Below are 91,107 nucleotides of genomic sequence, written 5' to 3' on the forward strand. Positions count from 1 at the left end.
GCCCTCTTTCTCGCCTCCCCAGCAGCGAGTTTCATGACTGGCGCCGCCGTTCTTGCCGATGGTGGCGTGTCCATCAACCGAACGTGAATCCAAACGATAGAGTAAGGCCGCACCGAGGCGGCCTTACTTACCGCAGCCACCTTTTGAATGGCAACAATGCGCCCCAATGCCAGCCATTTCGGTGGTCTCGATCGTCTACCAAAAGCAGTCGTTGCTAGCGCCCGGTCGTCGGGAGGTTGAGGGCGACATCCGCGTTCGGGTGCTTGGCGCAGACCTGTGCCATGCTTCGCGGCCGGACCTTTTGCACTGGAGACACCGCGTAGTAATCGAGAACGATCGGAATAACCAAGGAAGCGAACGCGGGCACATGCTGACACTGCGCCAGATCGAGGTCATTCGGGCCATCATGGTGACCGGCAGCATCGCAGGGGCTGCCCGGTTGCTCAATGTCGCGGCGCCGGGAATCAGCCGCTTGATGAAGTACTCGGAAGACTCCCCCGGAGTCCGGCTCTGCGACCGCCGTTCAGGGCGCTACGTACCGACACCATAGGCTCGCAACATCTTCGACCTGCTCGACACGGTGCACCGCAAGATCGATGATCTGCATTCGGCCGTTGCCGATCTGGGGCGGGGCAAGAGCCAGGAGCTCTGCATCGCTTCGGTGCCCAGCATCGCCAATGTCATGGTTCCCCGCGCAATTGCCGGATTGCGCCGCCGCTATCCGGACCTTGCTCTCGACATCAACATCCTCAAAATCGAGGAGGCGATAGACTACCTCCTGCTCGGGCGCGGCGAGATGGTGGCGATCTCTTCGCGCTTTGAACATCCTCTGATCGAGTTCGAGTTGCTGGCGAGCGGCAGGTTGCTTTGCATCGTTCCTGAGGCGAGCCCCCTGGCTTCGCGCAAGAAGATCACGCCGCAGGAGATGTCGGAGCATCCCTTGATCGGCATCAATCCGAAGGACCCGTATGGCGCCATCATGGCGGCCATGTTCACCAATGCCGATATCGAATACCGGATGAACATCAAGGCGCGCTTCGGCACCACGGTTTGTAGCTTGGTGGCTGCCGACCTTGGCATCGCCATCATCGATGAGTTCACGGTGCCGCACGCGGCCGTGCCCGGCCTGAAAAGCATCGAGATCGATGCTGAGAGCATCTTTCACACCTACGCCGCCTATCGCAATGATCTGCCTCTATCGGTCTACGCCGAGCAATTTCTGGCGACCCTCAGAATGGAGATGATGAGTGTGAGTTCTATCGGAGGTCACACCAAACCGATCCATCGACGATCCCGACGCCCGTAACATCATGTTATGCATGTCACAGATATTGGTAGGAGATATTTGGTTGGAGCTTTGCTATCGTTCAACCAGGTGAAACGTTGAAACCTGACTGGGGGAACATGCGCGCACAGCCACGCAATAGCGGCATCGGACGGGCCCGATTTCGGGGCTGGATGGTCGCCCGGATGCCAGCCGCGCGCAAGGCAGCCGCCGTCGGAACATCCGGCACATGACTGGCTTCATTCCGTCTGGCGGTACCCGAGTGTTTCCGGTGGTCGGAGACCCCGTCGCCCAGGTCCGGTCGCCCGAAGTCATCACGCCTATCCTGGCAGATCGAGGCCAAAATGCCCTGGTCGTGCCGATGCACATCGCTCCCATGGACCTTGCGCAAATCCTGGCGGCCTTGCACCGGGTGCATAATGTGGAAGGCGCACTGATAACCATACCCCACAAACGTGCCGCGCTTTCGCTTTGCATGTCCGTGGCCGACCGCGCCCGTTTCGTGCAGTCCGTAAATGTCGTGCGCCGGACCGATGACGGTTGGCACGGCGATAATACCGACGGCCAGGGCTACCTGAATGGCATCGAGCGGAGGGCTTTATTGTCAGGGGCAAGCGGGCGTTGCTCGTTGGCTGCGGCGGTGCAGGCGCGGCGGAGGTCGACGGGCGCTGGCTGCGCCGCAAGTTCAGGTTCGCCGATTTTCGGGAATCGCAGGGCTTCATCGACAAGGTCGGCCGACTGGCTGAGGAACAAGGCCACCATCCCGACATCTGTTTCGGCTGGGGTTACGCCGCCGTCTCGCTGCAGACCCACAAGATCAAGGGGCTGCACGAGAACGATTTCATCATGGCAGGCAAGATCAGCGAGCTGGCTGGCCTGTGACCAGCCGTAGCGGTCCTGGATCTGGGCATGGCCGACCTCATTCAGCCGAAACTCGTAAACGAGCCGTTCTCCGATCCTGTCCTGTTTCTCGATTTCCGCTTCCGGCGCCGCGCGCTTTTGTTCGACCTGGGATATCTGACGCCGCTTTCCGGCCGCGAGACCGTGCGCGTGAGCCATGTTTTCGTCTCCCACATGCACATGGACCATTTCGTGGGCTTCGATCGATTGCTTCGGTCGCAGCTTTACCAGCCGACAAGTCTCTCCTTGATCGGCCCGCCGGGGCTCGGAGATGCGGTCGAAGCCAAGCTCAAGGCCTATACCTGGAACCTGCTCGGCCCGCATTCGGCCGACCTAGTGATCTCCGTCGCCGACTGGGCGCCGACCGGGTTCGCGCGATGCAGTCTTTTCAGGGCTCGAGCGGGCTTTGCGCGCGAGGAGGGCGAGCCGCCGCGGGTGCCATCTGGCGTGCTTCTCGAGGATGACGAGTTTCGTGTCGAAGGGGCGATGTTGGATCACGGAATTCCCAGCCTTGCCTTTGCATTGCAGGAGAAAGTCAGGGTCGATGCGCGCAAATCGCGGCTGGACCAGCTCGGCCTGCCCATCGGGGCCTGGCTGACGGAGGCCAAGCGGTCAGTGCGGCGCGGCGATGCACCGGACACCAAAATTGCGGCCGGCCGTCGAGACATATCGTTGGCCGAGCTGTTGGCCACCCAAGCACTAACGATCGGTCCCGGACAGCGGGTCGCCTATGCGACCGACCTGCTTTACAGCCCGGAGAATGTGGCGCGCGTCGTCGCGCTGGCACAGGGTGCCAGGCTGTTGTTCATCGAGGCTGGCTACCTCGACGAGGATCGGGCGCTGGCCGCCTCAAAATGCCATTTGACCGCCGCGCAAGCGGGACGTATCGCCCGCGCGGCAGGCGTGGCCCGTGCCTTGCCGATGCATTTTTCCTCGCGTTACCTGAAGCGCGAGGGTGAGCTCAGGCGCGAATTCGAAACAAACTTCGATGGCGGCCGGAAGGTCGGGCGTCCAAAAATGACGCGCACCGGCTCCAACGCTTGAGTTCGCGCATCCTGCGTTCCGAAAGTCGTTTGCGATCTCGGGCCAACCGCCCGCGCCACCGCGCGAGTTGCCGAAGCGCCGCCGAGATCCTGCGGTCTTCCGGGAGAGGAGGCCCGCCGGATCGCTGGGGCATCAGTTATCTGCGTCGGCGCGGGCGTGCCGAATGGGCTGACGATCCGAGGTCGATCGCCACACCTCCGCCAAAAGACGCGGCGCTCCCGGCGGTTAATCGAGACGGCCATAAGGCGATACAAGGCGTTGATCGGCGCCGACATTGCGCGGTCATCAGGCGGGGCACGCAGCCTTTCGGACGCATTCCGGCTCTGGCGCGGCCGGCCGGACCGGTCAGTAGCCCATCGCGGCGCCCGCTACCGCACGGCTGTCGATGGCGCCGTAGTAATGCGCGCCAGTGCCGGATTCGATCTCCTTCAGGTCCCTGCCGCCGACGAGGATGCCGGCGGCTTCGCCCCAGATCGTCCAGTCTGGATCGATGCCGACATTGTAGCCCATGCGGGCAAGCAGGCGCAGCGTGTCGGGCGAAAGCGCATGGGGTTCCATATAGACCCTGTCCGGCAGCCACTGATGATGGATGCGCGGCGCGTCGATCGCCTCCTGCAGGTCCATGCCATGGTCGATCACGTTCATTATGGCTTGCAGCGTGATGGTGATGATGCGCGAGCCACCAGGGCTGCCGATCACCATAAACGGCTTGCCGTCCTTGGACACGATGGTCGGACTCATCGACGACAGCGGCGACTTGCGGGGCGCAATCGCGTTGGCCTCGCCCTGCACCAGGCCGTAGAGATTCGGCACGCCAGGCTTGACGGTGAAGTCGTCCATCTCGTTGTTGAGCAGGATGCCGGTGCCCTCGGCCACCTTGCCCGTGCCGAATGAGCCGTTCAGTGTGTAGGTGACGGCGACGGCATTGCCGTCCTTGTCGATGATCGAATAGTGCGTCGTCTCCGTGGACTCAGGCCCGCCATCGATCTTCAGGGCCGCGCTGACGCCGGCCCGGTACGGGTCGATGCGGGAGCGGATTTCCTCGGCATAGGCCTTGCTGGTCAGCTTGGTGACCGGATTGTCGACAAAATCGGGATCGCCGAGGGCGGTGTTGCGATCGACATAGGCTTGGCGCATGGCCTCGACCATCAGCCGCGTGGTCTCGGCCGAACCGTAGCCGAGATAGGCGATCGGATAGCCCTCGAGCACATTGAGGATCTCGCAGATGATCAGCCCACCGGAGGACGGCGGCGGCGAGGATACGATGTCGTAGCCCCGATAGGTGCATTCGACCGGCTTCAACTCGCGCACCTTGTATTGCTCGAAATCCTCCTTCGCCAGGATGCCGCCATTGGTCATGCTGGCCTTGACGATCAGGTCGGCGATCTCACCCTTGTAGAAGGCGTCCGTGCCCTTGTCGGAAATCTCCGTCAGCGATTTCGCCAGATCGGTCTGCACCAGCGTGGCGCCCATCTCGAGAGGCTTGCCGTCCTTCAGGAAAATCTTTGATGCCGCCGGGTCCTTCGCCAGCATGTCGTTGCCTTCGGCAAAGGAGGCGATGTCGCCCTGTTCCAGCACAAAGCCGTCCTTGGCCAGTCTGATCGCGGGCGCCAGCAATTCCTCGCGCTTCTTCGAGCCGTATTTCTCGCGAGCGGTCTCGAAACCGGCGACGGAGCCCGGAACGCCGACGGCCAGATAACCGTCCGTGCTGGCACCGGGGATCGGATTGCCGGCCTTGTCGAGATACATGGTCTTGGTGGCGGCGAGCGGCGCGCGCTCCCGGAAATCCAGGAAGGTGGTCGTTCCGTCTTTGAGGCGGATGGTCATGAAGCCGCCGCCGCCGAGATTGCCGGCGGTCGGATAGACGACAGCCAGCGCGAAGCCCACCGCAACGGCGGCATCGACGGCGTTGCCACCGCTCTTTAGCACGTCGACGCCGACCTGCGACGCCAGACGCTGGGCTGTCACCACCATGCCGTTTTGGCCCTCCACCGGCGCGGGCGATGCCCCGAATGCCGGCGCAAGTTGCGCTGCGCCGAGCCAGAACGCGACGGCGAAGGAAAGCTGCTTCAGTCTGAATTTCTGCATGACGACCCCCGGTGTTTCGTTCGATACCACGCTGGAAAGACAGGAATCTGTCCAGCCCAGTGTGGGAACCACGGAGCCGAGATCTGCAACTGCTCCGCACCTACCCACTTGCGCTGGATCCCTCGAAACGAGACCAGTATCAAATGTCGTTTGCTCGACCTCAACTGGATGGAATTCGCGAAATACTTGAAGCATGCTAGTCGTTCGATCGACAAATTGTAAGGGGTATCTTGGAGGTGCCGGCGAGATAGCGGCCGGATACGTGTCCGGTCAACCTTTCCAGCCAGCCTTGCATTGGGCGATCTGGCTTGAAACCGCTGTGCGTATGCGCCTGCGCCCTGTGAGCGGTCCGCTCCCGGTATCTTTGAAGCACTATCAACCCGAACGCCGCGTGAGCCCCCGCAATGGCTCTTCGTGCGAAGTGTGTCTATCCCAGAGGGGGCCTCAAGCTGCGGGGCGGCAACGCGCCCGAAGTCAGCCATAGAGACCGTTCAGTGTCATCTCCCGTGACGTGATGCGCTGAGGCTCATGGCGGTATCTTTATCCGCCGCAAAAGTCGACGGTGAAGGCGGCGCCGCTGTCGTGCCCGGTTCCACCCCGAGGAAGAAGCTGGAGTGAAATTACGCCAGTCAACCGAGCCCAATAGCTCCACATGCAGCCGGTGAACGAAAGCACTTACTAACAGTCAGACGTAAGATGATATTTTTTCGGACACCACCATTGTCGCAGGTATTGCTGCGCTGACTTCATCTGGAATGATGTCGTCGCCAAAGCGGCGGCGCATATGGCGGGCCAAGCCTACAATAACGTTTTCCTTCGCCTCGCGGGTACGATAAAGGCGTGCGCATATATAGTAGCTCCAGAGCACCGCTGCGCGGGCATATTTTCGCGGGATAAGTGCAAGGTGAATGCGAACAGGCAAGGACGGCACAGTCTCGTTTGGACTAGCATATAGAAGCCTGTACGGACCTTTGCTTATCGGGCTTTTGGTCAGCGATTCAAGTTCGCGGTCCTTCGCCTCGAAATTGCCCGAAGCCAACAGAACCTGGCAAATGCATGAAGTAATGTAGCGCTCGAATATAGACCCGGGCTTGCACAAGGGCCGCGCGCGGTGAAGCAATTCAAGCGCGCCATCGAAATCTCCCGCGAAGCCGCGCAAACGCCCAAGTATTGAGAGAGCGTCGGCCAGCGCCGTCGATCTGGCAAACGCCTCCTCCGCGATTTCCAAGGCCAGCACTTGGTGGGCCGGCCCCATGAAACTGAGAACATGTGCCGCAGAAAGCGCATTCTGGGGATCATCCAGCAGGTCGGGCAGAACCTCAAGGATGAGGCCCTCCATATCAGCTTGATCGCGTTCGCGGGGATCCTCGTTGGCCAGAAAGCGCCAACCATCGATGATGTAACCAGTATAGATGTTGACCGCCAGCATCAGTCGCGTGGCGGGGGTTGCATTCCCATTACGAATTAACTGGCGCAACCGCACATCATTCTTGCGCCAGATAGAAGAAGACGGGAACGCTTCTCCCTTCAGTTTGGCTATTTCGCTGGGCAATCCGGCTGGGCTGTCGTCGGCAAACAACTCGCCAGCCTCGACCATTCTAACGGCCAAGGGTGCCGCATCGGGGGCGTCTGGGCCCGGTCGGTCGATCTGGAATTGCCAAAGTGCAGAAAGGTGACTTTCGGCCAAGGAGTTGACGTCGATGTCGTGGCAGCTATCGCGCCGCACATGGATGACCTTTGTGTTCTCCCTGCTTTGGAGAGAAGAAACACAATCCCTCCTGCCGCCAGATACGATGAAAGTCAGATTTAACCGAAAAGTGAAACCAGCTTCGGTTTCATCGGGTCTGACGGACACGATGCGCCCGATGGGCAGTTGCTCCCTGAGGGCCTTCGCTACCTCTTCGGCAAAGTCGATGGCATGGCTGTCAGCGCTCTCCTGCCCGATTGTGACAATGGGGCCCACAACGACGAAGCATTCCGCCAGCGGACCTGTCTGCACGGAATGGGGGCCAACCCAAACGTATCCTTCGCCATACCGAGTGCCGATGAATTTCGGGTTCTTGGCCGAGTCCCGAATCTTGCTTCTAAGTCGATTTATGAAGAAATCGACGTTGCGGTCTGAAGAGTCGGATCCGACCTGTGAAACAGCGTCTAGCAGTTGTTCACGACTTCGCAGCATTCCGGCATGGGCAATCAGATCCGCGAGCAACAGTCGTTCTGCTCGCGTGAACTTAATCATTTTGCCGTCGTCGCCATGAGCATATGAATAGTCTGGCGCGAACGTCAAGTTTTGGTGATTAACACCCACAATTTGCTGACACCGAGCCGGATTTGCCTAGTATATGTATACAGCAAATAAAATGTGGAATCGAGAAAAAATCAATTACATCTCAAACGTCACAATCATCGATCTTGATAGAATTTTGCGACGGAACCCGACCGGCTGCGTCGTCCACAATGACATGATAGGCGAAATCGTCGAGCGGAGGTGCCTCGCCATGGTCCAGCCATCGCACTCTGCGCCCGACACGCCTGATACCGAGTTCACCGAGTGCTGCTTCCGTCATGGAGTTTAGAAGTGCGCGGCTCGCGCGCCTGTCGCGCCATTTCGTCCACCAGCAGATCAGCGTGGACGCCCATGCCGTCAGCCGACCGGATGGAACGCGCACATTGCTTGCAACGTCTGCTTTTTGATCCAATCCACTCGAGAACTTCGTCATCGAACCTGCTCCCGCTTTGCTTGAGCGTGAAGAGTTTCGTACGCCTGTCGGTGCCCGAAACTCTTACGAAAGCTGCCGGTCGCCCTTCGGAACATATTTGCTCAAGCGGACATGCCGCAGACGACCCTTTGCAGTCATGGGCACTAGGCGCCGTAAGTGAGCCCTTTACGAACATTCCCAACGCCAAGCTCGTTGTCGTCCTTCAGCCCTTCGCGATCAGGTTACCGGTTACTTTCCGGCAAGGCGCGCCGCCACCGGCCTGACCCAACCATCTGGCGACAGCAGCATCCAGTCGGCCGCAGCCCATAACAGGCAACAGGTCATGAAACTCAGTGACAACAGCAGTTCCTGCATGTTTTCCAGCAGCACAAGCTCCCGCCAGAGCGCAGCCGCACCCACAAGGACCGCCGGCACTCGGCTTACCAGGACCAGATCCTTGCAGATACCGGCAACGCGCAATTGGACAAAGGAACCTTGCCTCGTTGCTGTGCCACCCAAGGCACTGCCGAATTTCCCCGTTGCGTGCAGTAAACCGGCCGAAGCGGCAAGCCACGGATTGCCCATGATGACCAATCCGATCCCGAGAAGGATTGCGCCGATGCCAGAAAGCACATCGCCCTGTTGATTGAGCCTGGGATCGGGTGGTGCACCGTTTGACCAGGCCCTGGTGTAGGCGAGGCCGCCCCAGAAAAACACGAACGTGGCGCCGGTTAGCGCAGCAGCCGCCGGACTGCCTACAACATGGGCAATGCCGCGGCCCCACATAGTGGCCCCGTCATCGCGGGAAACATCCGCCGCGAGTGCGACGCCAAGCCCGACGATGAAGCCCAGTGAATTACCCAAATTGTAGAGCATGCCGGGATCCCGCATGCGGCTCTCGATCCGCTGACGAGCGCTACTATGAGTCACTGGAGCACCGCATGGTCTCATGCAGTAAAATGGCGAAATATAGCAACTACTCCTCCCCATATTTGATTATAAAAGCATCACACAATGGTCCGCTTCTCGAAGATTGCATTCGCTATACATCGGGTCCTGGTGATTTATTGCTGCTCTGATTTCCGATAAATCCGAAGAATACCTGGTCTTTGTTGCACTCAGGACGAGGGTAGGGATTTGCACGCGACGCACTTTCCCGAACTGAGGCGATGGCCGAGCAGGGCACCTCATCGAGCCGTTTGTTGCGTGACGTTGCTGGCATATTGCGCGCCTGTGGCGCCGCCGATCTGCCTGCCGCTGATCTCCAGAACAAGCTTGCGCCGAAGCGCCATTGCAAATTCTTCCGGCTTGCTCGGCGCGATCACAAAGGCTCCCACCCCCGTGATGACGTTGTTTTCCAGATATCCCGGCAGGTCATCGGTTATTCCGGGTTCGTCTCGCGAAACCGCAATGCCGTTGACGATGTAGCCGGCCTCGAATGCTCGCGCCCGGCTGTCGATGATCGGTAGCCCGTCATTGTTGGTGCCATTCGTGGAAACGTCGATGACCTTGCGCCCCGCGTGGCCGGGGTATCTGCCGAGCAGCAGTCTGCCGGCGTCGATGGCGAATGAAAGCGAGGTTCTGCCGCCCCCCCTTCGCTCGATGCCGTCGCTTCCACGTTGAAGGATGAGGCCCGCCGCATCGCTGGCATCTTCGGCGCCGCATAGTCTCGTCCAGGGAAGGATGACGGCCAGCTTCCCAACGCTCGACCATTCGACATAGGAGATCGCGACGCATCCGATCGGACCGCTTGCAATGGCTTTGGCGACCTCGGCGGATCGTAGCGCCTCGGCATGACCGTTGAGCTGCAGCTGAGCCGTACCGGGGCCGATAGAGGAGGACTTGTCGACGGCGAAGACAACCGCCGTGTCCACCGCGTCGCCCTCGATGGCAAATGCCGCGTCGGGCGAGAACGCTACCGAGTGCAAGGCCACGATTGCGACAGCAAGTGAGCCGCAGAAGGCGCCCCTTTTTCGAGCCGAAAATTTCCGCCCGGCTAAAAATATGCTCAGGGCGGCCGAGCGTGAGCGTACTCCGATGGCGAGGGCCGAGCTTGCCATATGCATGCGAGTGTCTCCGGTTCGGGAAATTGGCTTTGGCTTCAGGGATGGATCGCGTCCGGTCATCGCTCGTCGAAATCGAGCGGTGGCCGGCCCTTTTGACGCTGGTCGCAGCTGAAAGGCGCCCGCATCAGCATCAACAGCCTGATGGCATCGTGAAGCACTTCGGAGATCTCTCTCAGCCAAAAGCGTATCATTTGCGTTCCCTCGTACATGCTGTCTTGCCAATGTTGACATGACTGTACCTTCCGGCAGGAGACTTAAGCCTCGCTCCGCCGAACGCGCGTTGGATATGCTCTTCCAGCGTCTGTGATGGTTATCGGGAGATTGTTGTGAAAATATTTGATCTTGATAAAATCCAGCCCTGCCAGGGAGGAATGAGCCAATTGAGACAGAAGTTGTTCGGCGCGATACGAGCACCGTGATCCGCGCCATCACGGTGATTGGCTTGTCAATGAGCAAGTTTTTCGCTCCACTTTCAGATCACTCAGGCGGAGTGTAAGCTGTACTGTATCAAAACCGATATGTTATGGTTCAAAGCTGGGGTCGGGGCGATCCGCCTTCTTCAACGGGCTGAGCACCCGTTTCCATCCCATCCGCAGCGATGCGCAGTGGCCAGAGACCGATCCCACCGCTCGCCTTCTTCCAAGGCCGCGGCCGCCTCCTCGATCCGCGTGATTGTCCCAGTTCAGCGCTTGCAGCCGAGCAATGGCTATAAGGATGTTGTCGCATCTCGGGGAGGGCTTTCGCTTGAATCGGACACGGCGTTGCCGCTCGCGCGGCCGTCATCGCCCTCTCGCCTTCAGGTGGGCGCCCCCGGCGCTTATTTGAAGGCTCGTCGCTCATTCCTCCGGCCCTTCTGCGCAGTCGATCCCGCCTCTGATTTCGGCCTCGGCGCGCACTCACGCAATCTCAGGTCGTGTCTTTAGCGGCGGATCAAAGGGAACGAGGCAAAGGCGATCTGCCCGGCAAGGCCGAGAAGGTGCGCAGGCTCCGAATAGAGCGCCAGATGTTGAGTGACGCTACGCCCCGAGAGCACCACCGACAGCGCCGCTTCAGCCAGCATCAGCATCAGGAAGGCTACCGCAGCCATGCCCGCGGCCTCAGACAGCGACGCATTGCGATCGCGAAGCAGCCAGCCGCAAATGATCCATGCGGCGGTCAGAATCATCGGCGACTCGGTCACCACCGCGGCAAACTCTCCCAGCCAGGGAGCACGGCCAGCACCCGTTTGACGATGGTTGGAACCAAACGGTTGGATTAAGATCAGGTGGGCTGAGAGATGGCAATCCACCGACAGCAACATGGGAGAGCTGGCATGTATCCGCATATTCTAATAGCGACGGACGGATCGGAGCTTGCATACAAGGGCCTCGAGCAGGGCCTGGCACTTGCCAGTGCGCTGGGCAGCAGGGTCACGATCATACACGTGACGGAGCCATATCCCGCCATGGCGCTGCCGGGTTTCGGCTGGCCGAGCACGCCTGACGAAATCGAATCCTACATGCAGCGCAGTGAGAAGTATGGGGCTTACATTCTCTCCTCTGCCAAGGCCAAGGCAGAGCAGATGGGCGTGGTCGCGGAAACCGTTTACGTCGATCAGGCGAGACCGGCCGAAGCCATCATCGAGACAGCAGAAGACTTGCTTTGTGATGCCATAGTCATGGCGTCGAACGGCCGCCGCGGCCTTAGCAAGCTGCTGCTCGGGAGCCAGACTCTTGAGGTGCTGACGAAGACCAAGATTCCCGTCCTGGTGGTGAGGTGACAAACTCATTTCACACCACCGACGATTGTCGCCGCGGGGGAGGGGCCTGCGTCTGCGCTGGCGCAACATTCGATGCCGACCGGCTAACGGTCCACTGACCCGATCAGGCGGCGACGGTGCCGAACAGCCAGCCGATGCCGGCAGTCGCTGCCATGGCCGCTGCTCCCCAGAACAGCACACGTCCAGCGCCCACCACGGGGCTCGCACCTCCGGTCTTCGCGCCAACCGCACCAAGTGCGGCGAGGAACACCAGGGATGCGGCAGCGACCGCCGGGATCAGCACGCCGAAAGGAACGGCCAGGGCAACGATCATCGGCAGCGCTGCGCCTGCGGCAAAGGTCAGGGCGGAGGTAACTGCTGCCTGAACCGGCTTGGCGGCAACGACTTCTGAAATGCCCAATTCGTCCCGTGAATGTGCGCCCAGCGCGTCTTTCGCCATCAGCTGCTTGGCGACCTGGCGGGCGAGATCCTGATCGAGACCGCGAGCGACATAGATTTGCGTCAGCTCCTGGAGCTCGCTTTCGGGATCCTCTCGCAACTCCCGCCGCTCCCGCGCAAGGTCGGCCTGTTCGGTGTCCGCTTGGGAGCTGACCGAGACAAACTCGCCTGCCGCCATCGACATCGCACCGGCAACAAGGCTGGCAAGTCCAGCAACCAGAACCTCCGGTTTGCCGGTCGAAGCGGCCGCGACGCCGACGATCAGGCTTGCCGTCGAACGATCCCATCGTTCGCGCCGAGAACCGCCGCCCGCAGCCACCCGATCCGCTCGACGAGATGCCGTTCCGGATGCGACAAAGATCTTATCAACTGACCCTCCACAAAGCACGACGTTCGACCATTCGAAACCTCGGTGCGAGACACCGTATCTGCTATTTACCAGTATTTGGAAACGTCCCACATGCGAGTGCATCCAGAAGGTGCCTGAACGCGCGACCGGCCTGTCGCTCGGCGGTAGCAACAGAGCCGTTCATTGTCATGCCGGATGATAGATCGGCGCTTGTGCTTTGCTGCGCAATGCAACCACGGCCTCGTACTGGCTGAGGTACACGCTTCCCGTCAGCTGCTGCATGAAGTCTGATCTCTTCAAGCGATCCATGACCGGACCTTTGATCTCGGAAAGATGGAAGGTTATGCCTGCATCATCGAGGCGATGATTGATTTCCTCGAGGCTTTCCAGCGCGCTGGCGTCAATGGCGTTTACGGCCGGACACATCAGGATGACGTGCCGTACTTTCGGATGGTCGGCGACGAGCGCGGCGATGCGATCTTCGAGATAGCGGCTGTTGGCGAAATAGAGGCTCTCGTCGACGCGGATCGAAAGGATCGAGGGGTCGGTGATGACCTTGTGCCGTTCGATGTTGCGGAAATGCTCCGTCCCGGGCACCAGGCCGACGACAGCCATGTGGGGTCTGCTGGTGCGGTAAAGATGCAGCCCCAGCGAGAGCAGGACGCCTGAGAGGACGCCGGGCTCCACCCCCAGGAGCAGGGTAACCAGGATCGTTGCCGCCATCGCCGCGAAATCTGCCTTCGAATAGCCGAAGACGTTGCGGATTGCCTTGAAATCCACCAGCGACAGCACGGCGACAATGATCGTTGCCGCCAGCGTGGCCTGCGGGAGGCTGGCAAGCAGCGGCGTCAGGTACAAGGTGGCGAGCGCGATGCCGACAGCGGTAAAAATGCCGGCAGCGGGCGTCTCGGCCCCGGCGTCGAAATTGACGACCGACCGGGCAAAGCCCCCGGTAACCGGAAAGCCGGAGGAGATTCCTGATGCGATGTTGGCGGCCCCAAGCCCGATCAGCTCCTGGTCAGGCACGATGCGCTGACGCCGTTTGGAGGCAAGCGTCTGGGCCACCGAGACGGACTCGACAAAACCGATTGCGCTGATGAGGAGGGCCGGTCCGGCAAGGGCTGCGACAAGATCCAGCGAAAACGTCGGAACGGCTGGAACAGGAAGGCCCTGCGGGATGGTGCCGACCAGCATGACGCCACGACTTCCAAGATCGAAGGCGCCGGCAATCAGGATCGTGATTGCAACCGTCAGTATCGGAGCGGCTTTGGTGAGAATGTCCGATAACCGGCTGTTGAGGCCGGAGCCGGTCAGAAGCCCCTTCAGTCGAGAGCGCGCAAAATAGAGAAAGGCGATGGCGCCCATGCCGATAGCGAGCGTGATCGGATTGGCATTGCCAGCGTTGGACAGGAGTCCCCCCAGGATATCCGGCAGCGTGTCTCCTTTGACCGGAACGCCCAGGATATGCTTGAGCTGGCTTGCGGCGATCAACAGCCCCGAAGCGGTGATGAAACCCGAAATTACGGGATGGCTGAGGAAGTTGGCCAGAAATCCCAGTCGGAATATGCCCATAAGCACAAGCATGGCGCCCGACAGCAGGGCGAGCACGATTGCCGCCGTCAGATAGTCGGCGGTGCCTTGCGCTGCGATCTGCCCGATCGCGGAAGCCGTCATCAGGGAGACCACCGCGACCGGACCAACCGCGAGTGCGCGGCTGGTGCCGAAGATCGCATAGGCCACCAGAGGAAGGATCGAGGCATACAGCCCAACCTCCGGGGGCAGGTCCGCGAGCATCGCATAGGCCAATGACTGGGGGATCAGCATGATGGTGACGATCATTGCCGCCACAAGGTCGCTGGTCAGGACCGAGCGATCATAGGCTTTGCCCCAAGCCAGGATGGGGAGGATTTTCTCGATTCTGACCATGACAATGCTGTCCCCCGACCGGGCCAGCCCCTCAGAGGATGTTGACGGGAACCTTCAGGTAGGTCTTGCCGCTCTCGTCGGCAGGCGGGAGCCGGCCGGCGCGCATGTTGACCTGGAGCGAGGGGATGATGAGCTTGGGCATGGCGAGGGTCGCGTCACGCGCTTCGCGCATCTTCACGAACTCGTCCTCGCTGATGCCTTTGCCGACATGAATGTTGTGGTCGCGCTCTTCGGCGACCGTGGTTTCCCACTGGATGTCGCGCCCGTTCGGCCCGTAGTCGTGGCACATGAAGAGGCGCGTCTGGCCAGGCAATGACAGGACACGCTGGATCGAGCGATAGAGGGTGCGGGCATCCCCACCCGGGAAATCGGCGCGGGCCGAGCCGCCGTCGGGCATGAAAAGCGTGTCGCCGACAAAGGCCGCATCACCGACAATGTGGGTCATGCAGGCCGGGGTGTGGCCCGGCGTGTGCAGCACATGGGCGGTCATCGTGCCGATCTGGTAGCTGTCGCCATCCTTGAAGAGCCGGTCGAACTGCGACCCGTCGCGCTGGAACTCGGTGCCTTCGTTGAAGATCTTGCCGAAGGTATTCTGGACGACCGTGATATTCTCGCCGATGCCGAGTTTGCCGCCGAGCTTTCCCTGGATGTAGGGCGCTGCGGACAGATGATCCGCATGGACATGGGTTTCAATCAGCCATTCGAGCTTCCAGCCCCTCTCCTGGATATAGGCGATGATCTTGTCGGCGCCGTCATAGGTGATGCGGCCGGCTGCGTAGTCTATGTCCATCACGGAATCGATCACAGCGCATGCGTTCGATGGGTCCTTGACGATGTAGCTGATCGTGTTGGTCGGTTCGTCGAAGAAAGGAACGACTTCGGGCTTGACGGTGAGGTCGGGCGTGAAGGGAAGCGGTTCGTGCATTGGAGATGCTCCTGTTCAGGCGTGTTTCGATGCGGTTCTGGCGCTTGTCGCCCGGCGAATGAGACGTGCGAGCGCAATGCCGCCAACCATCGCGGCAACGAAGATGAAGGCCTCGGTCTTCATGAGACCGATTGCGGGGACGGCGCCGCCGGGGCAGAAGCCGGCAATGCCCCAGCCGATGCCGAAGGTTGCCGAGCCGGCCAGCAGCGGCAGGTCGAGATCCTTCCTTGTGGGCAGATGGAACTTCGGCTCGAAAACCGGCGCCGCGCGTTTGAGGACCAGGAGATAACCAATGGCCGTGACCGCCAGCGCGCCCCCCATGACGAAGGCGAGCGAAGGGTCCCAGGTTCCGGCGATATCGAAGAAGTTCAAGACCTTGGCGGGATTGATCATGCCCGAGATGGCGATGCCGGCGCCAAAAATCAGGCCTGCGATGAGGGCGGACAGAATTCGCGGCATCAGAAGCCTCCCAGAACGTGGCGGACAATGAAGACGGTGACGGCCGTGGTCACCATGAAGGTCAGTGTGGCGGTGATCGAGCGTACCGACAGCCGGGCCATCCCGCAGACTCCATGTCCGGAGGTGCAGCCGGAGCCATAGGTGATGCCGACACCGACGATCAGGCCGCTAATGACAATCCAGGGCGTCGGAACGGTGGTCTGGAAGGGAATGTCGTAGCCGCCGACGGTCAGGATCAGGGCTGGCGCTGCAACCGCGCCAGCCAGGAAAGCCGCCCGCCAGGCCCAGTCGGGCGAGACTGGAGGCAGGATGCCGCCGAGTATGCCGGACATGCCGGCGATACGGCCGTTGAAGGCCATCAGCAAAACGGCGGCAAGGCCGATCATCGTTCCGCCGAACAACGAGGCGAAAGGGGTAAATTCGGTCATGATGTCAGCTCTTTGTTGGTTGAGATCTGGTTATCCGGCCTGCAGAAGAGCCGGTGCATGGTGTCGATGAAGATTTCGACACGGGGATCGGCCAGCCGATAGAAGACCTGCTTGCCCTCCTTCCGGCCGACGATCAGACCCGCCTCCCTGAGTTCGGCGAGCTGTTGCGACAGCCCCGGCTGGCGGATGCCGAGAAGGTCCTCCAACTCGCGCACCGAGCGCTCTCCATCTGTGAGCGCGCAGGCGACCAGAAGGCGATCCGGGTTCGAAAGCTTCTTCAGAAAGCTCGATGCCTCATCGACATTCGCCTTCATGTTCGCCGCTTGCCGCGAAAGGGTCTCCGTTGATGTCAATCCAGTGATCTCCGGCTGCTTTGTAGGTATCGTGAGGTCCCCTCCAGGACACTCGTTTAGTATGGCTAGGGCTGCTGCGGGACTGTAGGGGCCCCGCACAGGAATGAGCGTAGTCCGCCGCGCTGCAGCAGCCATTCATGAGCTCCGAGGCTTCCTCGCCCCGGCATCGGCCGGGGCGATTTACACCAGGCCTAGGGCCGGCGGTCTCACTTTCGGGCCTCCATCGCCGAACAGGTGCTCACGCCCAAAACCGCGTATAACGGGCAACTGGAAATGAGGCCGGTCACAAGCGGCACGATTCCGACCAGACCCCACCAGCGCATGTTGCCCTCGAGGAAGTAGACGAGAGACAGCAGGGCAAGCCCGACGACGATCCTGACGATGCGGTCAATGCTTCCGACATTCCTTGTCATGAGGACAGCTCCCTTGAAAAGCTACACTTAACATATAACGCTTTCGAAAAAATGCAATCATAAATTTCTTGCCATTTGCAAACGCCTGAAATTGAGGGGGCGCAAGACAGCTCAGTCAGTGTGATCCATCTGCCATCCGACACTTGAGACATCAGCCATGCCGGAAAGCGAGCCGTGATGTTGGCGGTCGAAGCCGGCCAGGGCGTTCTGCGAGCATCGCTTGCACTGTGCGCCGATGCGGTCAAAACCGGCGGGGTCAAACGATTGACGGGCTCGACGCTACGGGTGGCTGAAGGTTACTGGATCACTTGGCTGCGCGACCGACCAGCTTTTGCCGACAGAGCCCCGAACGGCGGCTTACCGCCATCGTGAATCGAAAGCCGACAGTCCGTTGTCGGCCCCGAACCTGCCCCGGCGGCTACGCGACAACCAGATGTTTGACCCCGGGTGTTGATGAAGCATCCTTGTCCTACGGCACTAAGGATGCGCCACTAAAGCCAGAGACTACACATCTAGAGGCTGACTTCGCGCAGTAGCGCAGTTGTCCGCGCAAGCCTGCGAGCAAGTAGCGTTGCCGCCTCGCGAAAAATGTCACGCGCAAGTTGGGGGTCGAGGTCGGCAAGGTGGTCCATACCCGAGCGCCCAACCGACCGGATAGAACTTTCTTCGTCGGCCACGATGGTCGCGGTGCGCGGCGTGTCGGTCAGAAAGCCGATCTCGCCCACCAATGCGCCCGCAAGAAAGCTGGCAACCGTGATCTCATCGCCGGACGGGCCTTTGACGTGGGCCGAAAGCCTACCGGCTTCCAGCAATATCAGCCGGTCGGACGGCGCACCCTGGTGAACGACCACTGCGCCGGCAGGCACGTCCTCGCGGGCAAACAGATCGTCACCCAGCAATGCCGTCGCGCGCTCGATCAGATTGGCGAAGGCGCTTTTGGGCTGCGACCCCGCCAGCTCGGCGCGGTGCAGCCGGGCCTCCTCGACAATGCTCAGCGCATCGTCCAGTGTCGGATGCCGTTCCACGCGATCGACCAGCCCCGAAGGGCCGAGCGTCCGCATCAACGCGGGCGCAACATTTGTCAGGATCAGTCGAACACCCGTGGCCCGACAGAATTGTTCCAGTTTTCCGAAGTTGTAGATCGCCGAGACGTCAAGACCCTGCACCCGGCGGAAGTCGACGATCAGCGCGCGGTGGTCGCCCGGCATGCCTGCGATCTGCCCGGCGATCTGGTCGAAAAGTGTGTGTGCTGTGCCGAAGAAAAGATAGCCTTGAAGCTCGTAGACCAGGGTCGCCCCACCCTGTTCGGTGAGCAGGCGTGATGCCGCGTCGGATCGCTCCGTCGTAGACAGACGCAGCGTCCCGTTCACGCGCGAGCGGACCACGTCCAGTCGCGCGTAGTTGACCAAAAACAGCACCGAAGATGCAAGTATGCCTGTCCCGACGGCCTCGAGAAAGCCAAAGCTCGCGGCGACGCCGACGATTCCCAGCAGCACCGCGAAATCCTGAGCCGGCATACGGCGGCGTTCCACCCAAAGCCATTCATACAGGAAGTCCAGTCCCAGATAGACCACAACCGCCGCGAAAACACCCAGCGGCAACGCCGCCAGGACATCCGCGCCAGCGATCAGCGCAATGCCGCAGGCCAGCGCAGCGCTGCCGCCGATCCAGCGCGATCCGCGGCCGACAAGCCGCCGCCCCAAAAGGGTGTCCGAGAGGACATGATAGCCGACCAGCCCGCCGCCGCCGGCGACCAGCAGGTTGGCGGCGCCCGTTACGCGCAGTTCGCGGTCCAGATCGACCGGCGCGCCGGACGCGACTTCGATGCCGGATGCGTTCAGGATTACGCCCACCAGCGCAAGTCCGACCAGTGTCAGAAGGGCTGGCGTTTCGGCCAGTATCGCGCTGTAGTCGGCCCGGATGACCATATCGGCGCTGATCATCTGCCATTCGCCCGCACCCGAGCCAAACGGTCCCAGCAACAGCCCCATCTGTCCGGCGCTAGCCAGATCAATGCCGGCGAGCGCCAGGCCTGCGTAGAACACCGCAAAGCTGACCGCCAGGACAGCCGGCAGGCCGAAGTCGCTCGCCTTGCTTCGCGTGACCCACAACAGGATCAACGCCAGAACCAGCACCGGCCCCCATCGCCAAAGGGCTGGCAGTGACAACAGGCTGCCGGCCGAAGGTGGAACGGCCATCTCCAGTCCGACGCGCAAAAGGAGATAGCCGCTGGCGGCCAGAAAGCCGCCCAGCACCGGATACGGGATGAACCGGCCTAGAGACCCAAGCCGCAATGCGCCCAGCACCAGAAAGGCCACCCCGACCAGGGCCGCTGCAATTGCCGCCAGCATGGTGATCGTGGCCAGCAACGTCTCGGAGTTGCTGGTTCCAAGTCGGACCGCGATCGTGCCGGCGCTGATCGACAAGATGACCGCAGTGACGTCCTGAGGTTGACTAATCGTGCCGCGAAACGTCGATCCGAGCGCGCCTGCAAGCCCAAGGACCAGACCGCCGAACAGCCCCATTCCGACACCATGGCTGAGGTATGGGGCGAGGGGACCGGAAAATACGATGACGGAAAACGAGACCGTGTTGACGACGGCCAGCGGCGCTATGATCAAGGCGGCCATTGCCAGGCGCAAGGAACCAATGCGTTCGGCCTCTGCTATCGTCTGCGATGTCATTGCCGCCCTTGCGCCTCACATTTGCGCGACAGTGGTGCCCCTATGCCCGCCGGCATCGGAGCGGATTGCGTGGTGAAAGGGTGCGTGTGCACCTAAAGCGTGCAAATATCGAATAGACGCGCGATGCGCCGATATCCGATCTGGCTTGCACGCCTGCCTGTCAGGATGACGCGGCTCGTGACAGTCGGCTCCGCACGAGATCGCCCCAGTGCGGGCGGGCCTGTACGGCAGGCTGCCCGGTCTGTATGTGCTCAAGGATCAGGGATGCGATATCCATGCCTTGTGTCCAGCACTCTTCGTGCAGGCCGGACCCGTGCGTCCAGCCGCCTGCAAAATAGAGGTTGTCCCGCCCCTGCAATGGCACAATGGCGGCCTGTGCCTGCATGCAGGCAAAATCGAAGACATTGTGGTGCAGATAGGCCATCGCCGGGTTTCCGGCGTCGTCTTTGAGCACCATGTCCTCGCGGATCGGCAAGTGCGGGTTCACCGACACGAAAAACTGCGGCAGGCCGAACTTGTCGTATTCGGGATTGGCGGCGTCATTCTGGTGTCGGTTGGCGACGTAGTTGATGACATAGGGGTGCATCGCTACGGAGCCGGGTTCGTGAATGACTATGTTGTACGTGCACCAGGCGTTCTGGTCGACGGGCAGCAGGCGATTGTCGACATGGGCAACGCTGACGGCGGTTTCATAGCTGATCTGAGCCAGGATGTTGGCAACCTGCGGCGGCAAATCGCGCATCAACCGAAGCGCGTCATTGGCGTGAGTGGCGAGGACCACGATGTCGACATCGGCCGTTTCGGCACCGTTGGCGTCCTTGACGGTCCAGCCCGGCCCGTTGCGCGAAACGCTCGCCTGAAAATCTGCGACCATGCGCACGTCCAACTGGCTTTCCATGAAGGCAGTCAAAGCCGTGATCCAATGGCTTGAACCATTGACGAAATAGTTCCGTTGGGCTGATGCGCCGCCTGCACCTTCCTGAATTTGATAGTAATGCATCACCGCATAAAATGGCATCTTGCGCGGGCCTAGTTCAGACGATGTGAAGTACATGCCGTTGACCCGCGGGTAGATAACCCACGGGCCAAGCCGGGGATCCCAGTCGAGTACACTGGTCTTTTCATCGATGTAATTCTCGAGTGTGTAATCGTGGTACTTGGAGTCATTCACATCCTTGGCGGCCGTCTTCATGAAGCTGTCCACGGTCTTTTTCAGCGCCGTGTCAATGCTGGTTCCCCACCAAGGAGTGGCATTGTCGGTAAAATACAGCGACCCATCGCCGTTGTAGTAGCTTGTCGTGTCCTCCAGCGGTTTGTAGTCGACGCCGAACTTGAAGTTGATGGCGTTCATCACCCTGACGATCTGGGTATAGGTGGTCGCATTGAAATCGTTGACGCCCAGATCGGCCCATCGGTTGACCGGCCCGTTCGGGCCAATGCCAAAGCTGAAATTCAACGTGTCGGCATTGCCGCCAAACCGGGGCTTGGACTCGAAAACGGCCAATTTGGGAGAAGGCAGGCCCTTTGCCTTGGCCTGGGCCTTCAACTCGTACGCAACGGCAAGGCCGCCGATTCCACCTCCAATAATCGCGATTTTCATGCGCTTCCCCTTCTTTTGCCTGTTCAGGCTGTGGCTTTGTTCACTCCTGCAGATATCGTTGCGAGCGCGCGGTCTATCGCCGGCACGGCGGTGTGCAATTGCGCGGCCAGTGCCTGCTCTCTCAAGGCGCGCAACCGCTCGCCAGCGTCGCGCCCTGCGGCGGCATCAGTGATCGCATGGGCGCGGGCAATGAAGAATTCTGACCACGGAGTGGGTTCTTCGGCGGTATATTCCGCCAGCAGGTCCGCATGGCGGCGCATCTCGGCCCAATCGCCGACATTGGCATTGGCCTCCATGGCATTTGCGTAAAACTGGAAATAGTTGTGCCCCACCGCGCCAGCGCGCAGTCGTGCCTCGCCTTCGGCCAGGGCTTCGGCACGGCGCCCGGCGTCGGGCGTGGTCAGCGCAACGGTTGACAGCAGCCAGGGTCCTATGAACGCCATGGCATCGAGGTCGCGCAGCTGTGCCAGCGCTTCTTCGGCGACAGCCGCAGCCTCGTCCCGGCGTCCCTCGACAAGTCGGACCCGCGCAACGGTTTCCTTCAGGAATGGCTCGAAGCGCCGCGCGCCGAGCTGCGCGGCCAGCCCCAGGCCGAGGTCCATCTGCGACTGAGCGGCCGTGGCGTCGCCCATCGAAACCAGAACCCAGCCTGCCGTCAGCCGCGAAACGATTTCGGCTCGCGCGAGTCCCACCCGCTGCGCCAGCCTTGCCGAAGCCAGCGCTTCGGCAAGCGCGCTTTCGGTATCGTTCATGTAGATTTTCACCGTCGCCAGCATGAAACGATTGGCGGCTTCGACGGCGCCGAGATGGTGTTCCTCGCACAGCGCAAGGCATTGCTGGATCACGCTGTGGGCGGTGAACAGACGGCCGCGGGCATAGTGTGCGTCGCCCAGCCCACTCAGGGCAAGCGCCCGGCGTTCGGCGTTGCCCGCGCGTTCAGCATAATTCAGCGACAGTGCATGTTCGCGCAGGCACCCGTCGAGCTGTCCGCGCGGGAAATGCAGGCTGCCCCGGAAATAGTGGATCTCGCTCAGTTCGGGCGCCAGGTCGGCGGCTGCGGCAATGGCCTCGGCTTCGTCCAGCAAGGCAAAGGCGTCATCGATCCGATCCAGGATCCGCATTGCGGAAATAATCCCGATGAGCGAGCGGCATTGATCCGCGGGAGTGAGCGCGATTGCGCTGGCCGCTTCGAAGGCGGCGATAGCTTCCGTGGCGCGACCCAGATCCCGCAGCATGTCGCCCTTCAATCGCAAGAGGTCGCCATGCACGGCGTCTTGGGCGGCCAGCGCCACGCCGCGCTCGGCAAGCGCCAGCGCAGAATCCTTTCGATGGGCAGCCAGCGCGTCCCGAGCAGCGGCAAGAAAGGCGGCGGCCGCACCTTCGTCACTTGCAGCTGCGAGATGCTCGGCGTGGCGCAGCGCGTCCACGGGGCGAAACCACTCTGCCGCCCGCCGGTGTTGCGTACGCAGGTCATCTCGCAGCATGGTGCGCAAAACCGCGTCGCGGATCAGCGCATGGTCGAACAGATAAATGTGATTGTGCGCGCGGATCAGCGATGCCTCGATCAGCGGACGTTCGTCGTATACTTCGATCCGCGCAACCGCCATCACCTCCGCCATGGAAAAGCGCTGGCCCAGAATGGCGGCGGCTTCCAGCACCTTGCGATCCATCGGCGACAGCCGGTCAAGCCGCGACTGGATGATGCTCTGGATCGAACCGGGCAGCGTATCGCCGCCCTGTTCGTGGGCGTGGCGCAAGAGTTGGTCCAGATACAAGGGATTGCCTTCGGCACGGGCAACGCATTCGCGCATTACCGCCTCTGATGGGCGGTGCGTTGCGTGAGCCAGGCGGTACGCGTCTTCAGCGCTTAGCGGAGCAAGGTCGATACGGCTCAGCGTTGCCTCGCGTGCTTCAGCGCACCAGCCTTCATTCAGGGGATAACCTTCCGGCCGAGCGCTCATCAACAGAAGTATGGGCGCATCGGCAGTCACTGCGGCGACCTCTGCAAGCTCCCTCAGCGTCGTGCGGTCGGCCCAATGAATATCCTCGACGATCAGCAGCAACTGCCCGGTAGCCGCCACTGCGCGCAGCACCTGTCCCAGCATTGCGCGCAAGCCTTCCTTTCGCGCCGCATCGCTCATGGCGTCGTGGATCTGCCGCGCCTCTTGATCCAGCGGGGCGCCAAGCACGATGGTCAGGAACATCGCCGCCGTCTCGTCGATCGTTCCGCAGGATTTTTGCTGGAGAACGACAGACCGCACCGCCGATGCCTCGGCCCGTTCGCTGAGACCAAAGAGGCTGCCCAGCAAAAGCCGCACCGGGCTCTGCGCATCGCTCAGGCCAAAATCAAGAACCAGTGCCTTGTGCACCTGGAACTGCTGATCTGCGGCGATCCGGGCAAACTCTTCGATCAGGCGCGACTTGCCCAACCCTGCCTCGGCGACCAGGGCGATCGCGCCACCCCTTGCCGATGCCTGGCAGTCGCTCAGGGCTTGGGTGAACTGTGCGACCTCGTCGGCGCGGCCGATCAGCGGATGATCGGCCGCGCTGTCACGAAAGCCAACCAGCCGATAGACTTCGATCGGCTGGTCAAAGCCTTTGACGGTGAGACTGTCGCGTGCCTCGCATTCGATCCGGTCACTGAGGGCCTGGTGGATCAGCCGGGTGATCAGCGTCTCCGTGCCCTTTGCCTGATTGGCCAGCCGGGAGGCCAGGTTGACCGAGTCGCCTGTCAGGGTGAATTCTCGGTCTTTTAGGGCGCCCATTCCCTGGGACGAAAAAATCACATTTCCGGCCGCGACACCGATGTGAACACTTAGCTGGCGCCCGAAGCGGGACGAAATCTCCGTCATGGCGCGATGCATTTCCACCGCGGTGCGCAGCGCGCGTTCGGCATCGTTGCCATAGGAGATCGGTGCGCCGAAAACTGCCATGACGCAGTCGCCGATATGACGGTCCACCGTGCCACCCAGGCGCCGGATGATGGCATCGAACCGGTCGTAGAATTCGCTCAGCAAGGAGTGCATATCCTCGGTGCCCAACTCCTGCGAGAGCTTGGTATAATCAGTCAGATCGGCAAAAACCGTGGTGACCTCGCGTCTTTTCGCACTTGTGGGCGACGTTCCGTCCGGCCGAAGCGGGGCAGGGTGCAGCGCTGCTGGCCGTTCTGCGATAGCTGCCAGTATTTTCTTGCGATGGCCAAGCGACGTGACGCCAATTTCGCGCAGGTCGTCGGCGGTCAGGTCCGCCAACATTGAATCGTCGATATGGTTGCTTTCAAACAGCGCGCCATAATGCGTGAAACCCAAGTCGGCGAGAATCTCGGACAGGGCCGACATTTGAGTATTCCGCTCCTCTCCAGCGCCACGTGGTCATCGCAACGGCCGCGGCAAGATGTGCCTCAATTTTCACTCAGCCAATGAACTGCCAAACCTGCTGATGCATCGATCCGAAGACAAGAGTCGAAACTCGACAAGCACGATGCGTAGAAACAAGATGTGTGGGCTCAAGGTGCCTGCACGTCTTTGCGCGTCCAGATGGATACCACGCCGATCAATCACCTCATGATTGTCAAATGCGGGTCAAGCGTCAAGGAGTTGTATTCAGGGTCATGGTCCGATGACTGGCTGGGCATTCGGCAATGGCGACCGCACTATTTGTCCGCCCCGCAATAACACTCAGTTGCATGTTGGTACGCAGCAGCTTGTCACACAGGGCGACGAAAAAGCTCGCTTTGAGCGCGTTGGCGATCTGGGGGCGGTGTTCCATCAGCGAACGCAGCCGCGCGGTCTCTATTTGCCACAAAAGACCAGGTTCGGTCAGCGTCACGGTGGCGCTGGCGGGAGCGGATGTCGAGACGGAGATCTCACCCACGAAGGTGCCGCTGGCGCAAACGCCGACCAGCTTTCCATGAGCGACCACGGCGGCTTGTCCGCTGCTGAGGTAGTAGAGCGCCGGCACTGCCGCGCCCTCCGTGCACAGAATCGTGCCCGCCGCAAGGTTCGACCACTGCCCGAGATCCAGGAGGATGCGCTGCTGCCCGGTTGGCAGGCCAGCAAAATGCTCATCCATGAACCTGCGTTCGTCTGGACTGAAACGGGCGCGGCTGTTCTGCCAGGCGCTGATGCCGAGCTGCAGCATGTTCACCGTGATCAAAGTGGTTTCCCAGAACACGCTGACCGGGTCGGTCAGGATAAAGATCGCGTAGCAAATGCCGGCGACGGCCGACAGGACAACGAAGATGCGAAGCCACAGCAACCGGCGCATGACCATCGAAATGACCAGTAGCAGATATGCGAGATGTCCCAAAAATCCGCTTGGAGACATGGCTGATTCTAGACTCAGTTCTATAGCAATTACCCCGCATTGTCAGAAGGTAGAGCCATCATGCATGGCTGTTAGCAGATCAATGCTGATAAACTGTCGGATGTTCGGCCGCGTCAAGGTAAGATATATTGTGTGAGATACCACATCAATCCAAGAGGTGGTCGTTATCGTGATAGAGCCGGCGGAAAGTCTGTTTATTCTTTTGGTCATGTTACAGGTAAAGCACCTGTTTGCTGACTACGGTCTGCAATTTGGCTTCATGTTGCGTGGGCGCGATGACTTCTTCCATGCCGGTCGGCTGGCGCATGTCGCCATACACGCGGCAGGCTCTGGACTTGCATTGTTTGTCCTGGGCACACAGGCGGGCCTGTTGCAGGTTCTCGTGGTTGCCGAAGGCGTTGCGCACTACCTGATCGACTGGTCCAAGGCCGCTTGGGTGGCCAAGCGCGCGCTGACGCCACAGGACCGTGGCTTCTGGTGGGCAACAGGCGCCGATCAATGCCTGCACCAGCTTAGCTACCTTGCCCTTTGCTGGGGCTGGTTGACACTGTGAGCTAAACACTTTGCACCTTTCAATCGCACCGGGCGGGACGAATGGAGAAGCCCGGTTTTGTTCGGCTAATCTCCTGCGTGAATGAATCCTTCTCGGGCGGGACGATCGAAGGATACGCGTAGGTCTCGATTGGGTGGGAAAGCGGACAGGCAGGTTTTGGGCAAATGCGCCGGGAAAGCTGCCCTTCTCACAACTCCCAACCTAGTGATCAAAGTCTATTGGTGCCGAGGCGCCCAACGCACTCGTCGCTCGCTGCGCTCGAGCTTAGCAACTCCTCTGAGGAAACCTGCGTCACTCCAGCCGCCACAGTCGGTTCCGCCGTAGGCTGGCGGCTTGCCAGGGCTGCCCGACACCCACCGGACCCGACCGCCATCGCTCATCTCCACAGGCGGAGCGATAGGGAGAAATGCCATGGTTGGGGTCATAGAACACAGCGTCTTCGTGCAAGATCTCAGCGCTTGCTGCGCGTCGACGCACAGGGTCACAAGGCCCTATCCATGCACCGAACATCGAGCGGCCTATTGCACCAATGGCATGTCAGCGGCGTCAATCTCAACTCCCAGCAGTTCTGCTCGCCCCGCCAAGATGGCGATATACTGGCGCAGTGCTCGCTCTTCGACCACCGCGCAAAGTGTTTCGCCGATTTGCTCGCGCACTTCTTCGAAGGGAATATCCACGCCCGGAATGCTTCGGTCCACCGAAACAATGTGGAAGCCGAAACGAGTTTTCACCAGATGCGGTAGGATGCCGAGCGCATCGATACGGAACAGCGCATCCTCGAATTCCGGAACCATGTCGCCGCGGCCGATCTGGCCGAGATTGCCGCCTTGTTCGCCCGACGGGCAATTGGAAAGCTCGCGCGCCATCTCGGCAAAGCGCTCCGGTTCGGCCAGAAGCTCGCTGAGCGCCTGTTCGGCGCGGGCGCGGATGACGGTGATGTTCACCGAAGGCGTGACCTGGAACAGAATGTGGCGCGCGTGAACCAAGTCGCCCGAGCGGAATTCTGCTCGATGTGCCTCATAATAGCGTCGGCATTCTTCATCGCCCGGCGTCGGAACCTGCACCTCATGCGCCAGCAACTTTTCGATTGCCACATCCAAAATCGCATCGTCGATGGCACTTGGGTCCAAGAAGCCAGTTTCGGCTGCCCGTTGACGAAGCAATTCATGTATGGCCGCGAATTTCGCGTCTTCCCCATCATCCGCAATCGGAACGCCATTCACGTAAGCGGTCATGGACGGATCGGCTCCTTGGCACGCGTCTGCGGCGTTCGCACGATCTGATAGGGCCGAAACAGGTAGGCAAGTGCGCCCACGCCGCTCCAGATATGAATCATGCGGGTGAAGGGCGAGATCAAGAACAGGGTGAAGCCAAGCAGGACATGCAGCTTGTAGGTAAGCGGCACGCCGGCCATGTAGGAAGACGCATTCATGTCGAGCGTGACGATGCCCTTCACGTAGCTGGTCAATGTTTCAAACAGCGCGCCGTCCATGTGAAAGGCTGAAAGCGGTACGGTAAGCAGCCCAAGTGCAAGCTGGAGCCAGATCATGACGACCACGGCGATGTCCCATTTGCGGCTATTGAGCCTGATGCGGGGATCCGCCAGGCGGCGATAGATAAGGATCGAGAGGCCTATCGTGGCGATGAGCCCGGCGATGCCGCCTACGATCATGGCAAGCAACTGGTGCATGGTCGGGGAGAGAAAGGGCGAAACCAGCCAGTGCGGCGCGAGAAAGCCGACGAAGTGGCCGAGGATGACGACAATTACGCCGTAATGGAACAAGTTGGAACCCAGGCGCAACTGGCCCGAGCGCAACATCTGCGAAGAATCGCTCTTCCAAGTATAGGGCTCCCGGTCGAAGCGGATCAGGCTGCCGAGCAGCAGCACCATCAGGCACACATAGGGATAGATCCCGAAGAGGAGCGTGTTGAGACTGTTTTCGGACACGGCATTCCTCCCTTTTCTCAGAGCTTGGGGTGGTCGCCAGCCGGCTCCGCGAAGGCCGGCTGTTCGGCCCAGTCGCGATCGAGCGCGGCAGGATGCTCCTTTACCGGCTTGATCTCGGCTGCGTTTACCGGCTTCTCTCCGGCGATTACGAGCAGCGCCTGTAGAACAGCCGCATAGCGGCTTTGTCGAGCAATCAGCGAACGGGTGATGGCGGCCAGTATGTGGGCACAGTCGGCCAGCATGTCGCGCGCCTCCTTCAGGTCGCGGCAGCTCAGATATTCCAACACCACCGGCAGGTAATCCGGAAGTTCATGGCCGATCAGCTCGAAGCCGGCGGCTTCATAGAGATTCTTCAGCTCCACCATGGCCGCGCCGCGATCCCGGCTTTCGCCATGCAGATGTTCGAAAAGATGCAGCGAAAGCGACCGCCCTCTGTCGAACAGATCGACATAGCGGGACTCGACGGTGAGCAGGTCCCCTTCGCCCAACTCGCGCACCAGCGCCCCCAGCTCACGTTTCTCCCCGGCCGAGATCAACGGGGAAGCCTCGACCGCGCCAGCAATCTCACTTAGTGCCGCGCGCATATCCGCGGTGGGGTAGGAAAGCAGCGCGCTGAACGCCTTGAACAGGATCATCGGCATGGGTCAGGTGTCCAGAGGACGAATGGGATTGAGCTTGCGTCGGCCCATTTTGCCGCCGAAGAGCGAGGAGTGCGGCGGGCCGAAATCGCAGCCATTGCCGAAGGTGAAGCCACAGGAGCCTTTGAGGCCGTAGGCATCCTCTGCCAATTCGCGGTGCCCGGTGGGGATGACGAAGCGGTCCTCGTAATTCGCGATGGCGAGATAGCGGTGCATCTCCTCCACTTGCCCAAGCGACAGACCGGCCTGGTCGAGTACTGCCTGTCCGTCGCCCTCGCCGAGCTGGCGCTGGCGGAAATGGATGCGCATGGCGAACAGGCGCTCCAGCGCGCTGACGATGGGCGTTTCGTCGCCCGCCGTCAGCAGGTTGGCGAGGTAACGAACGGGAATGCGCAGCGAACGTACATCCGGCAGTTCGCCCACCGTCTCGATCGCGCCGGAATTGGCGTGCGACTGGATCGGTGAAAGCGGCGGCACGTACCAGACCATCGGCAGGGTGCGATATTCCGGGTGCAGCGGAAACGCGACACGCCAGTCCACGGCCATCTTGTAGGTGGGAGAGCGCTTGGCCGCCTCGATCCAGGCATCCGGCACGCCGTCCGCACGGGCCTGCGCCTCGATCTCAGGATCATTCGGATCGAGGAACAGCTTCAGTTGCTCTTCATAAAGGTCCTGCGTGTTTTCGGTCGAGGCAGCCTTCTCGATGCCATCGGCATCGTAGAGCAGCACGCCCAGATAACGGATGCGCCCGACACAGGTCTCCGAGCAGACGGTCGGCTGGCCGGCCTCGATGCGCGGGTAGCAGAAGATGCATTTCTCGGCCTTTCCGGAGGTCCAGTTGTAGTAGATCTTCTTGTAAGGGCAGCCCGACACGCACATGCGCCAGCCTCGGCACTTGTCCTGGTCAATGAGGACGATGCCGTCCTCTTCGCGCTTGTAGATGGAGCCCGATGGGCAGGAGGCGACGCAGCTTGGATTGAGGCAGTGCTCGCAAATCCTCGGCAGATACATCATGAAGGTGTTTTCGAACTGGCCGTAGATGTCCTTCTGCACGGCCTCGAAATTGTAATCCTGCGAGCGCTTGTCGAACTCGCCGCCGAGGATCTCCTCCCAGTTCGGCCCCCACTCGATCTTTTCCATCGGCCGGCCCGAGATCAGCGAGAGCGGCCGCGCCACCGGCGCGGTCGTCAGTTCGGGCGCGTTTTGCAGGTGTTCGTAGTCGAAGGTGAAGGGCTCGTAATAGTCATCGATCTCGGGCAGGCGCGGATTGGCGAAGATCTTGGCAAGGATGGAAAGCCGGCCGCCTTGCCGGGGCACGATCTTGCCGTTCTTCTTGCGTCGCCAGCCGCCGTGCCAGCGTTCCTGGTTTTCCCAATCCTTCGGATAGCCGATGCCAGGCTTGGTCTCGACATTGTTGTACCATGCGTATTCCATGCCCTGGCGCGAGGTCCACACATTCTTGCAGGTGACGGAACAGGTGTGGCAGCCGATGCACTTGTCGAGGTTCATCACCATCGCGATCTGCGCGCGAATTTTCATGGTGCCGTCTCCTTCTGCGCCGGATCGACTGGATTGGAGTGATCGAGCCAGTCGATGCGGTTGAGCTTGCGCACGATGACGAACTCGTCACGGTTGGAGCCGACCGTGCCGTAGTAATTGAACCCATAGGAAAGCTGGGCATAGCCGCCGACCATATGGGTGGGCTTCAGCACAGCGCGTGTCACCGAATTGTGGATGCCGCCGCGCTGGCCGGTGATCTGCGAGCCCGGCACGTTCACGATCTTCTCCTGCGCATGGTACATCATGCACATGCCCGGCTTGACGCGCTGGCTCACCACCGCGCGCGCGGCGATCGCGCCGTTCACGTTGAACAGCTCGATCCAGTCGTTGTCGACGATGCCGGCGCGCTTCGCGTCCGTTTCCGATATCCAGACGATGGGTCCGCCGCGCGACAGCGTCAGCATCAGCAGATTGTCGGTATAGGTCGAATGGATGCCCCATTTCTGGTGCGGCGTGATGAAATTGAGCACGATCTCGGTTTCACCATTGCCATGTTTGCCCAACATGGCGGCGATGGTGCGCGTATCCACAGGCGGCCGGTAAAGCGCAAAGGCCTCGCCGAAATCGCGCAGCCAGCGGTGATCCTGATAGAACTGCTGGCGGCCCGTAATGGTGCGCCAAGGGATCAGCTCATTCACATTGGTGTAGCCGGCCGTATAGCTGACATGCTCGCTTTCGATCCCCGACCAGGTGGGCGAGGAAATGATCTTGCGCGGTTGAGCCTGCAGATCACGGAAGCGGATTTTCTCGTCCTCGCGCGTTGCGGCGAGGTGGGTGTGGTCGCGGCCGGTAATCTTGCCAAGCGCCGCCCACGCCTTCACCGCCACCTCGCCGTTGGTCTCGGGCGCGAGATAGAGAATGGTTTCGGCTGCATCGATGTCGCTTTCGATGCGTGGGCGCCCCTGCGTCGGCCCGCCATCGTTGACGCGGTAGTTGAGGTCGCCGAGGCCCTTCACCTCGGCCTCGGTATTCCAGCTTATGCCCTTCCCACCATTGCCGAGCTTGTCAGCGAGGGGACCGAGCGAGGTAAAGCGGCGATAGACATTCGGATAATCGCGCTCGATCGTTACTATCTGCGGTGCAGTGACGCCAGGCACCAGGTCGCACTCACCCTTCTTCCAGTCTTTGACGTCGATCGGCTGGGCGAGTTCACCCGGCGTGTCGTGCTGAATCGGTGCCAGCACGACGTCCTGCTCGACGCCGAGATGGCCGACTGCCAATTCCGAAAAGCGCCTGGCGATAGTCTTGTATGTTTCCCAGTCGCTGCGCGCCTCCCACACCGGATCCACCGCTGCCGACAACGGATGGATGAAGGGGTGCATGTCGGAAGTATTTAGGTCGTTCTTCTCGTACCAGGTGGCCGTCGGCAGCACGATGTCGGAGTACAGACAACTCGTGGACATACGAAAGTCGAGGGTGGTGACGAGGTCGAGTTTGCCCTCCGGGGCCGGATCGCGCCAGACGACATCCTTGGGCTTCTCACCATCGGTTTCGCCCAGGTCCTTACCCTGCAGGCCGTGGCGCGTGCCGAGCAGATGACGAAGAAAGTATTCGTGCCCCTTGCCGGATGATCCGAAAAGGTTTGAGCGCCAGATGAACAGGTTGCGCGGGAAATTGACCGGATTATCGGGGTCTTCGCAGGCCAAGCGCATGTCGCCTGATCTCAATGCAGCCACGACGTGGTCCTTGATCGGGATGCCTGCCTTCTCCGCCTGTGCAGCAATCCCCAGCGGGTTGACGTTGAACTGTGGCGCGGAGGGCAGCCACCCCATGCGCTCTGCCTTCACGTTCATGTCGATGAAACTGCCGCGATAGTCGGCAGGGTCCGCGAGCGGCGAGAGAATCTCGGAGACGTTCAGACGCTCGTAGCGCCACTGGTCGGTATGAGCGTAAAAGAAGGAGGTGCCGTTCATCTGCCGCGGCGGACGCGCCCAGTCGAGGCCGAAAGCAAGCATGGTCCAGCCGGTCTGCGGCCGAAGCTTCTCCTGCCCGACATAATGCGCCCAGCCGCCGCCGGAAACGCCGACCGTGCCGCACATCATCAGCATGTTGATGATGCTGCGATAGTTCATGTCCTGGTGATACCAGTGGTTCATACCGGCACCGATTATGACCATGGACCGCCCATTGGTCTTCTCGGCATTTGCGGCGAAGCCGCGCGCGACGGTTATGGCATGCTCCGACGGCACGCCGGTGATCATCTCCTGCCAAGCCGGCGTATAGGGCACGTTGTCGTCGTAGGATTTGGCTGCAGCGCCGCCGAGGCCGCGGTCCAGCCCGTAATGCGCACACATGAGATCGAAGACCGTGGCGACACGCGCCTCGCCCCTCGCTAGCTTGACGCGGCGTACCGGCACGTTACGCGTCAGCGTATCGCCATCCTGCGGATTGTCGGTGAAGTGCTCGTGTGCGCGTCCGCCGAAATAGGGGAAAGTCACCGCAAGCGTTTCCTCATGGCTGCCTAGAAGCGAGAGCGCCAGGCTGACATTCTCGCCCGTCTCGCCGTCCCTCGGCTCTAGATTCCACTTGCCCGCGGGTTCCTTGTCTTTCGGCCAACGGTAGCCGATCGATCCCTGCGGCACGACCAGCTCGCCGCTCTCCTCATTCAGCGCCATGGTCTTCCAGGAGGAGTTTTCGGACTTCGGCGCCCCAGGCAGATCGCTGCGGCGCAGGTAACGATCGGCCACCCAGCGGTCGTCCTGTTGCTTGAGCATGACCAGCATCGGCAAGTCGGTGTAGCGGCGGCAATAGTCTTGAAAGTAAGGAACCTGCCGGTCGAGGAAGAATTCCTTTAGGATCACATGCCCCATCGCCATGGCGAGAGCAGCATCCGTGCCCTGCTTGGGGTGCAGCCACAGATCGGCGAACTTGGCGACCTCGGCGTAGTCCGGCGTCACCGCGATGATGCGCGTGCCATTGTAGCGCGCCTCGACGAAGAAATGCGCATCAGGCGTGCGGGTCTGCGGCACGTTCGAACCCCAGGCGATGATGTAGCCGGAATTGTACCAGTCGGCGGATTCCGGCACGTCGGTCTGCTCACCCCATGTCTGCGGGCTCGACGGCGGCAGATCGCAATACCAGTCGTAGAAGGAAAGTAGGGTGCCGCCGAGCAAACTGATGTAGCGCGAACCTGAGGCATAGGAGACCATTGACATCGCCGGAATGGGCGAGAAGCCTACCACCCGATCCGGACCATAGGTCTTGATGGTGTAGACGTTGGCGGCAGCTATCATCTCGCTCACCTCCTCCCACCCAGAGCGGACGAAACCGCCCCGCCCGCGCATGGACCTGTACGACTTTGCCGTCTCGGGGTTCTCGACGATGGAGGCCCAGGCCTCCACGGGCGCGAGCGTCTTACGCGCCGCGCGCCACGCCTTGACGAGGCGGCCGCGCATCATCGGATATTTGATGCGGCTGGCGCTGTAGAGATACCAGCTATAAGAAGCGCCGCGCGAGCAGCCACGCGGCTCATGGTTAGGCATTCCGGGGCGGGTGCGCGGGTAGTCGGTCTGTTGCGTCTCCCAGGTGACGAGCCCGCTCTTGACGTAGATCTTCCACGAGCAGGAACCGGTACAGTTCACGCCATGGGTGGAGCGCACAATCTTGTCGTGCTGCCAGCGGTCGCGATAGCCTTCTTCCCAGATGCGGTCTTCGTCGCGCAGTTCGCCAAGCCCATCGGCGAAGGTGCCACGGCGACGGGCGAGATAAGTCATCCGGTCGAGAAAATGGCTCATTGCGCGGGCTCCTTTTTCAGGCGCGGCGATACCACCATGTCGCGATCGTCATGGCCCATGACGGGCGCCTGGCGTACCTCGGTCAGGTAGCTGAGCATCAGCGACACCGAGACGACGCCGTAGAGCAGCATGAAGCAACTCGAATTGAAGCCGAGCCAGTCCAGGAGACCGCCGAACATGATCGGTAGCAGGAAGCCGCCGAGTCCCCCCACCATGCCGACGAGGCCACTGACGACGCCCAGGTTCTCCGGAAAGTCGTCGCCGATATATTTGAAGGTAGACGCCATACCGAAGGCAAAGGTGACGCCAACGACGAACAGCAGCGGCGTAAACACCCAAGGCGTCAGTGCGATCGTGAAGTGGCGATAGCCGTCGCCCGTGCGAATGGCGAATTCGGTGTGCGGATAGGACAGAAGGAAGAGGGCAACCCACGCCACCCACAGGACCCACCAGGTGACGTTATGGGCACCGAACCGATCCGCGAGCACGCCACCCACGGCGCGAAGCGCACCACCCGGCAGCGAAAAGCAAGCTGCTAGAAGTGAGGCAACCGCAATCGAGAAGCCATATTCGCGCACATAATATTGCGGCATCCAGATCGACAGCGCGGTAAAGCCGCCGAAGACGATCGAATAATACTGGCAATACTTCCACACACGACGGTCACCCATGACCGCAAGCTGTGATCGAAACGAGGTGGCTTTACGTGCCCCAGGATCGGGCGCCGCGAGAAACCAGAATACGATTGCGATCATGAGGAGCAACACCGCGTAAAAACGCGGAACCGCTTGCCAGCCGAAGTTGTTCATCAACACTGGCGCGATGAACATGTTGAGCGCGGCCCCAACCGTGCCGGCTCCAAAGAAGCCCATGGCGAAGCCGCGGCGTTCCGGAGGGAAGAAGCGGGCGACATAGGGTGTCCCGACTGAGAAGGATGCGCCAACCAAGCCTAGCGCGAGCCCGAGCAGCAGAAACTGCCAAAGTTCACTGGCATAGGAGGCGAGCCACAGCGGAACAGCGCATGTGATCAGCAACAGGAACATGACGATGTGGCCGCCGAAACGATCGGCCCAGATACCGAGTGGCAGACGAAATACCGAGCCGGTCAGAACCGGAGTCGCCGTCAGCAGACCGAACTCCGTCGAGTTGAGTTGCAACTGATCGCGCAGCGGAATGCCGATGACACCGAACATCATCCATGCGGCAAAGCACGCCATGAAGGCGGCCGTGCTTACGACCAAGACCGTCATGCGTTTAGCCTCGGACATGACTGCCCCTCGACAAATTATAGGGTAGAAATAATTGCGTAGCAGCCCGACTTGCAGAATTTTCATTATCGCAAACGGTTGCAGTGCGTCGCCGATTCTCGAAGATGCGGGCGTGGAAATCGTTGACCTCGTCCAAGGTCACCTGTCCGTCACCGTTGGCATCCATGACCGCGAAGAGGATCTTCAAACCCACGCCGCGCATCCACGGCGGGCCGTTACGGTGCTTGCGCCATCCGCCTTCTTCACGCGCCTCGGCTGCCCGCTTGCGCAACCTTTCGCACATCATTCCGCCTCTCTCGGGCCGCCTCGGCCTCTCGGGGCTTCTGGCCCTCCCTGCTCTTCCATGCGCTGCGTCATCATCTCACGGAGGGCCTGCCGGATCATCTGGCGCAACTGGTCAGGGCTGATCTGCACTTGCGGCACGCCTGTTGTTGCCGCTGGGCCGTCTGATAGGAAGTTTGTTCCTGCGCAAAGCTCGGCGACGCCGGTAGCGCCACCATTAGTCCCGCCACTGCAATGCCAGCCAGCATCTTGAGGCGTGTCACGATCTCACTCCTCCGCATTGAAATTTGGACGTTCTGCGGTCGATGGGTCGTGGAGGCGTGCTCATGCTTCAAGACAGCCAGAGTGGGACGGGTTTCCCCAGAAGGCATTGACCCGCATCAATGACAGCAGCCGGTTGTAAGCCACCCCGCCGAATTCCGCCTGGCCTCAGTGGCAACAAGACTACGAGGCAGAAAACCCGTTCCCGCCGCCTGCCGCAGGTTGCCGACGCCGTTGTTGTTTCCGTTGTTCGAACCGGAGTTATGGTTGCCATCGACGTAGACGAAATCGCGGCGCTGCCGGCAAAGTTCGCACTACTCCTCCCGGTCTGGCCAAATCCGATTGCATAAACCGGGTGGGGGGGCCTATTTGTCAGGTATTCCTGACTTGGCTGCGAACTGCGATATGCGAGCATCGATGTGCCGTCCGCCTGGCAGCGTGAGGCACCGGCGCCATCCTATGCGTCGCCGAGCCTCTATGGGCCACAATACGCTTGCGGAGGGGCTCGGAAATGGCTTTCAGATTCCGAAGGAACGTGAAATCGCGCCTGGACTTCGGGTGAACTTCACGCACAGAGGTGTGTCGGCACGGATTGGACCGAGAGGGCTCGGCTACACCGTCAATGCGAGCGGCCGTCAAAACGTCAGCGCTGGCATAGCCGGTTCTGGCATTCATATGAGCAAACAGATCAAGCCCTCGCGACGGCAGAAGCGCCGAGATGGCGAGGCTGTGCAGTCCGCAGGGGAGCTAGCCGGCACGAGCGACGACGATACGTTACCAACGATCGCTAGCCTGGTGGTCTTGTTCATAGTGGTGATCGTCATCGCTGGCGTCATCACCTAACCCCCACAGAGACGATTGACCTCTGCCTATTTTTGCGCACCCCATCGAATGATGGGCGGGAACATTCACAACGCCAGAACGCCCGCTTGGAGGGAGGGCAAGTTTTTATACCCAGTTGATGTACCGAGAGCCGCTGTGGGCGTTCGGTGCTTGTTCACTTTTCAATGGCGGTCGCTTCCCTACGCTCGACAGCAGGGGCTATCGGCGCGATCATCCTGGGGCATTGGTCAGCGTTGGAGAGGGCTTACGAGGAGAAAGCCCATGAGCCTGCACAAAGCTATCATCAGCACCTTGACGGCCTTACTCCTCACTGGAGGCGTCGCGCTCGTGCCAATGACCGCCCTCGCACAGGATGCGAAGGTGACTGCTGCGATGGAGCTCCTGAAGTCGAAGACAACTGAACTGGGGCCACCGAGATCGAGGGAACTGACGCCGTCGCCGGAAAGGAAGTGCCCACAATCTATTTTGGATCCGCAGGTACTCGAACGTCAATGCGGATGACTGCCCCACGCCTCACAAATTGAGCGATGGCGTGGCCGGGACGCCCGGCAGATCGACAGCCGAGACTTTGGGGGCGGAGGTTCGACCAGTTCCGACAAATTGCAAGAATGCCACGCCAGTTGGTCGCGTGACCAGTTTGGACAGGCAAATGGGAGGAAGGCGTGATGTCAATCTACCGATGCGAGCCCGTCCCGATTGGCCGGCGCGACTTCCTGCGCTGTGGTGGCGCTGCCCTGTTTGGCGCTGTGGTTACGGCGTTGATCGGTGGCGCCAAACCTGGAATGGCCGATCCTGTCTCAGGCGCTGTTCCCGAGATCGACCGCCTCACGGTGAGGGTGGTCGTCGACAACTATCAATTCGCGGTCGCGCCCAGCCACAATGCCGCGAATGTCGCCATTCAGCATTTCGGTTGGGGTATCGCTGATGGAAGACCGCCTGGCAAAACGCTGATGAGCGAATTTGGCCTCTCGATGCATGCCATGTCGCAACGCGGTGGCGAGACGCGAAATGTCCTAGTCGATTTTGGCTTCACGCCAGATGCCCTGCTCAACAACTCCGGCCTTGTGGGCATCGTCCCGTCGGAGCTCGATGCGCTGGTGCTGAGCCACGGGCACTACGATCATTTCGGTGGCCTCGCCGGTTTCCTGAAGCAAAACAAGGGCAGGCTGAAGGATGGGCTGCCAATTTACATCGGCGGAGAGGAGGCATTTTGCTCACGCGAATGGATCGCAGCGCCAGCACATGGCGATTTCGGCGTGTTGGACCGCAGTGCGTTGGAAGAGGCCGCCCTCACGGTAAGGTTTGCGGAAGGACCCTCACTTGTTGCCGATCATGCTTTCACGACCGGGCAAATTGGCCAAGCGAGCTTCGAGACGCTGCTGTCCCCACCTCGATGAGGATCGGCACGGAACACGGGATGGGCTGCTATGCTGAAAAGCTCCCCGAGGACGAACGGACGCAATCGGTTGTCCCCGACCAGTTTCGGCACGAGATCGCCACCGCGTTCAATCTGAAGGGGCGCGGCCTGATCATTTTGACCTCTTGCAGTCATCGTGGCGTGATCAACACGATCAAGCAGGCTCAGCTAGCGTCAGGCATCAACAAGGTTCACGCGGTCATCGGCGGGTTCCACCTTGCGCCCTACAAGGAGGACTACATTCGGGAAACGATCGACGCGCTCAAGGAGATCGATGTCGACTATGTCATTCCGCTGCATTGCTCGGGCGAGCCGTTTTACGAGATCGCCAAAGGCGAGATGCTGAACAGGCTGCTGCGCTCCTACACCGGGACACGCTTCGCGTTCGGGTAGGTCGGCTCGGCCATGCTATTTCGGGCATGTAGACTTGAGCGCCCGGCGATCGATGTCCTGCGGTGACCGCAGCTCGTGGGAAATCCAGAGGCTGATGGCCTCCGAAATCCGATCTGCACATCACAAGTAGCGACTTTCTGACGGCCGCTTTCCACTTCGAAGCAGAAATTAGCCGGAGGTCCAGACGAAACCGGTGTCCTTAACCTGTAATGCGGAGAACGTGATGTGCGTCCAGGTTCGGATCGCGGCCAGCGATGACCTAGCGGGAATTGAGGCCCTTCCGAACCGTTCATACCCGGTCCTGATGGCCCAAGCCTACTCACCGCAGGTTCTGGCGCTTGCCCTGACCTTGATTGCGCGGGAAAATCCTGCGCTCATCAGGTCTGGAACTTTCTACGTAGCCGAAGGCGCCGGAATTGTTGTCGGTTGCGGAGGCTGGACTTCGATGCGCCGGGGTCGGGCGCGGTCGTGGACGGGTTAGCCCACGCTCGCCGCTTTGCCGTCGATCCCGAACGAGCGGAGCGAGGCATTGGGCGGGCTATCTTCGAGCGATCCGCACGAGATGCTGTAGAAGCAGGCGCAACCCGAATTCAGGCGCTTTCCAGCCTCAACGCCGAACCATTCTATGAGCGCATGGGTCTGCCTCCGCGCGCGCCCGATAGATGGCCTCCTTCGCGGCCTGCCGATTGAGGACGGTGTCATCGAGACCGACCTGCGCCATGCGGTGGAGGACATCCCTGAGGAACGGGCTTCTCGTGCGGCCTTCGCGATCGGCCAGCGCCTCCCGGCGCTCGGCCTGGTAGGTGGCGGCAATGAAGGGGATCTCGTACGGCTCGGCGCCGGCCTCGATCAGCGCCTCGCGTGCTTCGCTGCCCTCGCCAAAGGAAACCTGCTCCTTCGTGCCGTAGGCGTGCAGCAGGCGGTAGGCCCAGCCCACCTGCCTGTCGGCCTCGCGATGCACGGGGTCGCGCAGGCTGCCCAAGTGCTTGGCGGCGCGGTCGAGTGCCTCGATCTCGTCGCGCATGGCTTCGATCTCGAGGGCGAAGATCCGGTTCAACTGTTCCTTCGTGGCCATTCTCGCGTCCGGCATCATCTCCATCTGGAGGAGCACGGCATTGAGCCGCCGCGCCACCAGCGACGCCTTCTTACGGTCCGAGAGCCTAAGGCTCAGTGAAAGCCGTGCATTCCTGGCGGAGGCCGCGAAGCCCACCGGAATGCGCGCCCGCCAATAGAAGACCGGTCCCCTGAGGACGAGATTCTCGACCTGGTGCCTGCGCAGTCCCATCCGCCCGTGCTCCCTTGGCCCAGGGCGGATGGACACCACCTGTGGGCATCACTGGGGCAAGGCCGATTCGGGATGCAAAGGACGCGTTCCGGGATGGCCGGAGATCCGCGGATTTCAACGATTTCTGGGAGCGAATTGGCTGGGGAACCTGGATACTCAGCCTGTCCCTCGTTAAGCTCCTGTATCCATTGACTTTCAATGGCTTACCAACGATCTAGAGGTACGCAATAGAGGTACGCATTGAGGTACGCATTGAGGTGCGCACGGCATGTCGCGGGCGGACAGACGTTTTCTTGAGAAGATGAATGGTGGCCGTTGGAGGGTGGTGGTGTCGGTACCTCGCGACCTTCAGAAGTTGGTCGGCAAGACCAAGCTGAAAGAGCCGCTAGATACGGACAGCCTCGTCGTAGCTAATCAGCTAAAGTACGCCGTAGTCGCTAGGCTTAAGGCGACCATTGATCGCCATCTGGCGGGAACAGGTTCTGATGATCTTGCCCGCGAGGCACTAGCTCTGCGCGAGGCTTTGGCACGAACGGAGCGCGCATCCGAGCCGAGCGGGTACACCGATTATGATGTCGTAGCAGACACTATCGTCATCCGGGCGGAAGAGATCGCAGGAGCACCGCAGGGGGAGGAAGCCGGTCAACCCGTCTTCGACCCCGACCGCGAGGCACGGGCTATCCAGTTTGCCGACATCGCCTTCGGCCGTGCTACTCCCCTAGACGCACCTATGGACACGTTTCTCGCGGAAACGAAAAGATGGAACGCCCGCACGAGGGCGGACTTCGAGCGTGCGTTCGGCTACCTCAAAACATGGATGCTATCGAAGTCCTATCCATGCACGGCGGAAGCAGTGACCCGGCGGGTCGCGGGCGAATTCGTCAGCAGTCGATTGGTGGAGCACGGCATGGCGGGTGCGACCATCAACAAGTATCTGTCTGGCCTCTCGGGCTATTGGAAGTGGCTCGTCAAAAAAGGGTACGTGTCTAGCAACGTGTGGGAGGGGCAGCGGGCTGAAAAGCGCCGATATGATCATGAAGAACTGGGCATGCGCGAGTTCACCTCTGACGAACTCGACAAGCTCTTCACGGGACAGCCAAGACGGTCCTTCGTCTATGACGCGATGGCGATTGCGGCCCTTACAGGTGCGCGGCTGGGTGTTGTTGTCTCGTTAAAGGTGCGCGACTGCCAGGAAGACAACTTCCACTTTTCGCGAGCCAAGCACGAGAAGCACTCGCGCCTGGTACCAATTCATCCCGATCTGAGAGGCTTGATCGCCGCACGCACGCGGGGGAAGAGGCCTGATGACGACCTATTCCCGGAGCTTCCTCCCCTTGGACCGAATGACGACCCAAGGCGCGAACGTGGCCAGCCTCTCACCAAATCGTTTGGGACCTACCGCCAGTCGCGTGGGGTCGAAGACCTCCGGCCAGACGGGCGGTCGCGGGTGAACTTTCACTCCTTCCGGCGGTGGTTCATATCGAGCGCGAGTAGGGCACTGAATGAGGGAGCCACAGGCTACTCTCCATGGACGATAGCCGAGGTGGTTGCACACTCGAAGGACGACATGCCGCTGGACATGACTATGGCCCACTACAAGGCACCGGACGACATGAAGGCGCGGCGAGCCTGCGTTATGGCGGTTCAACTTCCGCCGCAGGCGAGAAAAGCACTCCTCATGCGCTATCCCGTGGCATTGGAATCGTCGCGCGTGGCAGATGAAGAAATGCTGACGCGAGCTTAACGCAACTCCCCAGTGGGCGCACGGGGCAACCAGCCGGGTTCCGCTCGACAACCCCATGCGTCCGATCTGCTAGCTGCGAGCTAGAGAACGCGCTTGGCCAGTTTCTCGCATTCTGCGGGATGCGCCCGGCGGCAGATGAACACCCGTGACTTGAGGCCAATGCCCTCGCCGTCATCCGGTGGCGGGGGCATTTTTCACGCTGCGGTGGACGCCATAGAGGGGCATTGAGGCGCGCCGCTGTGTTCCACCACTCGGCTACTATGACAAGCGTATGCCCGACCCCGCAGCGCAAAGAAGTACAATTCTCACTGCCTGGCCGCGCGCTCCTGGTTCAACGTGAACAGGCGCGCCAAAATTTCATCATCGGACAGGTCCGCAGGCCACCCATAGGCATCCGCCACGGCCTCGTCCAGCGCCTTGTGGGCGTGCTGCAGCCATGCTGGGCGTTCGTTGTAGAGGTTCGTCAGGGTTCGCTTCTTGAGCTTTTGTGCGGCATCCGCATTGATCGGCAGGATGCGGTCGGGATAACCGGGGACCACTTCCGGTTCCCACTTCACCAGATCGGCGGGATTGAGCCAGCTCTCCCGAAGCTCGTTGAGGCGCTTGGCAGCTTCGGCGATGGCGATGGCACGAGGGTCATCGGCATAATCTTGAGCTCGGGTGTCGGGGGTCAGTCCCTCGGGGAAGGGGAACGTCTCGAAAGTGGTGCTGGGAGTGTAGCGAGGGTCGTTACCCACGCCTAACCAAGTTCCTAAGCGAAGCGACCAAAGCTCGTGGAACCGAGAGTGGAGAACACCAAAGGCCGTGTCATCATCACGCGCTATTCCAACTGTAGCACTATCCGGATTCATGATGGACGGTCGCCAGACAAACAATCGGTACTTGGCTACGCGAGGGGTAACAATGAATCGTTCGAGCTTGTCAATCAAACGGCGGAGCTTCGCTTGTGGTTCCTGATAACGCCACCAGTTTTCCCGGTAAGCCTTCCGACGAAGATTTTCCCGCATTGGCTTCACATGATGCTCGACGTGCTGAAACGGACGTTCAAACAGCGCTGCGTCCGCTAGCGGCGTGTGAGAACCGAAGTCTATGATCCATTGCTTGGATGCCCGCCCGGTAATGTCGCGACCATTTGTCCACGGGCGAAGTACGTCGCTGTTCGGCCTTCCATTTGGGTTGAGCGGAGACTTAAGCCACTCATGAGCGACCTCTTCCGGAATATTAAACAACCCGTTCTTCATCGTGCCTATAAAGGCTGTGTCCCGGTTGGCAACTAACCGCTCGGCCACCGCATAGGTGGTGCCTTCTCGCAGATCGGCTCCAATCGCCTCCACACGTTGGTCGTCAATGAACACCTCTTCGACGGCATCTGCCGAGAAACAGACCAGCGCAACACGAACAGCTGCGCCATCCACCACCCACGGCTCGTCTCGCCACGCTCGAAAGATGTTTGCGCGTTCTCGGACGAACTGCATGGTCGGCAGGTTATTTCCTCCAGAGATCGAGTTGGTTGCGACAAACCCCGTTCTCCGCGTATCTCCCGCTTCAATCGCTTCCGCAGCCTTTACGAACCAATAGCATACGAAGTCTGATCGACCGGGGATGCGTTTGCCGTACAGACTGCGCAGCGCAAAGACGTAACTCTCTCCTAGTTCGCCGATCATGCGTCGATCACCTAGGAACGGCGGGTTGCCAATGATCGCGTGTGCTTTCGGCCATTCGGCTTCGACCCAGTGACCACGTTCCTCATCTTTTCCCGGTACCAACGTCATCAACGCATCACGGCATTCGATGGTCTCCAGCGGTTTCAGGATGGGGTCCGCGCTGGCCGCAAAGCCGTTCTTCAGCATCCACTGGATTTCACCTATCCAGATAGACACGCGGGCAAGTTCGGCGGCATAGGGATTGATCTCGATGCCCTTGACCACTTCCGGGCCAATCCTTGGGAACCCCCTTGGCAGCCCCAAGGCTTCGGCCTCAACCTGCGCCTTGTGCTCCAAGTCCTTCAATGCGCGGAGCGCGAGATAAAGGAAGTTGCCCGAGCCGCAGGCAGGGTCGAGAACGCGGAAGTCGGCGAGGCGCTTCAAATGCGCGTCAAAGATAGCCTGGGCTTGGTTACGGGCTTTGGTTGCGGTGCCTCCCTTCGATGAGGTGGCCTTGTCCATAAGCGCTGCAATCTCAGCCTTGGCCTTCTCCCATTCCGCCGTCAGCGGCTCCACGATGACCGGGTTGATGATCATCATGATCTTGTCCCTGTCGGTGTAGTGCGCGCCAAGCTGGCTGCGTTTGTCGGGGTCGAGACCGCGCTCGAACAGGGTTCCGAGGATGGACGGGTCGATATCACCCCAGTACCGTTTGGCGGCGCTGTGGACGATGCCAATCTCTTCCTTGGTCAAGCCGAAGACGAGTTCGTCATCGAACAAGCCACCGTTGAACCACGCCACCTTTTCGAACCCAACACGGCCACCTGTCTTCATCGCCGCGAAAAGGTCTCGGGCAAAGCTTTCGAACTCCTGGGGGTCTTCCAAGGCGCGTTCCAGCATGCGCGTGAACATCGCATCCGGGAGTAGCTTTACGTCCTCCGCAAACATGCAAAAGACCAGCCGGTTGATGAAATGCGCAACTTGTTCGGGTTGATGACCACGAGCGCGCAGCGAACGGGCAAGCTCGGCAAACTCCCCGGCGACCTCTTCGGTAAGCTCTTGCCGGGTTTTTGTGGGCCGCAGTGCCTCCGGGTCAGACAGCGCCGCCTTGAGCCACCCTCGCTTGTCAGGGTCGGCAAGATCAATGATGGCGATCTCGTAGACCTTGGAAACCGAATTGGTCCAATTTGTATGGATGCGGATGGTCGTGCCAATGTCGGACACGATCAGCAGGGGTGGATTGTCCAGGGCGATGGCGTAGCGTTGAAGCTGCGCGAAGGCCGTATCGAGGTTCGCTTTTGTCTTCTTGTATTCCCAGCCGAAGTGTCCACGTTTGAACACGTCTGCAAAGCCATTGCCCCCCGTGGTCTTCGATGCGCCGACCTCGAAGCCATAGTCTTTGCCGGTCGGGTCAGCTTCCGCTGGGGTGGGCTCTCCCAGCATCCGGCAAAGGTCGAGGAAGTGTTCCTGCGCCGCAGCGCGCTCCTTGAGAGATGAGTTCAGCCATTTGGAAATAAATTGTTGCGGTGTCATGCGATGCGGAGCCCCCCTCAGGCATGGTTAGGGCGCGACCATAGGCAGGCAGTATGCCCGGAAGCAAGCCGCCGATATGCGAAGCGGCTACAGGTGCCGGCCCAACGCTCGCGAGCTGGGGGGTATTTCACGCTGCGGTGGAGACCGTAAAGCGCCGTTTGCTGGGTAGAGGGAGTTCTGTACCCGACTGAGGTCCGCGCGGCGCCATGGTCGCTGCGGGTGCGGCAAGAATGATGGTCAATTACCGCCCACACGAGGGATGGATTACCCCTCACAATAGGAGGGGGCCCAATCCCCGGCCCGGTTAAAGCTATATCTTATGAGGCCGCTTTAGGCTCCCCTATGCGGGCCAAGGACATGTCCTAGGACATACCCTTCTACCATCACCTTTTTTCATCCCCTTCTACATGGCTTGGTCTTCAGCCTTCTACCAAGCCTACTCAGAGGCTGTTCAGGAAGGTGATGACGATGGTCTCCCCATCAGAGATCTCCCCCTTCCTGATCTTCACCATCCATCTCCAGCCGTCTTCACCCCGGTCCATCTGGTCCGAGGCCATCGGCACGCGACAACTGCAAGGAACAATCGCCATGCTGGTCATCACCATCACGTCGAACGACAACGGCCGCAGCTTCACCGCTTGTTGCGAAGGTGTCAGCTACAGCCATTCCCGGAAAGACCCCATCGCTCCGCTCTGCCGCAGACTTATCGACCATGGCCATTCTCCGGACACGATGGTCATGGTTTGTCGGGGAGCTTTCCCGGTCTTCAAACCTCGCCCCCTCGGCGCATGGGCCGAGCATGACATCGTGGAGGATGACAGCCGTGGTCTTCTGCGCAGACGCTACCGGTCGCTCCCTGACTTCCGAGGGGATGCCGCCACGCAGATCAGTTGCGAAAGCGAAGCAGCCTGATTAACATCGGCAAGCTCCCGGCCTAAGCCGGAAGCCCCCTTGCTAGAAGGGTATCCAGAGGGTCACGGTGAGCCGCACCGTGGCCCTGTTTTTTCCCGGAAGCTCGCGAACTCTCTTCGTGGTCGGGCCTGCATTCTTTCCGCTGCCGCAGAGCTCGTGGAGCCGCGCTTGATGCAGGCCGAAGGTTTCGCTTAGGGGCGGGTATGAAACCGCTCAAGTTGCTACGGGTGCGGAAAACGGGCCTACCGGGGGCGGGATGTTTTGCCGCAAAAATTCGAGCCGGTCCCTCTCACAATGGGGCGGCTGGCTTCCCCCCTCCGCCCCCGAATGTTTGGCGTTTCTTTCGCGGCCACGTTGTCGGGAGACATGCCCACCCCTAGTTCAATCGCCCCGGAAAAATCCTGCTGGGGAAATGTCGGGTGGGCGCCTGAGAGACTCGGGGGACGTGCTGACAAGGTTTTGGGTTCGGAAGGCTCCCACGGTGACGCTCATCCCCGGACAGGCACGAAGCCCCTCCACGGCCTTCCCTGAGCCGGCATTAATGGTGTAGAGTTCACTCCTATGGACAGCATCTCCCGCTACCATATTTCCGTCTCTGAAGACGGCTTGTGGAACGTGATCGACACCTCCACTGGTGGGCCTGCCGAGGTCGATCTCAAGGGCTTCATCGTACTGCTTTACCGGCTCCCCGAATGGGAGGCTAAAGCCTTGTCCAGTTGGCTCAATGAGCGCTCGGGCTACAATTGAGCAGGAGGCAGCGCGCGACCCTCCCGCTGGCCTCTCAAAGACCCCTGACAGCTGGCCGCGAGCCGCGCGATGCCGCTGGTCCATGTGCAAGTCTCGGTTCTCCTGACCTGACAATAGAAGGCACCAGACTGCGCTTGTCCTTTCTGCACTTCTCGCCCGCTCTGGCTTGCTGGTGCGGGCCTTTTTTCGCCCCGAGACGCGCCATACCGAAAACCCCTGGCAAAACCGGCTGCCTCGCCCCAGCCCTTTCAAGGGGGTCAGAAGCGGCTTGACCACATACGGGAACCAATTGTATTCGGTATAGGGTCATTTGAACTGAGAGGGCCCCATGAGCAAGCGCGTCGCCATCTATCTCCGCGTCTCCACCACCGAGCAGACCACCGACAACCAGCGCCGAGAACTTGAGGCCGTGGCCCAGCGGGCAGGCTGGGAGGTGGTCCAGGTCTTCGAGGACAAGGGCATCTCGGGAACGAAGGGGCGCGATAAGCGACCGGCCTATGACGCGATGCTCAAGGCCGTGACGCGGCGAGAGGTGGACATGGTGGTGGCGTGGTCGGTGGACCGTCTTGGCCGCTCCATGCAGGAGCTAACCGCGTTCCTAGGCGAACTCCATGGTCGTGGTGCCGACCTCTATCTCCACCAACAAGCCCTCGACACCACCACGCCGAGCGGAAAGGCGATGTTCGGAATGATGGCCGTTTTTGCCGAGTTCGAGCGGGCCATGATCGTGGAGCGCGTCAACGCTGGACTGGCGCGGGCAAAGGCTCAGGGCAAAAAGCTGGGCAGGCCGTCGCATGGCAGCGAAGTGGAGAGCAAGGTCCGTCAGCTTCGCGCCACCGGCATGGGTGTGGTGAAGGTGGCGAAGACGCTGGGCATCGGCGTGTCGGTCGTCCAGCGTATCGAGAAGGCAGCGGCGTGAGTGGCGTGTCCCCGTAAGGCGGGGCGTCTATTGGTTTTCCACAGGCAACGGTGAGGTACGCAGAGAGGTGCGCACAGAGGTACGCAATGTGTGAGCCTGGCTCGTAAGCATTTGAAAAAGCTACGAAAATATCGGCGAAAGAAGGTTGGCTGGGGAACCTGGATTCGAACCAGGACTAACGGAGTCAGAGTCCGCTGGTCTACCGTTAACCTATTCCCCAGCATTGCGGCAAAGAACCGACCGCCGCGGCTGTGTCGAAGCAGTTGTTGCTGCCTGATGCGGGGTGGGTTTTAGCCATGGCGGGAAAATAGTCAAGTGCGCAAAGCACTTCAATTCACGTTTCATCACGCCCAAAAACCGCGATGGGCGCCGGCGCTGCGAATTTTTCGCCATGCGGCGCTCAGGTGCGGCGGGAGAATTGCGTCTTCTCGAACACCAGGACCATCACCAGCGCCAGAATCAGCGGAATGATGAGATAGAGCAGGCGAAACACCAGCAGCGCGGCAAGGACCGCCACCGGGTCCATGTCGGACAGCCCGGCCAGGAACACGACCTCCAGCACGCCAAGCCCGCCCGGAGCGTGAGACAGCAGGGCTACCGAGAACGAAATCACGAAAACGCCCAGCACGACGAAGTAGCCGGGATTCCCGGCCGCGGGCAGGGCGAAATAGATGATGGCCGCGGCGGCCATCAGCTCGATCGGCCCGATGATCAGCTGGCGCGCCACGATGGGCAGGCGCGGGTAGTGGATCTGCAGGCCGCCAAGCCGCAGCGGCTTCAGCCCGAGCCAGCTGCCGAAAACATAAAGGCCCACCAACGCCAGAATCATCGCGCCCGTCGTGCGCGAGGTCGAGATCGGCAGCACGTCGACGAAACGGTCGAGCACTTCCGGCTCGAATATCAGAAGAATAGCGCCGAGCAGCAGGGCGCCGAGCACGAAGGTAAAGGAACATAGCGCCACCAGGATGCCCACCTCCTGGCCAGTCAGGCCCTTGGTGGCGTACGCGCGGTAGCGGATCACCGCGCCCGACAACACCGAGCCGCCGATATTGTGCGACAGCGCATAGGTGGTGAAGGAGCAGGCCGTGATGAAGCCGAAGGAAATCTTCTTTCCCAGATGGCTGAGGGCGATGTGGTCGTAGCCGGCCAGCGCCGCATAGGCGACAATTGAACTTGCCATGGCCAGGATCCAGGCGCGCAGGGGAATCGCCGCCAGCCCGTCGCCCACATCCTCAAGCGAGATGCCGCGCAGTTCGTTGTAGAGCAGCCAGACCGAGAAGGCGACCGCGCAAAGCCCGATCACGGGCCAGATGTAACGCTTCCAGGTCATCTAGGTGCGGCCATGCCTGCGGGGCTCCTTTGGCGGCGTCGGTGGGCGGGAGGCCGGAAACCGAACCCCCAGCGGCGGTGTTGTTCCAGAAATGCCCGATCGAAGCCGGCTGTTCAACCTTCAAGTCGAGCGCTGTGCGGGTCTATTTTTCATCGATGCCCTTGGTGAAGCAGCCCGGCGCTGCTATCCTGCGCCCAACTGAAAAATCGAAGCGTCTGCAGCGTCCTCTCGGTTCGCGCGACGCAAGAAGGACATTGCAGGTGGAAGACCCCGAAACCGGCGCGCGGGCGTCGGAAGCGGGCGTGTCCAGCGGGAGCCGGTCGCCGCGCGGCGGACCGGGAAACCCGACGGCCAGCCCGAAAAAACGGGCGCCGGGCTCTCGATCCGCCGACAGGCAGGCGAGGGCCGAGGCACCGCAGGCCCCCAAGGGCAAGAAGCGTCGCAAACGCAAGCGCGGCCGCAAGGTTTTCGCGCGCGATGGCGCGCCTGCGCCCGCTGGCAAGGTCGCGCCTGCCGGCAAGGCTGCTGCTCCCCAGGCGCAGGCCGGCCGCCGCGGGGTTGCGGAAGCAGCTCGCAGCAACATTTCCGTCGCCATCGTCGACCGGCGCAAGGAACGACGAGTAGAGACGGGAGACCTCCCGGTCTTTGCGGCGCTGGACCTGGGCACCAACAACTGCCGCCTGCTGGTTGCGGTTCCGGGTCGGCCAGGCCAGTTCAGGGTGGTCGATGCCTTTTCGCGGATCGTGCGCCTGGGCGAGGGGCTTTCCACCACCGGGCGTCTTTCGCAGGCGGCCATGGACCGCGCCATCGAGGCGTTGAAGGTTTGCGGCGACAAGCTTGGCAGCCGCTCCATCCGGCGCGCAAGGCTGATCGCAACCGAGGCGTGCCGCTCGGCCGAGAACGGCGCCGAATTCCTTGCGCGCGTCGAAGCCGAGGCGGGACTGAAGCTGGAGATCATCGACCGCCAGACCGAGGCGCGCCTCGCCGTCTCCGGCTGCGGCTCGCTCGTGGAGCGCGGCACCGAAGGCGTCGTCCTGTTCGACATCGGCGGCGGCTCGTCCGAGATCGCTTTGATCGACATTTCCGGGCGCCGTTCGGCGCGACTCGCCAACCACATCGTGTCGTGGACCTCGCTGCCGGTGGGCGTTGTCTCGCTGGCTGAGCGATTCGGCGGTCGCCATGTCACGCCGGAAAGCTTTGCGGCCATGGTTGCCGATGTGGCCGAGCGGCTGACGGGCTTCGAAGGGCGCGACCGCATCGATCATCTGATGGACAGGTCACGCTTCCACCTGTTGGGCACTTCGGGCACTGTCACCACTCTCGCCGGCGTGCATCTGGGGCTGGAGCGCTACGACCGGCGCCGGGTCGACGGCCTGTGGATGGACAATGCCAGCGTAGACCGCATGATCGAGAAGCTGCTGGGCTGGGATTTCCAGGCGCGCGTGGCCAATGCCTGCATCGGGGCCGACCGCGCCGATCTCGTGCTGGCGGGCTGCGCCATCCTCGAGGCGATTCGGCGCGTGTGGCCTTCGGATCGGCTGCGGGTGGCCGATCGCGGCTTGCGTGAAGGTATATTGAGCGAATTGATGGCCGAAGACGGCGTTTGGCGCCGCAACTGGCGGAACGGATCACGTCCATGACCAAGAAACCGGAAAAAGCCGCCACGCGCGTGCTGAAAACGCGCATTAAGAAGAAGAGCGGGCTGAAGGAATCGTCGCGCCGTTGGCTCGAGCGCCACATGAACGACCCCTATGTGCACCGGTCCAAGGCGGACGGCTATCGCTCGCGCGCGGCATACAAGCTGATCGAGATCGACGATCGCTATCATCTGCTCAAGCCGGGCCTGCGGGTGATCGATCTTGGCGCGGCCCCCGGCGGTTGGTGCCAGGTGGCGGCGGCACGCACGAAGTCGACGCCGGAAAACCCGCATGTCATCGGCATCGATTATCTGGGCATGGATGCCGTGCCCGGCGCGCCGGTGCTTCAGATGGACTTCCTCGACGACGAGGCGCCCGCCAGGCTGATCGAGGCTCTGGGCGGCGAACCGGACCTGGTGCTGTCTGACATGGCGGCGCCCACCACGGGCCACCGCCGCACGGACCATATTCGCACCATGCATCTGTGCGAGGTGGCGGCCGATTTCGCCATTTCGGTGCTGAGGCCGGGCGGTCACTTCCTGGCCAAGACTTTTCAGGGTGGAACCGAGGCGGATCTGCTCACCCGGTTGAAGCAGAATTTCCGCAGCGTGCATCACGTCAAGCCGCCGGCCTCGCGCGAGGAATCGGCGGAGCTCTACCTGCTGGCGAAGGATTTCAAGGGCCGCGCCAGTTCGGAGACAACAGCGGACTGAGGCTGCGCGTCGGCTTCAGCCCCTCGGCGCGGCCTCGATCGCGCGGGCTTTTCGCCCGCCATGGCCCGAAACCGCGCTACCCGCGTCGGCTGCAAGCGCCATGAAGAAGAACGAAGCCGTTGCCGAGATGGCGGCGACCAGAAAGAACGCGGTGTGAAAGTCGGCGAGGGTCAGCGTGCCGCCATGCAGTTGCGTGCTGACCTCCAGCAGGCCACCGCCCACCGCCACGCCAAGCGCAATGCTGATCTGCTGGAACACGGCGGTTATCGGGGTAGCCTTGCTGGTGTCGGCGTCGGAGATTTCGGCATAGGCCAGCGCATTCACGCCGGTGAAGAACATCGAGCGGATGAAGCCGCCGACCAGCAATATCGCCAGCATCAGCGGGTAGGGCGTCTGCGGCGTGAAGAAGCCATAGACGGCTATGGTCGCGCCGGAAACGAGTGAGCCGAGGATCAGCACCCAGCGGAATCCCGCTTTCCTGAACAGCCAGGCGGTCACCAATTTCATGCCTATGGCGCCGAGGGCCGAGACGAAGGTGATCATGCCCGACTGAAACGGCGTCAGTCCGAAGCCGATCTGCAGCATGAGAGGCAGCAGGAAAGGCACGGCGCCGATGCCGATGCGGAAAAGGCTGCCGCCCAGAACGGAGGCGCGGAACACCTGGTTTCGAAAAAGGCTCAGCGCAAGAACCGGATGAGCCGCCCGGCGTGCATGAACGAGATATAGCACGCCCGAAAGCAGCCCGACGCCGAGGGTGACGACCCCCACACTGGGCGGCAGTGCCGGAAGGCTCACAACCGAAAGTCCGAAGACCACGCCGGAGGCCGCCACGCCGCTAAGCACGAAGCCGGCCACGTCCAGAGGCGGCACGCCGTTGCCCGGCGTCTTCGGCAGGAACCGTGTCGCCAGCCACATGCCCACGACCCCGATCGGCACGTTGATCAGGAAGATCCAGTGCCAGGTGAAGTAAGTGGTGATGAAACCGCCCACCGGCGGGCCGACCAAGGGCCCCACCAGCGCCGGAATGGTCAGCCAGGACATTGCGGCCACCAGCTCGCTCTTCGGCGTGGCGCGCACCAGCACCAGCCTTCCCACGGGCGTCATCATCGCCCCGCCCATGCCTTGCAGGAAGCGGGAGATCACGAATTCGGCCAGTGATCCCGAGACGGCGCAGGCCACCGAGCCGACGACGAAGACCGCGATTGCCGCCCGGAACACGTTCTTGGCGCCGAAGCGGTCCGCCATCCAGCCGCTTACCGGGATGAACACGGCCAGCGCCACCAGATATGCGGTCAGCGCCAGCTTCAGCGCGATCGGGCTGGTGCCTATGTCGGCGGCAATCGCCGGCAGCGAGGTCGAGATTACCGTCGAGTCCATGTTTTCCATGAAAAGAGCGACGGCGAGTATCAACGGAAGCGTACGATTCACGGAACTGTCCGGCATTCCGGCCCAGGCGGCCTGCTGTGGCGTTGGTGGCGCCGATTGGTCATGACACAGCAAGTATGTCGCCGGCTTGTGGCGCAGGCAATCGAGCCAGCGTTGGGCCAGTTCTTGTCGCCCTCGAGAAACCCGCGGGTCAGGCTCCCGACGGTGCTCTCGCTCAGGCGGCCAGGCTTTTATAGCGCGTTGGGCATTTTACGCGGAAACACCAGAACCTCGCCCCTGCGCGGCATGTGCTCCGCTGTCAGCGCAAGTTCCACCAGCAGTTCGATTGCTTCCTGCAGCTTTCGGCTGGCGGGGTCGCCGCCTTGAAGTTTTTGCTGCGCAATTTCCAGGTGACGCCGGGCGGCGGCGAAATCCGATCTCATTAGAGCCTCCATCCGCCCCCAGGGAAAAATAGGCTCGGCTCGCTTGAAAAAGGCTCAACACAAAGCCTCGGATTTTAGCGATCGGGCTGTTTATCGCCGTTTGCCGCCCCTCCCGCGCTGGACGATGCCGGTGCTCGATCGGGCACGGGTGATTTCAAATTCGCGTTACGCTCATTCTGAAACCGGTTGCGCGAGCTAGTTACCCTGGCAGCAGCAATGGAGAACGATCATGGGGCCTCAACCGAGTTCTCCCGACCCGGCATTGCGAAATCTTGACGCGCTGCTTCCCGACCTGACCAGCCTTTACAAGGACATCCATTCGCATCCGGAACTTTCGATGCAGGAGACGCGCACCGCCGGCCTGGCGGCCGAGCGTCTTCGAGCGGCCGGCTATGAGGTCACGACGGGCGTCGGCAACACCGGCGTGGTCGGCCTGCTTCGCAACGGCGATGGGCCGACCGTCATGCTGCGGGCCGATATGGATGCGCTGCCGATCCAGGAAGCGACCGGTCTCGACTATGCCAGCAAGGCAACGGCCACCGACCGCGAGGGCCAGACGGTCCCCGTCTCGCACATGTGCGGCCATGACATGCACGTGACCTGGCTTGCCGGGGCGACCAAGCTGCTCGCCGAGGCGCGATCATCCTGGCGCGGCACATTGATGGCAGTGTTCCAGCCGGCAGAAGAAACGGGCGAGGGTGCACGGGCCATGATCCAGGACGGCCTGTTCACCCGCTTTCCAAAGCCCGACGTGATCCTCGGCCAGCATGTCATGGTGGGGCCGGCAGGCACCGTTGCGGGTCGCGTAGGGCCCATCACCTCGGCAGCGGACAGCCTGCAGATCCGCCTGTTCGGGCGCGGCGCGCATGGCTCGATGCCGCAGGCAAGCATTGATCCCGTGGTGATGGCCGCATCCACGGTCATGCGTCTTCAGACCGTGGTGTCGCGCGAGATTGCCGCCGCTGAAGCCGCAGTTGTCACGGTCGGGGTCTTGCAGGCAGGCACCAAGGAGAACGTCATTCCCGACGAGGCCATCATCAAGCTCAATGTCCGGACGTTCGATGCAGGCGTCCGCACCCGCGTGCTGGCCGCGATCGAACGGATCGTCAACGCCGAAGCGGCCGCCTCCGGCGCGCCCCGTCCGCCCGAGATCACGCCGCTCGACAGCTATCCCCTCAACGTCAACAATGCAGAAGCCACCAAACGTGTGGGGGATGCATTCCGGGGCTATTTCGGATCGCACCACGTCCATGAAACCGGGCCCGCGCCAGCCAGCGAGGATTTCGGATCGTTCGGATCCGAATGGAAGGTTCCCTCGGTCTTCTGGTTTGTCGGCGGCACAGACCCGGAAATCTACGCGAAGGCGAAAAAGGAAAACCGGATCAACGAGCTGCCGGTGAACCACAGCCCCAAATTCGCGCCCGTTCTTGATCCCACCTTGCGAATCGGGGTCGAGACGCTGGTCGTGGCGACCCGCGCATGGCTGAAAGCGTAAGCACTGCGTTCGGCGAGGCTCGCATGCAAGGCACGTATGCTCTGTGTCCGACACCGGAAGCCATATCATCGAGACGCTCCCGTATGTGCTTGATCTGTCGGGAACCTTCGTCTTTGCGCTGAGCGGTGCCCTGGCAGGTGTCAGGCGCAAGCTGGATTTTTTCGGCGTTCTGGTGCTGTCGTTTGCGGCGGCAACCGCAGGCGGCATCGCCCGCGACCTGCTCATCGGTGCAGTCCCCCCCGCCTCGGTCAACGACTGGCGCTATCTCGGCGTGTCGCTCTTTGCCGGGGTGGTCACCTTCTACTTCTCGTCCGGGATCGAGCGATTGTCGCACTCGGTCCTTCTGTTCGATGCGGCGGGCCTGTCGCTGTTTGCCGTCACGGGGGCATCCAAGGCGCTCACCTATGGCCTCAACCCGGTCATGGCGGTGGTGCTTGGCATGGTCACCGGCATAGGCGGCGGAATGGTCCGGGACGTGCTGCTGGCCGAGATCCCGATCGTGCTGCGCGCGGAACTTTACGCAATGGCGGCGCTGGCCGCCGCTGCAGTCGTGGTCGTCGGCCACGCGCTACGCTTGCCGGAAGTTCCGGTAACGGCCGTGGCGCTCGTGCTGTGCTTTTCGCTGCGCGTGATGGCAATCAGGTATGGCTGGCGCCTTCCGACCGCGAAAACCCCGGACCAGCCCGGTTCGAAGCCCGAGGACGGAAGCGGAGAGGGGGCCGAGCGGTCCTGAGCCGCAGGATGCGCGAGGATGCATCGATGCAGCAACTGCCGAGGAGGCGGGAATGACAGAGACTGTCATCATATGTGGAAGCCTGTTCGACGGCCTGAACGACGCGGTGCTCGGCCCTTCGGAGGTTCTGATCGAAGATGACGCAATAGCCGAAGTCTCCGCCTCCGTGGGCCGGCCGGGCGGTGCGAAAGTTATCGATCTGAGCGACCGCACCGTATCTCCCGGTTTCATCGACACGCACGTCCATCTCTGCGTCGACGGGCTCAACCTGGCCCGGCAGACGCTCCAGTGTTCTCCTGCGAAGGCGCTCGCTGGACTGCACTACGCCCAGCAATATATGCGCTACGGCTTCACCACCCTCCGGGACATGGGCACGCTGGACCCGGAATGGCCGACCGTCAATTTGCGCGACGCCATCGCAGCCGGCACGGCCCGAGGCCCCCGCCTGGTCGTGGCGGCGCACATGATCAGCGCAACCGCCGGCCACGCCGACATCCAGGGCATGTTCCCGTGCCGCTGCCATATGGGTTTGTCCAGGGTCGCGGACTCCCCGGCGAAAATTCGCGAACTGGTACGAATGGAGCACGCATTTGGCGGCGATTGGATCAAGACCATGAACACCGGCGGCTACATGAGCGCCGGCGATGATCCGGCCAGAGTGACCTGGTTCGAAGACGAGATGCAGGCTGTCGGGCAGACCGCGCAACAGCTGGGCATGCCGCTCGCAGTGCACACCGGAGCCGCGGAAGGATGCAAGCAGGCCCTGCGTGCCGGTGCCCGCAGCCTGGAGCATTGCTACCTCATTGACGACGAAGGCGTTGCGATGGCGCAGAAGGCGGGAGCGTTCCTGGTGCCCACCATGCAAATGACCCGGGAGGACAAGGCGCTGCTGCTGGCGGGAAAGCTTCCCGAACATGCGGTTTGGAAGTTCCGCCGTGACGTTGCAGCCATCGAGGACGCGCAGAAGCGCATGGCACGAAACAATGCGCGAATCGCGTACGGAACAGATTGCGGCATGTTTCCCTTCAGCGAAGGAATACTCGAGTTTCAGGCGATGACGGCGGCCGGCCTCACCACTGCGCGCGCCCTGAAGGCAGCCACAAGCGTCGCGGCCGAACTGCTGCAGCGCGATGACATCGGCGTGCTCGCGCCTGGCAAACAGGCCGACATCGTCGCCATGCCGGGAAATCCGTTCAAGGATATTGCTGCAACGGCGAAAGTGGACTTCGTGATGAAGGGCGGGCGAGTCTACCGGCACGGATCCTTCGATCTCTTCCAGTGAGAACGTGTCGGCGCTCCACCGCGCCTTTGGCAGTAATCCGAAAGTATAGGCGAGCGCGATATCTGCGACGCGCCTGTGAAATTTCGGTGTTTGGAAAATGTTCTTGCGCGTCTAAAAGAAGTGGCTCCCCGGGCCGGATTCGAACCAGCGACCAACCGGTTAACAGCCGGTTGCTCTACCACTGAGCTACCGGGGAACAGCGGCTCAAGAACGAGGCTGCCTATAGCAAACCCTTTTCGACTTTGCAAAGTGCCATTCTCGTTTTTTCGTGGAATATTCAGCCGGCGCTTCAAAAAAGGCCGGAAATCCACATATGGAGGCGCTCTGCCCGGGCCGGATGGCCGCCTGGGTGGGGTTTTCGGGTCAGGAAAGGGACTACATTTCGCCTATGACGAACCAGAATACAGAGCAGGACGACTCGCCGCGTCGCGTCATTTCGGTCATGGGGCGCGATTTCGCCATGCCGCGGTCGCGAAAGAAGCGGGTGGCGATCGGATTCGGGCTGACGATTCTCGGCTGCTTCGGCTTTTTGCCGATTCTCGGCTTCTGGATGATTCCACTCGGGCTGCTTGTGCTCTCCTATGAGTTTGCGCTGGTGCGCCGCTATCGCCGGCGCGGCATTGTCCGGTGGGGACGCTGGCGCCAGCGCCGCAATGGCGGCGCGCGAAACGGCGATTCGTGAACGCTCGGCGATTCGGATTTGATTCGGACCTTGCGGGGAGGCGCGCAAGCCTCGGAATTCGTTACAGAAATGTAATGTCGCCGTTCAGTTTGCGTTCATCGGGTGCCGCCTAGGGTCCTTGTGTCGAACACGAAAGGAAGCCTCCCAATGAAGCGCATCGTTCTCGCTCTCGCCGCCGTTTCCATGCTTGCCGCGCCAGTCGCCGCGCAAGCTCACCCCAGCGGCTATGGCAGCCAGGTCGAATACCGACACGATCGCAAGCCGCCGCATTACAAGCATCATCATTACAAGCCGGCTCCGAAGCATCATCACTGGAGCAAGGGCAAGCGCGTGCCCGCCTGGCAGCGCAAGCATGTGGTGCGCGGTTATCATCGCCATGGCTTGAAGCGCCCCGGGCGTGGCCAGGAGTGGGTGCGGGTGGATAACAGCTATCTCCTCATAAACATGGCCTCTGGCATCATCGCCGGCATCATCGCCGCGCGCTGATTCTCGACCGAGTGGAGTGAGGGCGGCCGAGAGCCGCCCTTTTCCGTTGCCGGCTTTTTGCCCGAAACCCGTTTCAAGCTCGCTGGGGCGGCCTGGTTCAGTGGTGGCCACGCCAGGGTGGCGAGGAAAGTTTTGCGGGAACCGCGTCAGACCGCTTGACGCAAAAAATCTGGCAACCTATTGAACCCCCGTAGAACGCCGGCAGCGGCGAGGCCTCGTGGCGGAGTGGTTACGCAGAGGACTGCAAATCCTTGCACCCCGGTTCGATTCCGGGCGAGGCCTCCATACTGCCAGGAAAGGGCGGCAACTTGCGCCCGAATGTTCTACCCGGAATGAAATGCGCATAGCTGGCGCCGAGACGGGTTGTTTTGGGCATGGACATTGATTTTTCCGAACAGCGCGTGAAGATGGTCGACGGCCAGATCCGCACGACCGACGTTACCGATGCCGGCGTGCTGGAAGCCATGTTGACCGTGCCGCGCGAAGTGTTTGTGGGCGCCAAGTGGCGCAGCCTGGCCTATATCGACGACCATATCGAGATCGCGCCCGCCGAGGCTGGAAAGCCCGCGCGCTATCTGATGCAGCCTTCTCCCTTCGCCAAGCTGCTGCAACTTGCGGTTGTCCGGCCGACCGACTTTGTGCTCGATGTCGGGTGCGGCACGGGCTACTCCTCGGCCGTGCTGTCGCGTCTGGCCAGCTCCGTCGTGGCGCTCGAAAGCGACCCCGCACTTGCCGAAACCGCTGCTGCCACGCTCTCCAATTTCGGCTACGACAACGTCGCAGTCGTGCAGGGTCCGCTGACGGAAGGCTATAGGGCCGAAGCCCCTTATGACGTTATTTTCCTTGAGGGTTCGGTGGATGAAGTGCCCCAGGCACTGCTCGATCAGCTCAAGGAAGGCGGCCGCCTGGTGGCTGTCGAGGGGCAGGGCAATGCCGGAATTGCCCGTCTGTTTTTTAAGACTACTGGTGTTGTTAGCAGCCGCGGGGCATTTAATGCGGCAATTCGGCCACTGCCGGGATTCGAACGCGCTCGCGAATTCGAATTTTAAGCGGTAACGTCTTGCGACTGACCCGCCTTCGTGGTGGCTTTAGAATCATAGCATCGTTGCTGAGTACTCGTTCCGTTCGAGTGAGGTTTCAGCAGGGGGGCGTCAAGACGAACCGTGGGTGTGGAACGTAACGTTCCCCTCGGTGCGACACGTCTCCCGTCGAAACGAATGAGGGATTAGTCGTGTCATTTGTACGCACCGGCATTTTGGCTGCCGTATTTTTGTCTGCCAGCGCGCTTTCAACTGCGCCCAGCTTTGCCGAGACCATTATGGGGGCGATGGCAAAGGCTTACCAGAACAACGCCACGTTGAATTCCGGGCGCGCCGGGGTGCGGGTGACCGACGAGAACGTCGCAATCGCCAAGTCGGGCTATCGCCCGACCATCGCCGGCGTCGGCAACATCAATTACACGTCACAATTCGCAACGCGACTCACGACCGGCAGCTTCGGCGTGCAGATCAATCAGACTCTGTTCGATGGCTTTCAGACCAAGAACAATGTCGCCGCCGCGGAGTCACAGGTGTTCGCGGCAAACGAAAACCTGCGCAACAACGAAATGAACATCCTGTTCGAGGCCGTCAGCGCCTATGCGGACGTGATTCAAAACCGCCAGATCGCGGTGCTGCGCGAGCAGAACCTCAAGTTCCTCGACGAGCAGGTGCGTTCGTCCAAGTCGCGCCTGGAGGTCGGTGAGGGCACTCGCACCGACGTCGCGCAGTCGGAGGCCGCACGCCAGCAGGCAATCGCCACGCTGGCCGCTGCGCGGGCACAGGTGGCAACCAGCGAGGCGATCTACCAGCAGGTCATCGGCGAGAAGCCGGGCAAGCTTTCGCCTGTTGCGCCGATCGCCAAGATGCTGCCCAAGAGCTTGGCCGAGGCCTATACCATGGCCGCCGGGCAGCATCCGGCAATTCTGGCGACGCAATATCTGGTCGATGCCGCCGGCTTCTCGGTGAAGTCGGCAGAAGGCGCGCTGCTGCCGCAGGTCACCGGCTCGGCCAGCGTGTCCCGCAACCTGCGGATCAGCGACGGGATCACTGACCAGGGCACGCCGGGCACCAGCAAGGACTATTTCAATTTCGGCAGCATCGGCGCCACGATTACGGTGCCGATCTACCAGGGTGGGCGCGTCTCGGCCCAGGTGCGTCAGTCCAAGGAATCGCTCGGCCAGGCACGCATCCAGGTCGACGTCATTGGCGACCAGGTGCGTTCGCAGGTGGCTGCCGCGTGGGCGGCCTACAATTCCGCCAAGCAGGGGGTTGAGGCGAACCGTTCGGCTGTCGTGGCCGCAAAGCTGGCTCTCGAGGGCATCGTGGAGGAGCGCAATGTCGGTCAGCGCACCACGCTGGACGTCCTCATCACGCAGAGCGATCTCATCACCGCGGAAATCAACCTTGCGCAAGCCGAGGACCAGTTCGTAACGGCCAGCTATGGCATCCTGCAAGCCACGGGTCAGCTCTATGCGCGCCGGCTTGGCCTCCAGGTTGCCGAGTACCGGCCGGAAGAACATTACGAGGCCGTCAAGGACAAGTGGATCGGTCTGCGGACGCCGGACGGGCGCTGAGACCCGCGGATACAGTATTGGCCTGAATGAAACTGGGAGGCGTCGTTTGGCGCCTCCCTTTTGCTTTTCAAGCTTGATCGCGCCGGGCAGCCTTTCTGTTGAAATCGGCGGTGCCTCTACTTTGGGGATTCTCGCGGCCCCATCCGTCCGCTACGCTAACCTTTGATTCGAAGCCTGTCGGTCTAGGCGCCGAAGGAATCGTTAAATTCTGGTCACAGGGGCGGCAAACGTGACGATGGCACAAGCGAGCAACGCGCAGCGCGAACCCTCGATGGAGGAGATACTGGCCTCCATCCGCAGGATCATCGAAGACAGCGACAGCGCCCGCAAGGGCGCCGAGGACACGCTTGCACGCGACGAGGCGGGAAGCGACCGCCTCGATGGCGCCGTCATCGAGGTTGATGCCTTCCGCGCCGAATTGCGGGCTGCCCGCGCCACGCCGGAAGTTGATCGGTCGCTGTCGTTGGCCGAGGTTCAGGCACGCATCGCCAGCGAAGCGGAGTACGAGCAGGAGCTGGCCCCGAGTGATTTCGAGATCGAGGCGCAGCAGCCCGAAGCAGCCGGAACGCACACCGAAACACCGGCTCTCGCGATGCCCGAGTGGAGTGTGACGCCGCACGCAGAGCCGGAGGAAGTCTCGTCTGCGGTGGACGCTTTCGACCAACAGGCGGCGGCGCGTCATGAGCCTGTGGCTGAATATGTGGCCGAGGCCGAAGCGGCCCGCGAGGAGCCGACGGTCGAATATCCCGTGTTTTCGGAGCCTGCCAGGGTCGATGCCGTTTCGGCCCCGACGCCCAGCGAAGCCGCCAGGCCCGCCATCATCTCCGAACATGCCGGGCGCCAGGTGGCGGCGGCCTTCGGCGAGCTCTCCGAGGCATTCGCCGCGCGCAGCCGCAAGACTTTTGACGAGATGGCCGAACAGATGCTGCGGCCCATGCTGCAGGACTGGCTGGACAACAACCTGCCCACCCTGGTCGAGCGGCTGGTGCGCGAGGAAATCGAGCGGGTCGCGCGCGGCGGCTGAGCTGCCAGTCCTCCAATCGGGCAAACGCTCCCCGCCATGTGGCCGGGAGCGGGAAAAACGGCTCTTGCGTGGATAGGGCGGGCGGCGGACGCCGCCTAACCACTTGATTACTGTTCCGATGAGCGCGTCCGACGACCGCCCGTCTTCCCAAGTTCAAAGGCCAGACGGTGAAAACCGGGCGTGGCGATGATGGAACGCGCCAGCGAAGGCGCCGCGCGAACGACGAGATCGGACGCCTCTTCCCACCCTCAGGCAACCAACTCGGCCCGCCGCAGTTGACTTGCCCATAGCCTTCCGATTTACACCGGGATCGACAAATTCCGGACAATGCGGATCGAATTCCCATGCTTGAGAAGACTTACGACGCCAAGACCGTCGAACCCAAGATTGCCCGAACCTGGGAGGAAACCAACGCCTTCCAGGCCGGCGCCGGCTCGAAGCCGGGCGCGGAGGCCTTTTCGATCGTAATTCCGCCGCCAAACGTCACCGGCTCGCTGCATATGGGCCACGCCCTCAACAATACGCTGCAGGACATCCTGGTGCGGTTCGAGCGCATGCGCGGCAAGAACGTGCTGTGGCAGCCGGGCATGGACCATGCCGGCATCGCCACCCAGATGGTGGTCGAGCGTCGGCTGGCGGAGAAGAAGATCCATCGCCGCGATATCGGGCGCGAGGAATTCATCGAGAAGATCTGGGAATGGAAGGCCGAATCCGGCGGCGCCATTTTCAACCAGCTCAAGCGTCTCGGCGCCTCCTGTGACTGGTCGCGCGAGCGCTTCACCATGGATGAGGGCCTGTCGAAGGCCGTGCTCGAGGTGTTCGTCACGCTCTACAAGGAAGGGCTGATCTACAAGGACAAGCGCCTTGTGAACTGGGATCCCAAGCTGCTCACCGCCATTTCCGACCTCGAGGTCGAGCAGCTTGAGGTCAACGGCAACCTCTGGCACTTCCGCTATCCGATCGAGGGCGAGACCTTCGACCCGGAGAACCCCAAGACCTACATCACCGTTGCCACCACCCGGCCCGAAACGATGCTGGGCGACACTGGTGTTGCCGTCCATCCGGAAGACGAGCGCTACCGACACCTCATCGGCAAGAATGTCGTCCTGCCGCTGGTGGGTCGCAAGGTCCCGATCGTCGGCGACGAATATTCCGATCCCGAAAAGGGCAGCGGCGCGGTCAAGATCACGCCTGCGCACGACTTCAACGACTTCGAGGTCGGCAAGCGGCACAAGCTGCGCGCCATCAACATCATGACCACCGAGGCGACCATAAACCTCAAGGATAACGAGGACTTCCTCGAAGGCCTTGATTCTACCGCTGAACTGCAGGCGACGCTTGATGCGCTGCATGGCAAGGACCGCTTCGTCGCGCGCAAGATGGTTGTGGAGATGATGGAAGCCGGCGGCTTCCTCGAAAAGATCGAGCCGCACCGCCACACCGTGCCGCATGGCGACCGCGGCGGCGTGCCGATCGAGCCGTTCCTGACCGACCAGTGGTATGTGAACGCCGCGGAGCTCGCCAAGCCGGCCATCGCGTCGGTTCGCGAAGGGCGCACCAACTTCGTGCCCAAGAACTGGGAAAAGACCTATTTCGAGTGGATGGAAAACATCCAGCCCTGGTGCATCTCGCGCCAGCTCTGGTGGGGCCATCAGATCCCGGCCTGGTACGGCCCCGACGGCCACGTCTTCGTCGAGAAGACCGAGGAAGAGGCGCTCGATGCCGCCGTCGAATATTACCTGGCGCTGGAAGGCCCGTGGAAGGCCTGGGTCGAGGACAAGCTGGAGAACTTCAAGCCGGGCGAGATCCTGACCCGCGACGAGGACGTGCTCGACACCTGGTTCTCCTCCGCGCTGTGGCCGTTCTCCACGCTCGGCTGGCCGGATCAGACGCCGGAGCTGAAGACCTACTACCAGACCGACGTGCTGGTGACCGGCTTCGACATCATCTTCTTCTGGGTCGCCCGCATGATGATGATGGGCCTGCATTTCATGGAAGAGGAGCCGTTCCACACGGTCTACGTTCACGCGCTGGTCCGCGACAAGAACGGCGCCAAGATGTCGAAGTCCAAGGGCAACGTCATCGACCCGCTGGAACTGATCGACGAGTATGGCGCGGACGCGCTTCGCTTCACTCTGGCGATCATGGCCGCCCAGGGCCGTGACGTTAAGCTCGACCCGGCCCGCATCGCCGGTTACCGCAACTTCGGCACCAAGCTGTGGAACGCGACCCGCTTCGCCGAGATGAACGGCGTTGCGCGCAACGATGACTTCTGGCTGCAGGACGCCAAGCTCACCGTCAACCGCTGGATCCTCACCGAGCTGTCGCGCGCCACGCGCGAGATCACCGACGGCATCACCTCCTACCGCTTCAACGAGGCGGCAGGGGCGGCCTATCGCTTCGTCTGGAACCTGTTCTGCGACTGGTACCTGGAACTCTTGAAGCCAGTGTTCATGGGCGACGACGAGGCGGCCAAGGTGGAGAGCCGTGCGGTAGCCGCCTTCGTGCTCGACGAGATCTACAAGCTGCTGCACCCCTTCATGCCCTTCATGACGGAGGAGCTGTGGGCGCACACCGCTGGCGAGGGCCAGGAGCGTACGACGCTGCTGTGCCACGCCGAATGGCCGGCGCCGTCCTTCGAGGACGCCGATGCGGCTGCCGAGATCAACTGGTTGGTCGACCTCGTCTCGGGCATCCGTTCCGTGCGCTCGGAGATGAACGTGCCGCCGGCAGCTATGGCGCCGCTGGTGATGGTTGGCGCCAACGAGATGACGAAGGCGCGCCTCGAACGGCACGACTCCGCCATCAAGCGGCTGGCGCGCGTCGACGATGTGACCTTCGCGGAAGCCGCGCCGAAGGGCTCGGCCCAGATCGTCCTCGGCGAGGCCACCGCCTGCCTCCCGCTCGGCAGCCTGATCAACCTGGAGGCCGAGGCAGCCCGCTTGCAGAAGGAACTGGGCAAGGTGACCGAGGAGGTGGCCCGCATCCACAAGAAGCTCTCCAACGAGAAGTTCGTGGCCAATGCGGCGCCCGAAATTGTCGCCGGCGAGCGCGAGAAGCTGGTCGAGTTCCAGGAAGCTCAGGAGAAGCTGAACAACGCCCTGGCACGGGTTCGCGAAGCCGGCTGACTCTCGCGATTCCAGTGATTCCGGGCGCCGCCGCAGGGCGGCGCCCACCGCCGAAATGTCGGTGACGCTACGTCACTATGCTGAGCGTCATCTACTTTTTGCCACCTTGTTGCCTTAATGTAACAACATTGCGGAAGCCCGCTAAAACTCCCTGATTTCGGTGTTTTTCGCCGCAGTACGCGAAAAAACTCGGGCATTTTTGTTCAAATGTGATCGTCTTTTGCCGCTTTTCGGCGGAGCGGGCAGGCCGCTTCGGCCGCCTGGGCATCCTCCTGCTCCTCCGCCGGCCAAAACGTGGTTGCACCGCCGGCGGGAAATAGTTTTTCTAGCCGAAACCTACGTTCGGGGGAGGGACACTTCATGAATGCAGCGCTCTTTAGATCGGTCCTGGGTGCCGGCTTCGTATCGATTGCTGTCGCGGGATCGGCCAGCGCTGGCGGCTTTGCCCGTGGCACTGCCGACACTGACATCCTCTACGAGGATGGAAATTTCGCCATGCGCACGGGCATCACCTATGTGAGCCCGACGCGGAAATACAGCGAGTTCGACGCTGCACCGGGCCTCGTCGGAACAAATTACACCGACGACTATGTGATCCCGTCCGCGGCGGTCAAAATCAACGTCACGGATGATCTCCGCTGCGCGGGCACCTTGGTGGATAACAATGGCGGCACGGTGAGCTTTGCCGTGCCGAAGCCGAGCGGCAAGATCAAGGAAGATTTCACCACCAATGAAAAGGCGGTGACCTGCGGTGTACGGTTCCAGGCTGGTCCGGGCTATGCCTGGGTGCTCGGCGGCGGGTTCGTGGAAAATTTCGACTATAGTCGTTTGAACCAATATGCCATTCCTGACGGCGCGGGAGGAGACATTGTACTTCCCAATGCGACTCTCAATCTGCATGGACAGAAATACGGCTACCGTCTCGGGCTGGCGTACGAGATTCCGGAGATCGCGCTCCGCGGCCAGGTCTTGTATCGCTCCGGTACCACCTACGGTGCCGAGGGTAACCTGAACATTCCGACGGCGGCCCTACTGGGCGCCAAAGCCAAGGAATTCAAGTCACTGGCCGAGGCGGCGTTGGCGAGAGGGGATCTGCCGAACGCGGCGCTCTACGGTGGACTCGCCGCCGATACGCTGTTGATGGCGCAAGGTGCGGCTGCAGCCGGCCTCAACTCGGAATTTGCGGCGCTCGGAAAGGGCAATCTTCCGCAGAGTGTCGAAGTCAAGATGCAGAGCGGCATCGCTCCCGGCTGGTTGGCATTCGGTTCGGTCAAATGGACCGACTGGAGCGTCCAGAAGGAACTCCTTGTTTTGACGGACAATCCTGAGGTCGGCAGCGCCGACATCTACAACTGGAAGGACGGCTGGACCGTCACCGGCGGCATCGGCCACGCCTTCAATGAAACGGTTTCGGGCGCGCTCAGCCTGACCTGGGACCAGGGCGTCGGGACCGGCTGGGATCTTTCCAGCGACACCTACACACTGGCTGCCGGTGGCGTGATCAGGGACAAGTTGGGCGGCGAGCTGCGCGGCGGCCTGGGCGTCTCCTACCTGAGCTCTGCGCAGGAGACCAGGTATGGGCCGTTGAACAGCGCCGTCGACAACGGCTGGGCATTCGCCGTCAACCTCGGCTACAAGGTCAACTGGTAAGCAATTTGAAATGCTGATTTTAGAAAGCCGGGCGTTGCCCGGCTTTTTTTTGCCCGAATGGCAGCTTGTTAAGGCGCCGGGGGCAGTGTGCGCATGCGCAATGTGAACATCCGGCTTGTGGCGATTCAGCAACAGTCTTCGGTGAAGCAATGCGCTAGAACGAGCCATGACGAAATTGCCGTGTTCCCGCCATAAACCGGGAGCACTTCAAGGTGGTCTCCGGACGCATTTTAGACATTGGTTGAAGCAACCGCGCTTTGCGGAATGAAGAAGATGGGCACAAGCAAAATCTTGACAGTTAAACTGCCAAGTCGTCGTATGATGAATACGGCACTTGTGTCCGCGCATTCAGGCGCGGGATGTAGTTGTGCACGAGCAATAGTGTCGGCGGCTGCCGGCGCTTTTGCCAAGGGCCGCGCGAGAGAAGCACGCTGCTATGCGGATTGATGTCGTTAGGACAGCCTTCCTGTCGGCCATCGTAGCCGTGGCGACCTTCGGCTTCGCAGGCGGAGCCATGGCGCTCGACGACAAGGTTTTTGACGATAATGGCGAGGTGAGAGCCAAGTCCAATCCCTGGGCTGTGTTCCAGTTCGGCTTCTCGGCCTACAAGAGCGGCCACAAGCAGCAGGCGGTCGAAGCCTATCGTTATGCAGCCGAGAACGGCCAGATCGGCGCCACCTGGAAACTCGCCCGCATGTATGCCGAGGGCGACGGCGTCGACCGGAACGACTTTGAGGCGTTTAAATTCTACAGCGAGATCGTCGAGCAGGATGTGGAGCCTGGCAGCCCCGAGGAAAGCTATGTGTCCGACGCGTTGTTTGCGCTGGGCAGCTATCTGAAGAAGGGCATCCCCGACAGCCCCATAAGGCCCAACAAGATGGCCGCGCAAGAATATTTCATGCGGGCCGCCGCCAACTACCGTAATCCGGACGCCCAGTTCGAGATGGGCAAGATGTTCCTCAAGGGCGACGGTGGCGTGAAGGCCAGCATGCGCCAGGCCGGCCGCTGGTTCCAGCTCGCCGCCGAGAAGGGCCATGCCGGCGCGCAGGCTACCCTCGGCAACCTGCTGTTCCAGTCGGGCAAGGTGGTGCGCGGGTTGGCCATGATGACGGCTGCGCTTGAGCGCGCCGCCCCGGTCGACCAGCCCTGGATCCGCGGAATGCAGGAAGAGGCGTTCGCGCTGGCCGGGGAGGCAGACCGCCGCACGGCCATCGCGCTTGCAGAAGACATCCTCACCAAGGGCTCATCGCAATAATCAAGGCGCTGACGCCTCGGCGCGCGCAAGCGCAGGCTAGCGACCAGGAATTACCTTTTCGAAGCTGGATGAACGGGCAGAGGCGAATTCTGCCCGTTGCTTGATCTTGCCCTTATGCCGGCGCCAGGGCCAGTTCGGCGGCTACCGGCACGTGGTCCGAAGGCTTTTCCCAGGCACGGACATGCTTTTCGATCGACGCCGTGGAAAAACGGTTGGCGGCTTCGGGCGACATCAGCAGGAAGTCGATGCGGATGCCGTTGTTCTTCTGCCAGGCGCCGGCCTGGTAGTCCCAGAAGGTATAGGTGTCGGCCGCGTCGGTGACGGCGCGGGTCGCCTCGGTGAAGCCGAGATTGAGCAGGCGCCGGAAGGCCTGGCGGCTTTCTGGCTGGAACAGGGCATCGTTCAGCCAGGCGTCCGGGTTGCGGGCATCGACAGGCTGGGGAATGACATTGTAGTCGCCTGCGAGGATCAGCGCCTCCTCAAGCAGAAGGCGGTCCCTGGCCCAGTTTTCCAGCCGCGCCATCCAGGACAGCTTGTAGGAAAACTTGTCTGTTCCGATCGGATTGCCGTTGGGCAGGTAGAGCGAGACGACGCGCAGCACGCCATTGTCGGTCGAAAATACGCCTTCGATGAAACGCGCCTGCTCGTCGCCGTCGTCGCCGGGAAGGCCTCGGTTTACCTCGTCGAAGCGCAGCTTCGACAGGATTGCGACACCGTTGAACCCTTTCTGGCCATGCGTCTCGACATTGTAGCCCAGCGCCTCGATCTCGGCGCGAGGAAACTGGTCATCGACTGACTTGATTTCCTGCAGGCAGACGATGTCGGGGTCGCTGTCTTTCAGCCAGACCAGCAGGTTGCCGAGCCGCGCCTTGACCCCGTTGATGTTCCAGGTAACGATCTTCATGAAAACCAAACGACCATTTCTTCGAAATCCTTGGTAGTGGAATCGGGTGCAGGAGTCGATCCTGCATCGCCCTCTGAGAAGATAACGGCCGACAGAGCGAAGCAGCGATGACCGCAGAGGCCTGAAAATTTCCAACGAAAAAGGCCGCGACAGCGGCCTTTTTTCTCCCGGGAACGGCAGAGATCTAGTCTAGATCGAGAAGCTGGTGCCGCAGCCGCAGGATGCCACCGCGTTCGGGTTCCGGATCTGGAAGGACTGCCCCATGAGGTCGTCCACGAAGTCGATCACCGAGCCGCCCATGTAGATCAGCGACAGGTCGTCGATCAGAACCGTGGCGCCGTCCCGTTCAATGGCGACATCGTCGTCGTTGCGGTCGGAAACCAGGTCGAACTTGTACGAGAAGCCGGAACAGCCGCCGCCCTCCACTGAAACGCGCAGCGCGACCTTGCCCGGCTCGTTGGCAATGATTTTGGAGATCCGCTTTGCCGCGGCTTCAGAAAGTTCTACATTCGTCATGGCTGTTTTGGCGTCAGCGCCCATCGGCGTCACCTTGCTTTCGCGTTGTTACCATAGGTATGAAGCGTCACGAGGCAAGTCAACCTGCGGCGGCAACGGACAATGGCGAACGAGCTTGGCGATATCGGCTTCGGCTACCGGCCGCGCGCCTGTTATGCCTGCGACCCGGCGCGCTCGCGCGGTCGCCTGGTCCCGGAGAGCGAAAGTCCGACCCGCACGCCGTTCCAGCGCGATCGCGACCGGATCATCCATTCGACAGCGTTCCGCCGCCTCAAGCACAAGACCCAGGTCTTCATTGCGCATGAGGGGGACCACTACCGCACGCGGCTCACCCATACGATCGAGGTTGCGCAGATCGCACGGGCTTTGGCGCGCGCGCTGCGATGCGACGAGGACCTCGCGGAGGCGGTGGCGCTGGTGCACGATTTCGGCCACACGCCATTCGGCCATACCGGCGAGGATGCGCTGAACGAGAAAATGGCCCAGTGGGGCGGCTTCGATCACAACGCGCAGTCCTTGCGTGTGGTGACGCGGCTGGAGCGCCGCTACGCGGAGTTCGACGGTCTGAACCTAAGCTGGGAGACCCTGGAGGGGCTGGTCAAGCACAACGGCCCGCTGACCGATTCAAACGGCAACGGGCTGAAGGGCAGGGTGCCGCAGGCAATTCTCGACTACTCGCAGTTGCATGACCTCGAACTCGACAAGTTCGCCAGCCTCGAGGCGCAGTGTGCCGCGATTGCAGACGACATCGCCTACAACACCCATGACATCGATGATGGCCTGCGTGCAGGCCTGCTGACTTTCGAGATGCTGGACGAAGTGGCGCTGCCCGCCTCCATACTGCGGGCGGTGCGCGACTGTTACCCCGGGCTGGACTGGGCTCGCACCGGGCATGAACTGATGCGGCGCCAGATCACCATACTGGTTGAGGACGTCATCCGTACGGCAGTCGACCGCCTGGCAAGGCTGAACCCGCAGAGCACCCAGGACATCCACGACGCCGGCATGACGATCGCCACCTTCTCGGATGAAATGATCCCGGCCGAAAAGCAGCTGAAGGCGTTTCTCTACAAGAACATCTATCGCCACGAAGATGTGATGCGTGTGCGCGCCGGGGCCGACCAGATCGTTCGCGAGCTTTTCGATGCCTATTTCAACGATCCGCGCACCATGCCCGAGGGCTGGCGCGAAGGGCTCGACCGCGCGGAAGAAGGCGTCAAGGCGCGGCATGTCTCGGATTTCCTGGCCGGAATGACCGACACTTACGCGATCAAGGAACATCGACGTCTGTTTGACCGGACGCCGGATTTGGGATAGGCGGAAAAATCGTTTTTCCGGCATAGGCCGGCTTGAATACCCGATTTTCCAGAGAAAGCCTCATGAACATCTTCGCCGATTTCAACGAGCGGATCATCAAAATCGTTGAAGCGCTCGACTTGAAGGACAAGGACGGCGGCACCGTCGACGTCACGCGCATTTCCGTCGAGCCGCCGCGAGATGCGAGCCATGGCGACCTGGCAACCAATGCGGCTATGGTGCTGGCGAAGCCGACGGGGCAGAACCCGCGCGCGCTGGCTGAAAAGCTTGCCGAGGAACTGCGCAAGGACAAGGATATCGCCGCGGTCGATGTCGCTGGTCCCGGCTTCGTCAACCTCAGGCTCACCGATGGCTTCTGGCAGTCGCACCTGCAGTCGCTGCTGAAGCTCGGCACGGATTACGGCCGTTCCGCCAGCAATGGTGTCAAGGTGAACGTCGAGTATGTTTCGGCGAACCCGACGGGCCCGATGCATGTCGGGCATTGCCGCGGAGCGGTGGTGGGCGATGCTCTGGCCAACCTGCTCGCCTTCGCCGGCTACGACGTGACCAAGGAATACTACATCAACGACGCCGGCGCGCAGATCGACGTGCTGGCCCGCTCGGCCATGCTTCGCTACCGCGAGGCACTTGGCGAGGATATCGGCGAGATACCGGCGGGTCTCTACCCGGGCGACTATCTGGTGCCGGTGGGGCAGGCGCTGGTGAAGGAGTTCGGCGCAAGCCTCCTCGAGAAGCCGGAAGCCGAAGCCCTCGCCGTCGTCAAGGATCGCACCATCGATGCCATGATGGAGATGATCCGCGAGGATCTGGCACTGCTCAACGTTCATCACGAGGTGTTCTTCTCCGAGCGCACGCTGCACGCCAACGACGCTGCTGCCATTCGCTCGGCCATCACCGACCTGACGCTGAAGGGCCATGTCTACAAGGGCAAGCTGCCGCCGCCGAAGGGCCAGAAGCCCGAGGACTGGGAGGATCGCGAGCAGACGCTGTTCCGCTCCACCGAAGTCGGCGACGACATCGACCGGCCGCTGGTGAAGTCTGACGGCAGCTTCACCTATTTCGCCGCCGACGTCGCCTACCTGAAGGACAAGCTGCAGCGCGGCTTCAATGAGACGATCTTCATCCTGGGCGCCGACCATGGCGGCTATGTCAAGCGCATGGAGGCGCTGGCCAAGGCCGTCTCCGGCGGCTCGATGAAGCTGACGGTGCTGCTGTGCCAATTGGTCAAGCTCTACCGCCAGGGCGAACCGGTGCGCATGTCGAAGCGCTCGGGTGACTTCATTACGCTGCGCGATGTGGTGGAGGAGGTCGGCCGCGACCCGATCCGCTTCATGATGCTCTATCGCAAGAACGACGCGCCGCTGGACTTCGACTTCGCCAAGGTGACCGAGCAGTCCAAGGACAACCCGGTCTTCTACGTGCAGTATGCTTCGGCGCGCTGCCATTCGGTGTTCCGGCAGGCGAGGGAGCAGTTCGGCGATGAAGATTTCGGCCGGACTTCGCTGGCCGAAGCCGCAGAGCGGCTCACCGACGAAAGCGAGATCGGGCTGATCCGCAAGCTGGCAGAATATCCGCGTCTGGTGGAGTCCGCGGCCCAGGCGCAGGAGCCGCATAGACTGGCGTTTTACCTGTATGACCTCGCCTCGACTTTCCATGGACACTGGAATCGGGGCACTGATAACCCGGACTTACGTTTTGTTAAGGTTAACGACCGAGAATTGACGCATGCCAGACTTGGGCTGGTGCAGGCTGTATCCGACGTTTTGACGTCTGGCCTGGCGATTATCGGGGCCGATGCGCCTACGGAAATGCGCTAGGTTGTAGGGGAAAACCTGTCACCTTTTGCCCACATTGCGCTGGTAAGGCCCAACCTTACGTCACGTCCTAGACGTGCGAATAGTGCGAGTTTCGGGAAAGAGTATGGCAGACAGAACCCAGCTGAAAGTCGCCGAAAACGACCAGTTGTCGAGCGACGACCCGTTCGCCGAATTGACGCGGATCATGGGATTTGATCCGCGGGAGTCTGGACGGTCGCAATCCGAAGCGGAGCAGGTGTCTGCAGAGGTTCTTGGCGACGATTTCGGCATCGATCTCGAGAAGGAATTGCTTGGCGCATTCTCGCTCGACGAAGCCGAGGACCAGGCGGACGCGTCGCACCATTTCGAGGCCGTGCCGCACGTAGAGACCCAGGAGGCGGCGCACGTCGCCTATGCGCCTACGTCGCCCGTGCAGGAGCAGGACGCCTACGCCTATTCCGTCGAGGAGACCCAGTACGATTTTGCGGAGCCGGAGCCTCGCTTCGAGCCCGCCGAGGTCGCTTCGGAGGCCTATCAGGTCGAGGTGCCCGGATACCGCGATCAGGTTTCCGGCTACGAAGCGGCAAGCTACACCGCCGCCAGCTATCAATACGAGCCGCAAGTAGCCGTTGAATATGAAGGCGGCATGGCGGATTTCGACCACCAGGTGGCTGCGGAGCTGGAAGGCAATCTCGCCACGCATGGCGAATGGTCACCGGACTTCGCCGAGGAGGATTTCTCCGCACCGAACCATGCGTCTTCTGAAGACGAGCGCTATCTTGAGGCGCCGCAGGAGCTAGTGGCCGGCTATGGCTATGCAGGCGAGGTGTCGGTCGCGGCGGAAGTTCACGCCGTATCCTACGACGCCGCTCAGCCCGTGGCGCTCGACGATGGCTTCGAGTTGAGCGAGGCTCACTGGTCGGTGGCCGAAGAGGTCGCGCCCTTCGCGGAAGAGCCGATCGAAGATCTATCCCCGGTTGAGCCGGTAGCTGCCTATCAGCCCGACTATGCCTGTCAGCCCGACTATGCCGTTCAGGCCCCTGCCGATCTGGCCACCTCGGCCAGCGTGGAGGACTTTGACGAGGATTTCGACGCCGCGCTGGCCGAAGTCGATATGGACTTCACCGCCGTTCCGTTGAAGTCGTTCCATCAGCCCGCTCCGGAGCAGCCGTCGTTCGCCGATGAGCCTCAGTTCGTGGCCGCTGCGCCGGAAGCGGCGGAGCCCAGCCTGGAAGACGAGCTGAACGCGCTTCTCGGCAACCTGTCGAGCCCGCACCAGCCAGCCATGGACGAGCCGGTGGCGGTCGAGGCTGTCGAAGAGCAGCCTGCCTATGACGCGTATGATGCCGAACCGGACTTCGATGTCGATCTGAACCTTTCCGACGAAGATTTTCTGACGGAGGCTGCTTCGCTTCAGTTCGATGAGCCTGCCGCTGCGCCGCAAGAGATGGCACCCGCTGCGGTCGCCAGGTCCGAATATGTCTATTCGCGTGGAAACTATCGCATCGAGACCAGCGAGCCCAGCTATGCTGCGCCGACGGAAGAGGCTTACACCGCCCCGGTGGCAGACGCCTATGTGCCCGAGCCGGAATCCGTCGATGCCGAGCCGGAGGTGAGCCTGGACTTCGATGACGACGCATTCAGCCAGGCGTTCGCCAACTCCTTCGAGGAACCTACTTCCGAAGATTATGGGGACGAGCAGCCGGCAGCGGAACAGTTTGAGGCCGAGGACGCCACGAGCGCGGCCAAGCCCGCCGATCCTTATGCCGAACTCGCCGCGCTGACGGCCTCGTTCTCGTCCGCCTCGGCGGCAACGCCGTCGTGGGACGAGGAGGTTTCGACCCCGGCGGAAGAGCCTGCAACGCACTATGGCGAGGCGGATGAGTTTGCGCCGGTCGAGTCCTCAGCGCCGGCATTCGAGGACGTTCCTGATATCGAGACGGTGGATGTGCCCGAACAGGCGGTCGCACTGGCCGATGACCTGGATCTTCCCGAGCTCGTATTCGAGGAAGACGTGCCTGCCGTTTCGAACTACGACGATCTGGACGCCGAGTTCGCCAACCTTCTCAATGACATGAGCTCGCCCGAACCGGCGACGAAGGCACCTGCCCAGCCGCCGGCCAAGTCGGAAGAGGAGTTCGCCGCCGACTTCGAGCGCGAGTTCCAGATCGAAAGCGAAGATTACGCTGCTGACAGCACCTATCCGGCCGCGGCTGCTGCCGCCGGTGTTGCGGCTGCGGCGGTTGCATCGGCAGCATATTCGCCGACCGCCAACAATGCCTATGCGATGGGCGACTTCTCGGATGCGGGACAAAACCGGTTCCAGTCCTCGTCCGACTATCTCAACTACGACGCCGATCTTGACGATGAAAGCGGCTCAGCTGCAGCGCAAGAGCGCAAGCAGCCTCAACGTCGTGGCGCGCTGCTGGCGGCGGTAATCGGTGGCGTCGTCGTTCTGGGCGGCGTCGGCGCCTATGCTCTTTCGGGCGGCGGTGCAGGCTCCGGAGCCCCGGCGATCATCAAGGCCGATGAAAGCCCGATCAAGATGCGTCCGGAAAATCCCGGTGGCACCTCGGTGCCGAACCAGGAGAGCAAGGTCTATGAGACCGTCGCCCGCAGCGACGCGGACTCGGAGCCGACGCAGCAGCGGCTTCTGACTACGGCAGAGCAGCCCATCGACATGGTTGCCCAGCAGGCTCCTCTGGACGAAGAGGAAACCTTCGTCGGCGAGGAACCGGCCGACCAGCCCGTCGGCAAGTCCGAGGACCGCATCACCCAGGTCATCGAGGATGCAGGCGCCGGCCAGAACATGGAAGTCGCCGCAGTGGCGCCGCGCAAGGTGCGCACCATGGTCGTCAGGCCCGACGGCACGCTGGTGCCGCGCGAGGAAGAGCCCGCTCCGGCGCCGGTGGTTGACCCGGCCCCGGCGGCTCCGGTTGGCGCGGCCGCAGAGGCCCCTGAGTCTCCTGCAGTGTCGGCTCCGGTCGCCGCCCCGGCCGTGCCCGAGCAGGAGCCGGCTGCCGCCGCGCAGGCCCCGACGGCACAGCCCTCGGCCACGCCGCAGACGGTCGCAGTCGCTCCGTCGCGCCCATCTGACCAGCCGGTGAATGTCGTCGGCGAGGTGAAGCCCGATCAGGTTGCCCTTAACGCCGCCAGCGCCGGGGAATGGGCGATGCAGATCGCCTCCCAGCCGACCGAGGCTGCCGCGCAGTCGTCCTATCAGGACCTGCTGCGCCGCTACGGCAACGTGCTGAACGGCCACCCGGCCAACATAGTCAAGGCCGAGATCGCCGGCAAGGGCACGTTCTACCGTGTCCGCGTACCGGCGGCGACCCGCAACGATGCGATCGCCCTGTGCGAAAGCTACAAGGCGGCCGGCGGCAATTGCTTCGTCTCGAAATAAGTCGATCCGCAGGTGGCGGGTCAGTGAAACAACAGACCGGCGCGAGACCTTCGCGCCGGTCTTTGCCATTCTGGAAAGGCTGGTAGCGCGTGCCCAGCCTGCGGATTTCCAGCTTCCTCGCGTTGATCTAGGCTGAAAGCCATGACCGAATCAAAATCCATGATCCTCGGCTGCGCCGGGAAAACGCTCACCCCGGATGAAATCCGCTTCTATGGCGACGAGCGCCCATGGGGCTTTATCCTGTTTGCCCGCAACATCGGCGAGCCGGAGCAGATCCGCGACCTGGTGGCCGCGATGCGCGACAGCGTCGGGCGGCCCGATGCCCCGGTCTTCATCGACCAGGAGGGCGGGCGCGTGCAGAGGTTGCGGCCGCCGATCGCGCCCAACTATCCGCCGGCTGGTGAAATCGGTGCGCTCTACAACGAGGACCGCGAGGCGGGCCTGCGGGCGGCCTGGCTGTTGTCGCGCCTGCATGCCTTCGATCTGCGCCGCTTCGGCATCGACGCCGACTGCCTGCCGGTGCTGGATGTGCCCATCGAGGGCGCGAGCGACGTCATCGGCAATCGTGCCTACGGCAAGGACCCGGAGACCGTCACCGCGCTCGGCAAGGCAGCAGCAGACGGGCTGCTGGCGGGCGGCGTGCTGCCGGTCATGAAACATATTCCCGGCCACGGAAGGGCATTTTCCGACACGCATTTCGAGCTGCCCACGGTGGATGCGCCGCTCGAGGATCTGCGTGCGCACGATTTCGCTCCATTCAAGGCGCTTGCGAACCTGCCCGCCGCCATGACCGCGCATGTCGTCTTCGCCGCGATTGACCCGGCAAATCCGGCCACGACTTCGGAGAAGGTCGTGCGCGAGATCGTTCGCGGCGAGATCGGCTTCGATGGGCTCCTGATCAGCGACGACACCTCCATGAAGGCGCTTTCTGGGGATTTCCCTTCCAAAGCCGCTTCCATCCTTGCGGCGGGGTGCGATCTCGTCCTTCACTGCAACGGCGTGATGGAGGAAATGGTGGGCATCGCATCGCGCACCACCCCGCTTCAGGGCAAGTCGCTTGAACGGGCAAAGCGTGCCCTTACATGCATCGAAAAGTGCGACACCGCCGACGAGGCGGCAATGCGTGCCGAGTTTGCAACCTATTTCGACGCCGTGGCCTGACGGTAGCGGCCGCCAGAGAAGGAGCCGGATTGGCGCAGACACAGGAGAGCAAGTCCCCCAAGGCCACGCCGATGGATCCCCTTTGGGCGGAGCAGGCGGAGGAGCGCGGCGTCAGCGAGCCTGCGCTGCAGATAGATATTGCCGGCTTCGAAGGCCCGCTCGATCTTCTCCTGCACCTTGCGCGCAACCAGAAAGTCGACCTGTCGCGCATCTCCATTCTTGCGCTCGCCGAGCAGTATCTTGCCTTCGTCGACAGCGCGCGCGCCATAAGGCTTGAGCTCGCCGCCGACTACCTCGTCATGGCCGCCTGGCTGGCATTCCTGAAGTCCAAGCTGCTCATTCCCAAGCAGGCCGGCGACGACGAGCAGAGCGGCGAGGAAATGGCCGCGGTGCTGCAATTCCGGCTCAAGCGGCTTGAGGCGATGCGCGATGCCGCCGCCAGGCTGGTCAACCGCAACAGGCTGGGGCGCGACGTCTTCGCCCGCGGCTGCCCGGAACTCGTGGTGGTGGAGAGGCGAAACGAATATTCCGCCTCCCTCTACGATCTCCTGACGGCATATGCGATCCAGCGCCAGCGGCAGGCGATCACCAATGTGCGCATCGCCAAGCGCGGCGTCTGGTCGTTGAAAGAAGCGCGCGACATCCTCACCCGCATGGTGGGCAGCTTCAAGGATTGGACCGCGCTCGACAAGTTCCTGATCGAATACATGACGACGCCGGAAGAACGCGCGACCGCGATTGCAAGCTCATTCGCCGCGACGCTGGAACTGGTGCGCGAAGGGCATCTGGAAGTCCGTCAACACGACGCCTTCGCGCCGCTCTATCTGCGCAGCCGCACGGATGCCGCAAATCCAGCTGAAGGTGCGTCATGAGCGAAAGCAGCGCCAATGCTACAGTAATTCCCTTCGTCTCCGACGAAGCGGCCGGCGAACGCAAGGCCGCCGAGCGCCGCCATCTGGCAGAGGTGGTGCGCATGGCGGAAGCGATCGTGTTCGCCAGTGCCGAGCCGGTCAGCGAAAAGGCCCTGGCTGCCCGCCTGCCGGAGGGCGTGGACATAGCGGCCACCATGATCGAACTGCAGAAGATCTACGCGCAGCGCGGCGTCAACCTCGTGCGGGTGGCGGACTCCTGGGCGTTCCGCACTGCCGGTGATCTCGCATTCCTGATGAGCCGGGACGCGGTGCAGCAGAAGAAGCTGTCGCGGGCCGCCCTCGAAGTGCTGGCCATCATAGCTTATCATCAGCCTGTAACGCGTGCCGAGATCGAGGATATTCGCGGCGTGGAGACCTCGAAGGGCACTCTGGACACGCTGCTCGAAACAGAGTGGGTGCGCATGCGCGGTCGGCGGCGCACGCCGGGACGGCCTGTGACCTACGGCACCACCGACAACTTCCTTGACCACTTCGCGCTCGAGGACATCCGCGATCTGCCCGGCATCGAGGAGTTGAAGGGGGCAGGGCTGTTGTCGGCCCGCATGCCGTCCAACTTCTCGATCCCGATTCCCCCTTCGGACCTCGACCTGCTCACTGATGACGAAGATCCGCTGACGGATATCGACTTCGAGGAACTCGGCCTGTTGACACCTCGGGCAGTAGATGATTGAGCAGGGAATGACAGTGCCAAAGGCTGTATTCACGTGAAGCTTGAGAATACGCAGACGGCGAGCCGGGTGACCGCGGGCGTCACCTTTGCTGCGCGCCTCGCGTTCGAAAACATCTGCCATTCCTTCGGCCCCGATGCCGAGACGCTGCGGGACGTGTCGTTGATCGCCGAGCCGGGCGAGGTGCTGTGCCTTCTGGGGCCCTCTGGCTCGGGCAAGACCACGCTGCTGCGCATTGCGGCCGGCATCGAGGCGCAGTCTACCGGCCGTGTGCTTCTCAACGATCGCGAAATCGCCGGTCCCAGCGTGTTCCTGCCTCCGGAGAAGCGTTCGATCGGCCTGGTATTCCAGGACTTCGCGCTGTTTCCCCATCTCACCATCCTCGACAATGTTCGCTTTGGCCTGACCGCCTTGTCGGCGGAAGAGGGGCGCCGCGAGGCGATGATCGCGCTGTCGCGGGTCGGCCTTGCGGATTATGCCGCATCCTATCCCCACGCGCTTTCGGGCGGGCAGCAGCAGCGCGTGGCGCTGGCCCGCGCGCTCGCGCCGCGTCCGGCGGTGCTGCTGATGGACGAGCCTTTTTCAGGCCTCGATTCTCGCCTCAAGGACGCTGTGCGGGCCGAGACGCTTGCAATCCTGCGCGAGAGCCGCGCCACCGCAATCGTGGTCACCCACGACGCGGAGGAAGCCATGCGCATGGCCGACCGCATTGCGCTGCTGAAGGATGGCAGGCTGGTGCAGTCGGGCCGTGCCGAGGACCTCTATCTCAAGCCGGCCAGCCTGTTCGTCGCGGGTTTCTTCTCGGAGTTGAACGTCTTTCAGGGCCGAGTGAACGGGCGCTGCGTCGACACGCCGATCGGCCGGGTACCGGCGCCGGATCTGGCGGATGGTGCCGAGGCGACCGTAGCCGTGCGGCTCACCGGCTTCGATGTAAGCGAAACGGCGGGCGAAATCGAGGCAAGGATCCTTTCCCGACGCTTCCTCGGCGTCGTGGAATTGCTTGAACTTGCCGTTTCAGGCGCAGAGGCCCCGGTGCGGGCTCGAATACGCTGTGGGGCATTGTCTGCAAAAGCGCGTGACATCTGGCTTTCGCTGCGCAAGTCTGACGTACTTCTGTTTGAAACACAGCGTGAAAGCGCATAGATCAATCTCAGGAAATCGTTCGAGAGAGAGTTACCATGGGTTCCTTTTCGATTTGGCACTGGCTCATCGTGCTGGTAGTGGTGTTGCTGCTGTTTGGCCGTGGCAAGATCCCGGAACTGATGGGCGACATGGCCAAGGGCATCAAGAGCTTCAAGAAGGGCATGTCCGACGAGGATGCTGACGACGAGAAGGCCGTCGATGCCCGCACCGTGGAGCATCGTGCCGACGAAACCGTCCAGGCGAAGGAAAAGACCAGCAAGAGCTGAAGCGCTTTCCGCTAGTCGGGTTGAGTAACCATGTTTGATATCGGCTGGAGTGAGATGCTCGTGATCGCGATCGTCATGATCGTGGTCGTGGGGCCCAAGGACTTGCCGCGCATGCTGCGCACGTTCGGCAAGACGACGGCGAAATTGCGGACGATGGCCGGCGATTTCCAAAGACAGTTCAATGAGGCGCTCAAGGAAGCGGAACTCGACGACGTCAAGAAATCCGTCGATGCGCTTCGTAGCCTTAATCCGGCGACGGAAATCAAGAAGCAGCTCAACCCGTTCGAGCAGGCGGCCGCCGACGTTCGTTCCGGGCTGGATACCGCGCTGAAGCCGTCGCCTTCGCCGGTTCCGCCTGCTTCGGATGCCGCGCAGCCGGCCGAACCGCTGAAGACCGGCGCAGAGGCTGTGCCCGCACCGCCTGCCGAAGCGGCACCCACGGTGGCGCCGGCTGCGGCTGCGCCTCAGCCAGAGCCCGGCAAGAAGGCCGCGGAGGCTGCGACCGTGAAGGCGAAGAAGCCGGCGGCAGCGAAGGCCGCGGCTTCGGCTGCACCCAAGGCTGCGGCTTCGAAGCCCGCAGCCAAGGTGGCCACCAAGGCCACCACAAAGAAACCCACCAAGACTGCGGCCCCCGCCGACAAGGCAAAGGCCGCCGCCAGGAAAACCTCATCCGGAAGCGCCAAGTGAGCGAACAGGACGACGAAATCGAAAAGTCATCGGCCCCGCTGATCGAGCATCTGATCGAGCTGCGCAAGCGCCTGATCTGGTGTCTGGGCGGCTTCTTCGTGGCCTTTCTCGTCTGCTTTTTCTTTGCCAAGCAGATGTTCAACGTCCTGGTCATTCCGTTCAGATGGGCGACCGCATGGGCGGGCCTCGACACGCATAAGGTCGAGCTGATCTATACCGCTCCGCAGGAATTCTTCTTCACCCAGGTCAAGCTCGCCATGTTCGGCGGCCTTGTCATCGCTTTCCCGCTGATCGCGGCGCAGATCTACAAGTTCGTCGCCCCCGGCCTTTACCGGAACGAGCGGCGGGCATTTCTGCCGTTCCTGATCGCGTCGCCCATACTGTTCCTGATGGGCGCGGCGCTGGTCTATTTCTTCTTCACCCCGATGGTGATGTGGTTCTTCCTTGCCATGCAGCAGGTTGGAACCGACAGCGAGGTGCAGATCTCGCTGCTGCCGAAAGTTTCGGAATATCTCAGCCTTATCATGACGCTGATCATCTCGTTCGGCCTCGTGTTCCAGCTTCCGGTGGTCACATCGCTCATGGTGCGCGTGGGGCTCCTTTCGTCGCAGGCGCTCGCCGACAAGCGCAAATGGGCCATCGTTCTGGCCTTCGTGGTGGCCGCCGTGCTGACGCCGCCCGACCCGGTAAGCCAGATCGGCCTTGCCCTTCCCACCATCCTTCTTTACGAGATTTCCATCTGGGCCGCCCGGATGATCGAACGGAATCGCGAGCAGGAACGCGTGGCGCGTGAGAATGAGGAAGCCGCCGACGCAGTGACCGACAAGGCATCACTGCAAGGTTCAGGCGACAGCCCCGCCGCAAGCTGACCTTTCGATCCGCTGTCGCGGCCATGTTAACTCATACTGCGACCGGATCGTTACATGCTTGATATCAAATGGATTCGCGAGAACCCCAAGACCCTCGTTGAAGCGTTGGTGAAGCGCGGCCAGTCGTCGGAGGCCGCGCAGGCAACCGTGGACGACCTGCTGCTGAAAGACGAGATGCGCCGGGCGCATCTCGGCGAGTTGCAGGTCAAGCAGGAGCGCCGCAATGCCGCCTCCCGCGAGATCGGCAACGCCATGCGCAATGGCGACTCCGCTCTGGCCGAGCAGCTCAAGCTCGAAGTTGCCGACATCAAGGCCTTCATCCAGAACGGTGAGGCCCGCGAACGCGAGCTCGACAAGGCGCTTGACGATGCCCTGGCGGTCATTCCGAACATGCCGCTGGACGATGTGCCGGTCGGCGCGGACGAGCGCGATAATGTCGAGCTGCGCAAGGTCGGCGAGGTGAAACCGCGCCCGAATTGGGTAAGGGAACACTTCGACATCGGCGAAGCGCTTGGCCTGATGGATTTCGAGCGCGCCGCGAAGCTCTCCGGCAGCCGCTTCACCATTCTCAAGGGCCAGCTTGCCCGGCTCGAGCGCGCGCTCGGCCAGTTCATGATCAACATGCACACCACGGAGCACGGCTACACCGAGGTCCAGCCGCCGCTTCTGGTGCGCGACGAGGTGCTGTTCGGCACCAACCAGTTGCCCAAGTTCGAGGAAGACCTGTTCTTCACGCCGCACGGCGAAGGGCGTCTGGGCCTCATCCCCACCGCAGAAGTGCCGCTGACCAACCTGGTGCGCGAAGAAATCCTCCATCAGGAGCAGCTTCCTCTGCGCATGACGGCCTTGACGCCGTGCTTCCGCTCGGAGGCCGGGTCCGCCGGGCGCGACACCCGCGGCATGCTGCGGCAGCACCAGTTCTACAAAGTCGAGCTTGTCTCCATCACCGACGCCGACAGTTCCAACGCCGAGCATGAACGCATGACGCAGTGCGCGGAAGAGGTGCTGAAGCGCCTCGAACTGCCGTTCCGCACGATCGTCCTGTGCACCGGCGACATGGGTTTCGGCGCGCGCAAGACCTATGACATCGAAGTCTGGCTGCCTGGCCAGAACGCCTATCGCGAGATTTCTTCCTGCTCGGTCTGCGGCGACTTCCAGGCCCGGCGCATGGATGCGCGCTATCGCGTCAAGGACGACAAGAACCTCCGCTTCGTGCATACGCTGAACGGTTCCGGCACCGCCGTCGGCCGTGCGCTGATTGCCGTGCTGGAGAACTACCAGAACGAGGACGGCAGCGTAACAATTCCTGACGTTCTTCGTCCTTACATGGGCGGCGCGGAGAAGATCGAGGCAATCCGGTCCTGATGCGTATCCTCCTGACCAACGACGACGGCATCCACGCCGAAGGCCTTGCCTGTCTCGAGCGCATCGCCCGCACCATGTCGGACGATGTCTGGGTCGTTGCGCCTGAGACTGACCAGTCGGGCTTTGCGCATTCCCTGTCGATCTCGGAGCCGTTGCGTCTGCGCAAGATCGACGACCGCCACTATGCCGTTCGCGGCACGCCCACCGATTGTGTCATCATGGGCGTGCGCAAGGTGCTGCCCGAGCCGCCGGACCTCATCCTGTCGGGTGTGAATTCAGGGGCGAATCTTGCCGACGACGTGACCTATTCGGGCACTGTGGCGGGCGCCATGGAAGGAACGCTTCTCGGCATCCGCTCGATCGCGCTCAGCCAGGCCTATAATGTGGTCGACCAGGCCCGCATTGTTCCGTGGGAGACCGCCGAGACGCTTGCGCCTGCGCTGTTGGACAAGCTGCTGCAGATCGATCTTCCGAGCGGCGTGTTCCTGAACGTCAACTTCCCCAATTGCCGGCCGGAAGAGGTTGAAGCGCCGGTCGTGACGAGCCAGGGCAAGCTGGTGCACAGCCTTTGGATCGATGAACGCGCCGACGGCCGTGGCTTTCCCTACTACTGGCTGCGCTTCGGTCGCGAGGCGCCCGAGGTAAGGGAAGGCTCCGACATTCACGCGGTGAGAAACAAGCGCGTGTCCGTCACGCCGCTGAAGCTCGACCTTACCGCCCACGAGATCCGTGACCAGTTGACGAAGGCTTTGGGATGACCACTGCCAGCGAGGACCGCGAAGCTTTTGCCGCTTTCCTGTTGCGATTGCGCGGCCGCGGTATCGTGGCAAAAGACCTGATTACGGCCTTCGAGGCTACTCCCCGGCGCGCCTTCATCCCCGCGCAGTGGCAGAACATCGCCTGGTCGGACCGCATGCTTCCGATCGAATGCGGGGAGACCATGGAAGGCGCCGATCTCCAGGCGACGGTGATTTCGGCATTGGGCATAGAGCCGAACAGCCGCGTGCTCGAGATCGGCACCGGCTCCGGCTATACGGCCGCCGTCATGTCGCGGCTTGCGGCGCGGGTGGTTACCGTCGACCGCTACAAGACGCTGGTCGAGCAGGCTCGCCAGCGCTTCGAGGCGCTGGGCATCGACAATGTGTTCGTGCGGCAGACGGATGGTTCCAACGGCCTGCCGGGCGAGGGGCCATTCGACCGCATCGTGGTTTGGGCGGCCTTCGAAAGCTTGCCGCGCTACTTTGCCGACCAGCTCTCCAGTGGTGGCGCCATGGCGGTGCCGCTGGGACCTCCCGAGGGCGAGCAGGTGATGATCAAGCTGGGCAAGCTTGGCAGCCGATTCGAACAGGAAGACATCGGCGTCGTCCGCCTCCAGCCGATGGCCCGAGGCGTTGCGGCGGCGATCTGATCGCAATTCACGATCTCCAAAATCGCCAACGCTTCAAACGCGCAGCAGCCCGTTTTGCGCGGGTTTCTGGCCGGTGCTATCCGCATTCCGTCGCGGCACTGTCCAGGCAATGGGGTGTCAGATTGCGATGGCTTCGGCAAGGCCGGCCAATTCTTAACCGCCCGGTAAGATTAACGCGCTTTAATCATGCCGAAGTTTGGGTCGGGTATGCGGGTTATTGCGATGCGGTTCAGTATGTTAGCCAAGAATGAACGCGTTTTGGTGCGCAGTGCAGCGGTCCTCCTCCTGGCAGGCATGGCGACCGGCTGCAGTTCGCATGTGTCGCGCTTTGCAAGCGTCGACGACATTTTCACCGCCTCGACGCCGAATCAGCGGCAGATCATGAATCAAAACCAGCCGTATCCTGGCGACATGCAGGCTGCGCCGCTGGCCAGCGCAGAAACCGCTCCGGTTACCCGCAGCACCCTGACGCCGGTTTCGTCGCAGCCGCTTCCGCCGCCGGTCACCCAGCCGGCTGCTGCCACTGCTTCGGTCGCCCCGGCGAGCCAGCCTGTCATGCCGGGACCCGCCAGGGCGGCGGCTCCTGCCCCCGCCCCGCTGGCATCCGCCGCTCCCAAGCCAGAGATGCAGCCCAGCAAGGCGCAGGTGCTTTCAACCCCCGACGGTCAGGTCGCGATGCTGCCCCAGCCCGCCAAGGTGACGGCAAACCAGGGCGCGTCGAGCGCAGCAAGCGGATCATCATCCGGCACCTATACAGTGCAGGAAGGGGATACGCTCACCAAGATTTCCAGGAAGACCGGGGTCAGCGCCGCGGCACTCCAATCGGCCAACGGCTTGAGCGACGGCGTTGTCCGCATCGGCCAGACCTTGAAGATACCGGCCGGCGGCACCTCTGCCGTTGCGGCGGCAACACCCGAGCCTGTCGCAGTCAGCGCACCGGCCCCTGCCAAGGCGGCCGCGGAAGCCCCGAAAGTGGCGACCTATACGCCGCCCAAGAGCGAGAAGACGATCGAGCAGGCCGAACAGGTCGCGGCGATCGCTCCTGATTCGACAGGCATCGGCAAGATGCGTTGGCCCGTGCGCGGTCGCGTCATTTCCGGCTATGGCAAGGGCGGCGGCAAGGCCAATGACGGCATCGACATTCAGGTGCCGCAGGGTACGCCCGTCAAGGCGGCCGAGAACGGCGTGGTCATCTATGCCGGCGACGGGCTGAAGGAGTTCGGAAACACCGTCTTGGTGCGGCACGAGAACGGGCTGGTCACTGTCTATGGCCATGCCAGCGAACTCAAGGTTTCGCGGGGCCAGACCGTCAAGCGCGGTCAGGAAATCGCGCTCTCGGGCATGAGCGGAAACACCGACTCGCCGAGACTTCACTTCGAGGTTCGCAAGAACTCTACGCCGGTCAATCCGTCGACTTATCTCGAATAGAGCAGCGACCCGGATCGGTCAAAATGACGAACCCGCCCATTTGGGGCGGGTTTCTTTCTTGCAGGAAGGTTCGTGCTTCAAACGCCGGTCAGGCGCGAGGGCTATCAATCCTTCAGCGGCTGGCCCAAACGCCCAGCCAGATCCTGGATGAACTGCCAGGCGACGCGGCCCGAGCGGCTGCCCCGCGTGGTCGCCCACTCCAGCGCCTCGGCACGCAGCGTCTCGGGATCGATGTTCAGCCCGTGGTAGCGGACATAGCCGTCGACCATGTCGAGATACTCGTCCTGCGAACATTTGTGGAAGCCGAGCCAGAGGCCGAATCGGTCGGAAAGCGAAACCTTTTCCTCGACCGCTTCGGAGGGGTTGATGGCGGTCGACCGCTCGTTGTCGATCATGTCGCGCGGCAAAAGATGCCGCCGGTTCGAAGTCGCGTAGAAGATCACGTTGGCCGGCCGGCCCTCCACGCCGCCTTCCAGCGCGGCCTTCAGCGACTTGTAGGACGTGTCGTCATGATCGAACGAAAGATCGTCGCAGAAGAGGATGAAACGATGGGACGAGGCCTTCAGCTGCGCCATCAGCCTGGGCAGCGTGTCGATATCCTCGCGGTGGATCTCGATGAGCTTGAGCGGCGCTTCGCTCTTCCCGGAGGCGTTGATTGCGGCGTGGCTTGACTTGACCAGCGAGGACTTGCCCATGCCCCGCGCGCCCCACAGCAGCACGTTGTTGGCCGGAAGGCCGGCGGCAAACCGTTCCGTATTGTCCACCAGAATGTCGCGCACGCGGTCGACGCCCCGGATGAGGCCGATGTCGACGCGGTTGACGCGCTGGACAGGCTCCAGAAACCCGCGCTCGGCGTCCCAGACAAAGCAGTCTGCCGCGTCGAGGTCGCTCTGCGGCGTTTGCGCTGGCGCCAGGCGGCTGACTGCCTCGATCAGGAGGTCGAGCTTTCGGGTCAGTGCTTCGATGGTCTTGTCGCTCATCCTGTTTTCCGTATTCGAAAGCAAACGGTTGCCCAGTGCCTCTAACACGGTCGAACAGGCCGGGAAAGCAGGGGGGCACTGTGCCAACGCAGTTGCAAAGGTCGCTCCAGCCACTATATTCCGCGCAGCTTTCACCAGGGGGCTCGTTGCGAGCTATCCGTCCATTTCCAGGAGTTTTTGATGTTCGTGACACCGGCATACGCCCAAGGCACCACTGGCGCTTCCCCCGATATGCTTATCAGCGTCCTGCCGTTCGTCCTGATTTTCGTGATCATGTACTTCCTGATCATCCGGCCGCAGCGCCAGCAGCTCAAGAAGCGCGGCGAAATGCTGACGGCCATCCGGCGCGGCGATACGGTGGTGACCGGCGGCGGTCTCGTCGGCAAGGTCACCAAGGTGGTTGACGACAACGAACTGGAAGTCGATCTCGGCAACGGCCTGAAGGTCACCGCGCTGCGCTCGACCATCGCCGACGTGCGCGTCAAGGGCGAGCCGGTCGCCAACCAGAACGCCAAGAAGTAACCGCCTTCGGGCGGGCTCTTTCAGGAGCCGTTGAAAGACAGCCATGGCAGGGATCGAGATACGAGAGGCGCATTTTCCCGGTCGCGCCCCGATCGAGGCTTATGGCAATGGCGGCTTCCGCTTTGCCGACATGTCGCATCGCGGCTCCCTTCTGTGCCTGCCCTCAGGCATCTATGGATGGGAACCAGCTGACCCGCTGGCGCTCGTGGCCGAAGATTTCGCACGGGTGCTGGCGGAAGCAGCCGAAATCCAGATCCTGCTTGTCGGAACCGGCAGCGAGCTGCGCCCGCTGCCGAAGGCCTTGAGGGCGGCACTACGAGAACAGAAGATATCGGCCGACCCGATGTCGACCGGGGCGGCGGTGCGCACCTACAACGTGCTTCTGGCCGAAGACCGCGCCGTTGCCGCCGCACTGATTGCCGTCGACTGACATGGATGATCACGCCAAGATCGTGATGGAGGCGGTGCGGGCCGCCGACCGCGACCGCTATCTCAGCGCACTCTATGCGCCGGAGGACAAGCGGCCGGCGCTGTTCGCACTCTACGCCTTCAATGCCGAGATCGCCGCGGTCCGCGATCGCATCCGCGAAGCGCTCCCCGGCGAGGTGCGGCTGCAGTGGTGGCGCGACGTGATCGCCGCCGGAACCGCGCAGGCAGCCTCCGGCCATCCGGTTGCGGAAGCACTTGTCGCCTCGATCGACACCTACCGCCTGCCGCAGGCCGCCTTCCAGAACTATCTCGATGCGCGGATCGTCGATCTCTATGACGACCCGATGCCGTCGCGGAACGATCTCGAGGGCTATTGCGGCGAGACTGCGGGGGCGATCATCCAGCTGGCCTCGCTGGTGCTCGACCCATCCGCTGCGCCGGCCTTCGGCACCCTTGCCGGACATGCCGGCTGCGCCCAGGCCATAACCGGGCTGCTGCGATTGCTGCCGCTCCACCGGGCTCGCGGCCAATGCTTCGTGCCGCGTGAGATCCTCGCCGCTGTCGGCTCCTCGCCGGAAGAATTTGTCACCGGCGATGGCGGCGCAGGGATGGCAGGTGCCCTGGCGGCCATGATCGCGCTCGCGGAGGAGCATCTTTCCGCCTTCGACCGCGGCGCAGCCGAGATCCCTGTTTCCCTGCGGCCGGCCTATCTGCCCGTGGCCTTGACCCGCGCCTATCTCAACCGTCTGCGCAGGATGGGCGCCAAGGCGCTGACCGCCCACGCGGATGTATCTGCCTGGTACCGGCATGCGATCCTGTTTCGCCACGCCGCCCGCGGCTGGAAGCCGAATCATTTGACGTAAACGTAAGGCGTGCTACTTCTTGGCCGTTGCTGCCTGCCTGGAGGAGTGCAGGCGGCGGTCGGGTGGAGAACGGCTCATGAGCCTGCCTGTCCTCGTCGCCATCGTGGTCGTCGGGATCAGCCTTTGCGTCGTCGCGGTGCATCTCACCGGCGGCAGCAGATTGGCGACGCTCGAAGACGCCGACGATGCGGCTCGCCATTTTCACCAGGATTTTCCAGACGAGGCTATACGCACGGTTCGCCTCACCGCAGACCGGCGCACAGCCTTCATGGAACTCGACGGCGGCCGCACCGGCATCGTCCAGACATTCGGCGATCGTTTCCTGACGCGCATCATCACGCCGCCCGATGTTGCCAGGGCCTTGCTCGCGGGGCCTGGCGTGGTGTCGGTCCGCTTCAGGGATTTTACCTGGAGTGGCGGGAGATTCGTATTCGCCGAAGACCATGATGCAGGCGCTGTGCTGCAGGCGCTTCAGCTTGCCCGGCGCGACCGAGTGGAGGCATGACGATGGAAAGCTACGATTTCCCGCAGGTCACGCAGCTCGCGATACCTTTCTTTGTGGCCGCGATCCTGATCGAACTCTGGCTGGTGCGCACGGGCCGGGCAAAAGGTGCGTTCGAAACGCGCGACACCCTGACCAGCCTGATGATGGGCACCGGAAACGTCGTCGCCGGCCTGCTGCTCGGCGTGGTCTCCTATACCGCGCTGATGTGGGTGTGGCAGTTCCGCTTCTTCAATCTCGGCCTGTCGGTCTGGGTGTTCGTCGCCGCCTTCCTGCTCGATGACCTGCGCTACTACTGGTATCACCGCATCGCTCACCGCGTGCGCTGGGTGTGGGCCGAGCACGTCAATCATCATTCCAGCCAGCATTACAATCTGTCCACCGCACTGCGGCAGAGCTGGACCGGCCTGTTCACCGGCATGTTCGTGCTGCAGGTGCCGCTGGTGCTGCTGGGCTTCCACCCGGCGGTGATCGCTTTCGTTTTCGGCTTCAACCTGGTCTGGCAATTCTGGATCCACACCGAAGCCATCGGCCGGATGTGGAGATGGTTCGAGTTCATCTTCAACACCCCCTCGCACCACCGCGTCCATCACGCCACCAATCCGCGCTATCTCGACGCGAACTATGCCGGCACGCTGATCATCTGGGATCGCATGTTCGGAACCTTCGTGGAGGAACTGCCGGAGGACCAGCCGCGCTATGGCATCGTCAGGAACATCGGCACGTTCAACCCGGTGAAGGTGGCGTTCCATGAGTGGATCGGCATGTTCCGCGATGCGCTGGCGCCCGGGCTGACAATGCGGCAGCGCCTCGGCTACCTGTTCCAGCCGCCCGGCTGGAGCCACGACGGATCGCGCAAGACCTCGGAACATCTGAAGGCCGACTATGTGCGCCGTCATCCGGAGGAGGCGGGCAAGCCCGGGCTGCCCGGTGGCGTCGCGCCCGCCGAATGAAAACGCCCGCCAAAGGCGGGCGCGTTTCCAATTGACCGGGATTCGGTGAGGTGGCTGCTACTCGGCAGCCTGCGCCTCAGCCGGGATGCCCAGCCATGTCCGGCAGTCGGCGAGCGCGCGCGAAGTGATCGCATGGCGCTTGGCAACGATCTTGTCCTTGCCGCGCAGCCGCTTGCCTTCCACCTTCGGTGCCTCGACCGGCGGGAACAGGCCGAAATTCACGTTCATGGGCTGGAAGGAGCGCTTGCCCGGCTCGTCATCGGACACGATGTGCCCGCCCGTGATGTGGTTGAGCAGGGCTCCGAACGCAGTGGTGGCCGGCGGCGTCGCAATCTCGCCTCCGAGAATTTCGGCGGCTGCGAAGCGTCCGGCCAGCAGGCCTACGGCGGCCGATTCGACATAACCCTCGCAACCCGTGATCTGGCCGGCAAAGCGCAGGCCGGGGCGGCCCTTGAGTTGCAGCGTCGGGTCGAGCAGCGTCGGCGAGTTGATGTAGGTGTTGCGGTGCAGTCCGCCCAGGCGCGCGAAGTCGGCGTTCTCCAGGCCGGGGATCATGCGGAAGATGCGCGTCTGCTCGGCGTATTTCAGCTTCGTCTGGAAGCCGACCATGTTGTAGAGCGTGCCCAGCGCATTGTCCTGCCGGAGCTGGACGACGGCATAGGCCTTCACCGTCGGGTTGTGCGGGTTGGTCAGGCCCATCGGCTTCATCGGGCCGTGCCGCAGCGTCTCCACGCCGCGTTCGGCCATGATCTCGATGGGCAGGCAGCCGTCGAAATAGGGCGTGCCTTCCCACTGCTTGAACTCGGTCTTGCCGCCATCGATAAGCGCCTGCACGAAGGCCTCGTACTGCGCCTTGTCCATGGGGCAATTGATGTAGTCCTTGCCGGTGCCGCCGGGGCCGACCTTGTCGTAGCGCGACTGGAACCAGCAGGTGTTCATGTCGATCGTTTCGAAATAGATGATCGGGGCGATGGCGTCGAAGAAGGCAAGAGCATCGGCGCCGGTGCGCTCGGCGATGGCCTCAGCCAGAGACGGTGCGGTCAGCGGGCCGGTGGAGATGATCGCCTGCTCCCATTCTTCGGGTGGCAGGCCGGTGACTTCCTCGCGCTGGATGGTGATCAGAGGGTGGGCCTCGAGCGTGGCAGTGACAGCTGCGGAAAACCCGTCACGATCCACCGCGAGTGCGCCGCCGGCCGGCACCTGATGGGCATCGGCCGACCGCATGATCAGGGAGTCGGCGAGGCGCATCTCGGCGTGCAGCAGCCCCACCGCATTGGCCTGCGCGTCGTCGGAACGGAATGAGTTGGAGCAGACCAGCTCGGCCAGCGACTCGGTCTTGTGCGCGTCGGTGCCGCGCACCGGACGCATCTCGTGCAGGATGACGGGAACGCCGGCCTGCGCTGCCTGCCAGGCTGCTTCAGAGCCGGCGAGGCCGCCGCCGATGATGTGCAAGGGTTTGATTGTCATGTTCGGGAAATAGGCTGCTGGGCGAAGGAAATCAATCGGAACTGCCTCGTCCGTAAACGACAACACCCGCCGGGGGAGGAGGTCCGGCGGGTGTCGGTAGAGTGGTCAGCGATCGGGAGGAGGATGAACGCTGACCTTATTCATCGGAACCCGGGAGGAGGTAGGCGCCGACGAAATTCCTTTCGCCATTTTGAAGGGTGCGAAGGCCCTGGAAAGAACAGCACCCGCCGAGGGAGGAGGTTCGGCGGGTGCCGTTAGAGGCGGTCAGC

77 protein-coding genes, 3 tRNA genes and 4 pseudogenes are annotated in these 91,107 nt (G+C 62.0%); 49 read left to right on the forward strand and 35 right to left on the reverse strand.

What is annotated here, in order from left to right; translation table 11 throughout:
• From AC3A4H_RS10760 to AC3A4H_RS10780, 5 genes and pseudogenes are all read left to right on the forward strand, one after another.
• Positions 1-87: pseudogene (locus tag AC3A4H_RS10760) on the forward strand (SDR family oxidoreductase); the annotation flags it as partial.
• A 280-nt stretch (positions 88-367) separates the two neighbouring features.
• Positions 368-1,306: pseudogene (locus AC3A4H_RS10765) on the forward strand (LysR family transcriptional regulator).
• A gap of 208 nt (positions 1,307-1,514) precedes the next feature.
• Positions 1,515-1,796: pseudogene (locus AC3A4H_RS10770) on the forward strand (shikimate dehydrogenase); the annotation flags it as partial.
• Positions 1,797-1,906: 110 nt separating this feature from the next.
• Positions 1,907-2,167, forward strand: a complete 261-nt coding sequence (locus AC3A4H_RS10775) for a 4a-hydroxytetrahydrobiopterin dehydratase (protein WP_487766698.1) — start codon at positions 1,907-1,909, stop codon at positions 2,165-2,167.
• Positions 2,168-2,194: 27 nt separating this feature from the next.
• Positions 2,195-3,229, forward strand: a complete 1,035-nt coding sequence (locus AC3A4H_RS10780) for a ribonuclease Z (protein ID WP_487766699.1) — start codon at positions 2,195-2,197, stop codon at positions 3,227-3,229.
• Between the two features lie 345 nt (positions 3,230-3,574).
• On the opposite strand, the gene ggt is transcribed toward AC3A4H_RS10780, so the two are convergent.
• From ggt to AC3A4H_RS10810, 6 genes are all read right to left on the reverse strand, one after another.
• A complete protein-coding gene (gene ggt / locus AC3A4H_RS10785) occupies positions 3,575-5,317 on the reverse strand; it encodes a gamma-glutamyltransferase (protein WP_487766700.1) in 1,743 nt (580 codons plus the stop codon).
• A 685-nt stretch (positions 5,318-6,002) separates the two neighbouring features.
• Positions 6,003-7,556 carry a winged helix-turn-helix domain-containing protein gene (locus tag AC3A4H_RS10790; RefSeq protein ID WP_487766701.1) on the reverse strand — a complete coding sequence of 518 codons (1,554 nt, stop codon included), beginning with the start codon at positions 7,554-7,556 and terminating at the stop codon, positions 6,003-6,005.
• Positions 7,557-7,707: 151 nt separating this feature from the next.
• Positions 7,708-8,037: a hypothetical protein gene (locus AC3A4H_RS10795; protein ID WP_487766702.1), complete on the reverse strand. Its 330-nt coding sequence runs from the start codon at positions 8,035-8,037 to the stop codon at positions 7,708-7,710.
• Between the two features lie 228 nt (positions 8,038-8,265).
• Complete coding sequence (locus AC3A4H_RS10800) at positions 8,266-8,892, reverse strand: hypothetical protein (RefSeq protein WP_487766703.1); 627 nt, start codon at positions 8,890-8,892, stop codon at positions 8,266-8,268.
• A gap of 311 nt (positions 8,893-9,203) precedes the next feature.
• A complete protein-coding gene (locus tag AC3A4H_RS10805; RefSeq protein WP_487766704.1) occupies positions 9,204-10,538 on the reverse strand; it encodes a DUF1194 domain-containing protein in 1,335 nt (444 codons plus the stop codon).
• Between the two features lie 463 nt (positions 10,539-11,001).
• Positions 11,002-11,382 carry a hypothetical protein gene (locus tag AC3A4H_RS10810; RefSeq protein WP_487766705.1) on the reverse strand — a complete coding sequence of 127 codons (381 nt, stop codon included), beginning with the start codon at positions 11,380-11,382 and terminating at the stop codon, positions 11,002-11,004.
• A 12-nt stretch (positions 11,383-11,394) separates the two neighbouring features.
• Between AC3A4H_RS10810 and AC3A4H_RS10815 the strand changes: the two genes are divergently transcribed.
• Positions 11,395-11,841, forward strand: a complete 447-nt coding sequence (locus tag AC3A4H_RS10815; protein WP_487766706.1) for a universal stress protein — start codon at positions 11,395-11,397, stop codon at positions 11,839-11,841.
• A 103-nt stretch (positions 11,842-11,944) separates the two neighbouring features.
• Here the strand turns inward: AC3A4H_RS10815 and AC3A4H_RS10820 are convergent.
• The 11 genes and pseudogenes from AC3A4H_RS10820 to AC3A4H_RS10870 all read right to left on the reverse strand — a co-directional run bounded on the left by AC3A4H_RS10820 (position 11,945) and on the right by AC3A4H_RS10870 (position 25,742).
• A pseudogene (locus tag AC3A4H_RS10820) lies at positions 11,945-12,648 on the reverse strand (VIT1/CCC1 transporter family protein).
• A gap of 166 nt (positions 12,649-12,814) precedes the next feature.
• Positions 12,815-14,554 (reverse strand): SulP family inorganic anion transporter, encoded by a 1,740-nt coding sequence (locus AC3A4H_RS10825; RefSeq protein ID WP_487766707.1) that lies wholly within the window; start codon positions 14,552-14,554, stop codon positions 12,815-12,817.
• Positions 14,555-14,585: 31 nt separating this feature from the next.
• The gene (locus tag AC3A4H_RS10830; protein WP_487766708.1) at positions 14,586-15,479 is read right to left on the reverse strand and encodes an MBL fold metallo-hydrolase; all 894 of its coding nucleotides are present in this window, start codon (positions 15,477-15,479) and stop codon (positions 14,586-14,588) included.
• 15 nt (positions 15,480-15,494) lie between these two features.
• Positions 15,495-15,938 (reverse strand): DUF6691 family protein, encoded by a 444-nt coding sequence (locus tag AC3A4H_RS10835; RefSeq protein ID WP_487766709.1) that lies wholly within the window; start codon positions 15,936-15,938, stop codon positions 15,495-15,497.
• Positions 15,938-16,366 (reverse strand): YeeE/YedE family protein, encoded by a 429-nt coding sequence (locus tag AC3A4H_RS10840; protein WP_348781020.1) that lies wholly within the window; start codon positions 16,364-16,366, stop codon positions 15,938-15,940. Before AC3A4H_RS10840 ends, AC3A4H_RS10835 begins: the two co-directional genes overlap by 1 nt.
• Entirely contained in the window at positions 16,363-16,680 is a 318-nt protein-coding gene (locus AC3A4H_RS10845; protein WP_348781041.1) for an ArsR/SmtB family transcription factor, read from the reverse strand. The genes AC3A4H_RS10840 and AC3A4H_RS10845 overlap by 4 nt, the downstream gene beginning before the upstream one ends.
• A 245-nt stretch (positions 16,681-16,925) precedes the next feature.
• Positions 16,926-17,132, reverse strand: coding sequence for a YgaP family membrane protein (locus tag AC3A4H_RS10850; RefSeq protein WP_487766710.1), 207 nt, complete (start codon positions 17,130-17,132; stop codon positions 16,926-16,928).
• Positions 17,133-17,644: 512 nt separating this feature from the next.
• Positions 17,645-19,816: a cyclic nucleotide-binding domain-containing protein gene (locus AC3A4H_RS10855; protein WP_487766711.1), complete on the reverse strand. Its 2,172-nt coding sequence runs from the start codon at positions 19,814-19,816 to the stop codon at positions 17,645-17,647.
• A 160-nt stretch (positions 19,817-19,976) separates the two neighbouring features.
• Positions 19,977-21,416, reverse strand: a complete 1,440-nt coding sequence (locus AC3A4H_RS10860) for an FAD-dependent oxidoreductase (protein ID WP_487766712.1) — start codon at positions 21,414-21,416, stop codon at positions 19,977-19,979.
• Between the two features lie 23 nt (positions 21,417-21,439).
• Positions 21,440-24,754, reverse strand: coding sequence for an adenylate/guanylate cyclase domain-containing protein (locus AC3A4H_RS10865; RefSeq protein WP_487766713.1), 3,315 nt, complete (start codon positions 24,752-24,754; stop codon positions 21,440-21,442).
• A gap of 250 nt (positions 24,755-25,004) precedes the next feature.
• Complete coding sequence (locus tag AC3A4H_RS10870) at positions 25,005-25,742, reverse strand: cyclic nucleotide-binding domain-containing protein (protein WP_487766714.1); 738 nt, start codon at positions 25,740-25,742, stop codon at positions 25,005-25,007.
• 169 nt (positions 25,743-25,911) lie between these two features.
• On the opposite strand from AC3A4H_RS10870, the gene AC3A4H_RS10875 reads away from it, so the two are divergent.
• The gene (locus AC3A4H_RS10875; protein ID WP_487766715.1) at positions 25,912-26,295 is read left to right on the forward strand and encodes a DUF3307 domain-containing protein; all 384 of its coding nucleotides are present in this window, start codon (positions 25,912-25,914) and stop codon (positions 26,293-26,295) included.
• Positions 26,296-26,813: 518 nt separating this feature from the next.
• Here the strand turns inward: AC3A4H_RS10875 and AC3A4H_RS10880 are convergent.
• The 7 genes from AC3A4H_RS10880 to AC3A4H_RS10910 are packed head-to-tail and all read right to left on the reverse strand — an operon-like array spanning position 26,814 to position 35,729.
• The gene (locus tag AC3A4H_RS10880) at positions 26,814-27,530 is read right to left on the reverse strand and encodes a peptidylprolyl isomerase (protein WP_487766716.1); all 717 of its coding nucleotides are present in this window, start codon (positions 27,528-27,530) and stop codon (positions 26,814-26,816) included.
• Positions 27,527-28,243 (reverse strand): respiratory nitrate reductase subunit gamma, encoded by a 717-nt coding sequence (gene narI / locus AC3A4H_RS10885; protein WP_487766717.1) that lies wholly within the window; start codon positions 28,241-28,243, stop codon positions 27,527-27,529. Before narI ends, AC3A4H_RS10880 begins: the two co-directional genes overlap by 4 nt.
• 17 nt (positions 28,244-28,260) lie before the next feature.
• Positions 28,261-28,884, reverse strand: coding sequence for a nitrate reductase molybdenum cofactor assembly chaperone (gene narJ, locus AC3A4H_RS10890; protein WP_487766718.1), 624 nt, complete (start codon positions 28,882-28,884; stop codon positions 28,261-28,263).
• Positions 28,885-28,887: 3 nt separating this feature from the next.
• Complete coding sequence (narH, locus tag AC3A4H_RS10895; RefSeq protein ID WP_487766719.1) at positions 28,888-30,420, reverse strand: nitrate reductase subunit beta; 1,533 nt, start codon at positions 30,418-30,420, stop codon at positions 28,888-28,890.
• Positions 30,417-34,175, reverse strand: a complete 3,759-nt coding sequence (locus AC3A4H_RS10900) for a nitrate reductase subunit alpha (RefSeq protein WP_487766720.1) — start codon at positions 34,173-34,175, stop codon at positions 30,417-30,419. The genes narH and AC3A4H_RS10900 overlap by 4 nt, the downstream gene beginning before the upstream one ends.
• Complete coding sequence (locus tag AC3A4H_RS10905) at positions 34,172-35,425, reverse strand: MFS transporter (RefSeq protein WP_487766721.1); 1,254 nt, start codon at positions 35,423-35,425, stop codon at positions 34,172-34,174. The genes AC3A4H_RS10900 and AC3A4H_RS10905 overlap by 4 nt, the downstream gene beginning before the upstream one ends.
• Before the next feature lie 4 nt (positions 35,426-35,429).
• Positions 35,430-35,729: an EF-hand domain-containing protein gene (locus tag AC3A4H_RS10910; protein ID WP_487766722.1), complete on the reverse strand. Its 300-nt coding sequence runs from the start codon at positions 35,727-35,729 to the stop codon at positions 35,430-35,432.
• A 734-nt stretch (positions 35,730-36,463) separates the two neighbouring features.
• Between AC3A4H_RS10910 and AC3A4H_RS10915 the strand changes: the two genes are divergently transcribed.
• From AC3A4H_RS10915 to AC3A4H_RS10935, 5 genes are all read left to right on the forward strand, one after another.
• Entirely contained in the window at positions 36,464-36,829 is a 366-nt protein-coding gene (locus AC3A4H_RS10915; RefSeq protein ID WP_487766723.1) for a DUF4236 domain-containing protein, read from the forward strand.
• A 261-nt stretch (positions 36,830-37,090) separates the two neighbouring features.
• Positions 37,091-37,330: a hypothetical protein gene (locus AC3A4H_RS10920; protein WP_487766724.1), complete on the forward strand. Its 240-nt coding sequence runs from the start codon at positions 37,091-37,093 to the stop codon at positions 37,328-37,330.
• 164 nt (positions 37,331-37,494) lie between these two features.
• Complete coding sequence (locus AC3A4H_RS10925) at positions 37,495-38,226, forward strand: MBL fold metallo-hydrolase (RefSeq protein WP_487766725.1); 732 nt, start codon at positions 37,495-37,497, stop codon at positions 38,224-38,226.
• Positions 38,227-38,246: 20 nt separating this feature from the next.
• Entirely contained in the window at positions 38,247-38,639 is a 393-nt protein-coding gene (locus tag AC3A4H_RS10930; RefSeq protein ID WP_487766726.1) for an MBL fold metallo-hydrolase, read from the forward strand.
• Positions 38,640-39,107: 468 nt separating this feature from the next.
• On the forward strand, positions 39,108-39,329 hold the full coding sequence (locus AC3A4H_RS10935; protein WP_487766727.1) for a GNAT family N-acetyltransferase: 222 nt from the start codon (positions 39,108-39,110) through the stop codon (positions 39,327-39,329).
• Here the strand turns inward: AC3A4H_RS10935 and AC3A4H_RS10940 are convergent.
• Positions 39,247-39,924 (reverse strand): DUF6538 domain-containing protein, encoded by a 678-nt coding sequence (locus AC3A4H_RS10940; RefSeq protein ID WP_487766728.1) that lies wholly within the window; start codon positions 39,922-39,924, stop codon positions 39,247-39,249. The two genes, AC3A4H_RS10935 and AC3A4H_RS10940, sit on opposite strands and share 83 nt — an antisense overlap.
• Before the next feature lie 268 nt (positions 39,925-40,192).
• Between AC3A4H_RS10940 and AC3A4H_RS10945 the strand changes: the two genes are divergently transcribed.
• A complete protein-coding gene (locus tag AC3A4H_RS10945) occupies positions 40,193-41,668 on the forward strand; it encodes a site-specific integrase (protein ID WP_487766729.1) in 1,476 nt (491 codons plus the stop codon).
• A gap of 305 nt (positions 41,669-41,973) precedes the next feature.
• Here AC3A4H_RS10945 and AC3A4H_RS10950 read toward each other — a convergent pair whose 3' ends face one another.
• A complete protein-coding gene (locus tag AC3A4H_RS10950; RefSeq protein WP_487766730.1) occupies positions 41,974-44,844 on the reverse strand; it encodes a class I SAM-dependent DNA methyltransferase in 2,871 nt (956 codons plus the stop codon).
• 462 nt (positions 44,845-45,306) lie between these two features.
• Here AC3A4H_RS10950 and AC3A4H_RS10955 point away from each other — a divergent pair, with 462 nt between their 5' ends.
• The 3 genes from AC3A4H_RS10955 to AC3A4H_RS10965 all read left to right on the forward strand — a co-directional run bounded on the left by AC3A4H_RS10955 (position 45,307) and on the right by AC3A4H_RS10965 (position 47,422).
• Positions 45,307-45,756 carry a hypothetical protein gene (locus AC3A4H_RS10955; protein WP_487766731.1) on the forward strand — a complete coding sequence of 150 codons (450 nt, stop codon included), beginning with the start codon at positions 45,307-45,309 and terminating at the stop codon, positions 45,754-45,756.
• Between the two features lie 561 nt (positions 45,757-46,317).
• Positions 46,318-46,503 carry a hypothetical protein gene (locus AC3A4H_RS10960; RefSeq protein ID WP_487766732.1) on the forward strand — a complete coding sequence of 62 codons (186 nt, stop codon included), beginning with the start codon at positions 46,318-46,320 and terminating at the stop codon, positions 46,501-46,503.
• A 328-nt stretch (positions 46,504-46,831) separates the two neighbouring features.
• Positions 46,832-47,422 (forward strand): recombinase family protein, encoded by a 591-nt coding sequence (locus AC3A4H_RS10965; protein ID WP_487766733.1) that lies wholly within the window; start codon positions 46,832-46,834, stop codon positions 47,420-47,422.
• Between the two features lie 146 nt (positions 47,423-47,568).
• Here the strand turns inward: AC3A4H_RS10965 and AC3A4H_RS10970 are convergent.
• Positions 47,569-47,642 (reverse strand) — tRNA-Gln (locus AC3A4H_RS10970).
• Positions 47,643-47,822: 180 nt separating this feature from the next.
• Positions 47,823-48,752, reverse strand: coding sequence for a lysylphosphatidylglycerol synthase transmembrane domain-containing protein (locus AC3A4H_RS10975; RefSeq protein ID WP_348779244.1), 930 nt, complete (start codon positions 48,750-48,752; stop codon positions 47,823-47,825).
• Between the two features lie 155 nt (positions 48,753-48,907).
• Between AC3A4H_RS10975 and AC3A4H_RS10980 the strand changes: the two genes are divergently transcribed.
• On the forward strand, positions 48,908-50,392 hold the full coding sequence (locus AC3A4H_RS10980; RefSeq protein ID WP_487766734.1) for a Ppx/GppA phosphatase family protein: 1,485 nt from the start codon (positions 48,908-48,910) through the stop codon (positions 50,390-50,392).
• Entirely contained in the window at positions 50,389-51,102 is a 714-nt protein-coding gene (locus AC3A4H_RS10985) for an RlmE family RNA methyltransferase (RefSeq protein WP_487766735.1), read from the forward strand. The genes AC3A4H_RS10980 and AC3A4H_RS10985 overlap by 4 nt, the downstream gene beginning before the upstream one ends.
• Before the next feature lie 15 nt (positions 51,103-51,117).
• Here the strand turns inward: AC3A4H_RS10985 and AC3A4H_RS10990 are convergent, their stop codons facing one another.
• Both AC3A4H_RS10990 and AC3A4H_RS10995 read right to left on the reverse strand, forming a co-directional pair.
• A complete protein-coding gene (locus AC3A4H_RS10990) occupies positions 51,118-52,530 on the reverse strand; it encodes an MFS transporter (protein ID WP_487766736.1) in 1,413 nt (470 codons plus the stop codon).
• 188 nt (positions 52,531-52,718) lie between these two features.
• On the reverse strand, positions 52,719-52,910 hold the full coding sequence (locus AC3A4H_RS10995; protein ID WP_487766737.1) for a hypothetical protein: 192 nt from the start codon (positions 52,908-52,910) through the stop codon (positions 52,719-52,721).
• A 229-nt stretch (positions 52,911-53,139) separates the two neighbouring features.
• On the opposite strand from AC3A4H_RS10995, the gene AC3A4H_RS11000 reads away from it, so the two are divergent.
• Genes AC3A4H_RS11000 through AC3A4H_RS11010 form a run of 3 tightly spaced genes read left to right on the forward strand, consistent with a single transcriptional unit; the run spans position 53,140 to position 56,420 of the window.
• A complete protein-coding gene (locus AC3A4H_RS11000) occupies positions 53,140-54,405 on the forward strand; it encodes a M20 family metallopeptidase (protein WP_487766738.1) in 1,266 nt (421 codons plus the stop codon).
• A gap of 43 nt (positions 54,406-54,448) precedes the next feature.
• Positions 54,449-55,138 (forward strand): trimeric intracellular cation channel family protein, encoded by a 690-nt coding sequence (locus AC3A4H_RS11005; protein WP_348779250.1) that lies wholly within the window; start codon positions 54,449-54,451, stop codon positions 55,136-55,138.
• Positions 55,050-56,420 carry an amidohydrolase family protein gene (locus tag AC3A4H_RS11010; RefSeq protein WP_487766739.1) on the forward strand — a complete coding sequence of 457 codons (1,371 nt, stop codon included), beginning with the start codon at positions 55,050-55,052 and terminating at the stop codon, positions 56,418-56,420. Before AC3A4H_RS11005 ends, AC3A4H_RS11010 begins: the two co-directional genes overlap by 89 nt.
• Positions 56,421-56,541: 121 nt before the next feature.
• Here AC3A4H_RS11010 and AC3A4H_RS11015 read toward each other — a convergent pair.
• A tRNA-Asn gene (locus tag AC3A4H_RS11015) sits at positions 56,542-56,616 on the reverse strand.
• A gap of 192 nt (positions 56,617-56,808) precedes the next feature.
• Between AC3A4H_RS11015 and AC3A4H_RS11020 the strand changes: the two genes are divergently transcribed.
• The 9 genes from AC3A4H_RS11020 (at position 56,809) to AC3A4H_RS11060 (ending at position 67,259) form a co-directional block, all read left to right on the forward strand.
• Entirely contained in the window at positions 56,809-57,102 is a 294-nt protein-coding gene (locus AC3A4H_RS11020; protein ID WP_487766740.1) for a hypothetical protein, read from the forward strand.
• A 147-nt stretch (positions 57,103-57,249) separates the two neighbouring features.
• A complete protein-coding gene (locus AC3A4H_RS11025; RefSeq protein ID WP_487766741.1) occupies positions 57,250-57,588 on the forward strand; it encodes an RcnB family protein in 339 nt (112 codons plus the stop codon).
• A gap of 211 nt (positions 57,589-57,799) precedes the next feature.
• A tRNA-Cys gene (locus tag AC3A4H_RS11030) sits at positions 57,800-57,873 on the forward strand.
• Positions 57,874-57,962: 89 nt separating this feature from the next.
• Positions 57,963-58,637, forward strand: a complete 675-nt coding sequence (locus AC3A4H_RS11035) for a protein-L-isoaspartate O-methyltransferase family protein (RefSeq protein ID WP_487766742.1) — start codon at positions 57,963-57,965, stop codon at positions 58,635-58,637.
• Positions 58,638-58,819: 182 nt separating this feature from the next.
• Positions 58,820-60,202 (forward strand): TolC family outer membrane protein, encoded by a 1,383-nt coding sequence (locus tag AC3A4H_RS11040; protein ID WP_348779254.1) that lies wholly within the window; start codon positions 58,820-58,822, stop codon positions 60,200-60,202.
• Positions 60,203-60,431: 229 nt separating this feature from the next.
• Positions 60,432-61,226 (forward strand): PopZ family protein, encoded by a 795-nt coding sequence (locus AC3A4H_RS11045; RefSeq protein WP_487766743.1) that lies wholly within the window; start codon positions 60,432-60,434, stop codon positions 61,224-61,226.
• 344 nt (positions 61,227-61,570) lie between these two features.
• A complete protein-coding gene (locus AC3A4H_RS11050; RefSeq protein WP_487766744.1) occupies positions 61,571-64,354 on the forward strand; it encodes a valine--tRNA ligase in 2,784 nt (927 codons plus the stop codon).
• 360 nt (positions 64,355-64,714) lie between these two features.
• Entirely contained in the window at positions 64,715-66,004 is a 1,290-nt protein-coding gene (locus tag AC3A4H_RS11055) for an aromatic hydrocarbon degradation protein (RefSeq protein WP_487766745.1), read from the forward strand.
• 436 nt (positions 66,005-66,440) lie between these two features.
• On the forward strand, positions 66,441-67,259 hold the full coding sequence (locus tag AC3A4H_RS11060; protein ID WP_487766746.1) for a tetratricopeptide repeat protein: 819 nt from the start codon (positions 66,441-66,443) through the stop codon (positions 67,257-67,259).
• A 112-nt stretch (positions 67,260-67,371) separates the two neighbouring features.
• Here AC3A4H_RS11060 and xth read toward each other — a convergent pair whose 3' ends face one another.
• Positions 67,372-68,163, reverse strand: coding sequence for an exodeoxyribonuclease III (gene xth / locus AC3A4H_RS11065; protein WP_487766747.1), 792 nt, complete (start codon positions 68,161-68,163; stop codon positions 67,372-67,374).
• A 189-nt stretch (positions 68,164-68,352) separates the two neighbouring features.
• Positions 68,353-68,703, reverse strand: a complete 351-nt coding sequence (gene erpA, locus AC3A4H_RS11070; protein WP_348779259.1) for an iron-sulfur cluster insertion protein ErpA — start codon at positions 68,701-68,703, stop codon at positions 68,353-68,355.
• 78 nt (positions 68,704-68,781) lie between these two features.
• On the opposite strand from erpA, the gene AC3A4H_RS11075 reads away from it, so the two are divergent.
• From AC3A4H_RS11075 to AC3A4H_RS11140, 14 genes are all read left to right on the forward strand, one after another.
• Positions 68,782-69,996: a deoxyguanosinetriphosphate triphosphohydrolase gene (locus tag AC3A4H_RS11075; RefSeq protein WP_348779260.1), complete on the forward strand. Its 1,215-nt coding sequence runs from the start codon at positions 68,782-68,784 to the stop codon at positions 69,994-69,996.
• Positions 69,997-70,058: 62 nt separating this feature from the next.
• Positions 70,059-71,813, forward strand: coding sequence for an arginine--tRNA ligase (gene argS, locus AC3A4H_RS11080; protein WP_487766748.1), 1,755 nt, complete (start codon positions 70,059-70,061; stop codon positions 71,811-71,813).
• A 103-nt stretch (positions 71,814-71,916) separates the two neighbouring features.
• Positions 71,917-75,195, forward strand: coding sequence for an SPOR domain-containing protein (locus AC3A4H_RS11085; RefSeq protein WP_487766749.1), 3,279 nt, complete (start codon positions 71,917-71,919; stop codon positions 75,193-75,195).
• A 141-nt stretch (positions 75,196-75,336) separates the two neighbouring features.
• Positions 75,337-76,356 carry a beta-N-acetylhexosaminidase gene (nagZ, locus tag AC3A4H_RS11090; protein ID WP_487766750.1) on the forward strand — a complete coding sequence of 340 codons (1,020 nt, stop codon included), beginning with the start codon at positions 75,337-75,339 and terminating at the stop codon, positions 76,354-76,356.
• 71 nt (positions 76,357-76,427) lie between these two features.
• Positions 76,428-77,228, forward strand: a complete 801-nt coding sequence (locus AC3A4H_RS11095; RefSeq protein ID WP_487766976.1) for a segregation and condensation protein A — start codon at positions 76,428-76,430, stop codon at positions 77,226-77,228.
• The gene (scpB, locus tag AC3A4H_RS11100) at positions 77,225-77,959 is read left to right on the forward strand and encodes an SMC-Scp complex subunit ScpB (protein WP_487766751.1); all 735 of its coding nucleotides are present in this window, start codon (positions 77,225-77,227) and stop codon (positions 77,957-77,959) included. Before AC3A4H_RS11095 ends, scpB begins: the two co-directional genes overlap by 4 nt.
• A 33-nt stretch (positions 77,960-77,992) precedes the next feature.
• On the forward strand, positions 77,993-79,099 hold the full coding sequence (locus AC3A4H_RS11105) for an ABC transporter ATP-binding protein (protein WP_487766752.1): 1,107 nt from the start codon (positions 77,993-77,995) through the stop codon (positions 79,097-79,099).
• A gap of 35 nt (positions 79,100-79,134) precedes the next feature.
• Positions 79,135-79,365, forward strand: coding sequence for a twin-arginine translocase TatA/TatE family subunit (locus tag AC3A4H_RS11110; RefSeq protein ID WP_348779266.1), 231 nt, complete (start codon positions 79,135-79,137; stop codon positions 79,363-79,365).
• 30 nt (positions 79,366-79,395) lie between these two features.
• Complete coding sequence (gene tatB / locus AC3A4H_RS11115) at positions 79,396-80,052, forward strand: Sec-independent protein translocase protein TatB (protein WP_487766753.1); 657 nt, start codon at positions 79,396-79,398, stop codon at positions 80,050-80,052.
• The gene (gene tatC / locus AC3A4H_RS11120; RefSeq protein ID WP_487766754.1) at positions 80,049-80,921 is read left to right on the forward strand and encodes a twin-arginine translocase subunit TatC; all 873 of its coding nucleotides are present in this window, start codon (positions 80,049-80,051) and stop codon (positions 80,919-80,921) included. Before tatB ends, tatC begins: the two co-directional genes overlap by 4 nt.
• A 54-nt stretch (positions 80,922-80,975) precedes the next feature.
• Positions 80,976-82,286, forward strand: a complete 1,311-nt coding sequence (serS, locus tag AC3A4H_RS11125) for a serine--tRNA ligase (protein ID WP_487766755.1) — start codon at positions 80,976-80,978, stop codon at positions 82,284-82,286.
• Entirely contained in the window at positions 82,286-83,044 is a 759-nt protein-coding gene (gene surE, locus AC3A4H_RS11130; RefSeq protein WP_487766756.1) for a 5'/3'-nucleotidase SurE, read from the forward strand. The genes serS and surE overlap by 1 nt, the downstream gene beginning before the upstream one ends.
• Positions 83,041-83,694: a protein-L-isoaspartate(D-aspartate) O-methyltransferase gene (locus tag AC3A4H_RS11135; protein WP_348779271.1), complete on the forward strand. Its 654-nt coding sequence runs from the start codon at positions 83,041-83,043 to the stop codon at positions 83,692-83,694. Before surE ends, AC3A4H_RS11135 begins: the two co-directional genes overlap by 4 nt.
• A gap of 222 nt (positions 83,695-83,916) precedes the next feature.
• Entirely contained in the window at positions 83,917-85,122 is a 1,206-nt protein-coding gene (locus tag AC3A4H_RS11140; RefSeq protein ID WP_487766757.1) for a peptidoglycan DD-metalloendopeptidase family protein, read from the forward strand.
• A 104-nt stretch (positions 85,123-85,226) separates the two neighbouring features.
• Here the strand turns inward: AC3A4H_RS11140 and AC3A4H_RS11145 are convergent, their stop codons facing one another.
• Complete coding sequence (locus tag AC3A4H_RS11145; protein ID WP_487766758.1) at positions 85,227-86,102, reverse strand: ATP-binding protein; 876 nt, start codon at positions 86,100-86,102, stop codon at positions 85,227-85,229.
• 180 nt (positions 86,103-86,282) lie between these two features.
• On the opposite strand from AC3A4H_RS11145, the gene yajC reads away from it, so the two are divergent.
• The 5 genes from yajC (at position 86,283) to AC3A4H_RS11170 (ending at position 89,371) form a co-directional block, all read left to right on the forward strand.
• Positions 86,283-86,624, forward strand: coding sequence for a preprotein translocase subunit YajC (gene yajC, locus AC3A4H_RS11150; protein ID WP_348779274.1), 342 nt, complete (start codon positions 86,283-86,285; stop codon positions 86,622-86,624).
• A 43-nt stretch (positions 86,625-86,667) separates the two neighbouring features.
• Entirely contained in the window at positions 86,668-87,054 is a 387-nt protein-coding gene (locus tag AC3A4H_RS11155; protein WP_348779275.1) for an Mth938-like domain-containing protein, read from the forward strand.
• 1 nt (position 87,055) lies between these two features.
• Positions 87,056-87,916 carry a phytoene/squalene synthase family protein gene (locus tag AC3A4H_RS11160; RefSeq protein ID WP_487766759.1) on the forward strand — a complete coding sequence of 287 codons (861 nt, stop codon included), beginning with the start codon at positions 87,056-87,058 and terminating at the stop codon, positions 87,914-87,916.
• A gap of 76 nt (positions 87,917-87,992) precedes the next feature.
• On the forward strand, positions 87,993-88,421 hold the full coding sequence (locus AC3A4H_RS11165; protein ID WP_487766760.1) for a hypothetical protein: 429 nt from the start codon (positions 87,993-87,995) through the stop codon (positions 88,419-88,421).
• A gap of 2 nt (positions 88,422-88,423) precedes the next feature.
• On the forward strand, positions 88,424-89,371 hold the full coding sequence (locus AC3A4H_RS11170) for a sterol desaturase family protein (RefSeq protein ID WP_487766761.1): 948 nt from the start codon (positions 88,424-88,426) through the stop codon (positions 89,369-89,371).
• 57 nt (positions 89,372-89,428) lie between these two features.
• Here the strand turns inward: AC3A4H_RS11170 and trmFO are convergent, their stop codons facing one another.
• On the reverse strand, positions 89,429-90,838 hold the full coding sequence (trmFO, locus tag AC3A4H_RS11175; RefSeq protein ID WP_487766762.1) for a methylenetetrahydrofolate--tRNA-(uracil(54)-C(5))-methyltransferase (FADH(2)-oxidizing) TrmFO: 1,410 nt from the start codon (positions 90,836-90,838) through the stop codon (positions 89,429-89,431).
• Positions 90,839-91,107 lie beyond the last annotated feature (269 nt).

The sequence above is a fragment of the Pseudaminobacter sp. Soil_N_29 genome, from assembly GCF_057656055.1.

What these genes read in the sequence shown, in the direction of transcription:
- AC3A4H_RS10790 (WP_487766701.1), bottom strand. Translation starts at nt 7,556, where the DNA reads ATGATTAAGTTCACGCGAGCAGAACGACTGTTGCTCGCGGATCTGATT.
- AC3A4H_RS10960 (WP_487766732.1), top strand. Translation starts at nt 46,318, where the DNA reads ATGGACAGCATCTCCCGCTACCATATTTCCGTCTCTGAAGACGGCTTG.
- AC3A4H_RS11155 (WP_348779275.1), top strand. Translation starts at nt 86,668, where the DNA reads ATGGCAGGGATCGAGATACGAGAGGCGCATTTTCCCGGTCGCGCCCCG.
- AC3A4H_RS11140 (WP_487766757.1), top strand. Translation starts at nt 83,917, where the DNA reads ATGCGGTTCAGTATGTTAGCCAAGAATGAACGCGTTTTGGTGCGCAGT.
- AC3A4H_RS11160 (WP_487766759.1), top strand. Translation starts at nt 87,056, where the DNA reads ATGGATGATCACGCCAAGATCGTGATGGAGGCGGTGCGGGCCGCCGAC.
- AC3A4H_RS10880 (WP_487766716.1), bottom strand. Translation starts at nt 27,530, where the DNA reads ATGACCGCTTACGTGAATGGCGTTCCGATTGCGGATGATGGGGAAGAC.
- serS (WP_487766755.1), top strand. Translation starts at nt 80,976, where the DNA reads ATGCTTGATATCAAATGGATTCGCGAGAACCCCAAGACCCTCGTTGAA.
- AC3A4H_RS10965 (WP_487766733.1), top strand. Translation starts at nt 46,832, where the DNA reads ATGAGCAAGCGCGTCGCCATCTATCTCCGCGTCTCCACCACCGAGCAG.
- AC3A4H_RS10830 (WP_487766708.1), bottom strand. Translation starts at nt 15,479, where the DNA reads ATGCACGAACCGCTTCCCTTCACGCCCGACCTCACCGTCAAGCCCGAA.
- AC3A4H_RS10810 (WP_487766705.1), bottom strand. Translation starts at nt 11,382, where the DNA reads ATGTTGCTGTCGGTGGATTGCCATCTCTCAGCCCACCTGATCTTAATC.
- AC3A4H_RS11010 (WP_487766739.1), top strand. Translation starts at nt 55,050, where the DNA reads ATGGCTGGCGCCTTCCGACCGCGAAAACCCCGGACCAGCCCGGTTCGA.
- AC3A4H_RS11110 (WP_348779266.1), top strand. Translation starts at nt 79,135, where the DNA reads ATGGGTTCCTTTTCGATTTGGCACTGGCTCATCGTGCTGGTAGTGGTG.
- AC3A4H_RS10835 (WP_487766709.1), bottom strand. Translation starts at nt 15,938, where the DNA reads ATGCCGCGAATTCTGTCCGCCCTCATCGCAGGCCTGATTTTTGGCGCC.
- AC3A4H_RS10940 (WP_487766728.1), bottom strand. Translation starts at nt 39,924, where the DNA reads ATGGGACTGCGCAGGCACCAGGTCGAGAATCTCGTCCTCAGGGGACCG.
- AC3A4H_RS11095 (WP_487766976.1), top strand. Translation starts at nt 76,428, where the DNA reads ATGGATCCCCTTTGGGCGGAGCAGGCGGAGGAGCGCGGCGTCAGCGAG.
- AC3A4H_RS11135 (WP_348779271.1), top strand. Translation starts at nt 83,041, where the DNA reads ATGACCACTGCCAGCGAGGACCGCGAAGCTTTTGCCGCTTTCCTGTTG.
- AC3A4H_RS10795 (WP_487766702.1), bottom strand. Translation starts at nt 8,037, where the DNA reads ATGACGAAGTTCTCGAGTGGATTGGATCAAAAAGCAGACGTTGCAAGC.
- AC3A4H_RS10825 (WP_487766707.1), bottom strand. Translation starts at nt 14,554, where the DNA reads ATGGTCAGAATCGAGAAAATCCTCCCCATCCTGGCTTGGGGCAAAGCC.
- ggt (WP_487766700.1), bottom strand. Translation starts at nt 5,317, where the DNA reads ATGCAGAAATTCAGACTGAAGCAGCTTTCCTTCGCCGTCGCGTTCTGG.
- AC3A4H_RS10905 (WP_487766721.1), bottom strand. Translation starts at nt 35,425, where the DNA reads ATGACGGTCTTGGTCGTAAGCACGGCCGCCTTCATGGCGTGCTTTGCC.
- AC3A4H_RS11020 (WP_487766740.1), top strand. Translation starts at nt 56,809, where the DNA reads ATGACGAACCAGAATACAGAGCAGGACGACTCGCCGCGTCGCGTCATT.
- AC3A4H_RS10930 (WP_487766726.1), top strand. Translation starts at nt 38,247, where the DNA reads ATGGGCTGCTATGCTGAAAAGCTCCCCGAGGACGAACGGACGCAATCG.
- scpB (WP_487766751.1), top strand. Translation starts at nt 77,225, where the DNA reads ATGAGCGAAAGCAGCGCCAATGCTACAGTAATTCCCTTCGTCTCCGAC.
- AC3A4H_RS10910 (WP_487766722.1), bottom strand. Translation starts at nt 35,729, where the DNA reads ATGATGTGCGAAAGGTTGCGCAAGCGGGCAGCCGAGGCGCGTGAAGAA.
- AC3A4H_RS10920 (WP_487766724.1), top strand. Translation starts at nt 37,091, where the DNA reads ATGAGCCTGCACAAAGCTATCATCAGCACCTTGACGGCCTTACTCCTC.
- AC3A4H_RS11035 (WP_487766742.1), top strand. Translation starts at nt 57,963, where the DNA reads ATGGACATTGATTTTTCCGAACAGCGCGTGAAGATGGTCGACGGCCAG.
- AC3A4H_RS11170 (WP_487766761.1), top strand. Translation starts at nt 88,424, where the DNA reads ATGGAAAGCTACGATTTCCCGCAGGTCACGCAGCTCGCGATACCTTTC.
- AC3A4H_RS10985 (WP_487766735.1), top strand. Translation starts at nt 50,389, where the DNA reads ATGACCAAGAAACCGGAAAAAGCCGCCACGCGCGTGCTGAAAACGCGC.
- AC3A4H_RS10915 (WP_487766723.1), top strand. Translation starts at nt 36,464, where the DNA reads ATGGGCCACAATACGCTTGCGGAGGGGCTCGGAAATGGCTTTCAGATT.
- trmFO (WP_487766762.1), bottom strand. Translation starts at nt 90,838, where the DNA reads ATGACAATCAAACCCTTGCACATCATCGGCGGCGGCCTCGCCGGCTCT.
- AC3A4H_RS11075 (WP_348779260.1), top strand. Translation starts at nt 68,782, where the DNA reads ATGGCGAACGAGCTTGGCGATATCGGCTTCGGCTACCGGCCGCGCGCC.
- AC3A4H_RS10815 (WP_487766706.1), top strand. Translation starts at nt 11,395, where the DNA reads ATGTATCCGCATATTCTAATAGCGACGGACGGATCGGAGCTTGCATAC.
- AC3A4H_RS11165 (WP_487766760.1), top strand. Translation starts at nt 87,993, where the DNA reads ATGAGCCTGCCTGTCCTCGTCGCCATCGTGGTCGTCGGGATCAGCCTT.
- tatB (WP_487766753.1), top strand. Translation starts at nt 79,396, where the DNA reads ATGTTTGATATCGGCTGGAGTGAGATGCTCGTGATCGCGATCGTCATG.
- xth (WP_487766747.1), bottom strand. Translation starts at nt 68,163, where the DNA reads ATGAAGATCGTTACCTGGAACATCAACGGGGTCAAGGCGCGGCTCGGC.
- AC3A4H_RS11000 (WP_487766738.1), top strand. Translation starts at nt 53,140, where the DNA reads ATGGGGCCTCAACCGAGTTCTCCCGACCCGGCATTGCGAAATCTTGAC.
- AC3A4H_RS10860 (WP_487766712.1), bottom strand. Translation starts at nt 21,416, where the DNA reads ATGAAAATCGCGATTATTGGAGGTGGAATCGGCGGCCTTGCCGTTGCG.
- AC3A4H_RS10845 (WP_348781041.1), bottom strand. Translation starts at nt 16,680, where the DNA reads ATGAAGGCGAATGTCGATGAGGCATCGAGCTTTCTGAAGAAGCTTTCG.
- surE (WP_487766756.1), top strand. Translation starts at nt 82,286, where the DNA reads ATGCGTATCCTCCTGACCAACGACGACGGCATCCACGCCGAAGGCCTT.
- AC3A4H_RS10975 (WP_348779244.1), bottom strand. Translation starts at nt 48,752, where the DNA reads ATGACCTGGAAGCGTTACATCTGGCCCGTGATCGGGCTTTGCGCGGTC.
- argS (WP_487766748.1), top strand. Translation starts at nt 70,059, where the DNA reads ATGAACATCTTCGCCGATTTCAACGAGCGGATCATCAAAATCGTTGAA.
- AC3A4H_RS10855 (WP_487766711.1), bottom strand. Translation starts at nt 19,816, where the DNA reads ATGACATCGCAGACGATAGCAGAGGCCGAACGCATTGGTTCCTTGCGC.
- AC3A4H_RS10800 (WP_487766703.1), bottom strand. Translation starts at nt 8,892, where the DNA reads ATGCTCTACAATTTGGGTAATTCACTGGGCTTCATCGTCGGGCTTGGC.
- nagZ (WP_487766750.1), top strand. Translation starts at nt 75,337, where the DNA reads ATGACCGAATCAAAATCCATGATCCTCGGCTGCGCCGGGAAAACGCTC.
- AC3A4H_RS11085 (WP_487766749.1), top strand. Translation starts at nt 71,917, where the DNA reads ATGGCAGACAGAACCCAGCTGAAAGTCGCCGAAAACGACCAGTTGTCG.
- yajC (WP_348779274.1), top strand. Translation starts at nt 86,283, where the DNA reads ATGTTCGTGACACCGGCATACGCCCAAGGCACCACTGGCGCTTCCCCC.
- AC3A4H_RS10955 (WP_487766731.1), top strand. Translation starts at nt 45,307, where the DNA reads ATGACGATGGTCTCCCCATCAGAGATCTCCCCCTTCCTGATCTTCACC.
- AC3A4H_RS10780 (WP_487766699.1), top strand. Translation starts at nt 2,195, where the DNA reads ATGGCCGACCTCATTCAGCCGAAACTCGTAAACGAGCCGTTCTCCGAT.
- AC3A4H_RS11060 (WP_487766746.1), top strand. Translation starts at nt 66,441, where the DNA reads ATGCGGATTGATGTCGTTAGGACAGCCTTCCTGTCGGCCATCGTAGCC.
- AC3A4H_RS10850 (WP_487766710.1), bottom strand. Translation starts at nt 17,132, where the DNA reads ATGACAAGGAATGTCGGAAGCATTGACCGCATCGTCAGGATCGTCGTC.
- AC3A4H_RS10865 (WP_487766713.1), bottom strand. Translation starts at nt 24,754, where the DNA reads ATGTCGGCCCTGTCCGAGATTCTCGCCGACTTGGGTTTCACGCATTAT.
- AC3A4H_RS10945 (WP_487766729.1), top strand. Translation starts at nt 40,193, where the DNA reads ATGTCGCGGGCGGACAGACGTTTTCTTGAGAAGATGAATGGTGGCCGT.
- narJ (WP_487766718.1), bottom strand. Translation starts at nt 28,884, where the DNA reads ATGCCGATGATCCTGTTCAAGGCGTTCAGCGCGCTGCTTTCCTACCCC.
- AC3A4H_RS10870 (WP_487766714.1), bottom strand. Translation starts at nt 25,742, where the DNA reads ATGTCTCCAAGCGGATTTTTGGGACATCTCGCATATCTGCTACTGGTC.
- AC3A4H_RS10840 (WP_348781020.1), bottom strand. Translation starts at nt 16,366, where the DNA reads ATGACCGAATTTACCCCTTTCGCCTCGTTGTTCGGCGGAACGATGATC.
- AC3A4H_RS10950 (WP_487766730.1), bottom strand. Translation starts at nt 44,844, where the DNA reads ATGACACCGCAACAATTTATTTCCAAATGGCTGAACTCATCTCTCAAG.
- narH (WP_487766719.1), bottom strand. Translation starts at nt 30,420, where the DNA reads ATGAAAATTCGCGCGCAGATCGCGATGGTGATGAACCTCGACAAGTGC.
- AC3A4H_RS10900 (WP_487766720.1), bottom strand. Translation starts at nt 34,175, where the DNA reads ATGAGCCATTTTCTCGACCGGATGACTTATCTCGCCCGTCGCCGTGGC.
- AC3A4H_RS10925 (WP_487766725.1), top strand. Translation starts at nt 37,495, where the DNA reads ATGTCAATCTACCGATGCGAGCCCGTCCCGATTGGCCGGCGCGACTTC.
- AC3A4H_RS11025 (WP_487766741.1), top strand. Translation starts at nt 57,250, where the DNA reads ATGAAGCGCATCGTTCTCGCTCTCGCCGCCGTTTCCATGCTTGCCGCG.
- erpA (WP_348779259.1), bottom strand. Translation starts at nt 68,703, where the DNA reads ATGGGCGCTGACGCCAAAACAGCCATGACGAATGTAGAACTTTCTGAA.
- AC3A4H_RS11050 (WP_487766744.1), top strand. Translation starts at nt 61,571, where the DNA reads ATGCTTGAGAAGACTTACGACGCCAAGACCGTCGAACCCAAGATTGCC.
- AC3A4H_RS11055 (WP_487766745.1), top strand. Translation starts at nt 64,715, where the DNA reads ATGAATGCAGCGCTCTTTAGATCGGTCCTGGGTGCCGGCTTCGTATCG.
- AC3A4H_RS10980 (WP_487766734.1), top strand. Translation starts at nt 48,908, where the DNA reads ATGCCCTTGGTGAAGCAGCCCGGCGCTGCTATCCTGCGCCCAACTGAA.
- AC3A4H_RS10995 (WP_487766737.1), bottom strand. Translation starts at nt 52,910, where the DNA reads ATGAGATCGGATTTCGCCGCCGCCCGGCGTCACCTGGAAATTGCGCAG.
- AC3A4H_RS11145 (WP_487766758.1), bottom strand. Translation starts at nt 86,102, where the DNA reads ATGAGCGACAAGACCATCGAAGCACTGACCCGAAAGCTCGACCTCCTG.